At 66.3% G+C, this 101,518-nt stretch carries 92 protein-coding genes; 35 read left to right on the top strand and 57 right to left on the bottom strand.

Features of this window, described 5'->3' with window-relative positions:
- Window positions 1-201: 201 nt before the first annotated feature.
- Window positions 202-1,314, bottom strand: coding sequence for a DNA glycosylase AlkZ-like family protein (locus QRO95_RS03990; protein ID WP_285301727.1), 1,113 nt, complete (start codon window positions 1,312-1,314; stop codon window positions 202-204).
- Between the two features lie 53 nt (window positions 1,315-1,367).
- Window positions 1,368-1,952, bottom strand: a complete 585-nt coding sequence (locus QRO95_RS03985; protein WP_285301726.1) for a TetR/AcrR family transcriptional regulator — start codon at window positions 1,950-1,952, stop codon at window positions 1,368-1,370.
- A gap of 239 nt (window positions 1,953-2,191) precedes the next feature.
- On the opposite strand from QRO95_RS03985, the gene QRO95_RS03980 reads away from it, so the two are divergent.
- Complete coding sequence (locus tag QRO95_RS03980) at window positions 2,192-4,387, top strand: TonB-dependent siderophore receptor (RefSeq protein WP_285301725.1); 2,196 nt, start codon at window positions 2,192-2,194, stop codon at window positions 4,385-4,387.
- Between the two features lie 128 nt (window positions 4,388-4,515).
- Here the strand turns inward: QRO95_RS03980 and QRO95_RS03975 are convergent, their stop codons facing one another.
- The 13 genes from QRO95_RS03975 to QRO95_RS03915 all read right to left on the bottom strand — a co-directional run bounded on the left by QRO95_RS03975 (window position 4,516) and on the right by QRO95_RS03915 (window position 17,228).
- Complete coding sequence (locus QRO95_RS03975; RefSeq protein WP_121503371.1) at window positions 4,516-4,881, bottom strand: hypothetical protein; 366 nt, start codon at window positions 4,879-4,881, stop codon at window positions 4,516-4,518.
- 250 nt (window positions 4,882-5,131) lie between these two features.
- Entirely contained in the window at window positions 5,132-5,434 is a 303-nt protein-coding gene (locus tag QRO95_RS03970; protein WP_285301724.1) for a hypothetical protein, read from the bottom strand.
- Between the two features lie 189 nt (window positions 5,435-5,623).
- Window positions 5,624-6,640, bottom strand: coding sequence for a fimbrial protein (locus QRO95_RS03965; RefSeq protein WP_285301723.1), 1,017 nt, complete (start codon window positions 6,638-6,640; stop codon window positions 5,624-5,626).
- A 94-nt stretch (window positions 6,641-6,734) separates the two neighbouring features.
- On the bottom strand, window positions 6,735-7,505 hold the full coding sequence (locus QRO95_RS03960) for a molecular chaperone (protein ID WP_285301722.1): 771 nt from the start codon (window positions 7,503-7,505) through the stop codon (window positions 6,735-6,737).
- A 95-nt stretch (window positions 7,506-7,600) separates the two neighbouring features.
- A complete protein-coding gene (locus QRO95_RS03955; protein WP_285301721.1) occupies window positions 7,601-8,614 on the bottom strand; it encodes a fimbrial protein in 1,014 nt (337 codons plus the stop codon).
- Window positions 8,615-8,637: 23 nt separating this feature from the next.
- Window positions 8,638-11,214 (bottom strand): fimbria/pilus outer membrane usher protein, encoded by a 2,577-nt coding sequence (locus tag QRO95_RS03950; protein WP_285301719.1) that lies wholly within the window; start codon window positions 11,212-11,214, stop codon window positions 8,638-8,640.
- Window positions 11,215-11,295: 81 nt separating this feature from the next.
- Window positions 11,296-12,042 (bottom strand): molecular chaperone, encoded by a 747-nt coding sequence (locus QRO95_RS03945; protein WP_285301718.1) that lies wholly within the window; start codon window positions 12,040-12,042, stop codon window positions 11,296-11,298.
- A gap of 67 nt (window positions 12,043-12,109) precedes the next feature.
- Window positions 12,110-12,640 carry a fimbrial protein gene (locus tag QRO95_RS03940; protein ID WP_285301717.1) on the bottom strand — a complete coding sequence of 177 codons (531 nt, stop codon included), beginning with the start codon at window positions 12,638-12,640 and terminating at the stop codon, window positions 12,110-12,112.
- A gap of 319 nt (window positions 12,641-12,959) precedes the next feature.
- Window positions 12,960-13,985, bottom strand: a complete 1,026-nt coding sequence (locus tag QRO95_RS03935) for a hypothetical protein (RefSeq protein WP_285301716.1) — start codon at window positions 13,983-13,985, stop codon at window positions 12,960-12,962.
- Window positions 13,986-14,082: 97 nt separating this feature from the next.
- Entirely contained in the window at window positions 14,083-15,000 is a 918-nt protein-coding gene (locus QRO95_RS03930; RefSeq protein WP_285301715.1) for a hypothetical protein, read from the bottom strand.
- A 186-nt stretch (window positions 15,001-15,186) separates the two neighbouring features.
- Complete coding sequence (locus tag QRO95_RS03925) at window positions 15,187-16,122, bottom strand: hypothetical protein (protein WP_285301714.1); 936 nt, start codon at window positions 16,120-16,122, stop codon at window positions 15,187-15,189.
- A 127-nt stretch (window positions 16,123-16,249) separates the two neighbouring features.
- Window positions 16,250-16,474, bottom strand: a complete 225-nt coding sequence (locus QRO95_RS03920) for a hypothetical protein (RefSeq protein ID WP_147427802.1) — start codon at window positions 16,472-16,474, stop codon at window positions 16,250-16,252.
- An 88-nt stretch (window positions 16,475-16,562) separates the two neighbouring features.
- The gene (locus tag QRO95_RS03915) at window positions 16,563-17,228 is read right to left on the bottom strand and encodes a response regulator transcription factor (protein ID WP_285301713.1); all 666 of its coding nucleotides are present in this window, start codon (window positions 17,226-17,228) and stop codon (window positions 16,563-16,565) included.
- An 89-nt stretch (window positions 17,229-17,317) separates the two neighbouring features.
- Here QRO95_RS03915 and QRO95_RS03910 point away from each other — a divergent pair, with 89 nt between their 5' ends.
- A complete protein-coding gene (locus QRO95_RS03910) occupies window positions 17,318-17,971 on the top strand; it encodes a response regulator transcription factor (RefSeq protein WP_285301712.1) in 654 nt (217 codons plus the stop codon).
- Window positions 17,972-17,991: 20 nt separating this feature from the next.
- On the opposite strand, the gene QRO95_RS03905 is transcribed toward QRO95_RS03910, so the two are convergent.
- Window positions 17,992-21,360 (bottom strand): hybrid sensor histidine kinase/response regulator, encoded by a 3,369-nt coding sequence (locus QRO95_RS03905; RefSeq protein WP_285301711.1) that lies wholly within the window; start codon window positions 21,358-21,360, stop codon window positions 17,992-17,994.
- A gap of 32 nt (window positions 21,361-21,392) precedes the next feature.
- Window positions 21,393-24,116, bottom strand: coding sequence for an ATP-binding protein (locus QRO95_RS03900; protein WP_285301710.1), 2,724 nt, complete (start codon window positions 24,114-24,116; stop codon window positions 21,393-21,395).
- A gap of 164 nt (window positions 24,117-24,280) precedes the next feature.
- On the opposite strand from QRO95_RS03900, the gene QRO95_RS03895 reads away from it, so the two are divergent.
- Window positions 24,281-25,150, top strand: coding sequence for a hypothetical protein (locus QRO95_RS03895; protein ID WP_285301709.1), 870 nt, complete (start codon window positions 24,281-24,283; stop codon window positions 25,148-25,150).
- A gap of 47 nt (window positions 25,151-25,197) precedes the next feature.
- Here QRO95_RS03895 and QRO95_RS03890 read toward each other — a convergent pair whose 3' ends face one another.
- Both QRO95_RS03890 and QRO95_RS03885 read right to left on the bottom strand, forming a co-directional pair.
- Window positions 25,198-25,623 (bottom strand): organic hydroperoxide resistance protein, encoded by a 426-nt coding sequence (locus QRO95_RS03890; protein WP_121503386.1) that lies wholly within the window; start codon window positions 25,621-25,623, stop codon window positions 25,198-25,200.
- A 125-nt stretch (window positions 25,624-25,748) separates the two neighbouring features.
- Window positions 25,749-26,414 (bottom strand): TraX family protein, encoded by a 666-nt coding sequence (locus QRO95_RS03885; RefSeq protein ID WP_404830328.1) that lies wholly within the window; start codon window positions 26,412-26,414, stop codon window positions 25,749-25,751.
- A gap of 114 nt (window positions 26,415-26,528) precedes the next feature.
- Here QRO95_RS03885 and pip point away from each other — a divergent pair, with 114 nt between their 5' ends.
- Window positions 26,529-27,476 carry a prolyl aminopeptidase gene (gene pip, locus QRO95_RS03880; protein ID WP_285301707.1) on the top strand — a complete coding sequence of 316 codons (948 nt, stop codon included), beginning with the start codon at window positions 26,529-26,531 and terminating at the stop codon, window positions 27,474-27,476.
- A gap of 153 nt (window positions 27,477-27,629) precedes the next feature.
- Here pip and QRO95_RS03875 read toward each other — a convergent pair whose 3' ends face one another.
- The 4 genes from QRO95_RS03875 to QRO95_RS03860 all read right to left on the bottom strand — a co-directional run bounded on the left by QRO95_RS03875 (window position 27,630) and on the right by QRO95_RS03860 (window position 32,776).
- Window positions 27,630-28,844 (bottom strand): hypothetical protein, encoded by a 1,215-nt coding sequence (locus QRO95_RS03875; protein ID WP_285301706.1) that lies wholly within the window; start codon window positions 28,842-28,844, stop codon window positions 27,630-27,632.
- Window positions 28,845-28,865: 21 nt separating this feature from the next.
- Window positions 28,866-31,370 carry a TcfC E-set like domain-containing protein gene (locus QRO95_RS03870; RefSeq protein ID WP_285301705.1) on the bottom strand — a complete coding sequence of 835 codons (2,505 nt, stop codon included), beginning with the start codon at window positions 31,368-31,370 and terminating at the stop codon, window positions 28,866-28,868.
- Window positions 31,371-31,436: 66 nt separating this feature from the next.
- A complete protein-coding gene (locus QRO95_RS03865; protein ID WP_285301704.1) occupies window positions 31,437-31,931 on the bottom strand; it encodes a CS1 type fimbrial major subunit in 495 nt (164 codons plus the stop codon).
- A gap of 110 nt (window positions 31,932-32,041) precedes the next feature.
- Complete coding sequence (locus QRO95_RS03860; RefSeq protein WP_285301703.1) at window positions 32,042-32,776, bottom strand: CS1 fimbrial subunit B flags: Precursor; 735 nt, start codon at window positions 32,774-32,776, stop codon at window positions 32,042-32,044.
- Window positions 32,777-33,047: 271 nt separating this feature from the next.
- Between QRO95_RS03860 and QRO95_RS03855 the strand changes: the two genes are divergently transcribed.
- The 7 genes from QRO95_RS03855 to QRO95_RS03825 all read left to right on the top strand — a co-directional run bounded on the left by QRO95_RS03855 (window position 33,048) and on the right by QRO95_RS03825 (window position 40,009).
- On the top strand, window positions 33,048-33,350 hold the full coding sequence (locus tag QRO95_RS03855) for a hypothetical protein (protein ID WP_285301702.1): 303 nt from the start codon (window positions 33,048-33,050) through the stop codon (window positions 33,348-33,350).
- Between the two features lie 283 nt (window positions 33,351-33,633).
- On the top strand, window positions 33,634-33,933 hold the full coding sequence (locus QRO95_RS03850; protein WP_006369764.1) for a hypothetical protein: 300 nt from the start codon (window positions 33,634-33,636) through the stop codon (window positions 33,931-33,933).
- Window positions 33,934-33,995: 62 nt separating this feature from the next.
- Window positions 33,996-36,755, top strand: coding sequence for a magnesium-translocating P-type ATPase (gene mgtA, locus QRO95_RS03845; protein ID WP_285301701.1), 2,760 nt, complete (start codon window positions 33,996-33,998; stop codon window positions 36,753-36,755).
- 31 nt (window positions 36,756-36,786) lie between these two features.
- On the top strand, window positions 36,787-37,524 hold the full coding sequence (locus QRO95_RS03840; RefSeq protein WP_285301700.1) for an MgtC/SapB family protein: 738 nt from the start codon (window positions 36,787-36,789) through the stop codon (window positions 37,522-37,524).
- Between the two features lie 253 nt (window positions 37,525-37,777).
- Entirely contained in the window at window positions 37,778-38,833 is a 1,056-nt protein-coding gene (locus QRO95_RS03835; RefSeq protein ID WP_285301699.1) for a sensor histidine kinase, read from the top strand.
- On the top strand, window positions 38,826-39,467 hold the full coding sequence (locus tag QRO95_RS03830; RefSeq protein ID WP_285301698.1) for a response regulator transcription factor: 642 nt from the start codon (window positions 38,826-38,828) through the stop codon (window positions 39,465-39,467). Before QRO95_RS03835 ends, QRO95_RS03830 begins: the two co-directional genes overlap by 8 nt.
- Window positions 39,464-40,009: a DUF1697 domain-containing protein gene (locus QRO95_RS03825; RefSeq protein WP_285301697.1), complete on the top strand. Its 546-nt coding sequence runs from the start codon at window positions 39,464-39,466 to the stop codon at window positions 40,007-40,009. Before QRO95_RS03830 ends, QRO95_RS03825 begins: the two co-directional genes overlap by 4 nt.
- 112 nt (window positions 40,010-40,121) lie before the next feature.
- On the opposite strand, the gene QRO95_RS03820 is transcribed toward QRO95_RS03825, so the two are convergent.
- The gene (locus QRO95_RS03820) at window positions 40,122-41,294 is read right to left on the bottom strand and encodes a low temperature requirement protein A (protein ID WP_285301696.1); all 1,173 of its coding nucleotides are present in this window, start codon (window positions 41,292-41,294) and stop codon (window positions 40,122-40,124) included.
- Between the two features lie 9 nt (window positions 41,295-41,303).
- Window positions 41,304-41,570: a hypothetical protein gene (locus QRO95_RS03815; RefSeq protein ID WP_032129472.1), complete on the bottom strand. Its 267-nt coding sequence runs from the start codon at window positions 41,568-41,570 to the stop codon at window positions 41,304-41,306.
- A 203-nt stretch (window positions 41,571-41,773) separates the two neighbouring features.
- Between QRO95_RS03815 and QRO95_RS03810 the strand changes: the two genes are divergently transcribed.
- From QRO95_RS03810 to blaL1, 4 genes are all read left to right on the top strand, one after another.
- Window positions 41,774-42,298 (top strand): RNA polymerase sigma factor, encoded by a 525-nt coding sequence (locus QRO95_RS03810; RefSeq protein WP_049401449.1) that lies wholly within the window; start codon window positions 41,774-41,776, stop codon window positions 42,296-42,298.
- Window positions 42,295-43,146 carry a FecR family protein gene (locus QRO95_RS03805; RefSeq protein WP_285301695.1) on the top strand — a complete coding sequence of 284 codons (852 nt, stop codon included), beginning with the start codon at window positions 42,295-42,297 and terminating at the stop codon, window positions 43,144-43,146. The genes QRO95_RS03810 and QRO95_RS03805 overlap by 4 nt, the downstream gene beginning before the upstream one ends.
- A gap of 71 nt (window positions 43,147-43,217) precedes the next feature.
- On the top strand, window positions 43,218-45,647 hold the full coding sequence (locus QRO95_RS03800) for a TonB-dependent receptor (protein WP_285301694.1): 2,430 nt from the start codon (window positions 43,218-43,220) through the stop codon (window positions 45,645-45,647).
- A gap of 95 nt (window positions 45,648-45,742) precedes the next feature.
- Entirely contained in the window at window positions 45,743-46,615 is an 873-nt protein-coding gene (gene blaL1, locus QRO95_RS03795; RefSeq protein ID WP_285301692.1) for a L1 family subclass B3 metallo-beta-lactamase, read from the top strand.
- 128 nt (window positions 46,616-46,743) lie between these two features.
- Here the strand turns inward: blaL1 and QRO95_RS03790 are convergent, their stop codons facing one another.
- Together QRO95_RS03790 and QRO95_RS03785 are read right to left on the bottom strand one after the other, a co-directional pair.
- Window positions 46,744-47,283, bottom strand: coding sequence for a DUF411 domain-containing protein (locus QRO95_RS03790; protein ID WP_285301691.1), 540 nt, complete (start codon window positions 47,281-47,283; stop codon window positions 46,744-46,746).
- A gap of 477 nt (window positions 47,284-47,760) precedes the next feature.
- Window positions 47,761-50,046 (bottom strand): FdhF/YdeP family oxidoreductase, encoded by a 2,286-nt coding sequence (locus QRO95_RS03785; protein WP_285301690.1) that lies wholly within the window; start codon window positions 50,044-50,046, stop codon window positions 47,761-47,763.
- A 243-nt stretch (window positions 50,047-50,289) separates the two neighbouring features.
- Between QRO95_RS03785 and fdhD the strand changes: the two genes are divergently transcribed.
- Window positions 50,290-51,129, top strand: a complete 840-nt coding sequence (gene fdhD, locus QRO95_RS03780; RefSeq protein ID WP_032129466.1) for a formate dehydrogenase accessory sulfurtransferase FdhD — start codon at window positions 50,290-50,292, stop codon at window positions 51,127-51,129.
- A gap of 70 nt (window positions 51,130-51,199) precedes the next feature.
- On the opposite strand, the gene QRO95_RS03775 is transcribed toward fdhD, so the two are convergent.
- Window positions 51,200-51,736, bottom strand: coding sequence for a carboxymuconolactone decarboxylase family protein (locus QRO95_RS03775; RefSeq protein WP_049462647.1), 537 nt, complete (start codon window positions 51,734-51,736; stop codon window positions 51,200-51,202).
- A 106-nt stretch (window positions 51,737-51,842) separates the two neighbouring features.
- On the opposite strand from QRO95_RS03775, the gene QRO95_RS03770 reads away from it, so the two are divergent.
- Complete coding sequence (locus tag QRO95_RS03770) at window positions 51,843-52,733, top strand: AraC family transcriptional regulator (RefSeq protein WP_285301689.1); 891 nt, start codon at window positions 51,843-51,845, stop codon at window positions 52,731-52,733.
- Between the two features lie 116 nt (window positions 52,734-52,849).
- On the opposite strand, the gene QRO95_RS03765 is transcribed toward QRO95_RS03770, so the two are convergent.
- The 8 genes from QRO95_RS03765 to QRO95_RS03730 form a co-directional block, all read right to left on the bottom strand.
- On the bottom strand, window positions 52,850-53,407 hold the full coding sequence (locus QRO95_RS03765; protein ID WP_285301687.1) for a TetR/AcrR family transcriptional regulator: 558 nt from the start codon (window positions 53,405-53,407) through the stop codon (window positions 52,850-52,852).
- Window positions 53,408-53,411: 4 nt separating this feature from the next.
- A complete protein-coding gene (locus QRO95_RS03760; protein WP_049462649.1) occupies window positions 53,412-54,944 on the bottom strand; it encodes an MFS transporter in 1,533 nt (510 codons plus the stop codon).
- 152 nt (window positions 54,945-55,096) lie between these two features.
- Window positions 55,097-55,846, bottom strand: a complete 750-nt coding sequence (locus QRO95_RS03755) for a hypothetical protein (RefSeq protein WP_285301686.1) — start codon at window positions 55,844-55,846, stop codon at window positions 55,097-55,099.
- Window positions 55,846-56,460, bottom strand: coding sequence for a DUF3299 domain-containing protein (locus QRO95_RS03750; protein WP_285301685.1), 615 nt, complete (start codon window positions 56,458-56,460; stop codon window positions 55,846-55,848). The genes QRO95_RS03755 and QRO95_RS03750 overlap by 1 nt, the downstream gene beginning before the upstream one ends.
- Complete coding sequence (locus QRO95_RS03745; protein WP_285301684.1) at window positions 56,450-57,001, bottom strand: DUF3299 domain-containing protein; 552 nt, start codon at window positions 56,999-57,001, stop codon at window positions 56,450-56,452. The genes QRO95_RS03750 and QRO95_RS03745 overlap by 11 nt, the downstream gene beginning before the upstream one ends.
- Before the next feature lie 2 nt (window positions 57,002-57,003).
- Entirely contained in the window at window positions 57,004-58,257 is a 1,254-nt protein-coding gene (locus QRO95_RS03740; protein ID WP_285301683.1) for an ABC transporter permease, read from the bottom strand.
- Window positions 58,250-58,945: an ATP-binding cassette domain-containing protein gene (locus QRO95_RS03735; protein ID WP_182266164.1), complete on the bottom strand. Its 696-nt coding sequence runs from the start codon at window positions 58,943-58,945 to the stop codon at window positions 58,250-58,252. Before QRO95_RS03735 ends, QRO95_RS03740 begins: the two co-directional genes overlap by 8 nt.
- Window positions 58,942-59,475: a DUF2796 domain-containing protein gene (locus tag QRO95_RS03730; RefSeq protein WP_285301682.1), complete on the bottom strand. Its 534-nt coding sequence runs from the start codon at window positions 59,473-59,475 to the stop codon at window positions 58,942-58,944. The genes QRO95_RS03735 and QRO95_RS03730 overlap by 4 nt, the downstream gene beginning before the upstream one ends.
- 32 nt (window positions 59,476-59,507) lie before the next feature.
- Here QRO95_RS03730 and QRO95_RS03725 point away from each other — a divergent pair, with 32 nt between their 5' ends.
- Window positions 59,508-59,984, top strand: coding sequence for a MerC domain-containing protein (locus tag QRO95_RS03725; protein WP_182266165.1), 477 nt, complete (start codon window positions 59,508-59,510; stop codon window positions 59,982-59,984).
- Window positions 59,985-60,046: 62 nt separating this feature from the next.
- Here QRO95_RS03725 and QRO95_RS03720 read toward each other — a convergent pair whose 3' ends face one another.
- The gene (locus QRO95_RS03720) at window positions 60,047-62,179 is read right to left on the bottom strand and encodes a TonB-dependent receptor (RefSeq protein WP_285301681.1); all 2,133 of its coding nucleotides are present in this window, start codon (window positions 62,177-62,179) and stop codon (window positions 60,047-60,049) included.
- Between the two features lie 188 nt (window positions 62,180-62,367).
- On the opposite strand from QRO95_RS03720, the gene QRO95_RS03715 reads away from it, so the two are divergent.
- The 5 genes from QRO95_RS03715 to QRO95_RS03695 all read left to right on the top strand — a co-directional run bounded on the left by QRO95_RS03715 (window position 62,368) and on the right by QRO95_RS03695 (window position 66,713).
- Window positions 62,368-63,222, top strand: coding sequence for an AraC family transcriptional regulator (locus QRO95_RS03715; protein WP_285301680.1), 855 nt, complete (start codon window positions 62,368-62,370; stop codon window positions 63,220-63,222).
- A gap of 110 nt (window positions 63,223-63,332) precedes the next feature.
- Complete coding sequence (gene copC / locus QRO95_RS03710; RefSeq protein ID WP_285301679.1) at window positions 63,333-63,710, top strand: copper homeostasis periplasmic binding protein CopC; 378 nt, start codon at window positions 63,333-63,335, stop codon at window positions 63,708-63,710.
- Window positions 63,711-63,720: 10 nt separating this feature from the next.
- Window positions 63,721-64,605 (top strand): copper homeostasis membrane protein CopD, encoded by an 885-nt coding sequence (gene copD / locus QRO95_RS03705; protein ID WP_285301678.1) that lies wholly within the window; start codon window positions 63,721-63,723, stop codon window positions 64,603-64,605.
- A 45-nt stretch (window positions 64,606-64,650) separates the two neighbouring features.
- Window positions 64,651-65,349, top strand: a complete 699-nt coding sequence (locus QRO95_RS03700; protein WP_285301677.1) for a heavy metal response regulator transcription factor — start codon at window positions 64,651-64,653, stop codon at window positions 65,347-65,349.
- Window positions 65,346-66,713 (top strand): heavy metal sensor histidine kinase, encoded by a 1,368-nt coding sequence (locus QRO95_RS03695; protein WP_285301676.1) that lies wholly within the window; start codon window positions 65,346-65,348, stop codon window positions 66,711-66,713. The genes QRO95_RS03700 and QRO95_RS03695 overlap by 4 nt, the downstream gene beginning before the upstream one ends.
- 65 nt (window positions 66,714-66,778) lie before the next feature.
- Here QRO95_RS03695 and QRO95_RS03690 read toward each other — a convergent pair whose 3' ends face one another.
- Complete coding sequence (locus tag QRO95_RS03690; RefSeq protein ID WP_285301675.1) at window positions 66,779-67,672, bottom strand: LysR family transcriptional regulator; 894 nt, start codon at window positions 67,670-67,672, stop codon at window positions 66,779-66,781.
- A 105-nt stretch (window positions 67,673-67,777) separates the two neighbouring features.
- On the opposite strand from QRO95_RS03690, the gene QRO95_RS03685 reads away from it, so the two are divergent.
- Both QRO95_RS03685 and QRO95_RS03680 read left to right on the top strand, forming a co-directional pair.
- The gene (locus QRO95_RS03685; RefSeq protein WP_182266172.1) at window positions 67,778-68,518 is read left to right on the top strand and encodes an SDR family oxidoreductase; all 741 of its coding nucleotides are present in this window, start codon (window positions 67,778-67,780) and stop codon (window positions 68,516-68,518) included.
- A gap of 47 nt (window positions 68,519-68,565) precedes the next feature.
- The gene (locus tag QRO95_RS03680; RefSeq protein ID WP_285301674.1) at window positions 68,566-68,913 is read left to right on the top strand and encodes a hypothetical protein; all 348 of its coding nucleotides are present in this window, start codon (window positions 68,566-68,568) and stop codon (window positions 68,911-68,913) included.
- Window positions 68,914-69,024: 111 nt separating this feature from the next.
- On the opposite strand, the gene QRO95_RS03675 is transcribed toward QRO95_RS03680, so the two are convergent.
- Genes QRO95_RS03675 through QRO95_RS03665 form a run of 3 tightly spaced genes read right to left on the bottom strand, consistent with a single transcriptional unit; the run spans window position 69,025 to window position 74,515 of the window.
- Complete coding sequence (locus QRO95_RS03675) at window positions 69,025-72,102, bottom strand: efflux RND transporter permease subunit (RefSeq protein WP_285301673.1); 3,078 nt, start codon at window positions 72,100-72,102, stop codon at window positions 69,025-69,027.
- Window positions 72,099-73,271, bottom strand: coding sequence for an efflux RND transporter periplasmic adaptor subunit (locus QRO95_RS03670; protein ID WP_285301672.1), 1,173 nt, complete (start codon window positions 73,269-73,271; stop codon window positions 72,099-72,101). The genes QRO95_RS03675 and QRO95_RS03670 overlap by 4 nt, the downstream gene beginning before the upstream one ends.
- Window positions 73,268-74,515 carry a TolC family protein gene (locus tag QRO95_RS03665; protein WP_285301671.1) on the bottom strand — a complete coding sequence of 416 codons (1,248 nt, stop codon included), beginning with the start codon at window positions 74,513-74,515 and terminating at the stop codon, window positions 73,268-73,270. Before QRO95_RS03665 ends, QRO95_RS03670 begins: the two co-directional genes overlap by 4 nt.
- A 62-nt stretch (window positions 74,516-74,577) precedes the next feature.
- On the opposite strand from QRO95_RS03665, the gene QRO95_RS03660 reads away from it, so the two are divergent.
- A complete protein-coding gene (locus tag QRO95_RS03660; protein WP_006370279.1) occupies window positions 74,578-75,252 on the top strand; it encodes a response regulator in 675 nt (224 codons plus the stop codon).
- The gene (locus tag QRO95_RS03655) at window positions 75,245-76,624 is read left to right on the top strand and encodes a sensor histidine kinase (RefSeq protein ID WP_285301670.1); all 1,380 of its coding nucleotides are present in this window, start codon (window positions 75,245-75,247) and stop codon (window positions 76,622-76,624) included. Before QRO95_RS03660 ends, QRO95_RS03655 begins: the two co-directional genes overlap by 8 nt.
- Before the next feature lie 437 nt (window positions 76,625-77,061).
- Here the strand turns inward: QRO95_RS03655 and QRO95_RS03650 are convergent, their stop codons facing one another.
- The 3 genes from QRO95_RS03650 to QRO95_RS03640 form a co-directional block, all read right to left on the bottom strand.
- Entirely contained in the window at window positions 77,062-79,407 is a 2,346-nt protein-coding gene (locus QRO95_RS03650) for a GH92 family glycosyl hydrolase (RefSeq protein WP_285301669.1), read from the bottom strand.
- A gap of 102 nt (window positions 79,408-79,509) precedes the next feature.
- On the bottom strand, window positions 79,510-79,833 hold the full coding sequence (locus QRO95_RS03645; RefSeq protein ID WP_285301668.1) for a thioredoxin family protein: 324 nt from the start codon (window positions 79,831-79,833) through the stop codon (window positions 79,510-79,512).
- A gap of 5 nt (window positions 79,834-79,838) precedes the next feature.
- Window positions 79,839-80,255, bottom strand: a complete 417-nt coding sequence (locus tag QRO95_RS03640; protein WP_019337746.1) for a host attachment protein — start codon at window positions 80,253-80,255, stop codon at window positions 79,839-79,841.
- 162 nt (window positions 80,256-80,417) lie between these two features.
- Here QRO95_RS03640 and QRO95_RS03635 point away from each other — a divergent pair, with 162 nt between their 5' ends.
- From QRO95_RS03635 to proP, 3 genes are all read left to right on the top strand, one after another.
- Complete coding sequence (locus QRO95_RS03635) at window positions 80,418-80,645, top strand: hypothetical protein (RefSeq protein ID WP_049462507.1); 228 nt, start codon at window positions 80,418-80,420, stop codon at window positions 80,643-80,645.
- A gap of 85 nt (window positions 80,646-80,730) precedes the next feature.
- Window positions 80,731-80,859: a hypothetical protein gene (locus QRO95_RS03630; protein ID WP_256200907.1), complete on the top strand. Its 129-nt coding sequence runs from the start codon at window positions 80,731-80,733 to the stop codon at window positions 80,857-80,859.
- A gap of 263 nt (window positions 80,860-81,122) precedes the next feature.
- A complete protein-coding gene (proP, locus tag QRO95_RS03625) occupies window positions 81,123-82,610 on the top strand; it encodes a glycine betaine/L-proline transporter ProP (RefSeq protein ID WP_248857773.1) in 1,488 nt (495 codons plus the stop codon).
- A 96-nt stretch (window positions 82,611-82,706) separates the two neighbouring features.
- Here the strand turns inward: proP and QRO95_RS03620 are convergent, their stop codons facing one another.
- The 10 genes from QRO95_RS03620 to QRO95_RS03575 form a co-directional block, all read right to left on the bottom strand.
- Window positions 82,707-83,336, bottom strand: coding sequence for an AAA family ATPase (locus QRO95_RS03620; RefSeq protein ID WP_285301667.1), 630 nt, complete (start codon window positions 83,334-83,336; stop codon window positions 82,707-82,709).
- A gap of 3 nt (window positions 83,337-83,339) precedes the next feature.
- Window positions 83,340-83,681: a type II toxin-antitoxin system prevent-host-death family antitoxin gene (locus QRO95_RS03615; protein ID WP_005413623.1), complete on the bottom strand. Its 342-nt coding sequence runs from the start codon at window positions 83,679-83,681 to the stop codon at window positions 83,340-83,342.
- 71 nt (window positions 83,682-83,752) lie between these two features.
- Window positions 83,753-85,348 carry a PAS domain-containing protein gene (locus QRO95_RS03610; protein ID WP_285301666.1) on the bottom strand — a complete coding sequence of 532 codons (1,596 nt, stop codon included), beginning with the start codon at window positions 85,346-85,348 and terminating at the stop codon, window positions 83,753-83,755.
- 9 nt (window positions 85,349-85,357) lie between these two features.
- The gene (locus QRO95_RS03605) at window positions 85,358-85,762 is read right to left on the bottom strand and encodes a response regulator (protein ID WP_019337750.1); all 405 of its coding nucleotides are present in this window, start codon (window positions 85,760-85,762) and stop codon (window positions 85,358-85,360) included.
- Between the two features lie 136 nt (window positions 85,763-85,898).
- Window positions 85,899-87,353: a porin family protein gene (locus QRO95_RS03600; RefSeq protein ID WP_285301665.1), complete on the bottom strand. Its 1,455-nt coding sequence runs from the start codon at window positions 87,351-87,353 to the stop codon at window positions 85,899-85,901.
- A gap of 90 nt (window positions 87,354-87,443) precedes the next feature.
- Complete coding sequence (locus tag QRO95_RS03595) at window positions 87,444-88,208, bottom strand: Slam-dependent surface lipoprotein (RefSeq protein WP_285301664.1); 765 nt, start codon at window positions 88,206-88,208, stop codon at window positions 87,444-87,446.
- A 53-nt stretch (window positions 88,209-88,261) separates the two neighbouring features.
- Window positions 88,262-91,384, bottom strand: a complete 3,123-nt coding sequence (locus QRO95_RS03590) for a TonB-dependent receptor (RefSeq protein WP_285301663.1) — start codon at window positions 91,382-91,384, stop codon at window positions 88,262-88,264.
- 182 nt (window positions 91,385-91,566) lie between these two features.
- Window positions 91,567-92,523, bottom strand: coding sequence for a FecR domain-containing protein (locus tag QRO95_RS03585; protein WP_285301662.1), 957 nt, complete (start codon window positions 92,521-92,523; stop codon window positions 91,567-91,569).
- An 82-nt stretch (window positions 92,524-92,605) separates the two neighbouring features.
- Window positions 92,606-93,109, bottom strand: coding sequence for an RNA polymerase sigma factor (locus QRO95_RS03580; RefSeq protein WP_049462496.1), 504 nt, complete (start codon window positions 93,107-93,109; stop codon window positions 92,606-92,608).
- Window positions 93,110-93,294: 185 nt separating this feature from the next.
- Window positions 93,295-94,221 (bottom strand): LysR family transcriptional regulator, encoded by a 927-nt coding sequence (locus QRO95_RS03575; RefSeq protein ID WP_285301661.1) that lies wholly within the window; start codon window positions 94,219-94,221, stop codon window positions 93,295-93,297.
- A 151-nt stretch (window positions 94,222-94,372) separates the two neighbouring features.
- Between QRO95_RS03575 and QRO95_RS03570 the strand changes: the two genes are divergently transcribed.
- The 5 genes from QRO95_RS03570 (at window position 94,373) to QRO95_RS03550 (ending at window position 98,712) form a co-directional block, all read left to right on the top strand.
- Complete coding sequence (locus QRO95_RS03570) at window positions 94,373-95,239, top strand: pirin family protein (RefSeq protein WP_032129427.1); 867 nt, start codon at window positions 94,373-94,375, stop codon at window positions 95,237-95,239.
- A 71-nt stretch (window positions 95,240-95,310) separates the two neighbouring features.
- Window positions 95,311-95,991: a hydrolase gene (locus tag QRO95_RS03565; RefSeq protein WP_071227966.1), complete on the top strand. Its 681-nt coding sequence runs from the start codon at window positions 95,311-95,313 to the stop codon at window positions 95,989-95,991.
- Window positions 95,992-96,044: 53 nt separating this feature from the next.
- Window positions 96,045-96,686, top strand: coding sequence for a hydrolase (locus QRO95_RS03560; protein WP_005409869.1), 642 nt, complete (start codon window positions 96,045-96,047; stop codon window positions 96,684-96,686).
- A 115-nt stretch (window positions 96,687-96,801) separates the two neighbouring features.
- Entirely contained in the window at window positions 96,802-97,191 is a 390-nt protein-coding gene (locus tag QRO95_RS03555; protein ID WP_032129425.1) for an OsmC family protein, read from the top strand.
- 126 nt (window positions 97,192-97,317) lie between these two features.
- On the top strand, window positions 97,318-98,712 hold the full coding sequence (locus QRO95_RS03550) for an ABC-F family ATP-binding cassette domain-containing protein (protein ID WP_285301660.1): 1,395 nt from the start codon (window positions 97,318-97,320) through the stop codon (window positions 98,710-98,712).
- A 131-nt stretch (window positions 98,713-98,843) separates the two neighbouring features.
- Here the strand turns inward: QRO95_RS03550 and QRO95_RS03545 are convergent, their stop codons facing one another.
- The 3 genes from QRO95_RS03545 to QRO95_RS03535 all read right to left on the bottom strand — a co-directional run.
- A complete protein-coding gene (locus tag QRO95_RS03545) occupies window positions 98,844-99,173 on the bottom strand; it encodes a hypothetical protein (protein WP_005409871.1) in 330 nt (109 codons plus the stop codon).
- 97 nt (window positions 99,174-99,270) lie between these two features.
- Window positions 99,271-101,016: a putative porin gene (locus QRO95_RS03540; protein ID WP_285301659.1), complete on the bottom strand. Its 1,746-nt coding sequence runs from the start codon at window positions 101,014-101,016 to the stop codon at window positions 99,271-99,273.
- A 41-nt stretch (window positions 101,017-101,057) separates the two neighbouring features.
- Window positions 101,058-101,518: TonB family protein (locus QRO95_RS03535; protein WP_285301658.1), on the bottom strand; the 461-nt coding region annotated here is incomplete at its 5' end.

The raw sequence follows: 101,518 nt of genomic DNA, 5'->3' as shown, positions 1-101,518 counted from the left end.
ACCGATGCATCGCGGCGCCAACCAAGGTTGGCGACTACCGGGCCTGAGCGGCGTTGCTTTGGTAGCTGCCCACCTTGGTGGGCACCGATGGAAGCCACCGCCAACCAAGGTTGGCGACTACCGGGCCTGCGCGGCGTTGCTTTGGTAGATGCCCACCTTGGTGGGCACCGGGAGCGATAGGCACCCATGCGCCGCTGGGCGCTACAGGAACTCCGCCATGCGCTGCAGTTCGTCTTCAAGCGCGCCACGAAACACCTTGTCGCGGGCCAGCGACTTGCCGGCGTAGCCCACGCTGGACGCCAGTTCACCGTCGCGCACACTGAGATTGGCCCAGCCCACCACCTGGTCATGCCACAGCACCGGCAGTGCGTAGTAGCCGTATTGGCGCTTCGGCGCAGGCGTGTAGGCCTCGAACTTGTAGACCCAGCCCCACAGCAGCTCGAAGCGGCGGCGGTCCCACACCACCGGGTCGAACGGGGCCAGCAGCCGCACATGTTCGTCCGGCGCATGCCGGCGCGAGCGCGGGTTCTCGTCGGCCGGCCAGTACCAAGTGGTGCCGTCCAGCGTGCAGCTGGCCAGCTGTTGCTTGGCCAGCATCAACGCCTGCCGGGTCTGTTCGGCCAGATGCGGTGCGCCATAGCCCAGCAGGCGCACCAGATAAGTCAGGCTGGCCGACGGCAGCGGCGCGTACTTGCGTACCACCAGATCAATCAGGGCGGCGGCACGTTCAATCTGTGCCTGCTCGCTGGCATCAGCTTCCGCGTGGTCGGCTACGGCATAGATGCGGGTGCCGCTGTCGCGCCGTTGCACGCGCAGCAGGCCGCGGTAGTGCATGCCATCCAGCAGGTGCGTGCTGGCATTGCTGGTGCCACCCCAGTAGTTGGTCACCCGGCCATGCGCGAACGCCTGGTCAACCTCGCGCGGATGCACGCTGCCGCGCTCGCGCACGAAGGCCAGCACATCCGCTGCACGCCGCTGGGTCTCGGTGTCCCACGCGCGCTTGGACACGCGCGGATGCATCAGCGCCAGATATTCGCGCGGCAGGAAGCCGTAGTTCACCAGGCAATCTTCCTCCACCGGCAGGCGCGCATAACGCCGCTCCAGATCACCGGCACGGTAGTCCTTCACCCGATGGCGCAGGGTCAGGTCCTGTGCGCGTGCCGGTGCGCGGATCGGGTCAGCCTGCACGAAGCCCAGGCGCCGGATCGCGGTCAGCAGCGTGGTGGGTTTGAACAGCGTGCGCGCCACCGCATGGCGGCGCAGATCATCGAGGGTGGGCGTGGCAGGCATGGCCGCATTGTAGATCCAGGCCATGCATGGATGGGGTCGCGGCGAACCGTGCAACGGCATCCACGCATGGCGTGGTTCTACCGAAGTTCCAACACCTCCAACGAACCGATCACCAGCGCACGCATGCCCTGCTTGAACTCGGTGATCACCTGGCCTTCTTCGTCGTCCGCAATCCCATACACCGTATCCGCACCGGCAATGCAGTAGAACGCGACCGTGGCCAGCAACCAACGCGCCTTGTCCAGCGGCAGGCCGAACACCTCGGCCACATGGGCCTGGTGCGAGGCGATCTTCTCCAGCATCGGCGTGGTCGCCACCGACCGCCGCAGCAGGTACGGCGGCAGCCCGGGGTGCGCTTTCACCACCTCGCACAGCGATTCCACGAACGCCAGCAGGTAGGCCTGCAGCCCACCCGGCGCATCGGCCGAGGCGCGCGGAATCTGCCAGCGCTGGAACACCGTATCGGCCACCAGCCGCTTCAAGGCCTCCAGATTGGCCACGCGCTTGTAGAGCGCGGCCTGGGTCACCGCCAGTTCGGCGGCCACGTTGGCCATGGTCAGGTTCGGCAGACCCAGTTTGATGCCGATGTCGGCCAGGCGATCGGGGGTGATGGTGGGCGGACGGCCGCGGGCCGACGCCGGGGTTTCAGGGTGCATGTTCATACCGTAGCGAGGGTGCCAGCAAAGGGACCCTCTTGTCCGCTTCATATGGTTTAGTTTAATTTACTCAACTAATTCGAAATGCGTGTGGTTCGCAACCCCGCCGCCGTCCGCAATCGAGCCCATGGCTCACTTCCCGCCAGGTCCCCACCCAGCCGACAACCCTGCGCTGCGCCCTCCCCCGTGCTTGCCGTCGGCAGCGCGCCAGGCGCGTTCGCACCTGCGATTCACAGGAACCTGGCATGACCGTGTACCACCTTTCCTCTCCCCTGCAGCCCGCAGCGGCCGCCGCGAGCCGCGTGCAGATGCATCCGCTGATGGCTCGGCACTACCGGGTGTCGGCCCTGGCACTGGGGCTGCTGGCCTCGTTTGCCGCGCTGGCCGACTCCGCGCCGTCCACCCTGCCCTCGGTGCAGGTGCAGGAACAGCGCCGTGTGACCGGCGACTATGCCGGCGGCCAGGTGGCTTCCGGTAGCCGGGTTGGCCTGCTCGGCGACAAGGACTTCATGGACACGCCGTTCAGCACGGTCAGCTACACCGAAGCCTTCATCCGCGACCGCCAGGCCAAGGACCTCACCGACGTCATCGCCGCTACCGACCCCACGGTGTTCAGTAACGGCGTGACCGGTTCGTGGAGCGAGAACTACGCCATCCGCGGCTTCTCCTCCAGCACCAGCGACACCACCTTCAATGGGCTCAGTGGCATGGCGCCGTACTACCGCACCTCGCCGGAAATGTTCGAGCGCATCGAGGTGTTGAAGGGCCCGTCCGCGCTGCTCAACGGCATGCCGCCGGGCGGCTCGGTTGGTGGCAGCGTCAACCTGGTGCCCAAGCGCGCCGGTGAGCAGCCGTTGCTGCGGATCAGCGCCAACTTCGCTTCCGACGCGCAATTCGGCACCCACGTCGATGTGGGCCGCCGTCTGGGCGCCGACAAGCAGTTCGGCATCCGCTTCAACGGCGCTTACCGTGATGGCGACGGTGCAGTGGGCAAGCAGAGCAAGAAGGTCCAGTTGGGTTCGCTGGCGCTGGACTGGCGCGGCGAACGCGCCCGCCTGTCCGCCGATCTGTACAGCGCCGACGACCGCGTCGACGGCCCGGCCCGTGGTGTCGGCCTGGCACCGGGCGTGGCGATTCCGCGACCGCCGCGTGGCGACACCCTGATCAACCCGGACTGGGCCTACGTGGACAGCCAGGACAAGGGCGCGATGCTGCGTGGCGAGCTGGACATCAACGAGCACCTGATGGCCTACCTGGCCTACGGCACCAGCAAGACCGACTACCGCTACAACGGCTCGATCAGCGCGCAGATACTCAACCCGGCAGGTGACTTCACTACCGTGATCGGCCAGCTGGCGTTCGACATCAAGAAGCAGTCCGGTGACGCTGGCCTGCGCGGCAGCTTCCGTACCGGCAGCGTCGGCCACCAATGGGCCGCAAACGTGACCCACTACCAGCACACCCAGAACGACTACGGCCGCCGCAGCGTGCCGGGCTGGGACTGGACCACCAACCTGTACAACCCGGTGTGGGGCCCGGCCGCGCCGTTCATCGCGCCGCATATCTCGCACACCGAACTGCGGCTGGACAGCCTCGGCTTCGCCGATACCCTGTCCTTCGCCGATGACCGCGTGCAGCTGACACTGGGCGTGCGTCGCCAGCAGGTGGTCAGCGAGACCTTCAATGTGGCCACGGGTGCGCGCACCTCGCGCTACGACGAGAGCGCCACCACCCCGGCCGCCGCCCTGCTGGTGAAGGCCACAGATAAGCTTTCGGTCTACACCAACTACATCGAAGGCCTCAGCCAGGGCGCCACCGCGCCGATGACCGCGGCCAATGCCGGCGATGTGTTTGCACCGTTCCGCACCAAGCAGAAGGAGCTGGGCCTGAAACTGGACCTCGGCAGCTTCGCGCATACCTTCAGCGTGTACGAGATCAAGCGCCCGAGCAGCTACACCGACCCGGTCACGAATATCTTCTCGTTCGGTGGCGAACAGCGTAACCGTGGCGTGGAATGGGGCTTCTTCGGCGCGCCCCTGGACGGCGTGCGCCTGCTGGGCGGCGTGGCCTACGTGCAGCCGAAGCTGACCCGTACGGCGGGTGGTGTGAATGAAGGCCGCATTGCTACCGCCGTTGCGCAACGCCAGGCCAAGCTGGGCGTGGAATGGGATGTGCCGGCGCTGGAGGGTTTGACCCTGACCGGCAATGCCACGGCGATGTCGAAGCAGTACATCAGTGCCGACAATCGCCTGTCGGTGCCGGGGCGCACGTTGTTCGATGTGGGTGCGCGTTACAGCACCACGATGGCGGGGCGACCGCTTGCCCTGCGCGCCAGCGTGAACAACGTGACCAACAAGGCGTACTGGGGCATGCCGTTGCTTTCCAGCCTGGCACTGGGTGCACCGAGGACGGTGTTGTTGTCGGCCACGATGGATTTCTGAAAGGCATCCACGCATGGCATGGATCTACTGGAAATGCATCAGTAGAGCCAGGCCATGCCTGGCTGATGCCATGGTGACCCGCCGAAAGCATCCACGCATGGCGTGGATCTACCGGCCTCCGCCATCCTTCATTCCGGATGCAGGCGATAAATGGCCTGGTTGGTCAACGCCAACGCGGCCAGCTTCAACCCTTCCATTACCCGGTCGCCCACGTAGTGTTCCGGGCCGCCATTCTGCCGGGCGCGCTCGGCGGCCAGCAGGATCTCGTTCACGATGCGCAGCCCGGCCAACGCCCCATCGGCGTCGGCCAGCGCCAGGCAGCGGCCCGGCAGTTGATGGCGTTCCGGCCAGGGCTGGCCGTCGGCCGCTGCGCCGCGGCCAATCTGGTGCAACAGGGTGATCAGGGTGTTGGGATCGGGCTTTGCCACCTCGCCCTCGTCGGCATTGGCCGGGGCGTACTGGGCGCGCAGAGGGGGAATATCCGATGCGTTCATGGCAGGTCTCCGTGCAAGACATGGGGAGCCACCCGCCTTAACAAAGGCGGCGGGACGGCACATGGCTGGAAACCGGAGGACTGTAGTCATTGCCGGCGGGTACGTTTGCACGCACCCCCACGCACCGCCCCGCCATAAGGCGCAGACGGATTGCCAGCCGGCGCCGCACAAGGCGACGCCGGCTGGCAAGCGTATTGCTACAGTCACTACGGGTTTCCAGGCCCGGCCGCCCTTTTTCGGCGGCGATCCATCATGTACACAACTGCGCGGCAGAAGCAAAGCCAGCGCGGGGTCCAGACGGAGACATCTTTACAGCGGGCGGCATTGTCGCACACTGCCGAAGCCGCGAATACGCCTTGTTTTCAGCATCCAACCGCTTCAGCTTTCCCACGGGCCGGGCCACCCGACGTTCGCAGATGCGTCCAGACCGGAGGCCAAAGCGCGCCAACGGCGACAAGCCCAGAAATTCGAAGCAATCGTTCAGCGGCAGGATGCCAAGCACCGCGCCGCGCATGCCGTAGCGGGTTACGTTGCAGTGTTCGAGCACGCCCATCTGCCCAGCGTTGAATGCGCTTCAACCGCCACGGCAAGGTTCCGGTTACAGCCTGGGCGCTGCCAGTGCGGTCGAGATCGCCGGTGCGGAGAGTACGTTGTGTTTACCGATTATGGGGCAGGAGCCTGCTGCGAAGGCGTGGCCAGGCTCCCAGAACGTTCCAGCCGCCCAGCAGGCATGCCCTGGACATCAGGGCGGATAGTCCATCACGATGCGGATTGACGCGTCAGCCGTCCCGGGCTGGATATCCTTCTCCGAGGCGACCGTCTGCACATAGCGGGCACGGAACTTGCGGCCGATGCGGCCGGGTCCTGTCGAGGCGCCAAAGGGATACACCTTCTCAAGCGCAACGGGTGAGATTCCACTCTCACCATCGAGCACCTGCACGCCGACACCTACCGCACCGCCCGAGACCGCAACGATGCCGCGCGCCACATCCACTGCGGGGCTCGTATCTGTAGGCTCCAGGTAGAAGTTCACATCCCCTACCCCAGCTTCACAATCCAGAAAAATCTGGAAGGGTCGCTCCCGCCCTCCGCTGAACTGCCCCTTGAAATCCGTCACGGGCACACTGCCCATTCGTACTGGCACTGGCGCCGGTCGGCACAACGGCCGATGCTCCGCAGTGATCGTTGCGCCTGCCAAGGAATACTTCACCGTTGCCTTTACTGTCGTAGAGTCACTGTAGAGGGTGCTGGCAAACTCGAACGGAACCGTCTCATGTGTCCCTGCCGCGATCTCCCCCGTGCGGATGAACCGCACGCGCACCTGCGGGAACATCCATTGCTGGCGGAAGTATATCTGCGTCGTCCGCCCGGTCCAGATAGGCTGGAAGTTTCCGCCGTCATCCCGCGAGCGCACGCCGATGATCATTCCCAGCCCTTCCACGCCGGTTGGGTACACGCTGTAGTTGGATCCAGCTTCCGTGTACGTCCCCACCTCGGAAGGTGTTGCAAAGAAATAGGTCATGCCACCATCTGTGCAGCCTGCGATGTATCGATCATCCGTGTACTCGGGTTGCCAGGAGGAAACAGGCCGGCCATTGGCCACGCCATTGACCGTCAAGGCGGCTGCACTTACTGTGCTTGTCGAGTCGCCGTACTTGTCACAGCGCGCCCATGCTGGGCCGCAAATGCCAAGAAGCAAGAGTGCACCTGCCATGCCCGTCAACCACTTGTGATCCACGCGTACGAAGGGAGCTCTCATGTCCGAATCCTGGATCCAGTGATTCCGCTGACAGGCAAACAGTTTCGATGATAACCATCAAAGCTCCGGCAAGCGACAGTGGCGCGCCGTGAAATCAGGGCTGGGCGAGCACCTTGGACTCGGCATGCAGCTGCCCATTGTCGTCCAGCCAGGAAAGATCAACGCGCATGGTGCTGCCTCCGCCAACGTCCGGAAGCGCAAGCAAGCGCTCGGAGAATGGGGAGACATAGGGATTGTCCAACCGGTGCTCGACGCCGCTCTGGGTCAGCACGATCCGGCCGATATTGAAGTGATACGGCGTGGGGTTGCTGATCACCAGCTCATTCCCCGACGTGCCGCGGCGCAGGGCATAACCCATGCTCTCAGCAAACCTGGGCGGAAGCGCAGGCCCCACGCCTGCAGGCCGGAACAGCAGCTTGAAGCGGCTGCGTGTTGCCACCTGCAGAATGTTCTCGTCCGCCGCTGCGGTGGCCTGCGGTGGAACCGCCACGAGGTTCAGCCAGTAAAGGTGTTCGCGATCATCCTGCGGGGCCTCCTTGCGCACCAGCCGCACGCGCAACTTCTGGTCCTTCCCGGCATCCAGGCGCAACAAGGGCGGTGCCAGCACGAAGGGGGCCTTCGACACCTCTGGGGCCTGCCTGCGGTCATCGTCGCCAATCCAGGCCTGGACGAGTGCGGGGGCATCGCTGCCGTTGCGTACCGATACGGTCACCTCGTCACTGGCGGCCGGGAAGACGACCCGTGTCCCCTCTACCGCCACCTGCGCCCCTGCGGGCGCAACCAGTGCCACCAGCATTGCCGTGGCAACGGCCAGCATCCTGCCGATAGCCGGGGAGACCCGCCGCCCGTAGCTCATCCCGCCCATGACACAGCCCGTCCTGTCTGCACCTACCCGCCACAGTCTGCCACAGACTGCTGTGATCGTCCGTGCTGCCCAATGGAAGAAGTGCCCCGCCGTCCTCACGGGTAATCCATGCCGATGCGGATCGCTGCATTCGCGGTGCCCGGAACCACGTCCTCCACCTTGGCCGCAGTCTGCACGTACCGTGCATAGAAGTGCCGACTGACGCGCCCGCCGGTCCAATTGCTGCCAAAGTGGCGTGTTGTTTCCAGAGGGATCACGCTGTCGTTCTCCATCATCTGCAATCCGACGCCCGTGGCACCGCCGGAAACATCTACGATGCCCCGTTTAACGTCCACGGCGGGACTGTCCACGGTCCCCTCCAGGTAATAATCGATTTCCCCAACCTTCTCGTCGCACTCGATCTCGATCAGGAACCCGCGCTTGCGCCCGCCGCTGTACTGGCCACTGAAGTCGGTCAGCGGTGTGCTGCCCATACTGACCTTCTTGGGCTGCGGATAGCACACGGGACGGTGCACGATCTCGAGGGTTGCTGATTCAATGGTGACGGTCGCATCGTACGAGACGCTTGTGCCATCGTTGACATGCAGGGTGCCCAGCAGCAGGGGCGTGGTGGTGTAAGTCCCCGCAGTCGTCGCCCCGATCTTGATGTACCGCTCCCTCATTTCGGTATAAGCAATTTCCTCTCTATCCGGATTTCTATCTTCTACGGGCATACCGTTGCGTACCGCCTGATAGCCGCCACCCCTCAACTCGCCGCGGAACCCGACGATATAGCCGATCCCGGGAACGCCGCTGTCGTAGATGCTGTAGATCTCCTTCGCGGATACGCGGTAGACCCCAACCTCCTTCGCGTTGGCGGTCAGCGTCATGGTTGGGCCGCCAAAGCTCGCGCTGCAGCCGCCTGTGTAGTCGCTTGTGCCCACTTGCCAGGGGCCAATAAACCGATCAACGGCTATGCCATTCGCGGTCAGTGTTGCATCGCCCGTGCTATGCGAGGCGTTGGAATATTTGTCACAGCGTGCCGCCGCGTCTCCGCTGGCGCCGAGTACCGCAAGACCAAGCAGCATCAACAGGTGACCGCGGGCCCGGGAGCTTCTCTTGCTATTCATTGTTGATTTCCTTGCTGTATCCGTCAGGACGGATCATTGAGTTCCGGTAGCGCTGCAAGCTGTGGCGCCATCACGCAGGCGCTGATGCGCAGTTCGTCCGCCTGCCCAGTACGCAGGTCATAGGGAATTTCACACTGCTGATCAGCGCCATTGCGCACGCTCAGCACGCCTTGCTCCTCCAGGCCTCGGACCCACAGGCGGCTGCCCTGGCCGACCACGCCCACCACATCGCCGGCCTCATTGAACACATCGGCACCGAACGGCAGCGGCGTGCCATCGTCCATCAGTGCCTCGATCAGCGCGTTGCGACCGATTGCGGTGGGCAGCACCATCTTCACCACAGCACCTGCGGTCGGCACTGCCGAGACCGAGCCACTGCTGAGTTCAACATCCAGCGGCAAGCCGGTGGGATCGATATCAATCTCGTTTCGACGATACGCACTCAGATAGGGGGCAATCGCGTAGCCACGACCGTCTGTCTTGATCTGCTCCATGTTGCCGACACCCGCACTCGGCGCACCCGGCACATGGACAATACCAATCGTCTCGCCCAACGACTGCGCCAGGGTAATGCCACCAGCGTGTGCCACCAGACCGCCACTGGCCGAAATGGCGAGCTGTCGGCTGCCCTGCGACTGCCCGTAGCTTGCACTCACATTCGTTACCGGGAACTGATAGTTCACACCGGCATTGAAGCTGCGACGCCCCCCCTGATCACTCAGGGATGCGTTGTAATTGCCCTGCGAATCACTACCCAGTCCACCATTCACGCCCAGCCGGCGATTGCTGCGCCCAGCACTGTCATGGCCCAGATTCGCCGTCGCCCGCGGCGCCGAGGGGGCCACGCCTAAGGGCATGCTGAGGCTGAGGTTCACGCTATTGGTCTGGCGAGCAGGACCTGAACTGAACAGGGATGTCTCCAGTGTGCGACGGGCCGTAATGTTGTAGGTGGCGCGTCCAATGCGATTTCCGTAGCCCAGCGAGAAGCTGGTCTGGCGCTTGCCTGCCTCCCAATAGTTCGCAGTGCTGCCATTGACGTACAGGCTGCCGCCGCTGTCACCGAAGCGCTGGCTGACGGTCAGGTCCAGGCGGCTGCGCTGGCGAGCAGGGGTGAACGCATCGCCCCCCTTGCTGCGTTGCTCGTGCAGGCGCGCGGCATCGGAAAGTGACAGGAACTCATCGGTCGAATAGCGGTACGCCGCCATCGTGATGTTGGTATTGGACGAGAACAGGCTCTTGCTATAGGCAACGCGATAGGACTGTCCCGTTCGGCGCTCGGCCGCTTCGATGGTGCCTTTCGGCAACCAAGCGTCACTGAGCGTGATATCACCAGAGAAGGAGCCAAAACGGGTATTGAATGCTCCGCCAACCACTGCAGCGCGATAGTCGTTCGCGGCCGTCAGGCCGGCGTAGCCGGTGAACTGATTGCCCAGGCCGCTGCGCAGCGTCGCTTCAACGAAGCCGGCTTGCCCAGTGGACGGGTCACGCAGCTGGCCCACCGTGACACTGAAGCGGCGCTGCCCTTGGCGCAGAAGCTGCGGCATAGCGGTGAACGGCAGGGTGAATCGCTCCACACGGCCGTCGGTTTCGGTGACCTCCACTTCCAGGTCGCCACTGCTGCCCGCCCCGTCCAGATCATCGATCTCGAAGGGGCCAGGCGCGACGGTGCTCTCATGCACCACGTAGCCACGCTGGCGAATCACCACGCGCGCATTGGTTTGGGCCACGCCGCGCACGATTGGCGCGTACTGGCGCGCCGAATCAGGCAACATGCGCGGATCAGTGCTGATGTTGACGCCACGGAAGCTGACGGCATCGAACATATCGCCGTTGGTCGCGGCATCCCCCAACGTCAGCTGGGAACCCATAGCCTGGAGGTCGCGCTGCATGTAGCTGCGGCTGGCTGAGTAGGTGGTTCCCTGCTGCTGGTCATTGTTCAAGTAGCCGCTATGACGCAGACGCCAAGCACCTACGTTCAGACCGGCGTCCAGCGTTGCGCTGGTATTGACGCGTTCGTTTCCCCGCTCCTGCTGGCGACTGTGATTCACGCTATAGCTCAGCGTGCCTGCCGTCACGCCCTGGTCCCAGGATGCAGGATCGACCCAGCCCCTGGAGGTGCGGGCCAGGTACGCCTGAGGCACAGTAATGTCGAGCAGCTGCTCGCCCGTATCGAGCGAGGCCATGGCCTTGGGGATGTAGTTTCCAATCGGCGCACAGCTACCGGCTTCCGGCAAAGGAAGATAGCTTCCAGCCATATCGATTTGGCCGATGGCGTCTTGAAGCCGATCAGCATCAACACCCATCAGCTCGAACAGGCCAGAGTCGAGGCAGATCTGCCCAATCCCCTGATCGTCTTCGACGACCGAAATCTCGCGGCGGCCGACAACGCTGCCATTGACCTGTACGTCAACGATGTAGCGACCCGGCAGTGCACCGCCGCGCTCAAAGCGGGAGATATCGATTGCACTACCCCCAAACAGGAAGTCAGCATTGAACTCCACGTTTGGCGCAGCCAATCCTGCAGCCGGCAGCAGTGCGCCGAGCACTGCACACGCCAGACGGCAAGGCTTTGGCGCATTGGTCGTAGAATATCGATTCATGGCGAATTCCTGGCAACGGGACGCACGCATCCGATCGACAGCGAGCCGCCGAGGTGAGGAATGTCGTGCAGTGAGTAAGGCTTAAGGGGTCTGCAGCGGGACCGTTTTGCTGATCACGCCGCCGAAATCGTTGACGTACTTGATTTTCAGCGTTGCCCCGGTCGGCATGCGGGCAACGCCGGGAAGCTTGAACGTCGCATGGCTGTAGGGCCGCAACATGTCCATGTCGCGAACTGCCGTCTCTCTCTTGCCTTCAACCAGACTGGCGTCAACCATGCTGACGTGATAAGGACTGTCATTCTTCGCCTGCAACGCCCATGCACCATGCTGGGCAACTACGCTCCACTGCACCTGATCGGGCGCCTTGATTGCGGCAGTTGCATTCAGCGACTTCGGCCGATAAAAGATCTTCAACCGGTTACGCAATACCAGATGCACGGTGGCTGAATTTTCCTCGGCACTGCCCGAGGGAACTTCCATGATATTCAACCAGTACGCACTCTCGCGGTCGCTCGGCAGATCCACAGCCGTCAACTTCATGCGCAGAACCTGGCTCTTCCCGGTATCCACCCGTGCAACCGGCGGCAACACCATCACCGGCGCTTTCGTGGTTGCCGGAGTTGCCTTCTCGTCCAGCGTGTCCACCCATGACTGCAGGATCACCGGAACCTTGTTGAGGTTCTCTGCGCGCAGAGTGGCTTCGGGCATGCCCTCCTTGTAGATCACGCGGGTGGCTTCGGTCCGGATCCCAGCTGATGCGCCCATTGAGATTGAGACAGCAGTGAGTGCCAGGCATGCGCGCACGGCAGTGGATTGCATGATGGTCATTTCAGTACTCCCGGATCGGTCTCGCGTCGGATGCGCCGGGGCCATATGGCCCCGGCGACGAAAGGCATCAGAGCTGGCTGATGGTGAACGGCAACGCGGAGGTGAAATTGCCTTCCTTCGGCGTGCCGGTGACCTTGTAGATGGCGCGGAATTCATAGGTGAACTTGTCGGCATCGCGATCCGCCGAGAGAACGACCGTGCTCAGGTTATGCGGATTGCCATCCTTGTCCTGAAGCTCGATCTCGACACCCTGTGCTGCATCGGCACCGGAGGCCGTATTGATCAGGGCACCCGTGACCGGGTTGACGTTGTCCGTCACCAGGTCAAGCTCAGCCTTTGTGCCCGGGCAGCCGGTCGGCGTGCCGTCGCCCAGAACGACAGAGAAGGTGCGCAGGCCGGGATCAGCACGTTCCAGCGCTGCCAGAGACAGCTGACGCATCGCGACGGAGGTACCCGTGGCACCATCACCCTCGACGGCGACAGTACAGCCGGCGGCGGTGATGTTGCCGGTGAAGCTGATGGTGGCATCCTGTGCCGAGGCCGAAGCAGCAGCGCCCAGCGACAGCGCGGCGGACAGAGCAATTGCAAGCTTGTTCATGTTGTTGAAATTCCTGTTTAAGGTTGGTTGTTTGCGTTCAAGCCGCGCGTTGATGGGCTTGAGCGAAGGGCATTCCCTTCAAGAGGAAATGCTACGGAGACCGTCATCCGGCAGGCATAGGACAACGACTAAAAGTGGCGATACCTGCCGGATCACGGAATTTGGTTCAGAACGCCCAGCGGGCGCCCAGGTGAAGTTCTCTGGAGGCCGGGCCTGGCGCATCCTCTCGCTCTGCAGGCCACGCGCATTGACGGGGAGACAAGCGAACGACGCCCTGGTGCTCAGGCATCCTGCTGCACGAAGGATCGAGTCCAGCGACTCAGTTCGGCTGGATGATCCAGCGACGCTGCGAACCGTCATAGCGATAGATGTAGCCCTTCGCGCTGACGCGGACATCCACATCCCGATTCGAGTTGTCCGCAGCGATGTAAACGGGCAGCTCGTTGGATGGGTTGCTGATCTGGTAGATGTCGCCGTCTACAGCATTCGCTGGCAGGCGCAGCAGGCCCGGCGTGGTCACGTCTTCGGCTGCGCTGCCGACAACCACATCGGTCCAGCGCGCACCCGGCGACGGCAGATCGACATCGACGGGCCGGTACTGCTCGCGACCCATTCGCGCACGCCACTTGCCATCGGCATCGAAAACAAAGGCGCAACGCGTTTCAGATTTACAATCGAACCGATTGAAGGCGGCACTGTAGCCACTGACGATCACTTCGCTGCTCGTTTCATTGGCCACGACCAGCACGGCTCCCTGCGGCGCCCAGGTCGGCAGATAGGCTTCCCCTGCCCACTTGTTCTTGTAGATGCCGACCTGGGTAACGGCGTGATGGCTTGCCGGAATGGTCAGGACGTACTGGCTCTTGCCATACACCAGGCGGGCGGACTCGCCCTTGATGACATCCCAGCGATTGAAGGTGCTGCTCCAGCGCAGCTCAACATTGCTCAGGGCGTCCACCGGCAGGTATCCCGCCTTGTCGAACGCGGTGGCGGCTGTTTCCAGGCGCGCATTCCAATCGGCCATCGAGCTGAGCACTACGGTGTCGCCCTGGCGCGGGGCGGCCGGCAGCTTCAGCGTGCCAACCCAGTTGCCATTCCCGAGTTCGAAATACAGCTTGCTGTAACCGGAGGGCATGGCGCCGCTGCCGCCATTGGTGTTGGGGGTGAGGTAGGCTTCGTTCGCAGACACCGCGACGGGGGTCAGGCACACCAGCAGGGCGGCCAGAAGGGAATTGCGATGGGTGGTCTTCATGTCGTCAGCTCGTTTGAGGAACGCCAGGACTGCGGCGATAGACGCCTGCAGCTCCCCCGGCAACGTCACGATGACCGTTGCACGCCCTTTCATCTGTCTGACTCGTCCGAATTTTCACGCCATCGTCATATCGCGGTTGAGCGCAGAACCCGTGCAGCAGATCCTGCTGCACAGGTTGCAGGCCGCTACCTCAACGGCGCCAGGTGCGGGTGGCAACGTCGTAACGGAAGGTGATGCCGTTGCGCGGCAGCCTGGTGTAGCCGCTCAGGTCGCTGTTATCCGGTGCCAGTCGAGTGAAGTGGTCGCCCGACGGATTGCTCAGGCGGTACTGGTCACCATCCACGGCGTCGGCCGGCAGCCGCAGGATGGCCGGGGTGGTCACATCTTCTGCGGGGCTGCCCACCACCACATCCATCAGTCGCGCGGTCGGGACCGGCAGGTCGATCTCGGTCGGCTGGAACTGCAGGCGACCGGTGCGACCATGCCACGTGCCATCCAGGTCACTGAACACATAGGCACAGGTCTGCGTTGCGGGGCAGCCGGTGTGCTTGCTGCCACTGCGTACCTCCACGTCATGCTGCTGCGTATTGTTGAACGAAAGCTGTGCGCCTTGGGGTGCCCACTCCGGCAGGTTCAGACGGGTGGTAATCCGGGCGTTCGAGGTGAATACATCGGTCACCATGAGCTCGGACATCGGCACGGTCGCCTCGCCGCCCTGGAACAGGACCACCAGACGTGCCGACTCACCACCCTGAACGTGCCACTTCTGCAGCTGATTGCTCCAGCGGAACTCAATGTTGGTTCCGGTGTTGATCGGCAGGCTGAGCAGCGCTGCATGCGTGGTGCCAACCAGATCAAGGTTCGATGAGTAGGTTGCGCCGGAGGTCAGTACAACCTGATCACCCTGGCGCGGATCACGCGGCATCATCAGATCCCGCGTCCAGTCCCCGTCTGCGAGGTCGAAGTGCAGTTTGCTGTAGCCGGACGGCATGGCGCCGCTAGCGCCGTTGGTGTTCGGGCTCAGATGCGCCTCGCCGGCCGATGCAGCCGCCGGGGCCAGGCAGGCCAGCAGCGCGGCCAGCAGGGAATTACGATGGGTGATCTTCATGTAGTCAACTCGTTTGAAGGAACGCCAGGGCTGCCGCGTCCAACGCATGCGTGCAGCTCCCAACCCAGGCACGATGGCCGTCGCATGTCCTTCAATCTGTCTGACTCGTTCGAATTTTCACGGTGTTCTCACTGCGTTGGCATGGCGCGTCCAGAATGGTGCCGCGCCACGCACGCTGGAACAGCCTTACTTTGGCTGCTGCAACCAGGTCCTGCGAACCGCATCGAAACGGAAGGTGTGGGGGCCACTGCTTACCGGCACGGCCTCGAACAGCGTGGTGTTGTCAGTGAGCACGTAGGCGAAATGATCGCCCGAGGCGTTCCTGATCTGGTAGATATCGCCGTCCTTGCCTTCCTGGGGAAGCCGCAGGAATCCCGGGGTGGTCAGATCATCCACAGGACTACCCACCCGCACCGTGGTCCAGCGGCTGACGGGAACCGGCAGATCGGTCTTGGAAACATTGATCTCGACACGGCCGGTGCGCTGGCTCCAGCGCCCTTCCCTGGCATCGAAGACATAGGCGCAACGCTCCCGGACACCGCACTGCTGGGTTGCAACGTCATCGCGCACGGTCACGCTTGTGTCACCGTAATTGTTCACCGAGAGCATCGCCCCACTTGCAGCCCAGCGGGGCAGTTTCAGGGTGCGTCCGCTGCTGTTGAAGGGAATGTACAGCTCTGTCAGCGCATGGTCAGTTGAAGCCACCACCCGCTCTGCAACGCCCCAGGACCAGGTCATTACTTCAACCCTGCTCGACTTTCCGTTGATCAGATGCCATTCCTTCAACGCATTGTTCCAGCGAAGCTCGATGCTGCTGGACGCGTCGACGGGAACATATTCCAGACTGGCCACGCTCATCCCTTCCGGGTCAAGTCGGGCGGGCCGGGCGGCCGTTGAACCCACGACGACGCGATCCCCGTCAGCCGGGGCATCCGGCAGCTTCAGTTCCGCCACCCAGTCGTGGTCACTCAGCTGGAAATTGAGCTTGCTGTAGCCCGATGGCATCGCTCCGCTTCCGCCATTGCTGCCAGGGGTCAGGTGCGCTTCGGCAGCCAGTGCTGCAATCGGGTACAGGCCGATCAGCAGGGCGGTCACCAAGGGAACACGGCGCAGGTTCTTCATTCTCACAACTCCATTGAAGGGAATGCCGGCCGCATTCAACGCAGGATGGTGCTGAACTGAAGCCGGCGCGATCACGTTGATCGATTGCCTTCGCTGAAGCTGTCTGACCTGTTCTATTTTTTCGGGGTCACGCCTTCTTTTGAACCTGCAGCCAGGGGTGCTCCAACTCATCGCCACAGGCGCACCGTTCGGCCACCCGGGTTTCCCACTCACAGCGCAGCTGCCTGCGCTGCGCGGGCGAGGCATACAGATACTCGTTGAGCAGCTCCATGAAGCGCTTCTGCCCATGCGGGGTCAGCTGGGCGAAACTCCACATCAGCGATGCAATGCGGGCATCAAGTAGAGGGGGCACGGCGACTCCACGCAGGTCTGCAATCGATGCCTCCACCCTATCGTCCTCATCCTGCGATTCCATCGGACGATGTCCGGTTGCAGAGTACTCATCCATCTTCGCTGCCTTCGGGCAGGCCGCGCGCCACCTGCGAAGCAGACACCATGCCCTGGTCCAGGGCGTAATCGAAGATTTCGCTGGTGCGCTTCAACCCCAGCTTGCGCATGGCCGAGTGCTTCTGTGTACTGACCGTCTGCCGGCTGCGCTTGAGCTGCTCGGCAATCTCCTTCTGGGTCATGCCATGGGCGATCATGCGCAGCACTTCAATCTCGCGCTTGGTCAGCGCCACCTCCTGCAGCTGCTCCAGCTGTTGCACGACGCTGGCGGACAGGTGGCCATTGCGGCGATGCGCGGCACGGATGGCCAATGCCAGATCGGCCGCAGGGTCCAGCTTGCCAACAATGCAGTCCACGCCAGTCTTGCCGATGCTGGCCAGCACCTGCACGCCAGAGATGCTGGTCAGCACCACCACTGGCAACCTGGGGAAGCGCCGCCGCAGGAAGCCCAGCATCGCCACGCCGTCGCCATACTCACCACCGGGCATCGAGAAGTCGGTCACCACCACGTCCACCGAATGCTTGCTCAGGGCTTCAACCAATGCCGTAGAATCGCCGGCGGTAGCAACGATTTCGATGCCGGGCTCCAGGGCCAGCGATTCACGCACCCCCGCAAGAATGACGGGGTGGTCATCGGCGATGACGATGCGGATATTCATGACATGATGTCCTTGCTGTTCTTCACTGTTCTATTGCTGCCGGTTGCCGGCATGCCGTTCTTTCCTGCTTCCATCGGAACCCCGACTTGATGAACTCGCTGGCCATTCGCGTTGCCCTTGCTGACGACCATCCGGTGATCCGTTTGGGCGTTCGTAGTGCCTTGGATGAAGCGCCTGCGATCCAGTGCATCGGCGCGGTGGCTGACTCCACCGAACTGGTCGCCCTGCTTGAGCGCGAGTCCTGCGACGTGCTGGTGACTGACTACGCGATGCCCGGCGGCGCATTCGGCGATGGCCTGGAGCTGTTGGGCTATCTTGCGCATCACTTCCCTGCCCTGCGCGTGGTGGTGATGACCGGCCTGGACCAGCCCGGCCTGATCCACAAGCTGGATGCCAGTGGTGTAGCCGGCATTGTCAGCAAGTCGGATGATCTTTCGCAGGTGCAGGCGGCGGTGATGGCGGTCTACGCGCATCGCCGCTATCACTCGCCGGCGGTGGTGGAGCTGCTGCGTCGCAAGGAGCAGCGCCGGGTCACGGTGCTGTCGCCGAAGGAAGTGGAAGTCGTCAGGCTGTTCCTGGAAGGCCTGAGCATCACCGAGATCGCCGCACGCCTGGACCGCAAGAAGCAGACCGTGAGCACGCAGAAGGTCAACGCCATGCGCAAGCTGGGCGTCGAGCGCGATGCCGAGCTGTTCTCGTTTGCCGCCGACCTGGGACTGAAGGCCGGCAATCCGCAGCGCTGAGCGGGTAGCTGCTGCGCCCGTCACGATTCCTGCTCCAGTTCGCGCCGGTAGTCATCCAGGCATTCCTGCAAGGCCACCTGCAGTGTGTCCAGCTGCGATGCCGGCACGGCCTGGCCTTCGCGCAGCGCGTATTCCACCTCGCCGCAGCGTTCGCCCAGTTCCCGTTCGCCCAGCATCTGCAGCACCCCCTTGAATGCGTGAGTGCGGTCCAACAGGCGCTGCATGTCGTTCGCGGCACGCGCGTCGACCATGGCCTGCAGATCCTTGTCGCCGGTTTCCACGAACAGACGGCGGATGGCCGCAGAGGGCCTGCGTGCTGTGGCGGGTGTTGCGACCGGCACAGGAGCCGCGTGGCCGGCCTTGCTCAATCCAGCCTCAAGGCGTTCGAGGTTCAAGGGCTTGAGCAGTAGATCGTCGATGCCCGCTGCCAGGCAGCGCTCGCGCTCGCTGGCCAGTGCGGTGGCGGTGATCGCCAGGATCGGCAGCGACTGGCCGCGCTGGCGGAGTTCGCGTGCCAGTGCATAGCCATCCATCACCGGCATGTTGATGTCGGTCAGCACCGCCAGGTAGGTGTCATTGCGCCACAGCGCCAGTGCGGCTGCGCCATCTTCGGCGGCATCAACCTCGAAACCCAGCTCCTCCAGCTGCTGCTGGATCAGCTCGCGGTTCACTGCATTGTCTTCCACCAGCAGCACGCGCCCGCGTGACTGCAGGGCCGCCGCACGCTCGATCTGCGGCACTGTGGACACAGCCTGCTGCCGGGTACCGATGGCCGCCAGCAGGGCATCGCTGGCATAGCAGGTGACTTCGGTACGGTCACCGCGGACTTCAGGCGTCAACGGCCCCTGCGCATGGGCAAACACCGTGTGCCGATGCGAGGCCGCCAGCTGCTGCTCCTCCTCCGGACTCCAGGGCCGGTGGTCGCCCACGATCAGCAGCACGTCACCACTGGCATCGGCCTGCGGTGCCGCCAACAGCAGTGGTTCCGCTCCCGACTCCAGCAACAGGCGCTCGGCTTCGCTACGCCATTCTGGCGTGGACGACAGCACGGTGATGCGCTGGCCCAGCAGCGGCTGCGCTGCGGCTGCCGGTTGCAGATGCACCGGCAGCCGCAGCGTGAAGCTGCTGCCCACCCCCTCTGTACTCTCCACCGACACGTGCCCGCCCATGGCCTGTGCCAGCTGCTGGCACAGCGCCAGGCCCAGGCCACTTCCACCGTAACGGCGCGAGACGCTGGCGTCGGCCTGCTGGAAGGGCTGGAACAGCTGTGCAGCCTGCTGCGCGTTCATGCCGATGCCGGAGTCGATCACCTGCACGCGCAGTTGCGCGCCCTTGCCGGCCACGTCCTGCACCTCGGCACGTAGCATGATGCGGCCGGAGTCGGTGAACTTGACCGCATTGCTGACCAGGTTGTTGAGGATCTGGCGGATACGGTGCGCATCGCCGATGCAGTCCTGGCCGCTGGCTGCTTCCACAGCGAAGAACAGGCGTACTCCTTTGCGCAGCGCATCGGGGGCATACAGCAACGCCACGCTTTCGATCAGAGGACGCACTGCAAAGGGTGCCGGTTCCACATCCAGCTGCCCGGCCTCGATCTTGGAGAAGTCCAGCACGTCGCTGATGATCCGCATCAGCGCATCGGCCGAGAAGCGGATGCGGTCCAGCCGCTCGTGCTGGCCCGGCTGCAGAGGCGAGCGTGCCAGCAGCTCCAGATGGCCCAGCACGCCATTGAGCGGCGTGCGGATCTCGTGGCTCATCGTTGCCACGAATGCGGATTTGGCCCGGGTAGCGGCCTCGGCGGCCTGGCGCGCAGATTCGGCATCCTCGCGGGCACGGCGCAGCGTGTCTTCCAGTTCCACCTGCGCGGTGACGTCGCGCAGTGCACAGACCCAGACCGCCTGGTCGTGGTAGGTGGCCAGCGCCATGCTGATCTGCAGCTGGGTATCACTGCCGCCCTCATCCGGCGACCACTGCAGTTCAAGCGCTTCATCATCGTGGCCGCCGCGCCCCAGCTCCGCAAGGCGGGCATAGAGTGGCGCGATGGCGTGGCTGTCGGCACCTCCTGCTTCGCCCACCAGCTGGCGCGCGGTGTCGTTCTGCAGCAGCGGCATGCCACTGTCGCGTGCCAGCAGCGCCAGGCCAATCGGTGCGGTACCGATGATGGCCCGGCTCAGCGCTTCGCTCTCATACACCCGCGAGGCGTCGGCCAGTGCGGGCTTGAAGACACGGCGATCGATGCGCAGCAGCAACCACCACAACAGGCCGATGATCAATAGTGCGCTTAGGCTGCGCGCCAGCAGGTACGGGCCCTGAGCCTTCCAGATATCGGCCCAGTCGTAGACGTGGCTGAGCGTCCAGTCCACGCCGGGCAGGCTGCAGCTGAGGATGAATCTGCCCTGCGCATACTGCCGCGAAGGCTTGGTGCCGCCGCGCGCCGGCAGGGTCCGCAGCAGCAGATCCTGCTCCTGGTTGCTCAGGCCGCCGGTGCTGAGCACGACTTCTCGGGCGGCGGATACCACCAGGTAACGGCCTTCCTCGCGTGCCTCCAGCCGGGTCTTGATGTTGTCGACCGACTCGAACACCACCCGCCGGAAGTACGGCGTGGTGCCCTCGGCCATGGTCACCACGCCCACCAGCGACGGCTGACCGGTAAGTGGATTGACTGCAAAGCGCGACAGCAACCGCCCCTCGCGGGACGCGGCACGGATCGGGCCAGGTCGCGGCAGCAGCTTGCGCACCTCGGGCTCATCACGCAGCAGGCGGGCGAAGGCCTGTTGGCGGGTGGCCACACCCAGCGTCTGCAGCAGCTGCGCTTCGTCACGCACATTGGAAACGGCGAGCAGGCGGCCCTGTGGCTCGTAGGCGAACATCGCCACCGGGCCGGGCGCATCCTGCGAGGTGATCGAATCGGCGGTGTAGGCCGAGTAGATGTCGATCATGCCGAGGTAAGCCTTCAGTTCCCCGGGCGGCAACGGGTTATCGCGTGCGCCGAGCACCAGCCACGGCACGGCGGTGCGTCCTTCGGCGCGCACCACCAGTTCCTCGCCCTGCGCGTGGAAGCGCTCGGCCAGAGGCGTGCCGACCGCCTGCAGTGCCGGACGCTGGTCGCGCCACAGCACGTCGTTGCCATTGACCGAGGTGGCATAGGCGCGGTCGCGCTGGTACAGGAAATAGTCCAGCGCCGCGCGGGCTTCCAGGAAGGACTGCCGCTCGCGGGCGTGGAACTCTTCGACGTCGGCAATGGAGCTTACGATGGCCGCCAGCAGCACCAGCGCGGTGATCAGCGCACCACCCCCGAACAACAGCCGGCGGCGCAGCCGGCGCAGGTCATCCAGGCGCGCGGCCGCAGCTGTGCTGCCCGCTCCCTGCGCTGCTTCAGTGCCTGCCATGACCGTGATCCTGAGGTGGGTACTCATGCAATTTATCCGATTGCGTCACTAGCTGGCGCATCTGGCACGCCCGGGACCAATGACCACAGCAGGGCCTGGCAGAGCGCCTCGCTGGCATAGCAGGACACCCCCCTGCCCCCGTGCTCACCCTGCGGGCGCAATGGCCCCTCCCGGCAGACCCGCACCCACGGGTGCCCACCGCGCTGCAGCCAGCGCATCTCCTCCTGCGATGGCTCGAACAGCACCCAGACCACACCCGGCGGAACCTCCGGCACAAGCGCTTGCACCAGCTGCACCTGTGCGCCCCAGCCACGCAGGCGCCGTTCCAACTCGCCGCGCCAGGGCCCGGGCGCGGCCAGCAGATTGATCCGTTGCCCAGCCAACGGCAGCGGCACCGGCACCGTAATGGAGGTCAGCAGCGGAACCTCGAACACGAAACGGCTGCCCACCCCGGGGGTACTTTCCACCCATATGAGCCCGCCCATGCGTTGGCACAGCTGCTGGCACAACGCCAGGCCAAGCCCGGAGCCACCGAAGCGCGACACGATATCCGGCGCCGCCTGGACGAAAGGCTGGAACAGCCGTTCGCACTCGGCCGCACTCAGGCCGATGCCGGAATCGGTGACTTCCAGGCGCAGGTAGCGACGGTCCTCCCGGCGCCTGCAGGACAGCCGCAGCTGCACCCGCCCCGAGGCGGTGAACTTCAGTGCATTGCTGGCCAGATTGCGCAGCACGCGCTCGATGGCCGCCATCGGCGCCACTGCGGCGGCCGGCACGTCGGCGTCCACCACGCAATCCAGCTGCAGGCCCTTGGCCTGCGCCACCGGGGCGTACAGCACCGCGACCCGCTCCAGCAACGCGCAAGGCGCGAAGCGCTCGGGCGTGAGTGTCCACTGTCCGGACTCGATCCGCGACAGGTCCAGCACGTCGGTGATGATGTCCATCAGCGAATCGGCGGACTGGCGCAGGCGCAGCACGCGTTCGGCGGGCTCGGCCTGCAACGGACTGCGTGCGAGCAGTTCCAGATGGCCGATGATGCCGTGCAGCGGGGTTCGGATCTCATGGCTCATCGCCGCCACGAAATTCGATTTTGCCCGGCTGCAGGCCTCGGCCGCAGCGGTACGCTCGCGCTCGGCGTCAAGCTCGCGCATCTCATGGCTGATGTCCTCCACCATCAGCAGCACGCCGCCGGGCCAGGCCTCGCCACCGGAATGAATGTGCGTGCGATGGAACAGGCGCTGTTGCGGATCGGTGGCCAGCGGCAGGTCACCCTCCACCTTCACCGCACCATGGCGGGTATCGGCCTGCATCAGCGCCTCGCGCAGCTGCGGCATCAGCCGCGCGCCGGCGGTGCGGTCCATACGCTGCAGCGGGCCATTCCAGTCCTGCACATGGCCGGTGCTGGCTTCCAGCAGCGCCACACCCACCGGCACGTGCTCCAGCAGCAGGCGCAACCGGCGGTCGCGGGCGTAGATGGCTTTCACCTGGCGGAACGCAGGCGTGTACATGCGCCGATGCAGCCACAGCAGCAGGAACCAGAGCAGCGCCAGCGCTACGAGCAGGCAGGCGACATCACTGAGCAGCATCGGTGCGACGCCACGCAGGATGTCGGCCCAGCGGTAGGTCTCCACCAGCGTCCAGGGCGTACCCGCTACTGCCAGCGCCAAGGTGAATCGGCCCTTGTGGAAGCGTGCACGGGTGGCGTCGCCCAGCAGCACCCAGTCGGTATCGGCGCCTGCGGGGGCCGCCCTGGTATCAATGCCATCAGACGTGAGCACGCGCAGGCCATCGCGGTCCAGCAGCGCGATATGGCCCTGGCTGTTGTGGCGTAGCAGCGCCTGCAGGCGTGCCATCGGTTCATAGGCCACGAAGGTGGCGATGGGGGTGGCGCCCAGGCTGGCCTGGAACACCGATACCAGCGATGGCTCACCGCTGATGGGGTGGCGGCCGAAGGTACGGCGCGGGCCATCGCTGCGCTCCACGCTTTCCAGCAGAGGCACCTGATCGTGGCTGGAGGCCGGTGCCAGCAGCTGCGCCGGCGCGCGCAGATGCTCGAAGACCTCGCTGCGCGAGCTGGCCGCGAGCGCGCTGATCAGGCTGCGTTCGGTCAGGCCCTTGTCCAGCGACAGGTATTGGCCGCTGGGATCGAAGAAGTAGGATGCGGTGTCCGGCTCCCCCTCATCGGCGGTGCGGGTCAGGCGCTGGATGAGTGAGACCGCAGTAGTGAGCTGCAGGTAGCGCTGCAGTTCCTGCGGGCGCCACTGCGCGGTCTCCAGGCCCAGCGCCATCTGCGGCCGGCTGCTAGCGTCCGCTGCCACCACCAGGCGCTGGCCACCCTGCAGGTAGTCACGGCGCATGGCCTCGGCGCTGGCATCGCCCAGCTGTACGTCACGATCCCAGGCATATTCGGCCATGTTCGCCAGCCGCGCATGGCTGGCATCCTGCCGCGCCAGCTGGAACTGAAGCGCCGTGTGGGCGCGGCGGAACTCGGCAATGCGGCGCGCCTCATAGCCGTTGACCTGGACCACGATGAGGGTGATCAGCACGCTGAGGGACAGCAGGCTGAGCACCGCCCCACAGGCCAGCATCAACCTGCGCGGGTACTGCCTCAGCGCCTGCAGTTCGCCCGCGCCGGCAGGCGCCGGCCCGGCACCGGAGTGCAGGCGGCGCAGCGAATCGGCAATGGAAGGGGCGGCGTACGGCATGGCATCGGGCGGCGGCAAGCGCTCGTTGTGAAGAACATGGAGCGCCAGCATGCGTGGCGTGTGCGGTCGTCGATGTAGGACAAGATCGAAAAACGCGTCGATGCATGACGCATTTGACTGCACAGACAGTTCTGTCCACATTTCGGACTTGTCCTGTTTCTGCCTCGCGCCTTGCTGGGGACGCTATGCGTCTCCCCGCTGACGAGGACCTCGCGATGAAGCCAGCACTGAACGGCGAGCGCCTGTGGGCACTCCGCCTGATGACCCGCCATGCCTGCCACCGTGCAAGCCTGCGGATCGCTGCGGCGTTGCTGCCGATGCTCCCCGCGCCCGCGCGGCTAACATTGGCCGAAGGTGCCTTTGCCGTGCTTGGCCCGCTGCTGCTGACAGAGCGGCATGGCCGCGCCTATGGCACGCTGCAACGGCTGGGCCACGCGCCCGCATCGGCCACGACACTCACGGCCCGCTTCCTGGCCGGGCGCTGGCTTCGCAAAGCCCACGCGCGCCATCTGCAGTCGCTGCCCTTCCCAGCCCTGCAGCACCTGCTGCGCGGGATGGCGTGGCATGACCCGGGAGCGCTATGGGCCTCGGCCGCAGGCCGGCGGCGGGTGGTCTGCCTGTTGCCCAGCGGTGATATCAACCTGGCCATGGCCGCGTTGTTGGACCGCCCAGGTGCGCCCGCACACTACTTCATCAATTCGCTTCACCATGAAGCTTCACCCATGCACCGCACATTGCTGGCCCTCCAGCGCCAGGGGCATCGCCTGGACATCGGACAACCGTCGCGCTGCGGCCAAGCCTGGCGGAAGCTGCGACGCGGTGCCACGGTACTGGCCGTACTGGACCCCTGCCCATGGCGGAAGACAGGAAAGGCCACAGAGCCTGCACCGCTGCGCCTGGCCAGGTTGGCGCAGGTCCCGGTGCTGCTGCTCGGACATCGTTGCGATGGCAGCACCGCCGGCACGCTGCACGTGCTGGGCGAGTACGGTGCCGAGTCCATCGCTGGCGGCGCTGCGGCGCTGTACTCCGCTGCACATGCCTTCCTGGCGGCAGCCCCGCACGACTGGCGCGATCTGGACCGGTAGGGGTGACAAGGACCGCAGCAGGGCAGACCCCGCTGCGGCCAGGGCGATCAGGCGATGACCAGTGCCACGTTGATGTTGTTGCGGGTGGCATGCGAGTACGGGCAGACGATGTGCGCCTTGCGCACCAGCTCTTCGGCCTGCGCGGTGGGCACGCCCGGCAGCGAGATGGTCAGTGCCACGTCGATGGCGAAGCCGGTGCTGACCGCACCGATGCCGACGCGACCGGTCACGGCTGCACTGTCACCGATGGCGATGTTGTCCTGGCCGGCAACGTACTTCAGGGCACCGAGGAAGCATGCCGAGTAGCCTGCGGCGAACAGCTGCTCCGGGTTGGTGCCGGTGCCACCAGTGCCGCCCAGTTCGGCCGGGGTGGACAGGGCGATGTCCAGGATCTTGTCGGACGAGGTGGCGCGGCCTTCACGGCCGCCGACAGCGGTGGCCTGGGCCGAGTACAGGATCGATTCAATGCTCATGGAATGCTCCGGTCGGTTGACTGAGTGGAGTGGCGGAACCTTCCGCCACCCGCTCATCCTCCGGGGCGATGGGCGCCGCTTCCATCGGACAGCGACGATAGCGCGGCCCTCTGCCGCCAGCCGCTTCAAGCGCGCAACTGGACGTACAACGCCAGTAGCGCGAGGTGCGCGACGTAGTAGGTGTAGAAGGCCCAACGCCAGCGCGGCAGCCGCCACGGCACACGTGCAACCGCCAGCACCACGGGAATGGCCAGCAGCGCCCAACCGTTGTGGTTGGCCCAGCACACCGCGGCGAGCCCGACCAGCAGCAGCCACCACGCACCATGGCGGAACGCCAGCCATCCAAACAGCACGAAACCGACCCCCGCCCATTGGTAGTCCACCAGCATCGGCGCCATGCCCGCCGCCAGCAGCAACAGCAGTGGCCGATTGTTGGCCAGCGCATGCACCGCCACCGCAGCCAGGGCAAATGTGAGCAAGATGTTGAGTGGCAACCAGGCACCGAAGGCCAGTGCATGCAGCGGTTGCGCGATCACGCCCCATATGGCCAGGCGACAGATCGACTTGCGCAGGTCCGCACCCGGCTGGGCGAGGTTGCAGGCCATCACCAGCGCGAACAGCGGGAACGCGATGCGCCCCAGTTCGCTCACTACCGGCAGGTAGCCACCGAACAGCACCTTGGCCACGTGATCGCCGGTCATGGTCAGGAGCGCGAGCCACTTCAGCAGCTCGCGGGCGCCACTGCTCAGGACGGGATTGAAGGGACGGTTCCCTGCCATGGTCTGCTGCATCGCCGAAGCTTATGCGCATCGGCAAGCACATTTCCATCACCGCGCAGTCCGCAGGCGCTGCCCGATGCCGTGGGCAGGAGTATGCTGGCAGGCCCTGCTGGTGAGACCCCCGTCATGCGCACCCTCTACCCCGCCATCGAGCCCTACCGCGAGTTCACCCTGGCGGTGAGCGATCTGCACACCCTGCATATCGAGGAGTGCGGCACGCCCGAGGGCATCCCGGTGGTGTACCTGCATGGCGGGCCGGGTGCTGGCATCTCGCCGACCCATCGCCGCTTCTTCGACCCGGCACGTTACCGCATCGTGCTGATCGACCAGCGTGGCAGCGGACGCTCCGCACCGTTCGGTGAGCTTCGCGACAACACCACGCAGGATCTGGTGGCCGACATCGAGAAGGTGCGCGAGCATCTGGGTATCGAGCGCTGGCTGGTCTACGGCGGCTCCTGGGGTTCGACCCTGTCGCTGGCCTACGCACAGGCGCATCCCGAACGTGCCACCGGCCTGATCGTGCGCGGCGTGTTCCTTGGCCGCGAGATGGAAAATCGCTGGTTCGCCGAGGCCAACGGCGGTGCACGCTGGATCTTCCCGGAACGCTGGGATCGCTACGAGGCCTACATTCCAGAAGGCGAGCGTGGTGACATGATTGCGGCCTACTGGACGCGCATGGACAGCGCCGATGAGGCCACCCGCATCGCAGCGGCGCAGGCCTGGCTGGGCTGGGAAGACAACGCCGCCACCCTGCAACACGACGTGGATGCGGTTTCCACGGATGACCCGCTGGATACCCTGGCCAAGGCCCGTATCGAGGCCCACTACTTCCGCAATGGCATCTTCCTGGAGCCGAACCAGCTGCTGCGCGATGTCGATCGCATCCGCCACCTGCCGTGCGTGATCGTGCAGGGCCGCTACGACATCATCTGCCCGCCGCGCAGCGCCTGGGACCTGGCCAAGGCCTGGCCGGAAGCCACGCTGGAGATGGTGACCTCGGGGCATAGCGCGAACGAGCCGGCAACGGTGGATGCGCTGGTGCGCGCCACCGATGCGTTCGCCGACCGGTACTGATGCCATGGGGTAGTGCCGGCCGCTGGCCGGCATCCCAGCAATCGAGGGTAGAGTCGACTGTTAGTCGACTATCGCGCGCAACGCGGGCTTTTCAGTCTCCTGCCGAGAGCAGTCGACTAACAGTCGACTCTACCGAGGCACGTTGTCGGCTCGTCACGGATTGGCATCGAACACCACCGTCATGTTGCCTTGCCAATGCGAGCCGGGCGACTTCAGCATTTCCGTTACAGATCCAGGACCGGCCGTGAAGCGCAGCGTAGAACGCCGCTGCATCAGATACCCATCCGGCGTGAAGCGCGGCGCGAGCGAATCATCGGGCAACAACGGAGTGTCCTGCGCCGGGCGCCCGTCACCCACGTTGCTCATGCCGGGAATGGTCACGTCCACATCCACCGGCACCATCACGTCATCGCGCAGGTTACGTATGCCGCAACGATCGGCGACCTCATGCTCGCAGCGCAGCTTCATGCTGAAGTCCATCGACGTGGTGAGATTGAAAGGCAATTCCTGGCGGAGGCGCACAGGCGGCTTGCCATGATCGATCCAGGACGACCAGCCGCCCTCTGGTGTCAGCTGTGCGCGCGGAAAGTCACTTGAGAATCGCACCTGAAAATCGTGCGCCACATCCAACTCCAGGTTCAAGACAAGTTCCGAATCGGAGTAATCGCCCTGGCCAAGATCGATCTGCTGCCCGTTTCCCACTGTATAGGTTACGCTTCCTGTGTATTGTCCATCATGCGCCTGCAACGGATTCGGCGTTTCCAGGTGATACCCGATAGAGAAGTTGAGGTATGTCGCGATGCGATCGGTAGTTGGCCGGGGCGAGCGTACGCAGACGGCCTGACCGATTGGAACGCCCCAAGCGTATCGATAGAACCTTGAGCTCCCTACCCCTGTCCGGCCACCGCAACCTCCAGTTGCAGACCCATTGCTTCCTGGCGCTGAGCCATCGTTTGGCAGTCCCCATTGCATGCCAATCAGGAACACACGAACTCTGGCCTCCAGTTCGTGACCATTCGCGTGACGCACGATCACCTTTTGCCAAGCTCCGTCCACGGCCAGGTACCACTTTTCGCGCGGGTCTTCCCCGCCTCCATACAGGCGTCGCTGGCTGACATTCAATCCGGTGTCGATCGTAAAGTCGCCGGGAATGCAGAGAGCTGGATGCTGCGCGCAAAAGCCGGATTGAGGGGTTGTGTTGACAAACTTGTTGTGGGATGGATCCAAGGCGGACGGACGAAACTCTGCCTTGACCTGCAACTCGGCCGCGTTCGCTGAAACGGCGGCCATCAGTGCTGCCAAGGCTATTGGCAAGGCGCCTCTTTGGAGACTGCCCTCCTCAAAAAAACGACGTTCAGTATAGGTCACAGCGATTCCTCATCAGATCTTTCATGATCCCGCCAGCGGGCTCGGGCACCTCACCCCTCCAACCATCAACACATCCCCCTCCCGCGGATAGCGACCCTCCTCCATCGTCAGCACGCAACTGACCAGGTTCGGATAGCGCAGCTCCACCACCGGCGCGCGCGCGCTCAGTTCCAACGTGAAGAACCCTTCCTCCTGGCTGACGCTGCGCCCGGCATGGTTGATCACCTGCACGCCGCGCACGCCATTGCCATCGGCATCAAGCACCTGGCCCATCACTGTGAAGGTACGCAGCACATCCACGGTGGCGTGCATCACCCCGCCCTTGTTGAGGTGGTAGCTGACGGTGGAAGGCTGTAGCGCGGCGGCCGGCGCATGTCGGCCCTGGAAGTCGAACTGCACGTGGCCCGCGCGGTAGGCCGTCACTGGCACGAAGTTGCGCCCCGGCTTCAGTTCCACGCCGCCGCCCCGGCTGTCATCCGCGCGCAGCGCGACATCGGCATAGTCGCTGCGCACATCGACGATGATGCCGGTATCCACACTGCCACTGCGCCCCTGGCCCAGCACGGCAGCATGACCGCCCCCGATCACCACGGTGCTGTCGAGGTTGGCGCTGCCGCTGATGCGGCCGGCGTCGGCGCCGCGGTACAGCTGCACATCGCCTTCCAGCAATGGGCTTTGCAGATAGGCGCCCGCACCGGCGCCGATACCGCTGCGCTCTGCACTGATCATTCCGTTCACGCTCTGCACAAGCTTGCCATTCACACGCTGCGAGGCTGCAGCGCTGACATAGGTATCGCGCTGGCCGGCCTCGCCGGTACGGCTGCCCAGGCTGCCGCTGTAACTGCGGCGCTCGCTGCCCAGCGACACGCTGACGGTCAGGTCGACGCCGCGCTGCCGGCGATAATGGGTGAAGCGGCTGCCGGGACGGTCGTAGGCTGAGACCCGCCAGTTCACGTCGTGCTTTCCGAACAGGGTCTCGCGGCGGCCATAGGAAACATCGAGGCCGGTGCCGCTGGTAAAACCCGAGCTGCGCGATACGCGCAGGCTGGCGTTGTCGCGGTGGTTGAAGCGATGGGTGATCGATACTGCTGTGGTGTCCTGCCAGCCGCCCCGGGTTTCCCAGCGTGGCGGCGCACCATCTCCGAGATGTACACGGTGGCGCTGCTCGGTCCAACTACGCGCATGGTTGGCCACTATCGAGCCGACGCGGTAGCGGTACAGCCCCTGCAGGTCGACGCCGCGCCCGGCATCACTGGAAGTATAGAAATTGGTGTACGTGCTGAAACGGTCGCTGGCCTGCCAGTCCATCGATAGACCGGCTGCGTGGCGCGTGCCGATCTGCTGCACGGTGGCACCGGCCACCGCACGCGGATGCACCAGGTAGTTGACCACCGCGCCGGCGGCCAGCTTGCCGTCCTGCGATGCACGACCACTGTCGAGCAGGCCACGCTGCTGGCCTGCGAACACGCTGTACCGCCAGCGGCGGGTGGGGTCGCTCCAGCGGCTGGGCTTGTGGATCGACGCGGTCTCACGCGAGGCCTCGTGACCATCTTCGATGACACGCAGTTCCACGTCATAGATGCCGCCCGGCAGGCGGCGGGTGTCGACTTCCTGAATGCCTGGCTTCACTGCCTGGGTAGACAGCAGATTGCCATCGCGCAGGATCTCCACCACGCCCTCGCGGCTGGCAGTGACATAGACCGGGTACACACTGGGGCTGCGCATATCGGCCAGCAGCACGTCCGATGAGCCGAGCATGAAGCCCAGTGCGGTATCGTTCTGCGTGCCGGGTGCGCGTGGCTGGCGGATGATGCCTTCGAAAGTGGGCAGGAAGTAGCCCGCACGCACGAAATGGTCGCCCAGCTCGCGCTGGGCGTACAGGGCACTGAGATAGTGCTCGCGGCTGCCCGGCTGGGCGTAGTACTGGTAGCTGCCGACCGTGCTCCAGCGGCCGACACTGCCACGCAGTTCGGCGCTGTAGCGCGCGGAGGTCTGTTGCTCCTGGCCGCTATGCACGGCCACGCTGTTGCGGACGATCAGGCCATGGCTGCCTCGCTCCGGCAAGGCGATATGGCGCCCATCCTTGTGTGCGCCGCCCGGGGTCAGCAGGCTGAGCAGGGAGTTGGACAGGCTGTAGTGCAACGCAGCCAGACCCCGGCATTGCTGGCTGCACACACCCAGCGCCATCGGCTCGGCCAGCGCCTCGGCCCAGCGCGCCCGCTCCGTCTGCGGAAGCGGGCTGTCATGGACTTCGCCGAAGCCGATCAACTGCACACGATTGTCTTCGTGCAGCAGCACCTCGGCGTCCCCCAGATAGCCCCCGTCCAGCTCCACCCGCACGGTGAGCGGATTGCCAAACAGGTGACCGCGGAACTCCGCGGGCATGCGCTCGCGCTGCTCCAGCAGGCTGGGCAGTTCACCCAGCGCAAGACCGGCGGCATGGCTGGACGCGGCAAACACCACGGCGCCAATGCCAGCCGCCAATCGCGCAAGGGCCGGATATGCGGGAGCGAGGGGAAGTCTCATGGGCGGATGCCTGCGCCCTCCCGCCGCATCGATGACGCGGCAAAAGGGCACGAGGCTGCATGATCGTCAGATGTCGCTTTCGAAGATCATGTGGAACTGGCCGCCGTAGCTGCCCTGCTTGTAGCCACCGCTCGGCGCAGTCGGGGCAATGGCAAAGGCCAGTGACTTGCCGGCGGCGGCCTGGGCAGCGTTGGCCACTTCGATCTTCGCGGCCGAGGTGGCCGGCACCACCACGTTGTCCAGCTTCACTGCCAGGTCGACCACGTCGGCAGCCGAGGCCATCTGTGCCGGTGCCGACAGGTAGGCACTGATCGCCGCCGGCGACTTGATGTTGATGACGCGGCCGGTCAAATCGCCCAAGGTCTGACGGGCGGTATCCCACGGCAGGTTCTGCGGCAGGCCTTCCCAGCCATCGGGGGTGGACACCTGCAGGCCGGCGCTGTTCGGCACGTCGGCGGTGACATTGATGGTGATGGACTTGGTTTCGGTAGCGGCCAGGGCAACGGCCGGGGTGATCAGCAGGGCGGTGGCCGCTGCCAGCAGGGTGGTCTTCAGAGACATGGATGCACTCCAGGTTCAAGGGTGGAAATCAAGATGCCAGGCAAGGGCAACGCCGTCCCAGCGGGCGCCTGGCAGGCCCGTTCGGGATAGATCCATCGGTGGAAGTGGGCTTAACGGCGTGAGTCAATGCTGCGTTGGCTATCGCCTTCGCGAAGCTCGAAGCGCAGGAACTGGTTCTCAGCGGCCTGCAGCGCGTAGCTGTTGCCAGGACGCACATGGGCAATGATTCCCGGCGTGCAGGTGTCGGGGCGGTCGCGCTCGCACTGACGCAGGTTGTCCAGCACCACGGTGGCATTGCCACGATTTCGCACCTGCTGTGGTTCAACGAGCGTGTCGTAGCGCGGGTTCTCCGGCGCGACGAAGAAGATCGTGCCGTAGCCGGTGAATACGCGGATGGCAGAGGTGAGCTCGGCCGCTTCGCGCGCCTGTTCCTCGCTGAGCGCGAACTCCGCGGCGTTGGGCGCCACCGGCACGAACCGCAGGCGGTAGTAACGTTCTTCGTCGCGCGCGCCGCGATACACCAGGCGCGTGGCCTGCTGGCCATTGCCTGCAATAATCAGGCGGCTGGGGCTGGCGATGACGCCCTGCGCATCGGGCACATTGCGTACCAGAGCACTGGTATCCACCCGCGTCTCACGGGCCTTGCCGTCGGCATCGAAGTGCATCTGGGTGACTTCCACCCGCACATAGGCGGTGGCATCACCGGTGTTGCGGATGCGCTTGAGCAGGTTGCTGTGCGAGGGCTGCAGATAGTCGAACAGCACGCCGACATTGATCTGCGGTGTGGATGCCTGCGCGCTACCAGACAGGATGACCAACAGAATCAAAGAGAGAAGACGATGCATGGCGAGCCCGCAGGGAATGGCGAGCGCGAATTTTCACGACTCCATCACAACTTCGATATACAAAAAGTTGCAAAAGTCGGACTTGTCCTACAGGTTTGAAACGATTCCTAGTCCGCCTTTGCTGGCCTGCAGGACCGGCACGCACGCGGTGAACGGCAACCCACTCGGCGGCTCGATCACCTGCATTCTTCGCAACCGGCTTACAGTCCCGCGCAGAAGATCCGGCCATGGCCACCACAACGGTGGACCGCCCTCTCCTCAGGAGCATGCCATGACCGGTGTTCGCTTTCTCCCCGTTGCCCTCGCCCTTTGCGCGGGCCTGCTTCTCGGTGCGTGTTCCAAGACCCAGGAAGCCAGCAAGGCCACCGCGGCCGAGGACGTAACCGAAGTGAAGCTGATTCCAGCCTATGAATCGCTGGACAAGGACGAGGACGGCATCGTCACCCTCGCCGAAGTCGATGCGGTTGCGCCGGACTGGGCAGAACGAATGCACGCCTGCGACACCGACCACGACAAGACGCTTACACGCGGCGAATATGACGTCTGCAAGCAGACCACGCCGGCTGCCCATTGATCCGCACCTTGGCACATCGCCGGGCCTGGCTATACCAAGGTATAGCCGGGCTAACCCACGAGCCTCTAGGTCTACCACATTCAGGGGCGGACAATAGCGCCACTGGCCAGGGCAACCCTGGCTGGCTCCCTCCCTTCATGGAGACGCAGATGGACCCCGACCCTGCCGGGCGCCCCGCGCCCCGTATGCCCGCCTGTTGCCTGTTCCTGGCGCCTGCCCGCCGGTCCCTGCCTGCCTGAGTGACGGGGGATCGCCAGGCGCCGCCTGCCTGGAGATCACCCCCATGTCCTACAAGATTCTCTATATCACCCTGCGCCGCCTGATCGGCGAGCGCGATGTTGCCGCCCTGCGCAGCCACCTGCTGCAGCACGGCCCCGTGGTTTTCGCTCGTTCGCTGTCGCTCGGTTCACCGCGCGTGGTCGCCGACGCACTGTCGCTGCTGCCGATCAGCGAACGCATCAACGTGCTGCGCCATCTGCCCTACCCCCTTCGCGATGCGATGAAGCCGCTGTGCATCGGTGGCAGCCAGCGCCTGCACATGCAGCCGTGGTCACCGGCGGTGCTGGCGATGCGCCACGCCTGAACCGCTGCATCCGTTCCGTTCGTGTTCCGGCCGCGGCCGGCTCTGACATTCAAGGAGTTCCCATGAGCCTGCTCAACGCCTGGTTCAATGCCTTCCTGCGCAGCCGTCGCGCAGGCAACCTGTTCGGTCGTCGCGCCATGCCCGAAGCCGGCTTCGGCCCGGGCAGCGCCGAGGCCGCACCATTCGCGCTCACCACCGGCCTGGTCACCCTGTCGCAGCTGGACGAGCCGCGCCTGCTGGCCGCACTCGACTCGCACGTCGATGGCCTCAGCCCGCACGAGGCCGAGGAGCGGCTGGCCACGCTCGGCCCCAACGAGGTCGATCACGAAAAGCCGCTGCCGTGGTGGCGGCACCTGTGGCAGTGCTACCGCAACCCGTTCAACCTGCTGCTGACCGTACTGGCGGCGGTGTCCTGGCTGACCGAGGACATCAAGGCCACGATCGTGATCGGCGCGATGGTGCTGCTGTCCACGCTGATCCGCTTCGTGCAGGAAGGCCGCTCCAACCGTGCCGCCGAGCGGCTGAAGGCACTGGTCGGCAATACCGCACGCGTGCTGCGCCGCAATCCGGGTACCGAGGCCGCCGATGTGGCCGACCAGTACTTCGGTGCGCACCTGCACAGCCGTCGCCCGGCACGCCTGCTGGACCTGCCGATCCGCGAGCTGGTGCCCGGTGATCACATCGTGCTGTCGGCCGGCGACATGATTCCGGCTGATTGCCGCGTGCTGACCGCCAAGGATCTGTTCGTGGCGCAGGCGGCGATGACCGGCGAGTCGCTGCCGGTGGAGAAGTTCGCGCACCCGGGCGATGGCCTGGCCGGCCTGCTGGAGCAGCACAACCTGCTGTTCATGGGCACCAACGTGGTATCCGGCACTGCCACCGCCGTGGTGCTGGCCACCGGCAACCGCACCTACTTCGGCACCCTGGCCCAGCGCAGCACCGCCACCGACCGCGCACCCACCGCGTTCCAGGCCGGCGTCAACAGCGTCAGCTGGCTGCTGATCCGCTTCGCGCTGGTGATGGTGCCGTTCGTGCTGCTGATCAACGGCTGGACCAAGGGCGACTGGACCGAAGCGTTCCTGTTCGCACTGTCGGTGGCGGTGGGCCTGACTCCGGAAATGCTGCCGATGATCGTCACCTCCACCCTGGCCAAGGGTGCGGTGCTGTTGTCGCGGCGCAAAGTGATCGTCAAGCGCCTGGATGCGATCCAGAACTTCGGCGCGATGGAAGTGCTGTGCACCGACAAGACCGGCACCCTCACCCAGGACAAGATCGCGCTGGAGCGGCATACCGATGTGTTCGGCCACGATTCCGAGGACGTGCTGAAGTTTGCCTACCTCAACAGCCACTTCCAGACCGGCCTGATCAACCTGCTCGACCGTGCGGTGCTGGAGCACGTGGAGCTGCCTAGCTCACTGCGGCTGTCGCAGGACTACCACAAGGTGGATGAGATTCCGTTCGACTTCGAGCGCCGCCGCATGTCGGTGGTGGTGTCCGAACGTGAGGACCACCATGAGCTGATCTGCAAGGGTGCGGTTGAGGAGATGCTGGCGGTATGCAGCACCGTGCGCGAGAACGGCGAGGACAAGCCGTTGGATGAGCAGCGGCTGGCGCGCGTGCGGCAGACCACCGAGGAACTGAACGAACAGGGCCTTCGCGTGGTGGCAGTGGCGATGAAGGAAACTGCTGCCAGCCAGACCGTGTATTCGCAGGCTGACGAGTGCGGCCTGACCCTGGTCGGCTACGTGGCCTTCCTGGACCCGCCGAAGGAATCGGCTGCACAGGCGCTGCAGGCGCTGGCCGCGCATGGCGTAGAGGTGAAGGTATTCACCGGCGACAACGAGCTGGTCACCGCCCGCGTCTGTGCCCAGGTCGGGCTGGAGGCGGACACCATCCTGACCGGTCCGCAGATCGAGCGCATGGATGACGGCGCGCTGTCGCGGGCGTTGCACCACCACCGTGTGTTTGCCCGATTGACACCACTACACAAGGAGCGCCTGGTACGCGAGCTGCGCGCACAGGGCAAGGTGGTCGGTTTCCTCGGCGACGGCATCAACGATGCACCGGCGCTGCGCGCGGCCGACATCGGCATCAGCGTGGACAGCGCGGTGGACATCGCCAAGGAGGCCGCCGACATCATCCTGCTGGAAAAGAACCTGATGGTGCTGGAGGAAGGTGTCATCCAGGGCCGGCGCACGTTCAACAACATGCTGAAGTACATCCGCATGACCGCCAGCTCCAACTTCGGCAACGTGTTCTCGGTGCTGGTGGCCTCGGCCTTCCTGCCGTTCCTGCCGATGCTGCCACTGCAGCTGCTGGTGCAGAACCTGCTGTACGACATCTCGCAGATCGCCATTCCGTTCGACAACGTGGACGAGGAGCTGGTGCGCAAGCCGCTGAAGTGGAACCCGGCAGACATTGGACGCTTCATGGTGTTCTTCGGGCCGATCAGCTCGATCTTCGACCTGAGCTGCTTCGCGCTGATGTGGTACGTGTTCGATGCGCGCACACCGGCCGACCAGGGCCTGTTCCAGTCCGGCTGGTTCGTGGTGGGTCTGCTGACCCAGACCCTGATCGTGCACATGATCCGTACACCGAAGGTGCCGTTCCTGCAGAGCATCGCTGCGCCGCCGCTGCTGGTGATGACCGGCCTGATCATGGCCATTGGCGTGGCCCTGCCGATGAGCCCGCTGGCTGGCTACTTCAAGCTGCAGGCCCTGCCGACCGGCTACTGGCCGTTCCTGGTGGCGATCCTGTTCGGCTACGCGGTGCTGACAACCGTGCTGAAGAAGATCTACATCCGTCGCTACGGCTGGCAGTAAGCGCCCGCCGCCTGGTCCAGGGAGAAACACAATGGACATCAATCCGAACCTGCCGGCGTTCAACGCCGGCGCGACCCTGAGCTCGCTGATCAGCCTGTCGGTGGCGTTCGTGCTTGGCACCGTCATCGGCCTGGAGCGGCAGCTGCGTCAACGCACCGCCGGCCTGCGTACCAATACGCTGGTGGCAGTGGGTGCGGCGGTGTTCGTCGACCTGGCCGTGCGCTTCCATGACCTGTATGGCGGCCCGCCCTCACCGCTGCATGTGGTGGCCTATGTGATCTCCGGCGTCGGTTTCCTCGGCGCCGGCGCGATCATGAAGGACGGTGCGCAGGTGTCCGGCCTGAACACCGCCGCCACCCTGTGGGGCTCGGCGGCGGTCGGTGCCTGTGCGGGCATCAAGCTGCTGCCGGAGGCGGTGATGGCGGCGGTGTTCGTGCTGGCCGCCAACACCCTGCTGCGGCCAGTGGTGAACCGCATCCAGCGGCAGCCGTTGCCGGAGGCGTTCAGCGAGGCGACCTATGCAATCAACGTGGTCTGCCAGCGTGAGCAGCAGGCCGAGGTACTGGACCAGCTGTTGCTGCTGCTGGAACAGGCGCACTACCCGGTGCGCGCGGTGGACCAGCGTCCGTTCGGCGAACGCGACGTGGAGATCGAAGCGGTGCTGTATGCCACCACGGTGGATGCCGGTGAACTGGATGCGGTGCTGGCCACGCTGGCGACCACCCCCGGCGTGCTGCAGGGGTTCTGGAACGCCAGCCTGGATGAGTAGTGCCGGCCGCTGGCCGGCAACATCGTGCACCGCTTGGTAGGTGCCGACCTTGGTCGGCACAGACCTGGGAAGTGCCGGCCGCTGGCCGGCAACCTCATAGACTCCGGGACGATCCTGCAGCTGCCGGCCAGCGGCCGGCACTACCAGGCATCGCTTTGGTGGGTGCCGACAGCACAGGAGCACGCCAAGCACGGTCGGCATCTACCAAATCCGGCTTTGCTATCCTTTCCCCCCACGCCAGGGAGCCGCCCCGATGCCATCGCTGTCGCCCCGCCGCCCGCTGGTGCTGCTGGCCCTGATCGTCGTGATGGCGGCGATCTTCCTGGTCGATACCGTCACCGATTACGCGGTCGCCGCCGCCTGCTTCTACGCAGCGGTCATCCTCGCCGCATCGCGCGTACTCGCCGCACGCGGGCTGATCAGCCTGGCCATCGCCTGCATCGCACTCACCGCCCTGAGCTTTTTCCTCACCCGCTTCGGCACCTACCGCATCGGCCTGGTCAACTCGGTGATCGGCATGCTGGTGATCGGCATCACCACCTACCTCGCGTTGAAGATGGAAGCGGCCAAGGCCGCAGTGCAGGAAGCACAGGGCCGCCTGCTGCGAGTGGCGCGCGCATCGACCGTGGGCGAGCTGACCACCTCCATCGCACATGAAGTGAACCAGCCGCTGGCGGCGATCGCCAGCAGCGCCGAAGCCTGCCAGCGCTGGCTGGCACAGGACCCACCGAACGTGGACAAGGCCCGCCAGACCGTGGCCCGCATCCTGGCCGATGCGCATCGCGCCGGTGACGTGATCGCCCGCATCCGCGGCCTGACCCAGGGTGCAGCGCCGGAACGACGCGCGTTCGACCTGAACCAGGCGGTGGAGGAAATGCTGGCGCTGTCGCGCAGCGAGCTGGACCAACACGGCGTGGCCGTGGCCCTGCTGCTCGATGCCGACCTGCCGCTGGTGCAGGCCGATCGCGTGCAGGTGCAGCAGGTGATCGGCAACCTGATCCTCAATGCGGTGGACGCGATGGAAGCAGTGCCGGCTGCTGACCGCCGCCTGTCCCTGTTGACCCAACGCGACGGACAGCGGATCAGCCTAAGCGTGCGCGACCGTGGAATCGGCCTGCCAATCGACCATCCTGAGCGCGTGTTCGATGCGTTCTGGACCACCAAATCACACGGGCTGGGGCTGGGATTGAGCCTGAGCCGTTCGATGATCGAGGCCAATGAGGGAAGGATCCGAGCCGAGCGCCCTAGCGGCGGAGGTGCCTGCTTTGTGTTTGACCTGCCCATCGCCACGGAAGTCCCCCATGCGTAAGCCCGCTGCACCCATCACGGACCCGGCACCCATCGTCTACGTGATCGACGACGATCCGTCGGTGCGCGCCGCGCTGGAAGACCTGCTCGCCTCGATGGGCCTGCAGGTGCGGGCCTTCGCCTCCACCCAGGCGTTCCTCGAACATGAGCTGGAAGATGCGCCGGCCTGCCTGGTGCTGGACGTGCGCATGCCCGGCCAGAGCGGGCTGGAGTTCCATCGCACGATGGGCAGCCACGGCCTGCAGCTGCCGGTGGTGTTCATCACCGGCCACGGCGATATCGCAATGGGTGTCAACGCGATCAAGGACGGTGCCATCGAGTTCCTGACCAAACCGTTCCGTGACCAGGAGCTGCTGGATGCGATCCACAAGGGCATCGACATCGACCGCCAGCGCCGCCGTGACGGCGAGGCGCTGGACGCCCTGCAGCAGCGCTGGAACACTCTCAACCCCGGCGAGCGCGAGGTGGTCGACGGTGTGGTGCGCGGCCGCCTCAATAAGCAGATCGCCGGCGACCTCGGGGTCAGCGAGATCACGGTGAAGGTGCGCCGCGCACAGGTGATGCGCAAGATGGGCGCGCGTACGCTGGTCGACCTGGTGCGCATGTACGACCGCCTGCAGGCAGGTTCCCCATGAGCGTGCATGTCGCGCTGCTGCGGGCAGTCAATGTCGGAGGTACCGGCAAGCTGCCGATGGTTGAACTGGTGGCGATGTGCGAAGACGCCGGCTTCACCGACGTCCGCACCTATATCGCCAGCGGCAACGTGGTGTTCCGCAGCGGACTTGACGAAGCCGGCGTACGGAAAGCCCTTGGCCAACGGCTGCAGGCCTATGCAGGAAAACCGGTGGGTGTGCTGGTGCGCTCGGCAGCCGAGATCGCGGCGGTTGCCGCCGGCAATCCGTTCCCACATGCCGCCGGCAATCGCGTGGTCGCGCTGTTCGTTGATGAGGTACTGCCCGCCGATCCCTTGACCGGGGTGACCGGCCTGCGCGATGAGCAGCTGGCGCTGGGTACCCGCGAGATCTTCGTCCACTATGGCGACGGCATGGCCGACTCACGCCTGCGGATTCCCTATGCCCAGCAAGGCACCGCCCGCAACCTCAACACGGTCGGCAAGCTTGCGGCAATGGCCGCCGCGCTCGGCCAAGCCACCTCAGACAGTAGAGGGCGGCGGTAGAGTCGACTGTCAGTCGACTATCGCCCGCAGCGCGGGATTTTCCACAACCTTGTGGAAGAGCAGTCGACTAACAGTCGACTCTACCCGGCACGGGCCTGGATACCGGACAAGATCACGCCCGTTGCAGGCGGTGCTTCAACCGCGTATCCATCAATCCCACCGCCAGCAGCACCGCGCTGGTCAACCAGCCAGCGGCCAACAGATGGGTCTGCGGCAATACGAAACCCATCACGCCCAGTGCCACCGCACCGATCAGATGCGAGTACGGTGCGCGCCCGTACACCACCCGCTTGTACAGCGCGCTGCCCAGCAGGTAGATCAACGGGCCGGCCACCAGCACGGCCGCATACACCGGCGTCACCGCAGCGTGCGGGTGGTCCATGACCAGGTCATTGCCCACCGCCGTAGCGATGATCCCTGCGATCAGCAACGCGTGCACATAGTGGAAGTTGGCGCCCATCCGGCCCGGGTCTTCGGCATGGCTGATGGCCTCGGTGGCGTCGCGGCTGGAGATGCCGAAGTACAGCCACCACATGGCGATCGTGCCGGCGAACGTGGCAAGCACCGCCGACACCACCGCCCCACTCCACTGTTCGACCTCGCTGAGCACGCCACCGGTCGCCAGCAGCGTCTCGCCCAGTGCGACGATGACGAACAGCTGGCAGCGCTCGGCCAGGTGCCCGCCCTCGATGGTCCACTCGCGGGTGTGCGAACGGCCCAGCCCCGGGAACGCGAAGCCGAACATCGGTGAGACGTATTCGCACGCCACGGCCACCGCCCACAGCGCCAACCGCGTACTGCCCTCGGCTGCCGCACCTGCCAGCCAGAAGCAGGCCGACACGCTCACCCAGGCCAGCATGCGACGGAAGTTCGGTGCCAGTGGGTGCGTGCGACCGACCTCCAGCAGCACGAAGGCGGTGCGCCCGACCTGCATGGTGGCGTAGGCCCCGGCAAACACCCAGGCACGGTCGCCGAAGGCCTCGGGAATGGACGAGGACATCAACAAGGCCAGCAGCATGGTGGCGAACAGCAGTCCGCGGATGCGCGGCGCTTCCGGATCGAACCAGTTGCTGATCCAGCAGGCGTACTGCCAGCCCAGCCACACCGCAAACCACAGCACCAGCGTCTGCAGCACGCCGGCCAGATCCAGGTGATGCAGCAGGTGGTGACTGAGCTGGGTGACCGCGAACACGTAGACCAGGTCGAAGAACAGCTCTTCGTAGGTCACGCGCGCATGGTGGCCGTCGCGCTGGCGCAGGGCCGGCAATCGCAGTCGTGTACTCATGGCTTTCCTTCAGCGCGCCAGGCGCCAGTAGAGCAGACCGGCCAGCAGGGCCGGCACCGCGAACACCAGCAGCAGGATCGGCAGTTCTTCGCGCATCCCGTAGCCGGCCTTGCTGACGCCTACCCACAGGTTGGCCACCGTCACCAGCAGCCAGGTGGCAATGAACGCGATCAGGGCCGTGGGCAGCTGTGAGGTGCCCACGCTCCACAGCCGCCCGAACAGCAGGAACACCCCAAGCAGCACGACGCCACCCACCATCACCAAAAGCACATGCATGGTCCACCTCCTTGAGCCTGCAGGCAGGCTAGCCGTGGGCGATTCTGCGCTCCAGCCGATGATCGTGGATTCACTTTCCAGGCGCGGCGAACAATCGCCCTGATGATCGCGGCATGGCAAACGCGAACAGTTCCCATTAGTATTGCGTCATTGCGCAGGGATGACCTCCCGGCACCCGCCTTTCACCCTTGCTTCCCGTCCGGATGTCCCAGCCGACACTTCCCCGCCCACCTGCGCTGCCGCTGGTGACCTCGCTGGTGCGCCACTACGAGGAACTGGTGGACTACCTGCATCGCCGGTTCCGCTCGCCCGGGCTGGCCCGCGAAGTGGTGCACGATGTCTGTGTGCGCCTGCTGGAACGCCCGGCCGCGCATGACGCCCGCCAACCGATCGCGCTGCTGCGCAGGATCGCCCACGATGCGGCGGTCGACCGCTGCCGCGCCGAGGACCTGCGCCGGCACTGGGTAGAGCCCCGCGCCGAGCTTCCCGAAGGCGCCTGCGAGCGCCCCGGACCCGAGCGCCAGGCGCAGGGCCAGCAGGCGCTGCAGCGGCTGACCGCCAGCATCGAGCGCATGCCCTGCCGGCGGCAGCAGGTGTTCATCCTGCACAAGATCCACGAGCTGCCCCAGGCCGAGGTGGCGCAGCGGATGGGCATCGGCCTGAAGGCGGTGGAACGTCATCTGCGCCTGGCCATGGCCGACTGCCGGCTGCACGGTGCGCTGCGGTGAGCCCTGCATCACCCGATCCGGCACCGCCGTCGGCGCCCGCCGAACCGTCCGCCGAGGACATGCTCGACCAACACCGGGAGGCACTGAAGGAGCGTTTCCCGTTGCCAGGCCCGGAGCAGTTGCAGCGGCGGCGCGGCGGATCTGGCGCGAAACGGGTACTGCCGGTGCTGTTGCTGGCGGCTGCCGCGCTGCTGCTGGCCGACCCGGCCTGGCAGGTGCGTGACTACCAGACCGCCGTCGGCGAGCGCCGCGACATCGAGCTGCCGGACGGCAGCCGCGTGCTGCTCGACGCGGGAACCCACCTGCAGGTCCGTCGCCATCTGCGTTCACGGCAGGTGCTGCTGGCGCAGGGCCATGCGCGCTTCGAGGTGCAGCATTCGGCGTGGCGCCGCTTCCAGGTCGATGCCGGACCGGTACAGGTACGCAACTACGGCACGCTGTTCGATGTTGACCGCCAGGGCGATCTCAGCGAGGTCACGCTGTGGCGCGGCGAGGTCGGTGTCAGCGTGGATGGCGGCGGCACCGAGCAGCGGCTGAAACCGGGGCAGCGCCTGCTGGCCCAGCCGGGGTCGCTGTCTCCGCCGGAAGCCGTGGATCCGGACCGGGCCGACTGGACCACTGGCCGGCTGCAGTTCGACCGCATGCCACTGAGCGAGGTGCTGCGCATCCTGCAGCGCTATCACGACCGTCCGATCGTGCTGGACGACCCGGCACTGGGTCCGCTGCAGGTGTCGGGTGTGTTCGATGCCGATCGTGCCGAGACGGCGGTCGCGCTGTTGCCGGAGATCCTGCCGGTCCGGGTGCATACCGCCGCCGACGGCAGCCTGCATCTGCGCGCCCGCGATTGATTGCCACGCCGAGGGTGGGTTGCGCGCCGTCCCATCCGGCAAGTGCTTGAACCCTTCCGAAGGACCCCCGCATGACCCGCCCTGTTCCGCCCGCCGCGCTGCGCCGGCTGGCCCCCACCCTGCTCGCCGCCTGCCTGTGTGCGGCGCTGCCCGCCACCGCGCAGACCGCTGCTTCCGCACCTGTCGAACTGCACCTGCCGGCCGGCCCGCTGCAGGCTTCGCTCAACTCGCTGGCGCGGCAGAGTGGCATCCAGCTGCTGTTCGCCGCCGACAGCGTGAGCGGCCGCAACGCGCCCGCCCTCGACGGCCGCTACACCCCGCACGACGCCCTGCAGCGCCTGCTGGCCGGGCAAGGCCTGGCGATGCAGGAGCGCTCGCCGGGGGTGTTCGTGGTGAGTGCCGCGCCAGCATCGCCCAAGCCCCGCGCTCCGGCCGGGGCCGCGTCATCGGCAGCGTCCCCTGCCACGACCACTTCGCTGGCCCGCGTCACGGTATCGGCCTCGACCGCGCGCATGCCGCAGGGCGAGACCGCGATGCCCAACACCATCACCGTGCTGACCCGCGAGGACATCGCGCAGCAGCTGGCGCTGGGCTCGGATGTCTCGCGCGTGCTGTCGGCGCAGATCCCGGCGTTTGCCCCGGCGCGCGAGAAGATGTCCAACTACGGCGAAACCATGCGTGGCCGCGGCATCCTGTACATGGTCGACGGCGTGCCGCAGTCGACGCCGCTGCGCGATGGCTCACGTGATTCGCACACCATCGATCCGGCGATGATCGAACGCATCGAGGTCATCCACGGTGCCAACGCACTGCAGGGCATCGGCGGTACCGGTGGCATCGTCAACATCATCACCCGCAGCGCGCCCAGCGAGCCCGGTGCCTTCCTGCTCGACACCAACATCAGCTACAGCTCGGCGCTGCCCAGCCGCCGTGATGACAACGGCCAGCGCGGCTCGGCACTGGTCGGCGTGCGCGGCGAGCAGTTCGATCTGGTGGCCGGCCTGGCCTATGAGAAGCAGGGCCTGTACCACGACGGCGAGGGCCGTTCGATCGGTACCAACGCCCAGGGCGAACTGATGGATTCGACCTCGTCGAACGTGTTCGCCAAGCTGGGCTGGAACATTGCCGAGGGCCACCGCCTGCAGCTGATGGCCAACCGCTACGAGCTGCGCGGGCTGGACAACTACCTGGCGGTGAACGGTGATTACCGCACCGGTCGCCCGACCATTTCGGTGCCCGGCGATACCCCGTTGGAGCCGCCGATGAACCGCTCGCGTTCGTTGACGCTGGACTACAGCGCCGCCGATCTGCTCGGTGGCCGCTTCCAGGCGCAGGCCTTCGCGGTGGACTTCGAAGGCCGCTATGGCGCCAGCCAGTGGGACCCGTGGGGCAACACCGGCGCCAACGCCGCCTGGGACCAGACCCAGAACGAATCGGACAAGCGCGGCTTCAAGCTGACCCAGAGCTGGGCCCGCATCGCCGACACCACGCTGGACGTGACCCTGGGCCTGGACGGCCTGCGCGACCGCACCCACCAGGTGCTGCTGGCCAGCGGCATGAACTGGGTGCCGCAGACCACCTACCAGAGCCTGTCGCCGCTGCTGCAGCTGCACTGGTGGCCAACCGACCACCTGATGCTGTCCGGCGGCCTGCGCTACGAAAAGGGCGAGCTGGAAGTAGGCGACTACACCACCCTGCCCCGCTACGGCGCACGCAAGGTGGCCGGCGGCAAGCCGACCATGAGCGAGACCCTGCCCAACTTCGGCGCGGTCTGGTACATCAATGACCGCCTCAACGCCTACGCCTCGTATTCGGAAGGCTACACCGTGGCCGACGTTGGCCGCGTGCTGCGCGCGATCAACCGGGACGGCCAGCGCGTGGACAATCTGATTGACCTGTCACCGGTGGTGTCGGACAACCGCGAGATCGGCCTGGAGTACGACGATGGCCGTTTCAGCGGTGACATCGCCTACTACACCTCCGAATCCAAGCTGGGCTCGGTGCTGATCTACGATCCGGGCATCGATGCCTATGCGGTGCAGCGCCAGGCCACCCGCGTGGAGGGCTTCGAAAGCAACCTGCGCCTGCGCCTGGGCGACAGCCGGCTGGGCCTGGGTTATGCACGTGCCAACGGCCGCTACGATGCCGACGTCGATGGCCGCCTCGACAGCGACCTGGCCGGCGTCAACATCGCGCCGAACCGGCTGACCGCGTTCTGGGAGCAGAGCTGGACACCACAGCTGAGCACCCGCCTGCAGGCCAGCCACGCCTTCGACCGCGACTTCGACCTGCGTGGCGCGCGGGTGGCGGAGTTCAAGGGTTACACCACGGTGGACCTTGTGGCCCGCTACGTGCTGGACAAGCACGCCTTCACGCTGGGCGTGCAGAACCTGGCGAACAAGCAGTACATCAGCTACTACTCGCAGACCACGCCGTCGAACCCGAGCTATTTCTCGGGCCGTGGCCGGGTGCTGACGCTGGGGTGGCAGTACCGGTACTGATCCATGGCGCCCTTATGGGAGCCATGAAATCTATGCGCGACGCGATGAAGGAGGCCCATGCTAGTTTCTGGGCCTCCTTCAAACGGACGTGAACCATGCGTTTTTCCCTGCTCGCCGTCACACTGGCCGCTGTTCTTCCGGTCGCGCACGCCAGCGCCGCCGAGGCACCCCTGCCGCAGTTGCGGGCCTACACCGTGGATGCTTCCTGGCTGCAGCCGATGGCACCGCTGCAGATTGCTGACCACACCTGGCAGATCGGCACCGAGAACCTGACCGCACTGCTGGTGCAGACCGCCGAGGGCGCGGTGCTGCTCGACGGCGGCATGCCACAGATGGCCGGCCACCTGCTCGACAACATGAAGGCACGCGGCGTGGCACCGCAGGATCTGCGGTTGATCCTGCTTAGCCATGCGCATGCCGACCATGCCGGGCCGGTGGCGGAGCTGAAGCGCCGTAGTGGCGCGCACGTGGTCGCCAACGCGGAATCGGCGGTGCTGCTGGCGCGTGGCGGCAGCGATGACCTGCACTTCGGCGATGGCATCACCTACCCGCCTGCCAGTGCAGACCGCATCGTCATGGATGGCGAAGTGATCACGGTGGGCGGCATCGCGTTCACTGCGCACTTCATGCCGGGGCACACCCCGGGCAGCACCGCGTGGACCTGGACCGATACCCGCGAGGGCAAGCCGGTGCGCATCGCCTACGCCGACAGCCTGAGTGCACCGGGCTACCAGCTGCAGGGCAATGCGCGCTATCCGCGCCTGGTCGAGGACTACAAGCGCAGCTTCGCGACGGTGCGGGCGTTGCCCTGCGACGTGTTGCTGACCCCGCATCCGGGTGCCAGCAACTGGGACTACGCCTCCGGCAGCAAGGCCAGCGCCAAGGCACTGACCTGCAAGGCCTACGCGGATGCGGCCGAACAGAAGTTCGACGCACAGCTGGCCAAGGAAACAGCCGGGGCCCGCTGATTCTGTAGAGTCGAGCTTGCTCGACTGAAGCAGAGCAGTCGAGCATGGCTCGACTCTACAAAGAGCATGCCGAGGGTGGGCTCGGCTCTCCGAGGGGTGCCGGTCAGGACGACCGGCACCGCCGCCTGTCAGCCGCCCTGGCCGTGCTGCGCGAACGGCTCGGTGGTGCCATCGTTGCGCACCAGTTCAACGGTGTACGGCTGCACGTAGCCGTCCGGCATTTCCATGCCCGGCGAGCCGGCCGGCATGCCCGGCAACACCAGGCCGCGCGCTGCCGGCCGCTCCGCCAGCAGTCGCTTGATGTCCTCGGCCGGGATGTGGCCTTCAACCACGTAACCACCGATCTCGGCGGTGTGGCAGGACGCCTTGCCGACCGGCACACCCAGCCGGACCTTGATCGGGTTCATGTCATCGGTATTGCGTACATCCACCTGGAAGCCTTCGGCCTTCAGGTGGTCGACCCAGATGCCGCAGCAGCCGCAGCTTGCGGTCTTGTGCACGATGGCAATGGGCAGTGCCGGGTCCACCTGCGACGGGCTGGACTTGATCGGTGCCGCCGGGGCTTCGCTGGCAACCGGCGCGGCAGGCGATTCTTCTGCAGCGCGCGCGCAGGCGGTCGTGGCCAGTACGGTGCCCAGCAGCAGACCGAGGGAGAGAGAACGGTTCATGGTGTTGATTCCTTTGCAGATGCGGGCAACGCGGCCCGCTGCCTGCGCATCGAAGGCACAGGCAGAGTCGAGAATGAGTCGAGCAGCTACGGCAGGCGCTTGAGGCCTGCAGGAAATCACACGATGGGCGGCCGTAACGGATCCGGCAACGGCGGCGGAGCGCGTTGCTGGGCGTTGGCTGGCAAAGGCGCCTCACGCCAGGGTGACGCTGGCGTTCCGCTCAGGGTGGCCAGCATGCCGAGGCTGGCCGGCGGGCATTCGCACTCATTGCTCTGGCAGACCGTTGATGCTGCCTCGTCGCAGCATCCGGCCATGGCAGCGGAATGCGGTGCGGCGCAATGCTCCGCGTTGGACTGCGCCGCGTACGAGGATGAGGCAACCGCAAGCGCCGGTGCATTCAGCACCAGGGCAAGGAGAAGCATCCATCGCAGCAGCAGGCCAGGCAGGTTCACCCGACAATGATAGCCGATGCGCCGGTCACGCAATCGCCGCCACCATTGCGCTCATCCGCACCGGGATCGACTTGGCCGCTGGGGTACCGCTGACCCGGTCGTAGTAGTCCAGCGGCAACAACGGGTTCAGTTCCGGGTAGTAACCGGCCAGCGCGCCGCGCGGCATCGGGTAGTCCAGCACGGTCAGGCCCTCGATGCGCCGCTGCACTCCGTCGCCACTGATCGTCTCCAGGCAGACCAACGCCTCCTTCTCCAGCCCGCGCGCCAGCCGGTCCTCGATGTTCATGAACAGCACCATGCGGTCGTTGTACACGCCGCGGTAGCGGTCGTTGTAGCTGTAGATGGTGGTGTTGTACTGGTCGTGCGAGCGCACCGTGGCCAACCGCAGCATCCCGGGATCGTCCACCGGCGCGTCCACGTCCAGGCCTGGCATCACCAGGATGTTGGCCTTGCCGTTGGGCGTGGGCCACACCCGGCGGCGCGGCGGAATGTCCAGGTGGAAGCCGTGCGGCTGCTGGATGCGCTCGTTGAAGCCGGTGTAGATCTCCGGGTACACCGCCGCAATCAGCTCGCGGATGGGTGCGTAGTCATGCATGCACCCCGCCCAGTCGACCTTGCTGTGCGGCAATGTTGCCAGCGCCATGCGACAGACGATCTCGACCTCCGGGAGCACGTCCGTGCTGACCGGCTCGAGCACGCCGCGCGAAGCGGTCACGTTCGACATCGCGTCTTCGATAGTGACGAACTGCTCGCCGGCCGGCGTGACGATGCGCTCCGAACGTGCGACCACCGGCAGGATCAAGGCATCGCGGCCATGCACCAGGTGACCGCGATTGAGCTTGGTGGCGATGCCCACCGTCAGCTCCAGGCCGCGCATGGCCTCGTACGCGCGCGGCGTATCGGGCACGGCGTGGATGAAGTTGCCGCCCATGCCGATGAACACCTTGGCGCTGCCGTCCAGCATCGCCTCGATCGATTCGACCACGTGATGACCGTGCTCGCGCGGCGGATCGAAGCCGAACACCTGCTGCACGCGGTCCAGATAGGCCGGCTTGGGTTTCTCGTCGATGCCGACGGTACGGTCGCCCTGCACGTTGGAATGGCCACGGATCGGCCCGATGCCGGCACCGGGCTTGCCGAAGTTGCCACGCAGCAACAGCAGGTTGGCCACCTGCTGCAGCAGGGTCGAACCATACTGATGCTGGGTCAGGCCCATGCCATAGCAGATCACCGTGGCCTTGGAGCGGATGTAGATCTCGGCGCAGCGGCGGATCTGCGCCTGGGTGATGCCGGAGACCTCCACGATCTCGTCCCAGTCCTGCGCCAGCACGTCTTCGCGTAGCGCCTCCAGGCCCACCGTGTGTTCTGACAGGAACTCATGGTCAAGCACGCGCTCGCCCTGCGCTTCGCGCTCGAACATCACCTTCATCATGCCCTTGATCAGGGCCAGGTCGCCGCCGATGCGGATGTGCACGAACTCACTGGTGATCTCGGTCGAACCGAACGTGGCCATCTGCACCATGTCCTGCGGTTCGGCGAAACGGATCAGCGCACGCTCGGGCATCGGGTTGACCGCCACGATCGGGATGCCGCGTTTGCGCGCCTCGACCAGGTTGCTCATCATCCGCGGCGAGTTGGTGCCGGTGTTCTGGCCGATCACGAAGATCGCCTCGGCGTGCTCGAAATCCTGCAGCACGATGGTGCCCTTGCCCACGCCGATGGCCGGCGGCAGGCCGCGACTGGTCGGCTCGTGGCACATGTTCGAGCAGTCCGGGAAATTGTTGGTGCCGAATTCGCGCACGAAGATCGAATACAGGAACGCGGCTTCGTTGGGTGTACGGCCGGAGGTGTAGAACTCGGCCTGGTGCGGGCTGTCCAGCGCCTGCAGATGATGGCCGATCAAGGCAAACGCCTCGTCCCAGCTGCACGGAACGTAATGATCGGTGGACGCGTCGTAGCGCATCGGCTCGGTCAGCCGGCCCTGCATCTCCAGCCAGTAGTCGGTCTGCGCCATCAGCTCGGTGACCGTGTGCTGGGCGAACAGCTCGCGGCCAGCACGGAACTGGGTGGCTTCCCAGGCCAGCGCCTTGGCACCGTTCTCGCAGAATTCCAGTTTCTTGCGTTCGTCGGCATCGGGGAACGCGCAGCTGGGGCACTTGAAGCCACCGGGCTGGTTCATCGCCAGCAGCGCCTTCGAGCCCTTGCCGATCACACTCTGCTGCAACAGCACCTTGGCCGTGGCGCCGGCGGCACCCCAGCCACCGGCCGGCTGGTTGTAGGGCTTGTAACGCGGCGGCTTCTGCTCGGACATGTTCGGGAACCTGGCGGGAGGAGCACAACAATCAACGGCGCGGGATGGGCCGGATACGGCGTCTGGAGCGCGGCCAGCCCCGCAGTCAAGCACGGACAAGGCCGCTTCGCCAGAGGCAAACGCTGTTTTCAGCGCAGCCTGCCATGACAACGGTTACACCCGCGTCAGCGCCCGGCCACTGCGCTATTCTCGAAGCCGTGGGTGGTCCACCACCTGCGTATTTCCCTTGCCCGGACGCGCTGCATGCCTGACTCGACCCCGCCGCACACCCCGCCTGCCGGCACGGCCCAGCGCCCGTTGCAGCGCTGGCGCAGCGAGGGGCACCAGCAGCAGGTCGACGTGGTGGCCGAGGAAGTGCCGGTTGCACTGCGCTACAACGGCGCCGCCTTCGCAGTGATGATGGCCACGCCCTGCGACCTGGAAGACTTCGCGCTGGGTTTCTCGCTCAGCGAGGGGCTGATCAATACGCCCTCGCAACTGCTGTCGATCGAGGTCCGCCCGCAGCTGGAGGGCATCGAACTGCAGATGACCGTTTCCGAAGACGCACCCGGTGCCGATCTGGATCCGGCCAATGGCCGCCTGCTGCCCGGTCGCGGTGGCTGCGGCCTGTGCGGCACGCGCCAGCTGGAGGATGTGCTGCGCCCGCTGCCGCAGATCCGTGAGCGCCGCACCTATCCGCATGCCGCATTGCAGCGCGCGCTGGCCACGCTGGCGCAGCATCAGCCGATGAATGCGGTGAGTGGATCGACGCACGCCGCGGCCTGGGCCGATGCCAGCGGGAGGATCGGCTGGGTGCGCGAGGATGTGGGCCGTCACAACGCGTTGGACAAGCTGATCGGCGCCCTGCATCACAACGAGCACGCCATCGACGGCGGGTTGCTGGTGATTTCCAGCCGCGCCAGCTATGAGATGGTCAGCAAGGCGATACGTGCGGGTGCCAGCGTGCTGGCAGCGGTGTCTGCGCCGACCGCGCTGGCGATCGACCTGGCCCGCAGTGCCGGACTGTGCCTGGTCGGATTCGCGCGGGAGAGCGGGTTCAATGTGTATACGCACCCCGAGCGGCTGCAGGCGGACGACAGGTAGCGCCGACCACCCCGTCTGCTCCATTTCGACCGGCCCGGGCGGCCCATTGCCACCCGGGCCAGACCGTACCTCAGCGCAGCGCCACCTTCGGGAAGTCCACCGGCACGTCGAAGGCCACGTTGACGTAGTTGGTGAACAGGTTGAGCGCCACATGGGCGAGGATCTCGACGATCTGCTCATCATCGAAGCCGGCTGCGCGCAGCGCCTGCACATCACCGTCGGTGATCTGTGCACGCTGCTCAACTACCTTCAGCGCGAAGTCGAGCGCCGCCGAAGTGGCCGGATCACTGGACTGGCCGATCTGCGCGGCGGCCATCTGCTCGCTGCTGGCGCCGGCCTTGCGACCCAGCGCCGTGTGCGCGGCCAGGCAGTACTCGCAGGCATTGTGGTTGGCAATGGCGACGGCGATCTGCTCGCCCAGCAACGGCGACAGGCGACCGCCGCCCAGCGCGCCGAACGACCCCCACATGCTCTGCAGCGCGGCCGGCGAATTGGCCACCGCGCGGAACATGGCCGGGGTGGCGCCGAAGGCGGCGTGGACCTGGCCCAGCAGGGCCTGGCGGTCGGCGGTGGTGTTGGCGGCATCGATCAGGGGGACACGGGACATGGTGGATCTCCTTGGGAAAGCGCCCGGGATTGGACGACCCGGCCATCCTAGGTAGACTCGATGGACGAAACAGACCAGATCAGCCGCCATTGTTGTCCATTCATCCATGCGCACACTTCCCACTCCTGCAGACCGCTCCGCGCCCGACCGCCTCTCCTCCCTGCTGGAACGCTTCCGGGTGCAGGCCGCGCTGTTCCACAGCGGCCCGCTGTGTGGACGGCAGGTGTTCGAGCCGCAACCCGGGCGCGCGTTCCTGCACATCCTGCGCCAGGGTGAGATGGAGGTCCGCCATCCCGATGGCGATACCGCGCTGCCACGGTTGAAGATCGACACCCCGAGCCTGCTGCTGTACCCACAGCCACTGCACCACGTGTTCTTCAATGCGCCGCTGGATGGGCCGGACTTCACCTGCGCCACGCTCGACTTCGATGGTGGCGCGCGCAACCCGATCGTGCAGTCGCTACCGCCGGTGATGGTGGTGCCGCTGGCCGCGATCAGCGAACTGGACGACACCCTGCATCTGCTGTTCACCGAGGCCGACCGCCAACGCTGCGGTTCGCGGCTGCTGACCAACCGGCTGTTCGAAGTGGCGCTGATCCAGATCCTGCGCTGGGTGGTGGATCATCCCGATGCGGCCGGGGTCAGCCACGGGCTGATGCGCGGGCTGTCCGACGCACGGCTCGCACGCACGCTGGTGGCAATGCACCAGGCGCCACAGGACGAGTGGACGCTGCCGCGCATGGCCGCCACCGCTGGCATGTCGCGCAGTGCGTTCGCAGCGGTCTTCAAGGAGGTGATGCAGGCGACGCCGGCCAGTTATCTGCTGGATTGGCGGCTGAGCCTGGCCTGCGCGCAGCTGCGTGCGGGCGTGGCGGTCAAGCAGGTGGCGATCGAGGTGGGGTTTGCCGATACCGCGTCGTTGTCGAAGGCGTTCCGCAAGCGGTTGGGGGCTTCGCCCAGGGCGTGGTTGGCGGCGACCGCAGCACAGGCTGGGTAAATGGAGAAGGGTAGAGTCCACCGCTGGTCGACTATCGCGCGCAGCGCGGGATTTTCGTGAGCAGCCGACCAGCGGTCGGCTCTACCAAGAGCAACGTCCCCGCGTCGGTGGACGGCTCAGCTGGACGTTCCATCGTTCTTCGCCAGCAGCCCGGCGATGCGTTCGGCCACCTGGGCGCGCACGCTTTCATCCAGCTGCCCTTCGTACATCGCTTCGTAGATCCACAGGCCATCGGCGGCCAACCGCGCTACGAAATTGTCGAGCGCGGCCGGATCCTGTTCCGCGGCCGACGGCGGCAACGGTGCCCAGCGCCGCACTGCCGGTCCCCACGGACGCTCGTCGGCGTCCGGGTCGGCCGATTCGAGCATGAACATCAGCTCGGCGCGGGTGGCGCTCTGCGCCGACACACGCACGAAGGTCTGGTAGCGCTCCAGCGCCGTGGCCTCGCCTGCGGTCTTGCCCAGCAGCGACTCCATCGACGCTTCCCAGGCCTGCACCAGATGCTCGTCGATGCCGCGCAGCAGCGCCTCGCGCGACGGGAAGTGGTACAGCAGGCCGCCGCGGGTCAGCTTGGCCTCGGCCGCCACCGACTCGAAGGTCACCGCGCGCACGCCGTCACGATTGATCACGTTGACGGCGGCGTCGAGGATGCGGTCGCGCTTGCTGGTTCTCATCGCGTCATTTTACGCGATCGGCCGCACCCTCGCGGCCACCGACGCGCCCCCGCAGCAGGCGCGCGATGATCGCCGCGCCCACTGCCAGCACCACCGTGATCACCAGCAGCACGATCTGGTAGCCGCGGTCATACGCGGCCGTGGCCAGTGCGAACCACTCGCCCTGCCCGCTTTCGCGTGCCGCATGCAGCGCCTGGGTGAAGCCTTCGCGGGCAAGCTCGGGCATGTCGGCCGAGGCCGGCAGGAAGGCGCCGTACATTGCCGCGCTCAGGCTGCCCAGCATCGCCACCGCCAGCAGGCCACCGAATTCGTAGGACACCTCTTCCACCGACGAGGCCATGCCCGCGCGGTGCGCCGGTACGTTGTTGAGGATGGCAGTGGACGCCACCGAGATGGCCGAGCCCATGCCAAAGCCGGTGATGGCCATGCCAGCCACCACCCAGCCGAGGCCATGCGGGAAGCCGAACGCCACCACGCCGACACCCAGCGCACCTGCGGCGAGACCGCCGCAGATCAGCGGGCGCAGGCCCACGCGGTGCAGGATGCTGCCACCCAGCAGCGCACTGGGCAGGCTGCCCAGCGCCGCCACCGATACCAGCAGGCCTGCCTGCAGCGGTGTGAAGCCCGCCACCAGCTGGAAACGCTGGGTTGTAACCAGCTGCAGGCCGGCCATCGCGAACAGGGTGAACACCGCCGACAGCGTGCCGGCCAGGAACGCCGGATTGCGGAAGATCGCGAAGTCCAGCAACGGGTACGGCAACTGCTGCTGGCGACGTGCGAACGCCGCGCCGCTGATGACGGCCAGCAACAGCGCGCCGGCACCCAGCGCATACGACGGCGGCGTAGCGATCAGTGACTTGATCGCCAGCACCAGGCCGGACAGCGCCGCCAATGCCAGCAACGAAGACACCAGATCCCACGGCCGCGAGGTATCGCGCTGGCCTTCCGGTGCCAGCAGCAGCGTGGCCACGAATGCGACCACCACCACCGGCACGTTGATCAGGAACACCGAGCCCCACCAGAAGTGCTGCAGCAGCCAGCCGCCGATGATCGGACCCAGCGCTGCACCGACGATGGCCACCGAGCCCCAGATCGCGATGGCGATGTTGCGCTCTCTCTCTTCGTGGAAGCTCAGGCCGATCAACGCCAACGTGGCCGGCATCATCGCGGCCGCGCCGATCGCCAGGAACGCGCGCGCGGCAATCAGCTGCGCCGCTGTACCAGCGAACGCCGCTGCCAGCGAGGCGATGCCGAACACCACCAGGCCGATCAGGAACATGCGGCGGTGGCCGATGCGGTCGCCCAGCGTGCCCGCGCCCAGCAGCAGGCCGGCCATCACCAGCGGATAGGCGTTGATGATCCACAGTGCCTGGCCGGCACTGGCCGAGAGTTCCTCGGTCAGGGTGGGTAGTGCGGTGTAGAGCACGGAGTTGTCGAGCGTAACCAGCAGCAGGCCGGCGGCGACGGTGAACAACAGCGCCCAGCGACGGGCACGCGACAGGGCCGGAGCACCGGCCAGGGGCTGGGACAAAGCCATGGGAGAACCTGGTGGGGGTGGAATACGGTCATAACTATACCGGATGTCCTGTATAGTTATGACCTCCGGAATCCACCAGTTCAGGGTCTGTAGGGGCAAGTCTGCTTGGCTGAACCGCCAGCCAGGCCTGGCCTGGCTCTACTGGTAAACGCTTATCGGCAGTCTTCCGGCAGCGCGGCAATCGCCGACACCACCGCACCCTGCATGCCCTGCCCTACGGCCATGTCCAGTTCCCCGCCCGTTCCCCCATGCTGGCGCCGCAGTTCGTCCTCGCACAGCCCGCGTACCCGCGCACGCGCATTGGCGCGCAGGCTGCTGCATCGCCAATCGGTGCCACCCAGCGGCAACACCGAATACACCACGCTGTTGCAGGAGTTACCGGCCCGCTGCTGCAGCGACAGGCCGCCGAAATCACGCGGTTCGCTGCTGCGCTGCGGATCGAAATAGCTGTCCGGGAAGGTGCGCGCGTACTGTTCGATGTCCACCTGCATGCTGCGCCCGCCGGCCAACGGCATCTGCAGCGGCTGGCCACACGGCGTCGCGTCCGCCCGATGCTGGATGTACTGGTAGATCGGCCGGTCCAGTGATGGATCCTGCTGGGTCACCGCACTGACCGCCGCCAACACCGGCAACGATGCACGATTGGCCATGCGCGCCAGCAGCCCCGTCTGTGCCGGCTGGCAGCGGTCGCGCAAGGTCGCCGCCAGCAGGAACAGCACATCATTGCGAAAGGCGTGGTCTTCGCCGAGGCGTTGTTCGATGCGCTGGCTGGCATCGGCTGCCGGTGCCGGAAACGCGACCGCCGGAGGCTCTGGGACTACGGCGCGCCGCTGCCAGCACACCGCCAGCGCCACGCCTGCTGCCGCCAACACCACCACAGCGATGATCCAGCGCGCACGCATCAGTTGTGGATCGCCGTCAGCGTCGCCGCTGCGGCGTCGTAGGACGCGCTGGCGATATCCGCATCGAAACGCTTGACCTGCAGGCGGCCGGCAAGCCGGTATGGGTCCCACAGGTCTCCCAGTGCGATCGGCGTGGCCAGGGTCACATGGATGATCTGGTTCGGTGGCGGTGGCGGCACATGGATGCAGGCCCCGTAGAACGGCACGAACAACAGTTCCTCGACCAGTCCCGCGTCGTTGGTGCCCAGCGGCACCACGTAGCCATCCAGATCCACCGCGCGACCGTCGACAGCGTCGACCACGCGCGAAGAGCCGAACTGCTTGGCGCGATCCGGGCTGGAATGGTCGATCTCCTGCCCCGGTGGCGTGCCCGAGCCGGTGTCATCGATCAGCCCGCCCACCCCGTCCATGCCATTGCGTGACAGGCCGATCTGCGGCGGCGGACGCTGGTAGGTCACTTCGTCGGGCCGCAGTGCATCCCAGCGGTCGATGGGCGCCTCGGTCGTGGCCGGCTGTGCCGGTGCTGCGACGCCGGTGGTGGCTCCCCCACCCGCCTGCGTACACCCCAACAGGCCCAAGCAGCAGGTCAGTCCGATCAGGACGCTACGGTTCATACGGCCTCAGTTGTGCGTCACGCATGGTGTAGGCGGAGCCGGCCAGATCATCGTCCAGCCGTTCGGCGCGCAGGGTACCGGCCAGGAAGAACGGCGAATACATGTCCGGCATCTCGATCGGGCGCGGCAGCACCACGTGCACGATCTGGTTCGGCGGTGGCGGCGGCACATGGATACAGGCGCCGTAGTACGGCACGAACAGGAATTCGGTCAGCCGCCCGTCATCTGCGTTGGCCAGCGGCACTACATAACCCGGCAAGCGCACCGGCCGCTGCAATACGGTGTCCACGGTGCGGAACGTACCGAACTGCGGCATGCGCCGGTTGCCGTTGTGCTCCACCTCCGGGCCCTCGCCGCGCTCCAGCGCCGCCAGTTCTTCCTTCGGCATCATCTGCAACCAGTCCAGTTCCTGTTCCTCGGCAGCTGCCGGGGCATCGCGATCGATCACCGGCGACGGTGTCAGCGCCTGCACGCCGGTATCGACCGGGCGTTCGCAGGCGGTCAGCACCAGCAAGATTGGCAACAGCGGCAACCAGCGCATGCTCAGCCCCCGGGTGACAGGCCATCGGCCAGCGTGCGCCGATAGGCCAGCAGCGCCGGTACCAGGCCGGCCACCGCGCTGATCGCCAGCACACTCGCCACCCACGCCAGTTCGCGGCCATCCGGCCAGATGTGGGTGATCGGCAGGCCGAAGCTGGCCAGCGCCCAGCCACGCCCGGCCAGGCTGGCCACCACCAGTGCGGCCAGTGCGAGCACGCAGGCAAGCGCGCTGGTCGCCACCGCCTCCACCACCAGCAGGCTGGCGATATAGCCAGGGCGTGCACCGATGGCACGCAGCACCGCCATCTCGCGCCGGCGCTCCTGCAGTGTCGAGACCAGCAGCGCCACCAGCGAGACCATGCCCAGCAGCACCACCATCGCGCTGATCAGCTGCAGTGCCCGCTCGGCCGTGCCCAGTGATTGCCACAGCTGCTGCAGGGTTACGCCGGGCAGGATCGCCAGCATCGCCTCGTCCGGATACTCGTTGATCCTGCGCTGTACCGAGAACGTGGCGATGCGCGAGTTCAGGCCGAGCATGAAGGCGGTGATGCTGGTCGGGGTCAGGTCCAGATGGCGCGCCTGCTCGGCGCTGACACTCTGGCTGCGCAGCTGCACGCCGGAGCGCCAGTCGACATGGATCGCCTCGATGGCCGGCAGCGAGACCAGCACCGACGAATCGACCGGCGTGCCGGTGCGCTGCAGGATGCCGGCCACGCGGAACGGTTTGTCGGCGTGCGTGGCCAGCGTGACTGCGCCGGTGCCGTGCGCCAGCACGATCTCATCGCCGATGCCGACCTTCTGTGCGTGCGCCACCTCTGCGCCGATCACGGCGTCGTACAGATCGTCGAACGGCCGCCCCTGCGCAAACGCCAGCGCATGCCCCGCGCCGTAGCGGTAGTGCTCGAAATAGCCACCACTGGTGCCGACCACCCGGTAGCCGCGCCAGGAATCGCCCAGCGACAGTGGCACCGCCCACTTCACCTGCGGCAGAGAGGACAGCTCCTGGTAGGACTGCCAGGACACGTTGTTGGTCGGGTCGCCGATGTGGAACACCGAATACAGCAGCAGGTTCACCGGCCCGGAGCGGGCACCGACGATCAGGTCAGTGCCTGAGACGGTGCTGGCGAAACCTTCATGCGCCTGCGCGCGCACGCGCTCGACACCGAGCAGCAGCACCACGCTGAGGGTGATCACCAGCACGGTGAGGCTGACGCTCAATGCGCGGCTGCGCAGGCTGGCCCAGGCAAGCTCAAGCATGGGTGCCACCTGCGTGGTTGATCTCGGACAGTGAAATCGTGCGGTCGAACAACGGCTGCAGGCTGTCGTCATGGCTGACCACCAGCACCGTGGTACCGGCGGCCCGGCACTGTGCGGACATCAGCTGCAGGAAGGCGGTCGCGGCCAGGCGATCCAGCGCCGAAGTCGGCTCGTCAGCCAGCAGTACTGCGGGGCGGCCGATCAGGGCGCGTGCGGCGGCCACGCGTTGCTGCTGCCCGACACTCAGGGTACCGGCCGCACGCTTGGACAGCGCCGGGTCCAGCTGCAGCGCTTCCAGCAGGCGCAGGATCTCGTCGTCCAGCGGCCCGCTGATGCGCTCACTGCGCACCGGAGAAAAGCGCAGGCCAAGCGCGATGTTGTCGCGCACGCTGAGGAACGGCAGCAGGTTGAACTGCTGGAAGATCACGCCCAGGTGATCGGCGCGGAAGCGATCACGCGCAGCACCCCGCATCATCTGCAGCGCGTGACCTGCTACTTCGACGCGCCCCCTGCCGGGCAGCAGGACGCCGGCCAGCAGGCCGAGCAAGGTGCTCTTGCCGCCACCGCTCACTCCACGCAACAGCACGCTGCTGCCCTGCTCTATCAGCAGCTGCGGGATATCCAGCACCAGACGTGTTGCGTAGCCGAACTGCACATCCTCCAGGGCGATCACCGCTGGCGTGCTCACGGCGCCAGCACCACGCGCAGGTTGTCGGCACTCAGCACGCTGCGGTCCTGGCCGTTGGCGGTTGCACTGTTGACGATGACTTCGTGCAACCCGGGGAACAGCACCGGCAGGCGCACGACCAGGGCGCGCAATGCACTCGGATTCGTGCAGCGATACTGCAGGTTGGCACTGAAACCGGCGTGGCGATGCTGCCCGGCCGCTGGCACAGCGACGGTCGCAGCGAAGCCTTCGGCACTGGCGTCACCGCTGGCCAGACGGCAGTTGGCGGCGGTGGGCAGGGTGACCCAGCTGCCGCCCTTCAGCAATGCCGTGGCGCGTGACAGTGCCGCCTGCTCGGTCGCGTTGGCGGGCGGTCGCTCGAAATCAAGAATGCCGATACCCGGCGCCTGCAGGGCGAACTCCAGCGTTCCCTGGTCGAGTGCGAGATCAACGGTGGCCTGGCCGTGCACGTGTGGCGCGAGCTGGCGGACATCGTGTGCCTGGGCCGCGTTGGCGGCCAGCAGCAGGAAAAGAGCAGCAGGAAGCTTCATGGGGGAGACTCCAATTGTTACTATGTAACATACTGGACCACATCCCCCCGACCCCCGCAAGGGCTCTGGCCCAGCCGCCAACTTCGGCACGCTGGCATCCCCGTTTCGATCTGGCCGGCGCCTGGCTGTCACTGGCCTGCGCCGCCCATTGCATCGCCCTGCCCCTGCTGCTGGCCTTCGTACCGGCGGCAATGATGGCGCTGCGCTCGTTCCAGCACCCCGGCCACGGCGTGATGACGCTGCTGTTGATGATGTCGCGCTGGGAATGGTTGTTTGCATTGATGGCCTCGACGCTGGCGCTGGCCAGTACCACGGCCGGGCTGTACCGGCATGGGCGCTGGCTGCCGATGCGGCTGGCCGTGGTTGGCGCGATCCTGCTGGTGTCAGCGTCGCTGTACCTGCCGTTGAAGGAATCGCTGCTCTGGCATGGCGTGGCCACCGCCTGCGGTGGCGTGCTGCTGGCATGCGCGCACATCGGCAACCGGCGGGCATTGCACCAGCACCGGTAGCGCCGGGCCATGCCCGGCGGGGTGCCGCCACCCACGCTTGGCGTGGATCTACCGTGGATTCCTCAGAAGCGGTACCCCACTTCCGCGCCGAAGATCCGCGGGCTGTCGACCGGGCCGTAGTAGTTTCCGTCGCGCCCGAAGGCCAGGTTGTCGAAGATCAGGCCGTTGATGCGGCGCTTGTTGGTCAGGTTCTGCACGAACACCCGCGCGCTCCACGGCCCGGTCTCGTAGCCCAGCTGCGCACCGAGCACGGCCACTGCGGGCTGGAACGCGCGGTTGCGTTCATCCAGTGCACTGGAGCCGGTGAACTGCGATTCCAGCCGTGCATGGATGCCGGAGTCGAACTGATAGCGCGCCGCCAGATAGCCTGTGTAGTGAGGGGTCAGCTTGACCCGTTTGCCATCCAGGTTCTGGTCCACGCTGACCCACAGCTTGGTGTACTTCGCATCGACGTAGCCCACATTCGCCATCAGGGTGAAACCCGGCAGCACTTCAAACACGCCCTCCAGCTCGGCACCACGCGAACGGATCGAGGCATCCGAACCTACGTAGTCCGACGAGATCGGGCGGCCGTTGGCATCGGTGGCCACCTGGATCTCCTGCCAGTTGTCCGAGGTGATGTGGAACAGCGCGCCGCCGATGTGGCCACGACCGCCGGCCAGGTTCATCTTGAAGCCCAGCTCATGGCTCCACATGCGCTCGGACTCGTAGCGCAGCACCTTGTCGTTGACCACATCGCTCTGCGCCGCAGCCAGATTGAAGCCACCCGGAATGTAGCCCTTGGCCGAGGCCGCGTAGAAGGACAGGTCGTCAGTGGCGTCGTAGCGCAGCGACACCCGCGGCAGCGTGGCCGAGAAGGTATGTGCCAGCGCGGCATCGCGGTACAGCACGCGGCCACCGGCGCCCAGATCCAGCGCACCGGCACGCTGTTCGGTGGAGCGCCGTGCCTGCTCATGGCGCAGGCCGGCGCTGGCGGTCAGCTTCGGCACCGCCGGGAAGGTGTAGCTGGCGGTGGCGAAGACGCTGTAGTCCTCGCCCTTGGAGGTCTGCCGCGGCGCCAGGTTGTAGCTGTCCAGCCCATGCAGCGCCGGTCCGACAAAAGTGCCCAGGATCGAATCCTTGCTGTTGCGGTAGGTCGACACACCGGCCATCCAGGTCAGCGCCTGGTCGCTGGGCGAGCTGAAGCGCGCCTCGGCCGTCCATTCCTTCTTCCTGTCGTAGATGCGACCGGCCAATGCCGGGCTGTTGGTCATGTCGAAGTCGTAGCCGGCCGAGGTCACCTCCTCGTCCCGCCAGGAAGCGGCCACGTCCAGCGTGCCGGCCTGCAGCTGCCATTGCGCACTGAGGCCGCCCACCGTTTCGTCCTTTTCGGTGCGTTTGGGCGCGTCGTTGATGTAGGTGAAATCGCCTGCACGCCGGCCACCATTGAGCGAGGCGCCGTAGGTACGGTTGTAGAGGCCGGTATCCAGCGGCAGGTACTCGTACTCGAACATGCCCGGCGCACGGGTGCGCAGATGGTAGGCCAGCGCATTCACCGAAACGTAGTCGCTGGGCCGCCAGCGCAGCTTGCCCTGCAGGTAGTCTTCACCCACCCTGCCGCGCGCACCGGAGGGCGTGAGGTTCTTCAGGTAGGCATCTTCGTCCGAGCCGATGAACGCCACCGAGCCGGACAGGCTGCCCGTCTTGCTCAGCGGCCCTGCCAGGAAGCCATCGAGAGCGGTGCCATTGCCGTTGCCGAACCAGGTGCTGCGCACGTTGATCTCGCCCTCGCGTGCATCAGCCGGGCCGCGTGTGCGCACCAGTACCAGGCCGGATTCGCTGTTGGCGCCGTACAGCGTGCCCTGCGGGCCGCGCAGCACCTCCACCGACTCCACCTGGTTGAGCACCGCATTGCTCAGTTCGCGGAACGGGATGCCGTCGATGTAGACCGAGGCGCGGTTGACCAGGAACGGATTGGACTCGATGCCGCGGATCGAGATGAACATGTTGCTGAGCTGGCCCATCGCATTGAACTTCACGTTCGGCGCGAGCTTGTCGAGGTCACGGAACTCGGTGACGCCCGCTTCTTTCAGCGCCTGCCTGTCGAGCACCGTCACCGACAGATCGCTCTTCAGGTAAGGGGTATCGCGCTTGGAACCGGTGACGCGGACACCGTCGAGCGTGGCCGGGTCAGCCTGCTGGGCAAGGGCGGGCAAGGCAGGAACGAGCAGGGATGCTGCGATGAGCGCGGCAGCAGGCGTGGACGACTTCAAAGCGGGAACCTCGACGGATGGAGTGGCGGACGCGCGGGCGGCGGCAGCGCGGGACAAGAGTGTTATCCTGTAACATTCGCGTCCTGCCGCCACTCCATTTCCGGCAGCGCCGCTCCATTCCCGGATCCGTGATGCCCGCCCTCGCCGACCAGCTGCTGCAGGAAACCCGGTCGCAGGCCCCTGCGGCCTACGCCAGCCACGATGGTGCGGTGGTGCTGCTGCGCCATCGCTTCGATGCCAGCGAAGGTGAGATGGGACATCCGCAGCAACTGCGCCTGGGCCTGGCCGTGGGCGGCGGCGGTCGGCTGCAGCAGCACACCCTCAGCGGTCTTCTGCAGGCGCCGTGGCGGCCCGGCCAGTTCAATCTGGTGCTGCCGGGAGACACCGGCACCTATGCCAGCCCCGCGGTCGATCTGCTCGGCATCGCCATCGATACCCACCTGCATCCGCAGGATCCGCAGCAGTTGCAACAGCTGCAGCCGCTGGCGGCGCGGCTGCACCACGACCCGGTGATTACTTCGGTGCTGCAGGCGCTGTGGTGCAGCGCGCAGGCTGATGTTTGCCTGCCCGGCTTCCTCGAGCATGGCGCGCAGGTGCTGCTGCACCGCCTGGGTCAGCTTGCCGGTCAGCCGCGCCAGGCGCGTGGCACGGTGTCCCCACTGTCGGCCCGACGGTTGCGACAACTGGAGGCCTACATCGACGCGCAACACGGCCAGGCGCTGACCGTTCCACAGCTGGCCGCTGCAGTGCAGATGGAGGCCGCGACGTTCGGCCGCGCGCTGCGTGCGGCCACTGGCCTGCCGCCCTATGCGTTCCTGACCGAGCACCGCATGCAGCGGGCGCGCGCCGAACTCGCGCAGGGCCGGCGTGTCACCGAGGTTGCGCTGGCCAGCGGATATGCCAATCCCAGCAAGTTCAGCGCGGCGTTCCGGCGTGTGGTCGGTTGTTCGCCGTCAGCATGGATCGCGCAGTCACGGGCCCGGTAGTGCCGGCCGCTGGCCGGCCGCCAACATTACAAACTGGTAATGTCCAGGTCAGGGCCTCGAAAGGCGGTGGACGTCACCCTGCAGGCCACTTCCTCATCGGTGATCCGCATATGACCCGCTCCCTGTTCCGCGTCGCCCCGCTCGCCCTGCTGCTGTCCGGCCTTTCGGCCGCGCCGCTGGCGCTGGCCCATCCCAGCCTGGTGCGTTCGACGCCAGCGGCCGATGCCACCGTGGCCCCGGCCAGCCAGATCGAGCTGCAGTTCAGTGAGAAGGTGATGCCGCGTGCCACCCGCATCGAACTGAGCATGGACCACGGCCGCATGAAGATGGCGATGCCAACCACGGCGCAGGAGATCTCCGAGGACGGCCACACCCTGCGCGCGCGCTTTGCCAAGCCGCTGCCCGCCGGCAGTTACGCGCTGCAGTGGCGCGCGGTCGGCCAGGACAGCCATCCGATCACCGGCAACTACCGTTTCACCGTGAAGTAAGGCCGCTGCTGTGGCCGAGCTTTCGCCGTATGCGCTGCGGCTGGCGCTGTATGCCGTGTTGATGCTGCTGTTCGGGCGGATGCTGTTCGTCCGGCCCGGGCTGCCGCGCGGCGTCTCGCTGACGCTCACCGTGATCGCGTTGGTACTGGTCATCACCGACGCGGTGACCCGGTTGTCCGGCGTGCTTGGCATATCACCGGCCGACATCGACGGCGAGACCGCGCGCTGGTTTCTTGCCGGTACGCCGGTGGGTGAAGCGGGTCTGCTGCGCATCCTGGCCGTACTGGCAATGTTGCCGCTGCTGGCCATCAACCGCCCCGTACAGGGCCTGCGTCGCCTCGCACTGCTGGCACTTTCTGCCAGCGCATTGGCCAGCCTTTCCTGGAATGGCCATGCCGCCGCCGGCGACGGGTTCGGCGGCACGCTTCGGCTCGGCGCCGGCATGCTGCATCTGCTGGCCGCCGGCGCCTGGGTCGGGGCAATCGCCGCCATCCTGCAGCTGGCGCTGCGACCGCAGGGCCTGCGTCTGCGCGAACGCACCCGCGAGCTGTGGCAGGCCGCGCACAGCTTCGCTGTGCCCGGCACGATCATCGTCGCCACCTTGGCGATGACCGGGACCTACACCTATGTCGATCTTGGCGGTTCCGTGCAGAACCTCACCGGCACCGCACATGGGCGCTGGCTGATGATCAAGCTGGGGCTTGTGGGTGGCATGCTGGGGCTGGCCGCGCTGCATCGCTGGCGGCTGGTGCCGGCGCTGGCGGTTTCCATCCGCGGCGGCTGGCAACCCAGGCCACTGCGTTCGCTGCGCCACAGCCTGGCCTGCGAAGCGGTGCTGGCGCTGCTGGTGCTGGCCTGCGTAGCGGTACTCGGCACCCTGGACCCGCTGGCATGAGCCGTCGCTGCCGACCCACCCGCAAGCTGCGATGATGGCCGCACCATGAAACTGCTGATCGTCGAAGACGAACCCAAGACCGGCAACTACCTGCGCCAGGGCCTGATCGAGGCCGGCTATGTGGTCGACCTCGCCAGCAACGGCATCGACGGCCTGCACCTGGCCGAGAGCGGCGAGTACCAGCTGATCATCCTCGATGTGATGCTGCCCGGCCTGGATGGCTGGACCGTGCTGTCGCGGCTGCGTGGAGCCGGCTGGCCGCTGCCGGTGCTGTTCCTGACCGCGCGCAGCAGCATCGCCGACCGCGTGCAGGGCCTGGAGCTGGGCGCCGACGACTACCTGGCCAAGCCCTTCGCTTTCGCCGAGCTGCTGGCGCGCGTGCGCACGCTGCTGCGCCGTGGCCAGGCCGTTCCGCAGGTTGAACGCATCGTCATTGCCGACCTGGTGGTGGATACCCAGCGCCGCCGGGTGGAGCGCGGCGGCCAGCGCATCGCGCTCAGCCAGAAGGAGTACACCCTGCTGGAGCTGCTGGCACGCCGCCGTGGCGAAGTGCTGCCGCGCTCGTTGATCGCCTCGCAGGTGTGGGACATGAACTTCGACAGCGACACCAATGTCATCGATGTGGCGATCCGCCGCCTGCGCGCCAAGATCGACGATGATTTCGCCGACAAGCTGATCATTACCGTGCGCGGCATGGGCTATGTGCTGGAGGCGCCGGACGACGGCGCCGCGCGCAACGGATGAGCCTGCGCCGCTCCATCGCGGTGCGGCTGACGCTGCTGTTCGCCACCGTGGCCACGCTGGTGCTGGCGGCACTGGGCGTGGCGATCTACGTCAGCGCTCGTCACGATCTGGTCGCACAGGATTTCACCGAGCTGGAGAACAAGGTCGCGTTGATCAGCGACCTGGCCGGCAATGGGCCTGCGTCCGTTCGCGGGCAGCGACTGGCAGAGGCGCTGAGCCACCATCCGGATATCGCCTTCCATATCGTTGATGGAGACGGCACCGTGCTGTTTTCCACCGCGCCGGCGCTGCTGCGCGAACACGCACGCAGCCAGCCTGTCGACAGTACCTTCCGGCGGCACGACTGGATCCTTGCCGACGGAACGTGCATGCATGCGCTGCACCTGCGCCAGACCCTGGCCGACGGCAGCCCGCTGCTGATCCTGCTGGCCATTGATGACGCCCGCCATGCCGATTTCCTGCAGCGCTTCCGCCATCTTCTGGCGATCGCCATCATCGGCGCCGCCGTGGCCAGCAGCCTGCTCGGCGGCTACGTAGTGCGACGCACGCTGCGACCGCTGCGCACGTTGGCCGATGAAGCCCGGCAGATCACCGCCGGTCGATTGCAGCGGCGTCTGAGCGCGCGCACGGCACCGGCCGAACTGGAACAGCTGGCGCAGACCCTGAACGGCATGCTGGCACGGCTGCAGCAGGATTTCGCGCGGTTGACCGAGTTCTCTGGTGATCTGGCCCACGAGTTGCGCACGCCGATCACCAACATGCTGACCCAGGTACAGGTGGTGCTGGCCCACCCACGCAGCAACGAGGCCTATCGCGAGACGCTGGCGTCCTGTGCCGAGGAGCTGCAGCAGCTGGCGCAGACCGTGGGCGACCTGCTGTATCTGGCGCAGGCCGAAGCGCCGGGGGCACTGCCTTCGCGCGAGCCGGTGGCACTGGATGCGGTGGTGGATTCGCTGCTGGAGTTCTACGAACTGCTGGCCGAGGACCGCCAGCTGAGCCTGCGCCGCGACGGCGTGGCGAGCGTGGAAGGCAACCGTTTGATGCTGCACCGTGCGATCGCCAATCTGCTGTCGAATGCGTTGAAGCATGCGGCGGCAGGCAGCGAAGTGCAGGTACGGCTGCACGAGGACGGCGGCCGCTGCCGGGTTAGCGTGCACAACGCGGGGGCACCGATTGCCACCGAAGCGCTGCCGCGCCTGTTCGACCGCTTCTATCGCGGCGAGCGTGGCCGCCACGAGGGCGCCGGCCTGGGCCTGGCGATCACCCGTGCGATTGCACAGGCACATGGCGGAACGGTGAGCGTGGCCTCCGACGACACCGGGACCGTGTTCGAGCTGGTGCTGCCCAGCGCAGCGGCCCGGTAATGCCGGCCAGCGGCCGGCAACCTTGGCACATCAAGCGTGTTGCAGTTGCCGGCCAGCGGCCGGCACTACCTCATCTGGTCGAACACCCCGGCTACCCAGTCGATGAACACCCGCAGCCGCGGCGATGGCGTGCGGTTGCGCGGGTAGACCAGGCTCAACGGGCTCGGTGTCGGCGGTGTGTCCGGCAGCAGCTCGACCAGTTGCCCGCGCGCAATGTACGGATCCATCCGGTAGTGCGGCGCCTGGATGATGCCCAGCCCTGCCAGCGCGGCACCGAGGAAGGCATCCGCACCGGAAACACGCACCCGGGCCGGCAGTGGAACGTAACGCACCTGCGCGCCCTGCTGGAATTCCAGCGGAATCAGCTGGCAGGTGGCACTGGAGCGGTAGCCGACCATCTGGTGGCCTTGCTCCAGCGATTCGATGGTCTCGGGCACGCCGTGCACCTGCGCGTAGCCTGGCGAAGCCACGGTGACCTCGCGCAGCAGCGTCAACCGCCGCGCCGCCAGATCGCTGTCGGCCAGGGTACCGACACGCAGCGCCGCATCCACGCCCTCGCGCAACAGATCGACGTAGCGGTCCCCTTCGCTGACCTCCAGTTCGATCTCCGGGTAGCGCTGCAGGAACTCCGGCAGGTGCGGAAACAGCAGGTGCCGGCCCAGCGTGCCGTGCACTTCAACGCGCAGCGGGCCGCGCGGCGGCACGTCACGGAACGCGGCTTCGGCATCGTCCATGTCGGCGATCAGGCGCAGGCAACGGCCATAGAAGGCCTCGCCCTCCAGGGTGGGCACCACCAGCCGGGTGGTCCGGTGCAACAGGCGCACGCCCAGCCGATGCTCCAGTGCCTTGATCGCGTCGGTCACCGTGGCCCGCGGCAGGCCCAGGTCCTCGGAGGCACGGGTGAAGCTGCGGCGCTCGACGATACGGACGAAGGTGCGCATGGCCGTGAATCGGTCCATTGTTCGGCTACCCGGATGATGTTGGCGGATTATGCATGATTATCCGACCGGGCAAGATGGCGAAGATGGCCCTGCGCCACTCCGGCGTGCCTGCTGGACCGGATCATGCCCACCTCCCCCAATCGCATCGCCCTGGTCACCGGTGGTTCCCGCGGCATCGGTGCCGCCATTTCCCGGCGGCTCGCCGCCGATGGCCATGACGTGGTGATCAACTATGCCGGCCGCCGCGATGATGCCGAGGCACTGGCAGCCGAACTCAACGCCACCGGCGCACAGGCCGTCGCGCTGCAGGCCGATGTGGCGGACCCGCAGGCGGTGCGCCAGCTGTTCGACGCCATCGAGGCCCGCTTCGGCGGCATCGACGTGGTGGTGAACAGCGCCGGCGTGCTGCAGCTGGCGCCGCTGGCCGACAGCGACGATGCCCTGTTCGAGCGGGTGATCGGGATCAATCTGAAAGGCGCCTTCAGCGTGCTGCGCGAGAGCGCGCGACGGGTGCGCGACGGTGGCCGCCTGATCAGCCTGTCCACCAGCGTGGTCGGCATCAGACTGGAGCACTACAGCGTGTATGCCGCCAGCAAGGCGGCGGTGGAGACGATGGGCGCGATCCTCAGCAAGGAGCTGCGCGGGCGCAACATCACCGTGAATGCAGTGGCGCCCGGCCCGACCGCCACCGACCTGTTCCTGGAGGGCAAGTCACCGGAGCTGATCGAGCGGTTGGCGAAGATGAATCCCCTGGAGCGGCTGGGTACGCCGGAGGACATCGCCGGTGCGGTGGCCTTCCTGGCCGGTGCTGATGGCGGGTGGATCAACGGCCAGGTGCTGCGCGCCAATGGCGGGATGGTGTAAGGACCACCGGACTGGCTATGCTCGGCCAAACAGATGGGGACACGCGCATGGAAAAGCCGGGCATCTGGTATTGGCTATGGATGATCACGCTTCTGCTGGGAGGCCTGTTGGCGTTGGCGACGCTGGTGTTATGGACCTGGCTGCGTGGCGACGTACGCAATCTGGCGATGGCGCTGATCTGGGTGCTGTGGGCACTGGCGACCGTCTGCTTCTTTCTGGGGGGCATCGCCGATGGCTTTACGATCTGGGGCGTCAACATCGCCAAGAAGGTATGGCGTGCTGAAACGCCAGGTCGTTTCTGGCTCTTCCACATCACCACGACGGTGCTGTGCGTCAGTTGCCTGGGCCTGTTGATCGTACCGATGATGATCGCCTGGCAGGGGTCGGCGTGGTGAGCTTGCCAACTCCACGCAAGACGTGGATCCCTGTGTAGAGCCGAGCGCATGCTCGGCTGCTCTTCGCGCAAAGGCCAGAAGCAGCCGAGCATGGCTCGGCTCTACACGTCGTCAGCCGGCGCGGGCCTCGCGACGCCGGTGCACCCAGTAGTACAGCGTCGGCAGTACCAGTAGGGTCAGCAGCATCGCCGACAGCAGGCCACCGATCACCACCACCGCCAGCGGCTTCTGGGTCTCGGCACCGATCGCATGCGAGGTCGCCATCGGCAGCAGGCCGAACATCGCCAGCAGTGCGGTCATCAGCACCGTGCGCAGGCGCTGCAGCGAGCCCTGCACCACCGACTGCAGCAGGTCCATGCCCTGCTCGCGCAGCTGGGCGAAGCGACTGAGCATCACCACACCGTTCAGTACCGCCTGCCCGAACAACGCAATGAAACCGATGGCCGCCGACACCGACAGCGGAATACCGGTCAGCCACAGGGCCAGGATGCCGCCGATCATCGCGAGGGGCACGTTGGCCAGGATCAGTGCTGCGCTGCTGATGTCCTTGAAGGCATCGAACAGCAGCACGAAGATGAGCAGCACCGACAGCGGAATCACCCAGCCCAGCCGCTTCATCGCACGCTGCTGGTTCTCGAACTCACCGGACCATTCCAGCCGGTAGCCTTCCGGCAGCTGCACGCTGGCATCCACGCGCTCGCGCATGTCGGCCACCACGCTGCCCATGTCACGACCAGCGATGAAGATGCTGACCGCCTTGACCCGCTGTGCGTTCTCGCGCGAGATATTGATCGCGCCGCTGGCCATGCGAAAGTCGGCCACGTCGGACAACGTCACCGTGTGGCCATCGCCGATGCCCACCGGCACCGTACGCAGCCGTTGCAGGTCACGGTCGGCATCGTCCAGGCGCAACGTGATCGGGAACTTGCGGTCGCCCTCCCACAGCTCGCCGACCTGGCGCCCGCCCAGTGCAGTCTCGATCACTTCGTCGATGTCGCGCACGTTCAGGCCATAGCGCGCGGCGCGGTCGCGGTCGATCTCGATCTGCAGCTGCGGCAAGGAGCCATCACGGTCGATGAAGGCACTCTCCACGCCCTCCACGCCACGCACCTGGCCCAGGATCGCCTGCGCCTGCCGGTTCAGCACGTCAAGATCCGAGCCACTGACCTTGATCACCACCTGGCCCTTGATCTGCGAAATGCTCTCCAGGATGTTGTCGCGCACCGGCTGCGAGATCGAGAACTCCGGCCCCGGAATGCGCTGCTCCAGCGTGCGCTGCAGGTCGCTCACCAGCTGCCGCTTGTCCACCCCCTTCGGCCATTCCTTCTCCGGCTTCAACGCCACCAGTGCCTCGATCTGGTTGGCGCCCTTGGCATCGGACCCGTCTTCCGGGCGCCCCAGCTTGGCCACCACGGTCGACACCTGCGGGAAGGTGCCGACCAGCTCACGGATGCGCCGCGACTGTTGCTGCGCTTCGGCCAGGCTGGTGCTGGGGTCGAGTGTGGCGGTCAGCCAGATCGATCCTTCGTCCAGCTCGGGCAGGAACTCCGAGCCCAGGCGAGTGCCCAGTGCCAACGTGCCCACCAGCAACGCCACTGCGGTCAGCACCACCGCACGTGGCCGGGCCAGTGCGCGCTCCAGGATCGGCCGGTACCAGTCGGTCAGGCGGTCCATCAGCGGGTTGCCGTCGCGCATGCGGTCGCGCCGCAGCCACCAGTAGCAGAACAGCGGTACTACGGTCAGCGCCAGGATCAACGCACCTATCAGCGCAGAGGTCACCGAGTACGCCATCGGCGCGAACATGCGGCCTTCCTGCCGCTGCAGGGTGAAGATCGGGATGTGCGCGGCGATGATGATCAGCATCGAGAAAAAGGTCGGGCGACCCACTTCCGATGCGGCCGAAAGAATGGTCGAGAACCGCGTCTTCCGATCGGCCGTAGGTGGCAGCTTCGACAATCGCGAGACGATGTGCTCGGTGACGATCACTGCGCCATCGATGATGATGCCGAAGTCCATCGCACCCAAGGACAGCAGGTTGGCCGGCACGCCCCACAGGTGCAGGCCAAGGAAGGTCGACAACAGCGCCAGCGGCATCATTGCCGCCACGATCAGTGCGGCGCGGGCGTTGTACAGGAACAGCCACAGCACCAGGAACACCAGCACCGCACCTTCCAGCAGGTTGCGGAAGACGGTCTTCAGCGTGGTCGACACCAGCCACGAGCGGTCGTAGAACGGCTCGATGCTGACCCCGGCCGGCAGCTGGTTCGCTTCGATCTCGGCGATGCGCGCATGCAGGGCGTCGAGCACGTCGGACGGATTCTCGCCCTTGCGCATCAGCACCATGCCGAACACAGCATCGTCATTGTCGTCCTGGCCGACCAGACCCTGCCGTGGCAGGCCGGTATCGGCGATGCTGGCCAGGTCGCGCACCAGGATCGGCGTACCGCCGCGCTGCGCCACCACCACGTTGCCGATGTCACCCGGCGAACGCATCAGGCCCACGCCGCGGATCAGGAACTGCTGCTGGCCGCGCTCCACGTAGCCGCCGCCGGCATTGGAGCTGCCCTTCTCCAGCGCCTCGGCGAATTCACCGAGGCTGATCCCGCGGTCACGCAGCTTGTCCAGGTCCGGCTTGACCTGGAAGGTGCGCGCGAACCCGCCGAAGCTGATCACATCGGCCACGCCCGGCACGGTGCGCAGGCTGCGCTCCATCGTCCATTCCTGCACCGTGCGCAGCTGGGTCGGCGTCATGTGCGGGCCCTTGAGTACGTAGCGGTAGATCTCGCCCACCGCCGAACTCATCGCCTCCAGCTCCGGGGTCACGCCCTCCGGCAGCTCCACGCCCTGCAGGCGCTCCAGCACCTGCTGCCGCGCGAAATAGTCGTCGGCCTTGTCGTCGAAGGTCAGGATGATCATCGACAGGCCGAACTGCGTATGCGAGAACACCCGCACCGAGTGCGGAATGCCGGACAGCGCCACTTCCAGCGGCATCGTCACTTCGCGTTCCACCTCTTCGGCGGCCCGGCCCGGGTGCAGCGACACCACCGTCACCTGGGTGTCGGACACATCCGGGAAGGCTTCCACCGGCAGCACGCGGAACGCGGCAATGCCGGCGCCAATGAACAACAGCAGTGCCAGCATCACCATCAGCGGCTGGCGCAGGCAATAGGCAATCAGGCGATCGATCATGGGGCGGCATGCCCCGCGCCGGTGCTGGCGGCCGCTGGCGCGCTGTCGACCAGCTGCTGCAGCAGCAGGCCCCCTTCGACCACCACCCTGCTGCCAGCCGCCAGACCGTCACGCACCCACAGTCGACCGTCACCCAGCTCCTCGGCGTGCACGGCGTGGCGCACGTAGCTGCCCTTGCCCTCTTCCACGAACACTACCTGCTTGCCGTCGATCAGCAGCACCGCCGCATCGGGCAACGAGACACCGCCCTCGGCCGGCAACGCCACCTGGGCGCGCACATACTGTCCCGCCTTGAAGCCGCGTGCGCGATTGTCCAGCTCGGCGCGCGCCTGCACCACGCGGCGTTCGCTGTCGACGAAGTCATCCACATGCTGCAGGGTCGCCTGCAACGGCTGGCCATCTGCACCCGGCACGCTCACCTGCATGCCGGTCTTCAAGCGTCCAGCCAGGCTTTCGGGAATGTCCAGCAACAGCCACAGGCGGTCCGGATCGCCGATCACCGCCAACGGCTGTTCGCTGTCCGGGCTGACCGACATGCCCGGGCTCATCCGCCGCTCCACCAGCACGCCATCGATGGGCGCGCGCAGCGGCAGGCGCTGGTCGACGCGCTGGCCGTTGCCATAGGCCTTGGCGAAGGCGGCCGCGCGCGCATGATCAGCCTGACTGCCAGCGAAGTTTGCCTCGGCCTCGTCCAGTTCACGACCCGACGCCACTCCCGCCGCATGCAGTTCGCGGGTACGGTCCAGTTCCTTGCGTGCCTGCTGCAGCTCGGCGCGACCACGGGCACCTTCAGCCTGAGCCTGGCCGAACTCGGGCGAGGTGATCCAGGCGATGACCTGGCCGGCTTTCACCTTCTGCCCCGGCTGTGCCTCGATGCGCGCTACCTGCCCCGACAGCGGCGTGTGCAGTGCGCTGGAGCGCGTCTCATCCCAGACCACCCGGCCCGGCAGCTGTAGGCTGGCGCTGGCGCCGGCACTCACTGTCTCGCTGCGCAGCACGTCCAGCTGGCGGCTGTCGGAAGGAAACTGAATCTGGCCGGCACTGACCCGAGGCGCGTCCTCAAGATAGGAAGCTGGCTCCCGACCACAGCCGCCCAGCAGGATCAGCGCCAGCAAGACGGGCAGCACGGCGTATCGCGCCTGCGGGCGATAGGCGACGGTGGACTTCATCGGGATTCTCCTTCGGCAACGGATGTGGCGGCTTCCCAGCGCGCCAGTGCAATGGCATGGTCGGTGCGCGCCTCGATCAGTGCGGCCTCGAAGTCGCGCCAGCTGCGGCGCGCATCCAGCAGATCGGTCAGATTGGCGGCACCGCGCCGGTACGCCAGTTCGATGCCCTGCACCGCCTTGCGTGCGGCGTCGGACTGCAGTCCCTCATAGTCGCTGCGGCGCTGTGCGGCGGACTGCGCGCTGGCCTGCAGCTGGTCCAGCTCGGCGCGTGCTTCGCGCTGCAGCACCTGCAGCTCCAGCGCGGCGCTGTCACGGTCGGCCTCGGCACGCTGGATCGCGCCGCGCGCGCGCGACGGCCCCCCCAGCGGAATGGTCAACGACACGCCCCAGGTAACACCGCTGATGTCGGTCGGCTCACGTTCGGCCTCCACACCCAGCTGGATATCGCGATGGCGCTCGCTGCGCGCCAGGGCCACGCCTGCGTCGGCCGCGACCAGGCGCGAACGCGCGGCACGCAGGTCGGCGCGCTGCTGCGGGTCGAACGCGCGTACATCGGCCACGCTGCTGGCATCCGGCCAGGGGTCATCGGCACTGAGGTCGCGGCTGTCATCACTGCCCAGCAGCAGGCCCAGCGCATGCCGTGCATCGCGCAGATCCAATGCTGCCTCGCGTGACGCATCGGCTACGGCGAGGTCGTCCACCGCCAGCCGCGCGCGATCCACCGGTGCCATCGCCCCTGTCGCGACCTGCTTGTCGGCCGCCGCCATCTGCTCGGCCGAACTCTGCCGGTTGGCGTCGGCAATCTGCGCCCGCTCCTGCGCGCCCTTCAGGCCGAAATAGGCTTCATGCAGTGCCACCTGTTGTCGGCGACGGGTATCGAGCATCTCCAGCCCTGCGACTTCCAGCAGCGCGTCGGCCTGGCGGATGCGCAACGCACGCTTGCCACCACGTTCCCAGGTCCAGCCCAGGCCCACGGTGCTGTCCACGCGCTTGTCCTGCCAGCGCCCCGGGCCGATGCCGTGCTTGGGGCTGATCTTGCTGGTGCCGATCGACAGCTCGGTGGCCGGGCGCAGCGCCGCCGTCTGCGCGTCACCCTGCACCCCGCGCAGCTCCAGTGCCGCGGCGCGCAGGTCCGGGTTGTGCGCTTCCATTGCACGCTGCGCTTCTGCCAGGGACAGCGCCGAAGCCGCAGGCGCGCACAGAAGAGTGGCCAGCACGGCCGCAAGACGAGAGGAGAAATTCATGTGCGTCAAGGTAAGGTGATGCACTTGCGCCAAACTTGCCCCAACCTTGCACGAAGCTTGCAATGCGAATCCTGCTGATCGAAGACGATGCCGCCCTGGCCGATGGACTGATCCGCGCCCTGCAGGGTGCCGGCCATCTGTGCGACCACCTCTCGCGCGGACTGCACGCACCTGCGGCGCTGGCCAGTGCACCCTATGACGTGATGGTGCTGGACCTTTCCTTGCCGGACGTGGATGGCCTCGACCTGCTGTCGCGCCTGCGCAACGATGGCGCCACATTGCCGGTGCTGATTCTCACTGCGCGCGATGGCGTGGAGGATCGCATCCTTGGCCTCGACCGTGGCGGCGATGACTATCTGGCAAAACCATTCGCGCTGGGCGAGCTGGAAGCGCGCCTGCGTGCGTTGTCGCGCCGCCGCAGTGACGCACCCGCACAGAAACGATTGGGCCGGCTGTGCTTCGACAGCATCCGCAACGAAGTGCAGGTGGACGGCCAGCGCATCGAGCTGACCGCGCGCGAGCTGTCGCTGGTCGAAGCGTTGATGCAGCACCCTGGCCGCACCGTGACCAAGCAGCGCCTGTTCGATGCGCTTTACAGCTGGGACCACGAGGCCAACCTGTCGGTGATCGAGGTGCACGTCAGCCGCCTGCGCCGCAAGCTGGAGCAGGCCCGCGCCGGCGTCGGCATCCGCATGCTGCGCGGCCTCGGCTACCGGCTGGAGGCCGTGGGTGACTGAGCGCGTGCACAGCCTGCGTGGCCTGTTGCTGCGGCGCCTGTGGCTGCCGCTGCTGGTGCTGCTGCTGTGCAGTGCGGTGGGTTCATTCGCGTTGGCGCGCTTCTATGCCGGCCAGGTCTACGACCGCTGGCTGCTGGATTCGGCGATGTCGTTGTCCGAGCTGGTGACGGCGCAGGACGGCCGCGCATCCATCGAGATCACCCCGGCGGTATCACGCATGTTCACCTGGGACACCGCCGACGAAGTGCATGGCGAGGTGGTCGATGCGGATGGCGGGCGCCTGTATGGCGACCTGCCCGAGGCATTGCCACGTCCGGCGAGCGCCGCCGCGAATGACGATGCGGTCTACTACGATGCGCGCCTGCGTGGTCAACCGGTGCGCATGGTCGAAGTGGTGGTCAGCGCCGGCCCGGGCCATGACATCCGGCTGCGCGTGGCCGAGACACTGCGCAAGCGCCACCGGCTGGAACGCAAGCTGCTGCTGACCAGCGTTCCGTTCCAGGCCGCGATCCTGGCACTGGCGGCGTGGCTGGCCTGGTCCGGCACCGGCGCCGCCGCAGGCCACGCCAACCTGGTCGCACGGAAGCTGGCCAGCCCGCGGCCGGATCCGTTGGCACCGCTGGATCCGGCGCAGGAGGCACCGCGCGAACTGTGGCCGGCGGTGGAGGCGTACAACGCCCTGCTGCAGCGCCTGGACGCGATGCAGGATGCGCAGCGGCGCTTCGTCAGCAACGCCGCACATCAACTGCGCACCCCGTTGGCGGCCATGCAGGTGGAGCTGGAGAGTTCATTGCGCCAGCATGATCCGCAGGCCCAGCAGCTGGCGCTGTCCGGCACGCTGGCCGGGTTGGCCCGCTTGCAGCATCTGGTCAACCAACTGCTGATGTTGAGCCGCTCCGAAGATCCACATGGCAGCGCACTGCCGCTGCAGCCAGTGGACCTGGCCGCGTTGGCGCGTAGCGTGGTGGAGCGCTATGCGGACCGCGCATTGGCTGCAGGCGTGGACCTGGGTTATGACGGGCCCGACGACGGCGTGCAGGTACAGGGCGATCCGCAGCTGCTGCGCGAGGCGTTGGGCAACCTGCTGGACAACGCGCTGCGCTACGGTGCCGTGCCAGGCGTGATCACCCTGGGACTACAGCAGGATGCCGAGGGCGTGCAGGTGTGGGTGGACGATGACGGCTCCGGCATTGCCGAAGCCGAGCGCACGCGCGTCACGGAACGCTTCTACCGGGCCAGCACAGAAGGCGACGGCTGCGGACTGGGATTGGCGATCGTGGCCGAGATCGCGCAGCGGCATGATGCGGCGCTGGTGATCGATACTGCCACGATCGGTGGCGCGCGGGTGGGGATGCGGTTTCGATCCCGCTGACGTCCTGCGTGCCAACCAAGGTTGGCACCTACCCGGTCACGCCATCCGGTAGACGCCCACCTTGGTGGGCGCTGTTGACCTCCCGCGTGCCAACCAAGGTTGGCACCTACCAAAAGCACCTCGGCCAGGGGATTCCGGTAGACGCCAACCTTGGTTGGCGCCGTTGATGTTCTGCGTGCCAACCAAGGTTGGCACCTACCAAAGGCACCCCAGCCGGCGGATTCCGGTAGACACCCACCTTGGTGGGCGCCGTTGACCTCCCGCGTGCCAACCGAGGTTGGCACCTACCAAAGGCACCCCTCCGGCGGATCCCGGTAGATGCCCACCTTGGTGGGCGCTGTTGACGTCCTGCATGCCAACCAAGGTTGGCACCTACCAAAAGCACCCCAGCCGGCGGACCCCGGTAGATGCCAATCTTGGTTGGCGCCTACCCATCATCATCGGCTCATCGAATACGGCGCCTGCGCGCCCTGCCCCGGCCAGTCCCTGTTCGGCTCGGCCTGCATGCTGAAGCGCAGTTCGCCACCTGCCAGGATCTCGTCGTGGCGCAGGAAGGTGCGCTGCAATGGCTTGCCGTTGAGGCTCACATTGCCCACATAGGTGTGCTTGTCATCCAGCCCATCGGCCACGATGGTGAACGTCTTGCCGTTCGGCAGGCGCATTGCGGTCTTCGGCAGGAACGGGCGACCCAGGATGTACTCGCCCGAGCCCGGGGCCACCGGGTAGAAGCCCAAGGCGGTGAACACGTACCACGCCGACATCTGGCCGACGTCATCATTGCCGGCCAGGCCATCGGGGCGGTCGGCGTACTGGGTGTCCATGATCTGCTTCAGGCGCGCCTGCGTGCGCCACGGCTGACCGGCATACGAATACAGGTAGGCGACGTGGTGGCTGGGCTCGTTGCCGTGCGCATACCAGCCGATCAGCCCGGTGATGTCTTCCATGTGCTCGAAGATGGACGGGTCGACCTTGGCGTTGAACACCTCGTCCAGGCGCGCGAGCAGCTTGTCACTGCCACCGTGCGCTGCCGCCAGACCGGCCACATTCTGCGGCACGTACCATGAGTACTGCCAGGCATTGCCCTCGGTGTAGTCGGTGCCGTATCCACTGGCGCTGGGGTCGAATGGCGTGCGGAAGCTGCCATCGCGCTTGCGTGCGCGCATGAAGCCGGTGTCTTTGTCGAAGGCGTTGCGCCAGTTGCCGGCGCGCTTGTCGAAGGTGGCCGCAACATCGGTCTTGCCCATCGCCTGTGCCATGCGCGCGATGGTCCAGTCGTCGAAGGCGTACTCCAGTGTCTTGCTGGCCGCTTCGCCTTCCTCGTCGATCGGTACATAGCCCAGCTCGCGATATTGCGCGATGCCATCGTAGGGCCCGTAGTTGGCGGTCTCGACCATCGCCTTCAGCGCCTTGTCGGCGTCGAAGCCGCGGATGCCCTTCACGTAGGCGTCGGCGATCACCGGCACGGCGTGGTAGCCGATCATGCACCAGTCTTCCAGGCCATGGAACGACCACACCGGCAGCATGCCGTACGGGCTGTGCTCATGGTGGGCCAGCATCGAATTGACGAAGTCGATGTTGCGCTTCTCCGGCTGCACCAGCGTCAGCAGCGGATGCAGCGCGCGGTAGGTATCCCACAGCGAGAACGTGGAGTAGTTGGTGTAGCCCTTGGCCTGATGCACGGCGTTGTCCGCGCCACGGTACTGGCCATCGGCATCCATGAACAGCGTCGGCCCCAGCATCGTGTGGTACAGCGCGGTATAGGCGCTGCGCCGCGCATGTTCCGGCGCATCGATATCGAGCACCGACAGCGCCTGCGTCCATTCCTGCTTTGCCTGCGCGCGAACGCGGTCGAAATCGAAGCCGGCCACTTCCGCGTCGAGGTTTGCGATGGCACCAGCTTCACTGACCGGCGAGATCGCCACCTTGACCACCAGCGGTGCATCCAGCTTGCCGAAGGCGAAGGTGCCGACCAGCTGGCGCCCCTCGATCTGTGCGCGCTGCGCCGGCTCCTTCTCGCCCGGCGGCGGGAAGCCCTTGTAGACAATGTCCTGCTCGGTGTTGTGCAGCTCATGCCCGGAAAGCGAGCGCGAGAAGCGCATCGCGAAATACAGCTGGCGGCCCGGCGCCCAACCACGGGTTTCGCGGAAGCCGGTCACCGTGCCATCGGCGCGCACCCGCACCCGCGACCACAGCACCTTGCCCGGGTAGTCGTACATGCTGGTGCGCATGTCCAGCAGCACCTTGGCATCGGTGCCCTTGGGGAAGGCATAGCGGTGCACGCCCACGCGCGCACTGGTGGTCAGCTCCGCGCGCACCTTGTAGTCATCCAGGGTGACTGCGTAGTAGCCCGGCTCGGCCTTCTCGTCGTCGTGGCGGAAACGCGAGGCGTAGCCGCTGCGTGGCTTTTCCGGATCACCGCGCTCCAGGCCGGGATTGCCGGTGAACGGCATCAGCAGGATGTCGCCGAGGTCCGAATGACCGGTGCCGGAAAAATGCGTGTGCGAGAAGCCGACGATGCTACTGTCGTCGTAGCGATAGCCGGCTGCCCAGCCATAGGCCTTTTCGCGTGGTTGGATGCGTGTGTCCGGGCTGAGCTGGACCATGCCGAACGGCACTGTGGCACCCGGGTAGGTGTGGCCTTCACCTCCAGTACCAATGAACGGGTCGACCGAGGCGTAGGCCTTGTCGGCGGCGGTTTTGGCGGGAGCGGCCGACGCCAGGCCGGAAGCGAGCATTGCCGTGGCGGCGACAGCGATCAGGAGACGACGGTCCAGCGTGGGCATCGGCGTTTGGATCGATTCAGGTGGTAGCCGGATGCTAGCACCGGGCCTGTCACGCCGCATGCTGCAGTGCGACTGCCCGGTGTCCCGCGCCGGGTTCAATCGTCAACCGGGAAGCGCGTTCTGCAACGACATGAGGTCCGCGCTGTCCAGCGGCCTCACCACCCGCGCGACCTCTTCTCCATCGCGCAGCAGCACCACTGTCGGCCACAGCTTCACCTTGAACGCTCGCCCCAATGGCCTTCCCTTGCCATCCTCGATCTTCCAATGCGGCAGATCGTTCGCTTCGACGAAGGCCTGCAACGCGGGCTGCGCGGCCTGGCAATGACCGCACCAGGGCGCACCGAACTCCAGCACCTGCCACCCAGCCTGCGCCGCCACCCCCGCAGAGGTGGGCTCGTTCGGAAGGTGATCACGCATGAACGGCATGAGCGCTACGCCGCCAGTGCCTTCTGGATGTCTTCCAGCGGCGCGTTGGTCAGGTCCTTGGCAATATCCCCGAGCAATCGCGCCTGGACCTCTTTATGCAGCAGCGGACGAATGCGACCCAGCGTGGTCGGGTCGGCGATCAACACCAGGTGCGCATAGCGGTTCTTCAAGGCATCCTCGTTGAGCTGTTCGGCCACCTGCTTGGCGAACGTCGCCTCGTTGAGCTGCGAGACCGACATGTCCTTCGGCACGGCACCCGCAGGCCCCTGCCCGGACACGCCCTGCTCACTGATGTCCTGCAGGCGCAGCTCGCCCTCCTGCTTCAGGGTCAACTGATGGTTGCTGCCCACGTTGGTGAACACCCGTGCCGAACCACCGTCGGCTACCACGATCAGCGTTCCTTCGGGAATCGTCCGCGCCATTGCATCCTCCATCAACTTGAAAAGTGGGTGTGCGCTCCACCTTATGCACGCCTATGTCACCAGAGCGCGTACAGGATGTGATTCCGTCATCGCAATCTGAAATCCGCCCTAAATTTACCGGGAGGCCTGCCGCTATGGCCTCCATCATCGCGAGGAACCTCTGTGCACGCTGGCTCACTGTTCCACGTCTGCTTCGCCACCAGCCTGGCCATTGCCGGCTGCGCTGGCTGCATCCACCAGTTCCTGCAGGGCCAACCGTTCTTCGCCCTGGCCATCATGCTCTCGGTGCTCACGATGATCGGCGCCGCACTGGTCACGCGGAAACTGGCACTGCCGGGCGCCTTGGCGATGGCCTGCACGGTGTTCGGTTTGCTGGCGAAGTCGGCCTGAGCCTTCTGAACAGGCGACGTGGAACACAGCGTGCAGATCAGCCCGCTTCGCTGCACGCTCACGCCGGTGCCGTTATGATGAACGGATGATCGACACGACCCACTACGTGACGGGCGCACCTGTTACGTGGGAAGCACTGCCGACCGGCGCTTCGCTTGCCACGATTGCTCCCGCCCTGCATTTCCATCGCCTCGCGCTGGATCCCGGCGGATGACGCCCGCAGGCCCACGGCCTGCCTTCCCCACACGCTGATGTGACACGCGGCTGCCAACTGCGCGGCCGTTGTGATCCCGTTGCCGCGTTTCCGCCCTTGCGGCGGTGCTTTGCCGTGCGCGTGGCGTTGCGCCTGCACACATTCCCCGGCCCCCACGCCGCCTTCCGATGCCCCTGCGCCACTTGCGCCTGCATCGCCGTTTCCGATTTCCGGGACACACCACAGCACCCATTCCCCTACTTCATACCTACAAGGGAGCCCCTATGCAGGACACGCCCGATTCCCATGCCCACTTCGGCTGGTTCAAACGCCGCCGCCACCTGAAGGTCGATGAGATCACCGTCGTCGACAAGCCCATGCTCAAGCGCGCCGTCGGTGCCGCTGCACTCGGCAATGCCATGGAGTGGTTCGACTTCGGTGTCTACGGCTATCTGGCCGTCACCATCGGCCAGGTGTTCTTCCCGTCGAGCAATCCCACCGCACAGGTGATCGCGGCCTTCGCCACCTTCACCGTGGCATTCCTGGTGCGTCCACTCGGCGGCCTGGTGTTCGGCCCGCTCGGCGACCGCTATGGGCGCCAGAAGGTGCTGGCGTTCACCATGATCCTGATGGCGCTGGGTACCTTTGCGATCGGCCTGATTCCTTCCTACGAGCGGATCGGCATCTGGGCACCGGTGCTGTTGCTGCTGGCGCGTGTGGTGCAGGGCTTTTCCACCGGCGGCGAGTACGGCGGTGCGGCCACCTTCATCGCCGAGTATTCCACCGACCGCAACCGCGGCCTGATGGGCAGCTGGCTGGAGTTCGGTACGCTGGGCGGATACATCGCCGGCGCCGGTACCGTGACCGCGCTGCACATGCTGTTGAGCAGCGAACAGATGCTGGACTGGGGCTGGCGCATTCCATTCCTGGTGGCCGGCCCGCTGGGCCTTCTCGGCCTGTACATGCGCATGAAGCTGGAAGAGACCCCGGCATTCCGCGCCTTCGCCGAAGAAGCCGAGAAGCGCGAACATGATCGGCCCGGGCTTGGCGCGCTGTTCCAGGTGCACGGCCGCCAGCTGCTGGTGTGCATGGGCCTGGTGCTGGTGTTCAACGTGACCGACTACATGCTGTTGACCTACATGCCCAGCTACCTCAGCGTGACCATGGGCTACGCCGAGAGCAAAGGCCTGCTGCTGATCATCATCGTGATGCTGGTGATGATGCCGCTGAACATCGTCGGCGGATTGTTCAGTGACAAGCTGGGCCGCCGGCCGATGATCATCGGCGCCTGCATTGCGCTGCTGGTGCTGGCCATTCCGTGCCTGCTGCTGGTCGGCAGCGGCAACGACTGGATGATCTTCCTCGGCCTGATGCTGCTGGGCCTGGCGCTGGTGTGCTTCACCAGCTCGATGCCGTCCACGCTGCCGGCCCTGTTCTATACCCCGGTGCGCTACAGCGCGCTGTCGATCGCCTTCAACGTCTCGGTATCGCTGTTCGGTGGCACCACGCCACTGGTCACTGCATGGCTGGTGGAACGTACCGGCGACCCGCTGGTGCCGGCCTACTACCTGATGGGCGCAGCAGTGATCGGCCTGGTCACCATGCTGTTTGTCAAGGAAACCGCGGGGCTGCCGCTGCGCGGTTCACCGCCGGCAGTCGGCAGCGACAAGGAAGCCGCCGCACTGCTGAAGAGCGATGTGCCGGTGACGGTGGACCCGAGCCTGCCGCCACTGCCGGAGGCTGCGGAACCTGAGCAGGTAAAGCCGGCCTGAGGCTCGGTGGAGCCGGCGTTGTAGAGCCACGCCCGCGCCCGGTTGCCTTTCGGGGGATCAGCCGAGCGTGGGCTCGGCTCTACAACGCATGCGCCCTCAATCGCGCGCAGCGTTCAACTCCATCGCGCGCATCACGATGGGTTTGGCCCAGTCCGGCGTGTGCAGCAGTTCGGCCACCGAGACCGGGTATTGCAGCTGGCCGTGTGCCATCGCCAGCACCGGCAGCGGTTCGACGCAGCCTTCGGCATCGGCGGGCGCGCTGTTGTCGTAGACATGCAGTTCGGCCAGGTGGGGCAGCAGTTCCAGCAGATTCTCGCGCGCCGAATCGAAGCGCGCATGGATCTTCTCCACCGGGATGTCATGGCCGCCGGCAGCCACCCGCGCCGCAACGCGGGCGATATGCAGCTCCACCGTGGCCAGGCCACAGAACCAGATCGCGACGTGATGGTGCTCGCAGGCCTCGCGAAGCAGGCGTGGAATGGTGTTGCCACCCAACGTGGTCTCGAAGGCGAAGTCCGTGCCATCAGCCATGGCCTGGCGCAGGCGGCGGGTGCCTTCCTGCCAGGCCTCGGCATTGGCTTCGGGCAGCGACCAGCCAGCCTCGACCAGGCGGCGGGTGAACGAATCGGGGTTGAACCAGCTCAGTCCTTCGGCTTCCAGCCAGGTACCCAGCAGCGAACTTTTGCCGGCGCCATTGACGCCGGCCAGCACCAGGATCCGCCCCATCGTTCAGAGCGGACGGCCGAGGGTGACCTTGCGGCCACGGCGGATCGGCTGGCCCAGCACCTTGCCCAGCCCCTCACCGCGCTGCAGGCTGGCCAGGGTCTGGTCGAACTCACCGCGCAGGCGCAGCAGTTCTTCACTGCGCTCACCGGCGTCACCGCCGGCGGCCTTGGCCAGCAGCTCCTGATACGTGCGGATATCCACGATCACCGCTTCGGGATGATTATGGTTGGTGATGACCAGCGCCTGCTTCTCGCGCACGGTGCGCATCAGGCTCGGCCAGCCCCGGGTCTTCACCGACGAGGCCGGGGCCTTCTCAAGGCCTGGCAGATCCAGCGGCAGGGTCATGGCACGGCTCCAGACAGAAGTGGACTATGGCCACTATACCCAATTTGGCCAAATTGGGGATAAATGGACCTTTACCTGACGGAACCTTCCGCCGCCGCGCCCGGCGCATCGGTCTGCAGCAGGCTGTCGCGCTCCCGCAACGGGAAGCGGATCCAGGCATCCAGGCCTTGTGGGCCAAAGCGCAGCTCCCCGCTGCCAGCCAGCTCGTACGGCACGCGCTGCTCGATCAGCGCCCGGCCCAGGCCGCGCTGGCGTGGCAGCTCCCAGTCCTCCACCTCGGCATGACGCTCGCACCAGTGCAGGCCCAGCCATGGCTGGCCGGCCTGAACCTGCAGATCCCAGGTGACCTCGATCCGGCCATCCTCATGGGTGAGCGCGCCATGCCTCAGCGCGTTGGTCGCTAATTCGTGGATCGCCAGGGACAGTACTTCGGCTGCTTTCGGCGGCAGCAGCACGTCCTCGCCCTGCAGGCGGTAGGCGGCCGCTGCCGGCGTCTGCGCAGCGATCTCCTCGTCGAGCATGCCACGCAGGCAGACGCCGGCATTGGCACCACGGGTCAGCAGGGTCTGCGTGCGTGCCAGCGACATCAGTCGCCCGCACAATCGTTCAGCGTATTCATCCACACTGCTGACCGACTCGCGGGTCCGCCAGGCAATGGCATGGATGGTCGACATGATGTTGCGCACCCGGTGCTGCAGTTCGGCCAGCAATACCGATTGACGCTCAGTGGCACGCTTGAGGTCGTCGATGTCCACCGCGATGGCAAATACCCCGCTGACCTCACCGTCGCCATCGCGCAGGGGCGCGGCAGCGACCCGGGTCCAGCGCGCGCGGCCATCATCATGCAGGTACTGGAACTCCAGCCCCGGCACCACGGTCTCGCCGCGCATTGCGCGGGCGATGGCGAAGTCGTCCGGTGCAATGGGGGTGCCATCGGGATGGCAGCCGTGCCAGCGATGCTGGTTGTCGGCGTCTCTGGAAGGCACCTTGCCGGTGGGCAGATAGGCGCGCATCTGATCGTTGGACAGCAGCATGCGGCCCTGCAGATCAACAATGCACAGGCCGACCGGCAGCATCCTGAAGGCCAGCTCCAGGCGCCGCTCGCTCTCGCGCCGCCGTAGTTCCTCGCGCTCGCGCGCGGCCAGCGCCAGATGCGCGGCGGTGGTTTCGAACATGGTCACCAGCACGCCGTTGATCCGCCCTTCCTCGCCGCGGATCGGGCTGTAGGTGATCGTGAACCAGATGTCTTCCAGCCGGCCGCGCCGGACCAGCGGGTACAGCTTGTCTTCGAAGGTGAGCGTCTCGCCCTGCCAAACCCGGGTATAGAGCGGCCCGTTGATGTGCCACACCTCGGGCCAGCACTCGCGGGTCGGCTGGCCGAGCCCGCCGGGATGCTTGTCGGCCAGGATCTCGGCATAACCATCGTTGTAGAGCTGCACCAGCTGCTCGCCCCACAGCACGATCATCGGGAAGCCATGGGCCAGCATCAGGTCGACAGTGGCGCGCAGGTGGGGCGGCCATTGCTCGCAGGCACCCAATGGCGTGGACGACCAGTCGTGGCGGGCGATACGCGCGGCCATGCCATCGTGGCGCGCATGCAGGTGCGGCGCAGGCGGCATCGAGCCACGCAGCTTGGCGGCGTGGATGCCTTCAGGACGGCGCGACATGCCGCGCAATCAGGCGATGCCCGCAGAGACCTGCGGCGCCGCCACCAGCCCGGCCAGCTGCTGCACCAGGGTTTCGATGTGATAAGGCTTGGTACAGCGCGGCGCGCTGGCGAAGCGGCTGGGCAGGTTGTCGTCGTAACCGGAGGTCAGCAGGAAGGGCGTACCGGCCTCGGCCAGCCGATCGGCCAGCGGATAAACCTGCTCACCGCCCAGGTTGATGTCCAGCAATGCCACATCGATGGGATGGGTATCGACCAGCTGCCCCAGCGCCTGCAGGTCACCAGCCGGCCCCACCACCTGTGCGCCTTTCAGCTCCAGATAGTCGACAAGGAACATCGCGATGGCGAATTCATCCTCCGCCACCAGTACACGCAGCCCTTTCAGGCCCTCTGGTTTGTTGCCCGCTTCCAGCACGACCGGCGCTCCTCGATACACGCGGCCCAGCTCTGCCGCAACGCCCGCAGGATGCGCGAACCGGGCTACAAGAGCGCGTGATGATGGATGAAGATCGTGGCCACGGCCCGTTCACCGCGGCATTGCAGCGGCGTGTTCAGAAGGCCCGCTCCCACTTCAGGCTGAGCAGGCTGCGGTCGTGGCTGTACAGCCAGCCAACGTTGCTGTCGATGCGCGCGTAGCGCAGGCTCAGGCTGGGTACCAGCCCGGCCACGGCAAGGCGCTCGCTGCGCACGATGGCGATCAGGTTCTGTTCGCTGTCCTCACGCCGCGCCTCCAGCAGCGGACTCCACGCGTCGTAGTCGCGCTCGCGCAACGAGACGAATACGGTGGCGGTGGTGCCCGTCCACTGGCGCGCCGCACCCAGCCGCACGCCGCGCTGGCGATAGCCGTTGGCTGGGTTGGCAGCGCTGCTGTCACTCAGGTCCAGCCCGGCAAAGAGGGTCCAGCGCGGGTTGAGCGCACGGAACCAGGTGGCATACACCGCGGCCAGCTCACCGTCGTAATTGCTGGCCAGGCCACGCTGGCGATAGCGCTGGCGCTTCCAGTCGGCCTCCAGCTTGAGCAGGCTGCGCGCGTCCAGCGCATATTGCCATTCGCCATGCAGCCCGCTGCCGCCCTGCAGGGCCCGGTTGCCGAGGCCCTGATAGTCATAGCTGGGGGCGATCTGCAGGGTATGCCGTGCGCTACGCCAGCTGTAACCCGCCTGCACGTTGGCATTGAGCTCGTTGTAGGCGCTGTGCCCACGCCATGCCTGGCCGAATGCGAGGCCACGCACGTACACGCCATGGTGGCCCTTCAAGGCCCAGCGACGTTCGAGGTTACCGTCGTAGTCCAGGCCCATGGCGCGCTGGGCATCGGGAAGATTGCGCTGGATGATGCAGGTGTCGCCTACCCCGAACAGGCAGGTGCGGCTGGCCGAGCTGCGGTTGATGTTGTCGCTCCATGCCGGGCCGGCGGACAGCGCGCCTTTCCAGCGCTGGCGCGCCTGCAGCGCAGCCAGATAGGCGTCCACCCGTCCGCGTACACCTGCGGTGGCGGGGTCATCGGCACTGATGCCATCCGCGATCGTCGTGAACAACGCCACCGCATCGCGATCGCGCTGGTCTTCGGCGTAGACGCGCGCAAGTTCAAGGCGGGCCGGCAGGAAATCCGGCTGTGCCTCCAGCAGCGCCTCGTACTCGTTGGCCGCGCGATGGTGATTGCCGGCCACCCGCGCCAGGCCGCCCTGCGCGTAGTGGCGCAGCAACGGGTCGTGGCCGGGCAGTTCGATGTATTCGTCCAGGAAGCGCTGCGCGGCGCCCCATTGCTGATGCTGCAGCGACAGGTACAGCGCCTGGCCCAGATCGTCGACCGTGCGCTCCACGCGCAGGGTCTGGCCGTCGATGGTGATGGTCGGTCGCTCCGACTCGGCCTGCTGCAGGCGCTGCTGGTCCTGCTGCTGGTGGCGCAGGTCGGTGCCCTGTTCGAGCATGCGGCGAAGATCGTCCTGCTGGGCGCGCACGTCGGCGGCCGCCAGCAGCAGTACGACAAGGAAGATGGGATGGCGCATGGTCGATCCGTGGTGGTGCATGCAGCGGGCCGAAGCAGGGACTGGCGGATCGCGGCTTGTCCCTGCCCTGCCCCGTCAGGGGCGTGGCAATCAGTTCTTGCTGCCGCCGAAGGCGGTGTCGTACTGGCTGTTGCCGCTGAAGGTGGCGATACCGGCCAGGGCGGCCGCGTTGGCGCCGAAGAACTGCCCCTGGGTGGTGCCGGCAACGCTGCCGTTGGCGGTGGCCGAACCGGCGAACGATGCGTCGGCACTGTTGATGTTGGCAACGATGGCCAGGTTCAGGCCGTTGCCCGAGAGCGCACCATCCAGGGTGCCGGCGCCGAAGTCGGCGTCGAAGGTGCCGCTCAGCAGGTTGCTGCCGTTGAACTTGTTCAGGCCAGCAACGGTGTAGGACGCCACGCCAGCAGGCAGCGTGGTGCCGGCGCGGTCACTTACGAAGTAGTCTTGGCGGTTGTTGAAGCCACCGGCGGCGCCATCCTTGGACCATTCACCGAACCAGACATCGCCACTGCCGACCTTGACGAAGTTGAAGTGGCCCATGCCGGCGTGGCTGCCCGGTGCGCCGGTGATCGGCATGGCCAGGGTACGTACCGTCACGCCATTGACGGTGGTCGGTGCCGAGTAGGCGCTCAGACCCTGGAAGTCCACCGGCTTGGCCTGGGACACGGTACCGACACCGATACCGGCCTTGCCAGCGCGGTGCGGGCCGCCATTGACCTGCGATTCGCCAACCGCCACATACAGCTCGGCATCGGTCTTGGCACTGGCGGCACCGACGATATCGGCAGCATGCGCGGCACCGACCAGAGCCAGCGAGGCGGCAACGGCGAGAACCGAACGGGAGATCATTTTCATGGTATTGCTCCTTGGTTGAGGGAACTACGGGTACAACGCTTGAAGGTGGGAGATCAGAAACGTGCGGTGACGCCGAGCTTCAGGGTGCGACCCGGGGCCGGCAGCGTGGACCGCGTGGCTGGATCGACGTAGTAGCGGTTGCCGAGGTTGCTGCCGACCAGTTCGACGCTGGCATGCTCGTTGAAGCGCCAGCGCGCATAGGCATCGACGGTGGTGATGTTTCCCCAGGTGAACGGCACGTTCTGCCAGAGCAGGCCGCTGCCACCGCTCAGCAGGCGGTCACGGTACGCCTGCAGATCAGGGTTCTCGTGGCGCTGGTAGTGCACGATGCGGCTGCCAAGCTCCAGGCGCTCATCGAACAGGCGCGTGCCCAGCGACCAGTTGATCGACAGCTTGGGAATGGCCTGGGTCAGCAGGTAGCCACCGACGAAACCATCCTGCACGCAGTTCGGGACCAGGCCGCGGTTCGCATCCAGGAGCACCGCCGTGCTCTCGTCACACACCTCGTTTTCCAACGTGCGGGTGATGCCCAGATCGGTGAAGAAGCGCCGGTTGTCGAAGCGGGCCTGCAGTTCGATGCCACGGATGGACTGCTTGTCGATGTTGTCGAACAGGAAGTTGCCATCGCGCTCGATCACGTCACGGGTCTTGTGCACGTAGTACGCCAGCTTGACGTCGGCATCGGCGGTGTTGCCGAACAGGGCCGACAGGTTGTGCACGTAGCCCACTTCGTAGTTGTAGGCGTGCTCGGGCTTGAGCGCATGCAGCGGATTGAGGCTGCCGGAGAAGGCGATGGTGCTTTCGAACATGCTCGGGAAGCGCACCGCTTCGCTGTAACGCACGTAGGCACGGGCGGCCGGGGACAGGTGTGCAGTGGCCGAGAAGGTCGGCAGCCAGGCATGGTCGCGGCGGCGGCTGTTGCGTGCATCGACCGGCTGCGACTGTACGCTGTTGCCGATGTTGCAGACCTGGTCGCTGCCGGCGAACACCGGCTGCACGCCGGGAATGGCCGCCACTTCGCCATTGAGGCAGGGATTGCCGGCGCGGGTGTAGTTGCCATCGGCATCGGGCAGCCAGGGCCGCGTGTACCTGACCGGACGCGGCGTCTCGTACGGCGCCAGCAACGCACGGATGCTGTCATCGATGAACCAGCCCATGCCACGCTTTTCCCATACGGCGCGGCGTGCTTCCAACGCGTCGATGCGGGCCTGCAGATTGGCGGGACGGGGCGGCAACTCGTTCACGGTGTACTGCGCTTCCTTGCCACCTACGCCCTTGGTCAGCAGCTCGGGGTGCGCCTCGAGGAAATCGTCGAAGGCCCAGTAGCGGCTGTAGCGCACGCCTGCATTGAGGGTAAGGAAGTCGACCGGCCGCCACTCCAGGGTGAGGTAGCCCTCGCCCTCCTGTCGGCGCCCGGCACGCGGGAACATACGCCAGCCATCGGTGGTACCGAAGTACGGATCGCTCGAGCCGAGCTTCTCGTACTGCCAGTTGCCACCCACGGTCAGGTCCAGGGTCGAATGCAGGGCGAAGCGGTTGCTCAGGATCAGGCCGGTGCGGTCGTTGCGCGCGTTGGCCAGCGCGGTGTTGCGCAGGATCGGGCTTGCGTCCGGGTTCCATGCCGGATTACCCACTGCGAAGTTCGGGAAGCCGCCAGCGCTGTAGGTATCGCTGTCCGTCTCCGTGCGCCACAGGTTGGCGTAGAGGTCCAGCCAGCGGCTGCCGGCCGGCTGGAAGCGGTATTCCAGGTTCCAGCCATCGGACGCAACCCGGCTGAGCGGCCACTGGATGCGCCCGTAGTCGGGCGCGGACAGGATGCGCGACGGCATGATCTCGCCGTAGTGCGACAGCGTGCGCCGCCAGGTGGCCTTCAGCTGCTGGTCGTCGTTGATCTGCCAGCTGCCCTTGACCAGCCAGGACTCCTGTTCGCTGGAGGTATTGGGCACTTCATCGCCCGGTTTGAAGTAACGCGCCAGCGTGGTGATGTAGTCGATGCCCTGGTACTCGTACTGCTCGCGCCGGTCCTGGTCGTAGTACGCGCTTCCCTTGCTGCCGGAGAAGTAGTTGCCGCGCTTGCGCCAGGCGTAGGCGGCCATCAGGTCGACGTTGTCGCCGCGTACGCCCAGTGCCAACCGCCAGGCCTGGTCTTCGCCATCGAAGGGGTTGTTGCCGCTGCGCGACTTCACCGGCACCACCAGGGTGCGGTCGTCATAGGGTGAGTTCGGCGAGCCCTGCGGGAACCCCGGCACAGTGCGGTAATCCTCGCCGGTGTGCAGGCGCGGTAGGCGCGGTGCCACCGCATTGCTGCTGCCTTCGATCTTCAGCTCCCCGCCGAAGCGCTCGCCGGCAGCAACAATGTCGTCAACGTCGATGGTCTTGATCACCAGCGCACCGCCGATCCCGCTGTGCACATCGCGCACCAGCCCTGGCCCCTTGATGACCTGGATGCCACCAATCAGGTTGGGATCGATGTAGTTGCGGTTGCTGACGCCGTTGTAGCCGCGCCAGACCGTGAGCGCCTGTTCGCCACCATCGATGCTGACCGGCACCCGCCCGGGCCCCTGGATGCCACGGATGTTGACGTCCAGCGCGCCGCTGTTGCGCGCATCGCCGCTGAACACGCCGACCAGATCCTTGACCACGTCGGCCGGATTGGAACCACGATAGCGCTCCACCCGGTCGCGCCCCGAATACGCCGTGGTCAGGTCCAGCGCGAACACATCATCGTAGCCGCGCCGATCGCGCGCCTCACCCCCTTCCGACTGAAGGCGACCGGCCACGTCCAGTGTTTCGGTCACCCGCACCCCTTCCCCTTCGCCCGCCTCCGCTGCGGCCCGCAGGCTCCAGGTACCGTCCATGCCGCGCTGTGCGCGCACGCCGCTGCCGCGCAGCAGCTGCTGCAGGGCCTGCATCTGGCTGTACTCGCCACTCACCGCACTGGAGCGGCGGCCCTCCACCAGGTCACTGCGGAACACCACCTGCACATCGGCCTGGCGGCCAAAGGCACGTACGGCATCAGCCAGTGGCTGCTCCGGGATGGCGTACTGGCGCACCGGCGCGACGATCGCCGGTTGTGCCTGCACGGCCGGCACCCAGGCCAGCGGCAGCAATGCGGTGGAAACGGCCAGGGCCAGAACGGTGGCGCGACGATGACAGGCGGATGCCGTGGACGGCATGGACAGGAACTCCTCAAGCGTGGCTGGACCACGGGCACATCCGGTGCCGGTGGTGTGTCTGGCTTGAGGAAAAACGGTGTTTCGCTCTGGCTATACCTCTATAGACAGCGGGACACTGCAGGTGCCCACGGTTTTTTCATGTTTTTTTCATGCGGCGTATTCCGCCATGAACCGGCGGCACCTCACCACAGCACCAACGCGCCACCGGGCAAGCGCTGCACGCGCAGTCCTGCCTGTGCGGCCACCGCATCAATGGCAGTCTCCGGCTGCTGCAGGTGGAACAGGCCACTGACCCGCACGTTCGCGCCCTGCCCGCCCAGTACCCAGACCGGTGCACGCCGATAGCGGGCCAGATCGGCGATGGCCTGCGCGGCCGGCAAGTTGTCGATCGCGACCTCACCACGCCGCCATGGCGCCACGGCCTCGGGATCTTCCAGCCGCACAGGCTGCAGCCAGCGACCGTCACGGAACGCCCGTGACTGCCCCGCATGCAGGCGCTGTACGCTGCCATCGCCCGGACGCACCTCGACCGCACCCTCGCTGACCTGGGTGGTGACCGTGGTGTCCTGCATCGACACGCTGAAGGCGGTGCCGATATCACGGACCCGGCCGCCCGCGGCCTCGACCTGGAACGGGCGCGCCTCGTGCGCCACCTGGAACCAGGCCTGGCCGCGCAGCAGGCGCAGGTGCCGCTGCTGGCCATCGAACTCGACCGCCAATGCGGTGCCCGCATCGAGCACGGCAGTGCTGCCGTCGTCCAGCTGCACCACGCGCGGCGCATCACTGCTGCGCAGGTCACTGCGCGCCAGCAACAGCGCCTGCGGTGCGGCCGCAACCATCAGAACCACAGCGGCGGCGCTGGCCAACAGCCACGGCAGGCGACGGCGCGGTGCGACCGGACGCAATCCCTGGCGGTCCGCGGTCAGTTCAGGCAGCGCCGCCAGCACGTCGGGCCCGGCGGCATCCAACCCCTGCCAGAAGGCCTGCTGCTGGCGCCAGGCCAGCGCATGGCGCGGATCGGCCCGCAGCCAGCGCTGCAGGGCTCGTTGCTGGCGTTCCGGCAGCGGGCCTGCACTGCACTGGATCACCCAGCGCAACGCCTGCCTGGCCTGACGCGGCGAGGGTTCGGACGTGGTCATGGTTGTGGCCTGCCGCACCACGAACGGGTGCGCTTTCCTGTTGTGACAACGGCGGGCGCGATCTGCCCACGGCAATCGCCGCTCATCGATGCATTCCCTGCTGGTGCTGCTGGATCAACAGTGCCGCGCGCAGCACATGCTTGCCGACCAGGCTCTTGGAAATACCCAGCCGTGTGGCGATCTCGCGCTCGCTCAGGCCCAGGTAGCGGTTGAGCACGAAGCACTCGCGCACCTGCGCTGGCAGCGCGAGGATGGTCTGGGTGATCTCGCGCAGCTGTGCCTGGTCCAGTGCCTGCGCCTCGCCGTCGTGGCCCGCCTCGGCCATGTCGGCGGCGTACTCGGCCATCGCGCGCCGCTCGCGGGCGTCGGCCTGGCTGCGGTTGAGCGCATGGTGATAGGCCATCCGGTACAGATAGCCGCGCGGCTCCAGGATCGGTGGATCACCGGGCACGCTGCTGGCCTTCAGGTACAGGTTCTGCAGGGTGTCCTCGGTACTGGCCGGGTCGAGATAGCGCGCGATGAAGCGAGACAACGCACGGCGCTCGCGGATCAGCAGCTCGACCAGCGCCAGGGCATTGGGAGACATAGGTGCCAAGGCCGGACCGGGGAATGATGGGCGTGATGGCGACGGTCCGGACATGGATTGTGGGCTGCGCGGCCGCAGGCGGCAAGCGAAAGCCCGTCGCGCGGCACCAGGATCATCCACGCATGGCGTGGATCTACCAGGCGGCGCCGGATCCAGTAGATCCACGCCATGCGTGGATGCGGAGCCTACGGTTCGTCCAACGCCTCGAAACGCTCGGCGAGGTAATCGATCAACGCGCGTACCGCCGGCAGCAGCCCACGCCGCGAAGGGAACACCGCATGCACGACGCCGTGCTTCGGCACCCACTCGGGGAGCACCGGCAGCAGCGCCCCGCTCTCCAGCTCATCGGTGATCATCATCCGCGGCAGCATCAACAGCCCGACCCCGGCCACCGCGGCTGCGCGCAGCGCGATCATGTCATCGCTGACCAGGCGCGGGCGGTGATGCACGCTGGCCTGGATCTCGCCGGGCCCACTGTATTCCCACACATGCTGCTGACTGGGCGAGGCCAGATCGACGGTCGGCATCATCGCCAGGTCGGCCGGCACCTGCGGCGTGCCCAGCCGCTGCAGCAGCGCCGGACTGGCACTGGTGCACCAGACCCGGCGTGCCAGCACGCGCACCACCAGGTCGCTGTCTTCCAATGGCGGCGGCCGTACCCGGATCGCCACGTCCACACCCTCGCCCACCACGTCCACGCGGCGGTTGGTGGCGTCCAGCTGCACCGTCACCTGGGGGTGCAGGGCCAGGAAGTCGGCCAGCATCGGGCCGATGCGCGCGTGCAGGATCGCGATCGGGCACGCAAGGCGGATCGTGCCGCGCGGCTCGGCGCGTGACATCGCAATCGCTTCTTCGGCCGCCTCCGCCTCGACCAGCATTGCCTTGCAATGGCGGTAGTAGTCCTGGCCGACCTCGGTGACCGAGAAACGCCGGGTCGAGCGCTGGATCAGGCGCACGCCCAACCGTTCTTCCAGCAGCGCGATGCGCCGGCTCAGTTTCGACTTCGGCATGGCCAGCGCCCGACCGGCCTGTGAGAAGCCGCCGTGCTCGACCACCATGGCGAAATAGAACAGGTCGTTGAGGTCACAACGGCGGATATCTGCGATGAACACGGGGCGATCTCCTGCGGCCCACGGCCTGCCGCCATTGTTCACCAGATAGGACTATGACGGCAAATATTGGCGTCTACCGGCCCAATTGTCGCGGCGATATCGTCTCCTGCAACGAAGAACAGCGGCCGGCAGCCCCGGCCAGGAGATCGCCATGAAGCGTGTCACCGGTACCTACAGCGCCCCCCGCCCGCACTGGGTGGGCGATGGATTCCCCGCCCGCTCGATGTTTTCCTACAACACCCACGGCCAGCACCTGAGCCCGTTCCTGCTGCTGGACTATGCCGGCCCGTACAGCTTCGCCCCCAGCGATACCCCGCGTGGGGTCGGCCAGCATCCGCACCGCGGTTTCGAGACGGTCACCATCGTCTATGAGGGCGAGGTCGCGCACCGGGATTCGACCGGGGCCGGCGGCACCATCGGCCCGGGTGACGTGCAGTGGATGACCGCTGCCTCCGGCATCCTCCACGAGGAATTCCACACGCCGGAATTCAGCAAGCGCGGCGGCACGCTGGACATGGTGCAGCTGTGGGTCAACCTGCCGGCGCGGGACAAGATGGGCGCACCGGGCTACCAGACCCTGCTTGACGCAGAGATCCCCTCGGTGGATCTGCCTGAGGGCGCCGGCCGCGTGCGTGTCATCGCGGGCCGCTTCGACGGCCACGCCGGTCCGGCACGTACCCACACGCCGATGGATGTCTGGGACATCCGCCTGCAGCAGGGCCACCACGCCGAACTGCCGGTGGCCGATGGCCGCACGCTGGCGCTGGTGGTGTTGAAGGGCTCGGTCCGGATCAACGGCGGCCAGCCGGTCGGCGAGGCGCAGCTGGTCACCTTCGATCGCAGCGGCGAGGACGTGTTCGTCGACGCCGACAGCGACGCCACTGTGCTGCTGCTCAGCGGCGAGCCGATCGACGAGCCGGTGGTGGGCTACGGCCCGTTCGTGATGAACAGCCAGGCCGAGATCAGCCAAGCGGTCAACGATTTCAACAGCGGCCGCTTCGGCCAGATCGCGCACTGAGCGCTTCCGCGCGGCGGGCGATGACCCGCCGCGCCAATGGGCCATCGCCCACCTTCCCCAGGAGACTGACCATGAGTACCCCCGCCAACTTCAACGGTGCCCGCCCGGTGATCGATCCGGACAACGCCGCGATGCTGCTGATCGACCACCAGAGCGGCCTGTTCCAGACCATCGGTGACATGCCATTCACCAGCGTGCGCGCCCACGCCACTGCGCTGGCGAAGATGGCCACGCTGGCAAAGATGCCGGTGATCACCACCGCCTCGGTCCCGCAGGGCCCGAACGGCCCGCTGATCCCGGAGATCCACGACGCGGCCCCGCATGCTCAGTACGTGGCGCGCAAGGGTGAGATCAACGCTTGGGACAACCCGGAATTCGTTGCTGCAGTGAAGGCCACCGGCCGCAAGCAGCTGATCATTGCCGGCACCATCACCAGCGTGTGCATGGCCTTCCCGTCGATCGCCGCCGTGGCCGATGGCTACCAGGTGTTCGCGGTGATCGATGCGTCGGGTACCTATTCGAAGATGGCCGAAGAGATCACCCTGGCCCGCGTGGTGCAGGCCGGCGTGGTGCCGATGGACACCGCCGCGGTGGCCTCGGAAATCCAGCGCAGCTGGAACCGCGACGATGCCCAGCAGTGGGCCGAGGTCTACACGAAGATCTTCCCGAACTACCAGCTGCTGATCGAAAGCTACCTGAAGGCGCAGGACGTGCAGAAGAACCAGGAGCAGCTGGATTCGCAGCGCAGCTGAGCTGCCCCCGGGGTGCCGGCAGCCGCCGGCCCCCTCCCAACCGGAGACCCACCATGTCCAGTGAACCGATCCGCGACCCGGCCAGCGACCACCTGCTGACCCCGCAGAATTCCGCCTTCATCATCATCGACTACCAGCCGGTGCAGGTGAACTCCATCGCCTCGATGGACCGCCAGCTGCTGGTCAACAACATCGTCGGCACCGCCAAGGCCGCTGTGGCTTACGGTCTTCCGATCGTGCATTCGACGGTCAACGTCAAGACCGGCCTGAACAAGCCGCCGATTCCGCAGCTGCGCAAGGTGCTGGGCGACTACCCCACCTACGACCGCACCACCATCAATTCCTGGGAAGACGTCGAGTTCCGCAAGGCAGTGGAGGCCACCGGCCGCCGCAAGCTGATCATGACCGCACTGTGGACCGAAGCCTGCCTGACTTTCCCGGCCCTGGATGCGTTGAAGGAAGGCTATGAGGTGTACGTGGTGGTCGATGCCGTTGGCGGCACTTCGCTGGCGGCGCATGATGCCGCGTTGCGCCGCATCGAACAGGCCGGGGGCCAGCTGATCAGCGTGCCGCAGTTGTTCTGCGAGCTGCAGCGCGACTGGGCCCGTTCGGAAACGGTGCCGGCGTTCATGAACCTCTTCATCGAAACCGGTGGTACCGCCGGCATCCAGTTCTCGTACGATCGCACCGAGTGATTTCGTGGCGGCGCTGGCCTTGGCTGGCGCCGCCTTTTGGAGCAGTCGAGCACGGCTCGACGCTACAGTGGGTTGGTCGAGCATGGCTCGACGCTATAGACAGATGGAGACTCCGATGGCCTACGCACGCATTGTTTCGACCGGCGACAACTACCTGCACCACATCAGCAATGGAAGCTTTGATGTGGATGCGGACGAGCCCGCCTCGCTGGGCGGCCAGGGCAAGGGCTTCGCGCCCTTCGATCTGTACCTGGCCTCGCTGGCGGCCTGCACCGCCATCACTCTGCGCATGTATGCGCAGCGCAAGGGCTGGGAACTGGGCGAGTTCCATGCCGAGCTGCGCTCGGAACGCGACGAAGATGGACGCTTCCACGTGCACCGCGTGCTGCATGCCAGCGCCGAGCTGAGCGATGCGCAGTGGCAGCGGTTGCTGGAGGTGGTGGAAAAGACCCCGGTGACGCTGGTGATGCGCGAAGGTGCGCGCATCACCAGTGAGCGCGGCTGAAGGAGGTCTGGCCCACCTGCGGCGGATCTTGGCCGGTTCCTCGCTTGTTCCGGCCTCGCCCCTGTTCCAAGCTGCGCGTCCGCGTTCGGATGCAGTGAGCGCGCAGCAACAGGAGGACCGCACGCGATGTTACGTGCCCATGCTTTGGATCTGGATTTCAACGGCCGCGCCCTGCTGGCCGACGTCAACCTGCACCTGCCCTCAGGTGCCCGCATCGCCCTGATCGGCGACAACGGCAGCGGCAAGAGCTGCCTGCTGCAGATATTGGCCGGTACTCTGGTGCCCAGTGGCGGGACCATCATCCGGCGCGATGGCGCACGCATCGCCTACGTGCCGCAGCACGTACTGGATGACTCCTCTCGCAGCGGCGGCGAGCAGATGCGCCATTCGCTCGCCCGCGCGCTCGATGCCGCCCCCGATGTACTGCTGCTCGATGAACCCAGCAATCACCTGGACCGCAGTGCACGCCGCTCGCTGATCGCGCGCCTGCGCCAGTTCCACGGCGCACTGTTGGTGGCCACCCACGATGAAGCCCTGATCGATGCGCTCTGTAATGAGCTCTGGCACATACGTGGCGGGCGCGTGAGCCACTTCGGCGGTCGCTACCGCGACTATCAGGCGGACCTGCAGCAGCGACGCGAGGCCAGCGACCGGCAGCTGCGCCAGCTGGATCAGGAGCGCGGCCAGGCCCATGAGGCGTTGATGCGCGAACAGCAGCGCGCCGCGAGCTCGCGGGAACGCGGCGTGCGCAAGGTCGAACAGCGCAAGTGGGGCGGCGTCCGTTCAGCCACCAAGCTCGGCCGTGGCAATACCACCGCCGGCAGCAAGCAACTGCAGATCCGTGAGCAGCAGGAAGACATCGAGGCTCGTCGCAATGACCTGCAGCGCGAGACCATCATCGAGCCTGCCTTCGCCTTGCCGGCCGGCTGGCGACGTGAGGGAGTGGTGGTGCAGCTGACCGACGCCAGCGTGGCGCATGCCACGGAAACGGTGCTGGGTGGACTGCATCTGCGCCTGGATGTCGGCGATCGCCTGGCGATCACCGGTGACAACGGCAGCGGCAAGTCCACGCTGGCCCGCGCGCTGTGCGGCGACCCAAGCATCCACCGTGATGGTGACTGGTTGCTGCCGCCAGCTGCTCAGATCGCCCTGCTTGACCAGCACTACCGGGACCTGCCGATGCAGGTCACGCCTCTCCAGGCGCTGTCTGCCCAGATGCCGGACTGGAGCCAGACCCAGTGCCGGCTGCACCTGGCCGACTTCCTGTTCCGCGGCGACGCCACGGCGCAGACGCACGTGTCCGCATTGTCCGGTGGCGAACGGGCGCGGCTTTCATTGGCATTGATGGCGGCCAAACCCCCGACGCTGCTGGTTCTGGACGAACCCACCAACAACCTGGACATGACGCTGCGGATGCACTTGCTGCAGGTGCTGCGGGTGTTCCCGGGCACTTTGGTGGTGGTGTCGCATGACGACGCATTTCTGCAGGCGCTGGAACCGGGACAGGTGCTGGCGTTGTAGCTGCGGCCGGGCGTGTGCAATCCACGCATGGCGTGGATCTACTGTAGAGGCGAAGACAACGACAGGGGCTGTTGCCAACGTCGCGTGCAACCGCCCGAAAAGCCGAGCATGGGCCCGGCTCTACGGAAGGCTCAGCGCCGTGAATGCAGCACGGTGCGCTGGCGCATCGCGTTGAATTCCTGTTCGACCTGCTGGATGTCCTCGGCCTGGAAACCGGCCGCATCCAGCAGCTGGTCGGCGGCAGCCGCCGCCAGCGGATCATCGTCACGCTGGCGCCAGCAGCGCGCCGGCAGGAAGTAGCCCACTTCGCTGCGCCCGCGCATGATCACCACCGGCCGGCCTGCGTACAGCAGGAACTCGGCCAGGTGCTGGCGCAGGCCCTCCACTGAAACATAGGCCGGTCCAACACCCAGCATCTGGCTGGACGGTTCGGGACTTTCGAACAGCTTGCGACGGCTCATCCATTCCTCCTTTGTGCAACGCGTGGTCTCCTTTCCTTAGACGGGTGCATCGCTGCGCCCCCGCCACGCACTACGTGATCCGCATCACGCCCGCCACTCAGAACCCGGTGTTGAACTCCAGCTGGAACACGTCGATCGACAGCGGCGCGCCGGACACTTCCTTGGCCGCCATCCACTTGCCGCTGATCCAGCTGCGTGCATCCAGCGCGTAAGCGCCGCCCACGTAGTAGCCGCGGGCGTTGGTGCCGCCCAGGTGGAAGTTCGGATCGTTGTAGGCATCGGGCAGTGCGTCGGCCTCGATGTGCTTGTAGCCCAGCAGCGCCTGCCACTGGCCCTTCTCCTTCAGCTCGGTAGCACCGAAGGTGGCCTGCAGCATCCAGGCGGTGTCGCCGCTGCGGAAGGTATCGATGCCGACAGTATCGCCGGCGCCGTAGTTGTTGACGATGCCGTTCTGGGCACGACTGAACATGGCCTGCTTGTCGTAGGCCAGGTTGCGGATGTAGTCGCCATCCAGGCGCAGACCGATGCCCTGCGCCAGCTGCGTGTCCCAGCGCAGGTTCAGCGTGGCCAGGCGGAACGCCGAGGCCAGGCCGACATACTGCGGGGTCGGCGTACCGGCCGGATCCACCGGATTGCGCGCGATGTTGCGGATCAGCATCAGGGTGTTGCCCTTCTGCATGAACGCCGGGCGCGACCAGTCGGTGTCGCAGCCTACCGCGCCCGAATACAGCGAGCACGTTGAGGACAGGCGGCCGCTGATGTTCTTGAAGTCGTAGTAGCCCAGCGCGGCACGCAGCGCGTTGTCATCGTTGAAGCGCCAGTTCACGCCTACCTGGGCACCGGACAGCCACTTGTTCTCGTTCGGAGTCTTGACCTTGCTCTGGCTCGGCGAGCTGTCGGAGGTGTACTCCAGCGGCACCACCGCGAGGTTGCCGAACAGGTCGAGGTCGCCACCATCGAAGTCATACTTCAGGTTCGCGGCCAGGCCATCGAAGTTGAGATCGCTGGAGAACAGCGTGTCGCTGGTCCAGAACGGATTGCCGAAGCGGCCGCCACGCACCGTCACCCAGTCCGCCGGGCTGTAGGCCAGCCAGGCCTGGTCCAGCCACACGTCCTTCTTGCTCAGGCCGCCCCCCAGCTGCTCGGTGGTCGACACCGGGCCATTGCTGCTGCCGCTGGCCAGGCGCACGCCCGCCGTGGTGTGCTGGCCAATGGTTGCCTCGATGCCCAGGCGGGCACGGATGCGCCACAGGTTACGGCGGTCCTGGCGGGTGTTCAGCAGCGGCGGCAACTGCAGGTTGGTATTGGTGTTGGTGTCGAAGCCGTTGCCGGAGTTGATCGACGACCAGTTGCTCACGATGTCGCTGTTGCGCTCGGAGTAGAAGCGCGACTCGCTGCGCACACGCATGTCACCGGTGACCTTGATGCGCTTGGTCCACTCGGCCACTTCGTTGGGTGCCGCCCAGCCTTCCGACTTCGCCTGCGCCATCACGTCCTGGCGCACTTCGTCACGGATACCGTCGCGCACGCTCTGCGGTACGTACGGCACGCGCACGTCACCGGCCTCCAGGGCCACGCCACCGCTCGCCGCGGTGCTGCCCGTGGCTGCAGTGCGCTGTGCGGCCGCCGCTTCGGCTTCGGCCTGTACCAGCAGTGCCTGGCCGTCTTCGGGTTTCAATGCACCGCTGGCGATCAGGCCCTTGATCAGCTTGACCATGGTGGTTTCGGCCGCCATCGCACCGGCCGGGGCGGCCAGGCTGAGCAGCACGGCGCAGCACAGCAGCGCCCGTCGGGCCGGCCGCGGGCGGCGGGAGTCGGTTCGTGCGCGGACGTGGTCGTTCATCACGGTTCTCATCGAAAGAAGGGAAATCACGGAAGTCGGAGTCAGGCCCCGGGCCGGCGGCCCTGGATCAGGACGCGGGCGGGGAAATCGAGTGACGGCGGCGGTGCCTGGTCAACCTTGCCGATGCGACGCAGGGCATCGAGCACGGCCGCGTCGGCCTCCTCGTTGCCACTGCCGCGTACCAGTTCGACCTTTTCCAGGCGGCCGTCGTTGGCCAGCCACACATTCACCTGCAGCTGGAACGCCAGGCGCTTGACCTTGTCGTCGCGCGAGATCGCCTGCTGCATCAGGTAGCCCAGGTAGCGGCCGTAGGTAGCGTTGCCGGCGCCACCACGGCCAACGCCGGACGAACCGCCACCACTGCCGGACTGGATACCGAAGTTGTCACCACCGGCCTGCGCGTCGGCATTCATCGTCACCGGATCGCTGTTATCCGGCGTCGGCGTCGGCTCTTCGGCCGGCGTCGGCTGATCCAGCGGCTCCGGTTCGGGCATCGTCTCTT

The organism is Stenotrophomonas maltophilia group sp. Smal13 (genome assembly GCF_030236855.1).
Classification (GTDB): Bacteria; Pseudomonadota; Gammaproteobacteria; order Xanthomonadales; family Xanthomonadaceae; genus Stenotrophomonas; species Stenotrophomonas maltophilia_A.
The sequence above is the reverse complement of the archived record's forward strand: the minus strand, read 5'-3'. Positions and strand labels throughout refer to the sequence as shown.

Bases quoted from the DNA above. Each gene is read 5' to 3' on its own strand.
- QRO95_RS03990 (WP_285301727.1), bottom strand. From the start codon at position 1,314: ATGGCCTGGATCTACAATGCGGCCATGCCTGCCACGCCCACCCTCGAT.
- QRO95_RS03985 (WP_285301726.1), bottom strand. From the start codon at position 1,952: ATGAACATGCACCCTGAAACCCCGGCGTCGGCCCGCGGCCGTCCGCCC.
- QRO95_RS03980 (WP_285301725.1), top strand. From the start codon at position 2,192: ATGACCGTGTACCACCTTTCCTCTCCCCTGCAGCCCGCAGCGGCCGCC.
- QRO95_RS03975 (WP_121503371.1), bottom strand. From the start codon at position 4,881: ATGAACGCATCGGATATTCCCCCTCTGCGCGCCCAGTACGCCCCGGCC.
- QRO95_RS03970 (WP_285301724.1), bottom strand. From the start codon at position 5,434: ATGGGCGTGCTCGAACACTGCAACGTAACCCGCTACGGCATGCGCGGC.
- QRO95_RS03965 (WP_285301723.1), bottom strand. From the start codon at position 6,640: ATGAGAGCTCCCTTCGTACGCGTGGATCACAAGTGGTTGACGGGCATG.
- QRO95_RS03960 (WP_285301722.1), bottom strand. From the start codon at position 7,505: ATGGGCGGGATGAGCTACGGGCGGCGGGTCTCCCCGGCTATCGGCAGG.
- QRO95_RS03955 (WP_285301721.1), bottom strand. From the start codon at position 8,614: ATGAATAGCAAGAGAAGCTCCCGGGCCCGCGGTCACCTGTTGATGCTG.
- QRO95_RS03950 (WP_285301719.1), bottom strand. From the start codon at position 11,214: ATGAATCGATATTCTACGACCAATGCGCCAAAGCCTTGCCGTCTGGCG.
- QRO95_RS03945 (WP_285301718.1), bottom strand. From the start codon at position 12,042: ATGACCATCATGCAATCCACTGCCGTGCGCGCATGCCTGGCACTCACT.
- QRO95_RS03940 (WP_285301717.1), bottom strand. From the start codon at position 12,640: ATGAACAAGCTTGCAATTGCTCTGTCCGCCGCGCTGTCGCTGGGCGCT.
- QRO95_RS03935 (WP_285301716.1), bottom strand. From the start codon at position 13,985: ATGAAAGGGCGTGCAACGGTCATCGTGACGTTGCCGGGGGAGCTGCAG.
- QRO95_RS03930 (WP_285301715.1), bottom strand. From the start codon at position 15,000: ATGAAGATCACCCATCGTAATTCCCTGCTGGCCGCGCTGCTGGCCTGC.
- QRO95_RS03925 (WP_285301714.1), bottom strand. From the start codon at position 16,122: ATGAAGAACCTGCGCCGTGTTCCCTTGGTGACCGCCCTGCTGATCGGC.
- QRO95_RS03915 (WP_285301713.1), bottom strand. From the start codon at position 17,228: ATGAATATCCGCATCGTCATCGCCGATGACCACCCCGTCATTCTTGCG.
- QRO95_RS03910 (WP_285301712.1), top strand. From the start codon at position 17,318: ATGAACTCGCTGGCCATTCGCGTTGCCCTTGCTGACGACCATCCGGTG.
- QRO95_RS03905 (WP_285301711.1), bottom strand. From the start codon at position 21,360: ATGGCAGGCACTGAAGCAGCGCAGGGAGCGGGCAGCACAGCTGCGGCC.
- QRO95_RS03900 (WP_285301710.1), bottom strand. From the start codon at position 24,116: ATGCTGGCGCTCCATGTTCTTCACAACGAGCGCTTGCCGCCGCCCGAT.
- QRO95_RS03895 (WP_285301709.1), top strand. From the start codon at position 24,281: ATGAAGCCAGCACTGAACGGCGAGCGCCTGTGGGCACTCCGCCTGATG.
- QRO95_RS03890 (WP_121503386.1), bottom strand. From the start codon at position 25,623: ATGAGCATTGAATCGATCCTGTACTCGGCCCAGGCCACCGCTGTCGGC.
- QRO95_RS03885 (WP_404830328.1), bottom strand. From the start codon at position 26,414: ATGCAGCAGACCATGGCAGGGAACCGTCCCTTCAATCCCGTCCTGAGC.
- pip (WP_285301707.1), top strand. From the start codon at position 26,529: ATGCGCACCCTCTACCCCGCCATCGAGCCCTACCGCGAGTTCACCCTG.
- QRO95_RS03870 (WP_285301705.1), bottom strand. From the start codon at position 31,370: ATGAGACTTCCCCTCGCTCCCGCATATCCGGCCCTTGCGCGATTGGCG.
- QRO95_RS03865 (WP_285301704.1), bottom strand. From the start codon at position 31,931: ATGTCTCTGAAGACCACCCTGCTGGCAGCGGCCACCGCCCTGCTGATC.
- QRO95_RS03860 (WP_285301703.1), bottom strand. From the start codon at position 32,776: ATGCATCGTCTTCTCTCTTTGATTCTGTTGGTCATCCTGTCTGGTAGC.
- QRO95_RS03855 (WP_285301702.1), top strand. From the start codon at position 33,048: ATGACCGGTGTTCGCTTTCTCCCCGTTGCCCTCGCCCTTTGCGCGGGC.
- QRO95_RS03850 (WP_006369764.1), top strand. From the start codon at position 33,634: ATGTCCTACAAGATTCTCTATATCACCCTGCGCCGCCTGATCGGCGAG.
- mgtA (WP_285301701.1), top strand. From the start codon at position 33,996: ATGAGCCTGCTCAACGCCTGGTTCAATGCCTTCCTGCGCAGCCGTCGC.
- QRO95_RS03840 (WP_285301700.1), top strand. From the start codon at position 36,787: ATGGACATCAATCCGAACCTGCCGGCGTTCAACGCCGGCGCGACCCTG.
- QRO95_RS03835 (WP_285301699.1), top strand. From the start codon at position 37,778: ATGCCATCGCTGTCGCCCCGCCGCCCGCTGGTGCTGCTGGCCCTGATC.
- QRO95_RS03830 (WP_285301698.1), top strand. From the start codon at position 38,826: ATGCGTAAGCCCGCTGCACCCATCACGGACCCGGCACCCATCGTCTAC.
- QRO95_RS03825 (WP_285301697.1), top strand. From the start codon at position 39,464: ATGAGCGTGCATGTCGCGCTGCTGCGGGCAGTCAATGTCGGAGGTACC.
- QRO95_RS03820 (WP_285301696.1), bottom strand. From the start codon at position 41,294: ATGAGTACACGACTGCGATTGCCGGCCCTGCGCCAGCGCGACGGCCAC.
- QRO95_RS03815 (WP_032129472.1), bottom strand. From the start codon at position 41,570: ATGCATGTGCTTTTGGTGATGGTGGGTGGCGTCGTGCTGCTTGGGGTG.
- QRO95_RS03810 (WP_049401449.1), top strand. From the start codon at position 41,774: ATGTCCCAGCCGACACTTCCCCGCCCACCTGCGCTGCCGCTGGTGACC.
- QRO95_RS03800 (WP_285301694.1), top strand. From the start codon at position 43,218: ATGACCCGCCCTGTTCCGCCCGCCGCGCTGCGCCGGCTGGCCCCCACC.
- blaL1 (WP_285301692.1), top strand. From the start codon at position 45,743: ATGCGTTTTTCCCTGCTCGCCGTCACACTGGCCGCTGTTCTTCCGGTC.
- QRO95_RS03790 (WP_285301691.1), bottom strand. From the start codon at position 47,283: ATGAACCGTTCTCTCTCCCTCGGTCTGCTGCTGGGCACCGTACTGGCC.
- QRO95_RS03785 (WP_285301690.1), bottom strand. From the start codon at position 50,046: ATGTCCGAGCAGAAGCCGCCGCGTTACAAGCCCTACAACCAGCCGGCC.
- fdhD (WP_032129466.1), top strand. From the start codon at position 50,290: ATGCCTGACTCGACCCCGCCGCACACCCCGCCTGCCGGCACGGCCCAG.
- QRO95_RS03775 (WP_049462647.1), bottom strand. From the start codon at position 51,736: ATGTCCCGTGTCCCCCTGATCGATGCCGCCAACACCACCGCCGACCGC.
- QRO95_RS03770 (WP_285301689.1), top strand. From the start codon at position 51,843: ATGCGCACACTTCCCACTCCTGCAGACCGCTCCGCGCCCGACCGCCTC.
- QRO95_RS03765 (WP_285301687.1), bottom strand. From the start codon at position 53,407: ATGAGAACCAGCAAGCGCGACCGCATCCTCGACGCCGCCGTCAACGTG.
- QRO95_RS03760 (WP_049462649.1), bottom strand. From the start codon at position 54,944: ATGGCTTTGTCCCAGCCCCTGGCCGGTGCTCCGGCCCTGTCGCGTGCC.
- QRO95_RS03755 (WP_285301686.1), bottom strand. From the start codon at position 55,846: ATGCGTGCGCGCTGGATCATCGCTGTGGTGGTGTTGGCGGCAGCAGGC.
- QRO95_RS03750 (WP_285301685.1), bottom strand. From the start codon at position 56,460: ATGAACCGTAGCGTCCTGATCGGACTGACCTGCTGCTTGGGCCTGTTG.
- QRO95_RS03745 (WP_285301684.1), bottom strand. From the start codon at position 57,001: ATGCGCTGGTTGCCGCTGTTGCCAATCTTGCTGGTGCTGACCGCCTGC.
- QRO95_RS03740 (WP_285301683.1), bottom strand. From the start codon at position 58,257: ATGCTTGAGCTTGCCTGGGCCAGCCTGCGCAGCCGCGCATTGAGCGTC.
- QRO95_RS03730 (WP_285301682.1), bottom strand. From the start codon at position 59,475: ATGAAGCTTCCTGCTGCTCTTTTCCTGCTGCTGGCCGCCAACGCGGCC.
- QRO95_RS03715 (WP_285301680.1), top strand. From the start codon at position 62,368: ATGCCCGCCCTCGCCGACCAGCTGCTGCAGGAAACCCGGTCGCAGGCC.
- copC (WP_285301679.1), top strand. From the start codon at position 63,333: ATGACCCGCTCCCTGTTCCGCGTCGCCCCGCTCGCCCTGCTGCTGTCC.
- QRO95_RS03700 (WP_285301677.1), top strand. From the start codon at position 64,651: ATGAAACTGCTGATCGTCGAAGACGAACCCAAGACCGGCAACTACCTG.
- QRO95_RS03695 (WP_285301676.1), top strand. From the start codon at position 65,346: ATGAGCCTGCGCCGCTCCATCGCGGTGCGGCTGACGCTGCTGTTCGCC.
- QRO95_RS03690 (WP_285301675.1), bottom strand. From the start codon at position 67,672: ATGGACCGATTCACGGCCATGCGCACCTTCGTCCGTATCGTCGAGCGC.
- QRO95_RS03685 (WP_182266172.1), top strand. From the start codon at position 67,778: ATGCCCACCTCCCCCAATCGCATCGCCCTGGTCACCGGTGGTTCCCGC.
- QRO95_RS03680 (WP_285301674.1), top strand. From the start codon at position 68,566: ATGGAAAAGCCGGGCATCTGGTATTGGCTATGGATGATCACGCTTCTG.
- QRO95_RS03675 (WP_285301673.1), bottom strand. From the start codon at position 72,102: ATGATCGATCGCCTGATTGCCTATTGCCTGCGCCAGCCGCTGATGGTG.
- QRO95_RS03670 (WP_285301672.1), bottom strand. From the start codon at position 73,271: ATGAAGTCCACCGTCGCCTATCGCCCGCAGGCGCGATACGCCGTGCTG.
- QRO95_RS03665 (WP_285301671.1), bottom strand. From the start codon at position 74,515: ATGAATTTCTCCTCTCGTCTTGCGGCCGTGCTGGCCACTCTTCTGTGC.
- QRO95_RS03660 (WP_006370279.1), top strand. From the start codon at position 74,578: ATGCGAATCCTGCTGATCGAAGACGATGCCGCCCTGGCCGATGGACTG.
- QRO95_RS03650 (WP_285301669.1), bottom strand. From the start codon at position 79,407: ATGCCCACGCTGGACCGTCGTCTCCTGATCGCTGTCGCCGCCACGGCA.
- QRO95_RS03645 (WP_285301668.1), bottom strand. From the start codon at position 79,833: ATGCCGTTCATGCGTGATCACCTTCCGAACGAGCCCACCTCTGCGGGG.
- QRO95_RS03640 (WP_019337746.1), bottom strand. From the start codon at position 80,255: ATGGCGCGGACGATTCCCGAAGGAACGCTGATCGTGGTAGCCGACGGT.
- QRO95_RS03630 (WP_256200907.1), top strand. From the start codon at position 80,731: ATGATCGACACGACCCACTACGTGACGGGCGCACCTGTTACGTGGGAA.
- proP (WP_248857773.1), top strand. From the start codon at position 81,123: ATGCAGGACACGCCCGATTCCCATGCCCACTTCGGCTGGTTCAAACGC.
- QRO95_RS03620 (WP_285301667.1), bottom strand. From the start codon at position 83,336: ATGGGGCGGATCCTGGTGCTGGCCGGCGTCAATGGCGCCGGCAAAAGT.
- QRO95_RS03615 (WP_005413623.1), bottom strand. From the start codon at position 83,681: ATGACCCTGCCGCTGGATCTGCCAGGCCTTGAGAAGGCCCCGGCCTCG.
- QRO95_RS03610 (WP_285301666.1), bottom strand. From the start codon at position 85,348: ATGTCGCGCCGTCCTGAAGGCATCCACGCCGCCAAGCTGCGTGGCTCG.
- QRO95_RS03600 (WP_285301665.1), bottom strand. From the start codon at position 87,353: ATGCGCCATCCCATCTTCCTTGTCGTACTGCTGCTGGCGGCCGCCGAC.
- QRO95_RS03595 (WP_285301664.1), bottom strand. From the start codon at position 88,208: ATGAAAATGATCTCCCGTTCGGTTCTCGCCGTTGCCGCCTCGCTGGCT.
- QRO95_RS03590 (WP_285301663.1), bottom strand. From the start codon at position 91,384: ATGCCGTCCACGGCATCCGCCTGTCATCGTCGCGCCACCGTTCTGGCC.
- QRO95_RS03585 (WP_285301662.1), bottom strand. From the start codon at position 92,523: ATGACCACGTCCGAACCCTCGCCGCGTCAGGCCAGGCAGGCGTTGCGC.
- QRO95_RS03580 (WP_049462496.1), bottom strand. From the start codon at position 93,109: ATGTCTCCCAATGCCCTGGCGCTGGTCGAGCTGCTGATCCGCGAGCGC.
- QRO95_RS03570 (WP_032129427.1), top strand. From the start codon at position 94,373: ATGAAGCGTGTCACCGGTACCTACAGCGCCCCCCGCCCGCACTGGGTG.
- QRO95_RS03565 (WP_071227966.1), top strand. From the start codon at position 95,311: ATGAGTACCCCCGCCAACTTCAACGGTGCCCGCCCGGTGATCGATCCG.
- QRO95_RS03560 (WP_005409869.1), top strand. From the start codon at position 96,045: ATGTCCAGTGAACCGATCCGCGACCCGGCCAGCGACCACCTGCTGACC.
- QRO95_RS03555 (WP_032129425.1), top strand. From the start codon at position 96,802: ATGGCCTACGCACGCATTGTTTCGACCGGCGACAACTACCTGCACCAC.
- QRO95_RS03550 (WP_285301660.1), top strand. From the start codon at position 97,318: ATGTTACGTGCCCATGCTTTGGATCTGGATTTCAACGGCCGCGCCCTG.
- QRO95_RS03545 (WP_005409871.1), bottom strand. From the start codon at position 99,173: ATGAGCCGTCGCAAGCTGTTCGAAAGTCCCGAACCGTCCAGCCAGATG.
- QRO95_RS03540 (WP_285301659.1), bottom strand. From the start codon at position 101,016: ATGAACGACCACGTCCGCGCACGAACCGACTCCCGCCGCCCGCGGCCG.